The 113,490-nt window shown below is 68.6% G+C and carries 107 protein-coding genes, 5 tRNA genes and 6 pseudogenes (1 of these 118 only partly in view); 60 read left to right on the forward strand and 58 right to left on the reverse strand.

Annotated features, from left to right (window positions below; all coding sequences use genetic code 11):
- The 18 genes from dmpG to ABD844_RS08415 form a co-directional block, all read right to left on the reverse strand.
- Window positions 1–582 (reverse strand): 4-hydroxy-2-oxovalerate aldolase (dmpG, locus tag ABD844_RS08330; protein WP_344874647.1); only part of this gene is annotated, 582 nt, incomplete at its 3' end.
- Window positions 579–1,499, reverse strand: coding sequence for an acetaldehyde dehydrogenase (acetylating) (locus ABD844_RS08335; protein ID WP_344874650.1), 921 nt, complete (start codon window positions 1,497–1,499; stop codon window positions 579–581). The genes ABD844_RS08335 and dmpG, both read right to left, overlap by 4 nt.
- Window positions 1,496–2,263, reverse strand: a complete 768-nt coding sequence (locus ABD844_RS08340) for a 2-keto-4-pentenoate hydratase (RefSeq protein ID WP_344874652.1) — start codon at window positions 2,261–2,263, stop codon at window positions 1,496–1,498. Before ABD844_RS08340 ends, ABD844_RS08335 begins: the two co-directional genes overlap by 4 nt.
- Window positions 2,260–3,141 (reverse strand): alpha/beta fold hydrolase, encoded by an 882-nt coding sequence (locus tag ABD844_RS08345; protein ID WP_344874654.1) that lies wholly within the window; start codon window positions 3,139–3,141, stop codon window positions 2,260–2,262. The genes ABD844_RS08340 and ABD844_RS08345 overlap by 4 nt, the downstream gene beginning before the upstream one ends.
- Before the next feature lie 3 nt (window positions 3,142–3,144).
- Window positions 3,145–3,783, reverse strand: a complete 639-nt coding sequence (locus ABD844_RS08350) for a cysteine hydrolase family protein (protein WP_344874656.1) — start codon at window positions 3,781–3,783, stop codon at window positions 3,145–3,147.
- On the reverse strand, window positions 3,780–4,859 hold the full coding sequence (locus ABD844_RS08355; RefSeq protein ID WP_344874658.1) for an amidohydrolase family protein: 1,080 nt from the start codon (window positions 4,857–4,859) through the stop codon (window positions 3,780–3,782). The genes ABD844_RS08350 and ABD844_RS08355 overlap by 4 nt, the downstream gene beginning before the upstream one ends.
- Window positions 4,849–5,178 carry an extradiol ring-cleavage dioxygenase gene (locus tag ABD844_RS08360; protein WP_344874660.1) on the reverse strand — a complete coding sequence of 110 codons (330 nt, stop codon included), beginning with the start codon at window positions 5,176–5,178 and terminating at the stop codon, window positions 4,849–4,851. The genes ABD844_RS08355 and ABD844_RS08360 overlap by 11 nt, the downstream gene beginning before the upstream one ends.
- Entirely contained in the window at window positions 5,178–6,056 is an 879-nt protein-coding gene (locus ABD844_RS08365; protein WP_344874662.1) for a DODA-type extradiol aromatic ring-opening family dioxygenase, read from the reverse strand. The genes ABD844_RS08360 and ABD844_RS08365 overlap by 1 nt, the downstream gene beginning before the upstream one ends.
- Window positions 6,057–6,075: 19 nt before the next feature.
- On the reverse strand, window positions 6,076–6,885 hold the full coding sequence (locus ABD844_RS08370) for a creatininase family protein (protein WP_344874664.1): 810 nt from the start codon (window positions 6,883–6,885) through the stop codon (window positions 6,076–6,078).
- Window positions 6,886–6,930: 45 nt separating this feature from the next.
- Window positions 6,931–8,172 carry an ABC transporter substrate-binding protein gene (locus ABD844_RS08375; protein WP_344874666.1) on the reverse strand — a complete coding sequence of 414 codons (1,242 nt, stop codon included), beginning with the start codon at window positions 8,170–8,172 and terminating at the stop codon, window positions 6,931–6,933.
- A 35-nt stretch (window positions 8,173–8,207) separates the two neighbouring features.
- A complete protein-coding gene (locus ABD844_RS08380) occupies window positions 8,208–9,257 on the reverse strand; it encodes a branched-chain amino acid ABC transporter permease (RefSeq protein ID WP_344874668.1) in 1,050 nt (349 codons plus the stop codon).
- The gene (locus tag ABD844_RS08385) at window positions 9,254–10,132 is read right to left on the reverse strand and encodes a branched-chain amino acid ABC transporter permease (RefSeq protein WP_344874670.1); all 879 of its coding nucleotides are present in this window, start codon (window positions 10,130–10,132) and stop codon (window positions 9,254–9,256) included. Before ABD844_RS08385 ends, ABD844_RS08380 begins: the two co-directional genes overlap by 4 nt.
- A 10-nt stretch (window positions 10,133–10,142) precedes the next feature.
- Window positions 10,143–10,853 carry an ABC transporter ATP-binding protein gene (locus ABD844_RS08390; RefSeq protein WP_344874672.1) on the reverse strand — a complete coding sequence of 237 codons (711 nt, stop codon included), beginning with the start codon at window positions 10,851–10,853 and terminating at the stop codon, window positions 10,143–10,145.
- Complete coding sequence (locus tag ABD844_RS08395; protein ID WP_344874674.1) at window positions 10,853–11,647, reverse strand: ABC transporter ATP-binding protein; 795 nt, start codon at window positions 11,645–11,647, stop codon at window positions 10,853–10,855. The genes ABD844_RS08390 and ABD844_RS08395 overlap by 1 nt, the downstream gene beginning before the upstream one ends.
- Window positions 11,648–11,993: 346 nt before the next feature.
- The gene (locus tag ABD844_RS08400; RefSeq protein ID WP_344874676.1) at window positions 11,994–12,686 is read right to left on the reverse strand and encodes a FadR/GntR family transcriptional regulator; all 693 of its coding nucleotides are present in this window, start codon (window positions 12,684–12,686) and stop codon (window positions 11,994–11,996) included.
- 214 nt (window positions 12,687–12,900) lie between these two features.
- Window positions 12,901–13,398, reverse strand: coding sequence for a flavin reductase family protein (locus ABD844_RS08405; protein ID WP_344874677.1), 498 nt, complete (start codon window positions 13,396–13,398; stop codon window positions 12,901–12,903).
- A complete protein-coding gene (locus tag ABD844_RS08410) occupies window positions 13,395–14,618 on the reverse strand; it encodes a styrene monooxygenase/indole monooxygenase family protein (RefSeq protein ID WP_344874679.1) in 1,224 nt (407 codons plus the stop codon). Before ABD844_RS08410 ends, ABD844_RS08405 begins: the two co-directional genes overlap by 4 nt.
- Before the next feature lie 102 nt (window positions 14,619–14,720).
- Window positions 14,721–15,704 (reverse strand): AraC family transcriptional regulator, encoded by a 984-nt coding sequence (locus ABD844_RS08415; RefSeq protein ID WP_344874681.1) that lies wholly within the window; start codon window positions 15,702–15,704, stop codon window positions 14,721–14,723.
- A 734-nt stretch (window positions 15,705–16,438) separates the two neighbouring features.
- On the opposite strand from ABD844_RS08415, the gene ABD844_RS08420 reads away from it, so the two are divergent.
- The 3 genes from ABD844_RS08420 to ABD844_RS08430 all read left to right on the forward strand — a co-directional run bounded on the left by ABD844_RS08420 (window position 16,439) and on the right by ABD844_RS08430 (window position 19,054).
- Window positions 16,439–17,485, forward strand: a complete 1,047-nt coding sequence (locus ABD844_RS08420) for a TerC family protein (protein WP_425568526.1) — start codon at window positions 16,439–16,441, stop codon at window positions 17,483–17,485.
- A 242-nt stretch (window positions 17,486–17,727) separates the two neighbouring features.
- Window positions 17,728–17,964, forward strand: a complete 237-nt coding sequence (locus ABD844_RS08425; protein ID WP_344874685.1) for a hypothetical protein — start codon at window positions 17,728–17,730, stop codon at window positions 17,962–17,964.
- A gap of 22 nt (window positions 17,965–17,986) precedes the next feature.
- Window positions 17,987–19,054, forward strand: a complete 1,068-nt coding sequence (locus ABD844_RS08430; RefSeq protein WP_344874687.1) for an aKG-HExxH-type peptide beta-hydroxylase — start codon at window positions 17,987–17,989, stop codon at window positions 19,052–19,054.
- Window positions 19,055–19,498: 444 nt separating this feature from the next.
- Here the strand turns inward: ABD844_RS08430 and ABD844_RS08435 are convergent, their stop codons facing one another.
- Entirely contained in the window at window positions 19,499–20,350 is an 852-nt protein-coding gene (locus ABD844_RS08435; protein WP_344874689.1) for a hypothetical protein, read from the reverse strand.
- Window positions 20,351–20,424: 74 nt separating this feature from the next.
- Window positions 20,425–20,805 carry a peptidase inhibitor family I36 protein gene (locus tag ABD844_RS08440; protein ID WP_344874691.1) on the reverse strand — a complete coding sequence of 127 codons (381 nt, stop codon included), beginning with the start codon at window positions 20,803–20,805 and terminating at the stop codon, window positions 20,425–20,427.
- A gap of 605 nt (window positions 20,806–21,410) precedes the next feature.
- Here ABD844_RS08440 and ABD844_RS08445 point away from each other — a divergent pair.
- Window positions 21,411–21,677 carry a hypothetical protein gene (locus tag ABD844_RS08445; RefSeq protein ID WP_344874693.1) on the forward strand — a complete coding sequence of 89 codons (267 nt, stop codon included), beginning with the start codon at window positions 21,411–21,413 and terminating at the stop codon, window positions 21,675–21,677.
- Here ABD844_RS08445 and ABD844_RS08450 read toward each other — a convergent pair.
- On the reverse strand, window positions 21,623–23,089 hold the full coding sequence (locus ABD844_RS08450; RefSeq protein WP_344874695.1) for an alpha/beta hydrolase: 1,467 nt from the start codon (window positions 23,087–23,089) through the stop codon (window positions 21,623–21,625). The genes ABD844_RS08445 and ABD844_RS08450 overlap by 55 nt on opposite strands.
- 389 nt (window positions 23,090–23,478) lie before the next feature.
- Between ABD844_RS08450 and ABD844_RS08455 the strand changes: the two genes are divergently transcribed.
- Window positions 23,479–24,258, forward strand: a complete 780-nt coding sequence (locus tag ABD844_RS08455; protein WP_344874697.1) for a MerR family transcriptional regulator — start codon at window positions 23,479–23,481, stop codon at window positions 24,256–24,258.
- A gap of 424 nt (window positions 24,259–24,682) precedes the next feature.
- Window positions 24,683–25,345, forward strand: coding sequence for a hypothetical protein (locus ABD844_RS08460; protein ID WP_344874699.1), 663 nt, complete (start codon window positions 24,683–24,685; stop codon window positions 25,343–25,345).
- Between the two features lie 556 nt (window positions 25,346–25,901).
- Here the strand turns inward: ABD844_RS08460 and ABD844_RS08465 are convergent.
- Window positions 25,902–26,651 carry an SDR family oxidoreductase gene (locus tag ABD844_RS08465; protein WP_344874913.1) on the reverse strand — a complete coding sequence of 250 codons (750 nt, stop codon included), beginning with the start codon at window positions 26,649–26,651 and terminating at the stop codon, window positions 25,902–25,904.
- 94 nt (window positions 26,652–26,745) lie between these two features.
- Between ABD844_RS08465 and ABD844_RS08470 the strand changes: the two genes are divergently transcribed.
- From ABD844_RS08470 to ABD844_RS08485, 4 genes are all read left to right on the forward strand, one after another.
- Complete coding sequence (locus ABD844_RS08470; protein WP_344874701.1) at window positions 26,746–27,354, forward strand: TetR/AcrR family transcriptional regulator; 609 nt, start codon at window positions 26,746–26,748, stop codon at window positions 27,352–27,354.
- 536 nt (window positions 27,355–27,890) lie between these two features.
- A complete protein-coding gene (locus tag ABD844_RS08475; RefSeq protein ID WP_344874703.1) occupies window positions 27,891–28,937 on the forward strand; it encodes a helix-turn-helix domain-containing protein in 1,047 nt (348 codons plus the stop codon).
- A gap of 110 nt (window positions 28,938–29,047) precedes the next feature.
- The gene (locus ABD844_RS08480) at window positions 29,048–30,013 is read left to right on the forward strand and encodes an alpha/beta hydrolase (RefSeq protein ID WP_344874705.1); all 966 of its coding nucleotides are present in this window, start codon (window positions 29,048–29,050) and stop codon (window positions 30,011–30,013) included.
- A gap of 338 nt (window positions 30,014–30,351) precedes the next feature.
- Window positions 30,352–31,065 carry a hypothetical protein gene (locus ABD844_RS08485; RefSeq protein ID WP_344874707.1) on the forward strand — a complete coding sequence of 238 codons (714 nt, stop codon included), beginning with the start codon at window positions 30,352–30,354 and terminating at the stop codon, window positions 31,063–31,065.
- Between the two features lie 168 nt (window positions 31,066–31,233).
- Here ABD844_RS08485 and ABD844_RS08490 read toward each other — a convergent pair whose 3' ends face one another.
- A complete protein-coding gene (locus tag ABD844_RS08490; RefSeq protein WP_344874709.1) occupies window positions 31,234–33,120 on the reverse strand; it encodes a WD40 repeat domain-containing protein in 1,887 nt (628 codons plus the stop codon).
- Window positions 33,121–33,726: 606 nt separating this feature from the next.
- Here ABD844_RS08490 and ABD844_RS08495 point away from each other — a divergent pair.
- Window positions 33,727–33,900: pseudogene (locus ABD844_RS08495) on the forward strand (transposase); the annotation flags it as partial.
- Window positions 33,901–33,956: 56 nt separating this feature from the next.
- Here ABD844_RS08495 and ABD844_RS08500 read toward each other — a convergent pair.
- Window positions 33,957–34,421 carry a hypothetical protein gene (locus tag ABD844_RS08500; protein WP_344874712.1) on the reverse strand — a complete coding sequence of 155 codons (465 nt, stop codon included), beginning with the start codon at window positions 34,419–34,421 and terminating at the stop codon, window positions 33,957–33,959.
- A 383-nt stretch (window positions 34,422–34,804) separates the two neighbouring features.
- Window positions 34,805–36,034, reverse strand: a complete 1,230-nt coding sequence (locus ABD844_RS08505) for a LuxR C-terminal-related transcriptional regulator (protein ID WP_344874714.1) — start codon at window positions 36,032–36,034, stop codon at window positions 34,805–34,807.
- Window positions 36,035–36,167: 133 nt separating this feature from the next.
- Between ABD844_RS08505 and ABD844_RS08510 the strand changes: the two genes are divergently transcribed.
- Both ABD844_RS08510 and ABD844_RS08515 read left to right on the forward strand, forming a co-directional pair.
- Window positions 36,168–36,740 (forward strand): flavodoxin family protein, encoded by a 573-nt coding sequence (locus tag ABD844_RS08510; protein ID WP_344874716.1) that lies wholly within the window; start codon window positions 36,168–36,170, stop codon window positions 36,738–36,740.
- Window positions 36,741–37,160: 420 nt separating this feature from the next.
- Window positions 37,161–37,409: a hypothetical protein gene (locus ABD844_RS08515; RefSeq protein ID WP_344874718.1), complete on the forward strand. Its 249-nt coding sequence runs from the start codon at window positions 37,161–37,163 to the stop codon at window positions 37,407–37,409.
- Window positions 37,410–37,586: 177 nt separating this feature from the next.
- On the opposite strand, the pseudogene ABD844_RS08520 reads toward ABD844_RS08515, so the two are convergent.
- From ABD844_RS08520 to ABD844_RS08530, 3 genes and pseudogenes are all read right to left on the reverse strand, one after another.
- Window positions 37,587–38,138: pseudogene (locus ABD844_RS08520) on the reverse strand (helix-turn-helix transcriptional regulator); the annotation flags it as partial.
- A gap of 122 nt (window positions 38,139–38,260) precedes the next feature.
- A complete protein-coding gene (locus ABD844_RS08525; protein WP_344874720.1) occupies window positions 38,261–39,700 on the reverse strand; it encodes an MFS transporter in 1,440 nt (479 codons plus the stop codon).
- Window positions 39,701–40,135: 435 nt separating this feature from the next.
- Complete coding sequence (locus tag ABD844_RS08530; RefSeq protein ID WP_344874722.1) at window positions 40,136–40,525, reverse strand: RidA family protein; 390 nt, start codon at window positions 40,523–40,525, stop codon at window positions 40,136–40,138.
- A gap of 66 nt (window positions 40,526–40,591) precedes the next feature.
- Between ABD844_RS08530 and ABD844_RS08535 the strand changes: the two genes are divergently transcribed.
- Both ABD844_RS08535 and ABD844_RS08540 read left to right on the forward strand, forming a co-directional pair.
- On the forward strand, window positions 40,592–41,194 hold the full coding sequence (locus ABD844_RS08535; protein WP_344874724.1) for a CGNR zinc finger domain-containing protein: 603 nt from the start codon (window positions 40,592–40,594) through the stop codon (window positions 41,192–41,194).
- A 179-nt stretch (window positions 41,195–41,373) separates the two neighbouring features.
- Complete coding sequence (locus tag ABD844_RS08540; protein ID WP_344874726.1) at window positions 41,374–41,895, forward strand: hypothetical protein; 522 nt, start codon at window positions 41,374–41,376, stop codon at window positions 41,893–41,895.
- Between the two features lie 235 nt (window positions 41,896–42,130).
- Here ABD844_RS08540 and ABD844_RS08545 read toward each other — a convergent pair whose 3' ends face one another.
- Together ABD844_RS08545 and ABD844_RS08550 are read right to left on the reverse strand one after the other, a co-directional pair.
- The gene (locus ABD844_RS08545) at window positions 42,131–42,592 is read right to left on the reverse strand and encodes a VOC family protein (RefSeq protein WP_344874728.1); all 462 of its coding nucleotides are present in this window, start codon (window positions 42,590–42,592) and stop codon (window positions 42,131–42,133) included.
- A complete protein-coding gene (locus tag ABD844_RS08550; RefSeq protein ID WP_344874730.1) occupies window positions 42,592–43,236 on the reverse strand; it encodes a DinB family protein in 645 nt (214 codons plus the stop codon). Before ABD844_RS08550 ends, ABD844_RS08545 begins: the two co-directional genes overlap by 1 nt.
- A gap of 61 nt (window positions 43,237–43,297) precedes the next feature.
- On the opposite strand from ABD844_RS08550, the gene ABD844_RS08555 reads away from it, so the two are divergent.
- The 3 genes from ABD844_RS08555 to ABD844_RS08565 all read left to right on the forward strand — a co-directional run bounded on the left by ABD844_RS08555 (window position 43,298) and on the right by ABD844_RS08565 (window position 46,717).
- Window positions 43,298–44,299 (forward strand): helix-turn-helix transcriptional regulator, encoded by a 1,002-nt coding sequence (locus ABD844_RS08555; protein WP_344874732.1) that lies wholly within the window; start codon window positions 43,298–43,300, stop codon window positions 44,297–44,299.
- Window positions 44,300–45,205: 906 nt separating this feature from the next.
- Window positions 45,206–45,589, forward strand: a complete 384-nt coding sequence (locus ABD844_RS08560; RefSeq protein ID WP_344874734.1) for a hypothetical protein — start codon at window positions 45,206–45,208, stop codon at window positions 45,587–45,589.
- 366 nt (window positions 45,590–45,955) lie between these two features.
- Window positions 45,956–46,717, forward strand: coding sequence for a GNAT family N-acetyltransferase (locus tag ABD844_RS08565; RefSeq protein WP_344874736.1), 762 nt, complete (start codon window positions 45,956–45,958; stop codon window positions 46,715–46,717).
- A gap of 24 nt (window positions 46,718–46,741) precedes the next feature.
- Here the strand turns inward: ABD844_RS08565 and ABD844_RS08570 are convergent, their stop codons facing one another.
- Window positions 46,742–47,026 (reverse strand): hypothetical protein, encoded by a 285-nt coding sequence (locus ABD844_RS08570; protein WP_344874738.1) that lies wholly within the window; start codon window positions 47,024–47,026, stop codon window positions 46,742–46,744.
- Between the two features lie 273 nt (window positions 47,027–47,299).
- Here ABD844_RS08570 and ABD844_RS08575 point away from each other — a divergent pair, with 273 nt between their 5' ends.
- On the forward strand, window positions 47,300–48,010 hold the full coding sequence (locus ABD844_RS08575; protein WP_344874740.1) for an AMP-binding enzyme: 711 nt from the start codon (window positions 47,300–47,302) through the stop codon (window positions 48,008–48,010).
- Here ABD844_RS08575 and ABD844_RS08580 read toward each other — a convergent pair.
- Window positions 47,958–49,241, reverse strand: coding sequence for an ATP-grasp domain-containing protein (locus ABD844_RS08580; protein ID WP_344874742.1), 1,284 nt, complete (start codon window positions 49,239–49,241; stop codon window positions 47,958–47,960). The two genes, ABD844_RS08575 and ABD844_RS08580, sit on opposite strands and share 53 nt — an antisense overlap.
- A gap of 108 nt (window positions 49,242–49,349) precedes the next feature.
- Entirely contained in the window at window positions 49,350–50,423 is a 1,074-nt protein-coding gene (locus ABD844_RS08585; RefSeq protein ID WP_344874744.1) for a hypothetical protein, read from the reverse strand.
- Window positions 50,424–51,022: 599 nt separating this feature from the next.
- On the opposite strand from ABD844_RS08585, the gene ABD844_RS08590 reads away from it, so the two are divergent.
- Window positions 51,023–52,042 carry a DUF4331 family protein gene (locus ABD844_RS08590; protein WP_344874746.1) on the forward strand — a complete coding sequence of 340 codons (1,020 nt, stop codon included), beginning with the start codon at window positions 51,023–51,025 and terminating at the stop codon, window positions 52,040–52,042.
- A 497-nt stretch (window positions 52,043–52,539) separates the two neighbouring features.
- Here the strand turns inward: ABD844_RS08590 and ABD844_RS08595 are convergent, their stop codons facing one another.
- From ABD844_RS08595 to ABD844_RS53065, 3 genes and pseudogenes are all read right to left on the reverse strand, one after another.
- Entirely contained in the window at window positions 52,540–53,079 is a 540-nt protein-coding gene (locus ABD844_RS08595; protein ID WP_344874915.1) for a serine hydrolase, read from the reverse strand.
- Window positions 53,080–53,264: 185 nt separating this feature from the next.
- Window positions 53,265–53,714: pseudogene (locus tag ABD844_RS08600) on the reverse strand (LuxR C-terminal-related transcriptional regulator); the annotation flags it as partial.
- Between the two features lie 73 nt (window positions 53,715–53,787).
- Window positions 53,788–54,591, reverse strand: a pseudogene (locus ABD844_RS53065) (sensor domain-containing protein); the annotation flags it as partial.
- A 183-nt stretch (window positions 54,592–54,774) separates the two neighbouring features.
- Between ABD844_RS53065 and ABD844_RS08605 the strand changes: the two are divergent.
- Window positions 54,775–55,716, forward strand: a complete 942-nt coding sequence (locus tag ABD844_RS08605; protein ID WP_344874748.1) for an ABC transporter ATP-binding protein — start codon at window positions 54,775–54,777, stop codon at window positions 55,714–55,716.
- The gene (locus tag ABD844_RS08610; RefSeq protein WP_344874750.1) at window positions 55,713–57,971 is read left to right on the forward strand and encodes an alpha/beta fold hydrolase; all 2,259 of its coding nucleotides are present in this window, start codon (window positions 55,713–55,715) and stop codon (window positions 57,969–57,971) included. Before ABD844_RS08605 ends, ABD844_RS08610 begins: the two co-directional genes overlap by 4 nt.
- Window positions 57,972–57,998: 27 nt before the next feature.
- On the opposite strand, the pseudogene ABD844_RS53070 reads toward ABD844_RS08610, so the two are convergent.
- Window positions 57,999–58,157 (reverse strand): annotated as a pseudogene (locus tag ABD844_RS53070) (NUDIX hydrolase); the annotation flags it as partial.
- Between the two features lie 48 nt (window positions 58,158–58,205).
- On the opposite strand from ABD844_RS53070, the gene ABD844_RS08615 reads away from it, so the two are divergent.
- Both ABD844_RS08615 and ABD844_RS08620 read left to right on the forward strand, forming a co-directional pair.
- Entirely contained in the window at window positions 58,206–58,754 is a 549-nt protein-coding gene (locus tag ABD844_RS08615) for a transglutaminase domain-containing protein (protein ID WP_344874752.1), read from the forward strand.
- Complete coding sequence (locus tag ABD844_RS08620; protein WP_344874754.1) at window positions 58,747–59,418, forward strand: 3'-5' exonuclease; 672 nt, start codon at window positions 58,747–58,749, stop codon at window positions 59,416–59,418. The genes ABD844_RS08615 and ABD844_RS08620 overlap by 8 nt, the downstream gene beginning before the upstream one ends.
- A 972-nt stretch (window positions 59,419–60,390) precedes the next feature.
- Here the strand turns inward: ABD844_RS08620 and ABD844_RS08625 are convergent.
- On the reverse strand, window positions 60,391–60,612 hold the full coding sequence (locus ABD844_RS08625) for a hypothetical protein (protein WP_344874757.1): 222 nt from the start codon (window positions 60,610–60,612) through the stop codon (window positions 60,391–60,393).
- 194 nt (window positions 60,613–60,806) lie between these two features.
- On the opposite strand from ABD844_RS08625, the gene ABD844_RS08630 reads away from it, so the two are divergent.
- Together ABD844_RS08630 and ABD844_RS08635 are read left to right on the forward strand one after the other, a co-directional pair.
- Window positions 60,807–61,187 carry a hypothetical protein gene (locus tag ABD844_RS08630; protein ID WP_344874759.1) on the forward strand — a complete coding sequence of 127 codons (381 nt, stop codon included), beginning with the start codon at window positions 60,807–60,809 and terminating at the stop codon, window positions 61,185–61,187.
- 109 nt (window positions 61,188–61,296) lie between these two features.
- Window positions 61,297–61,725, forward strand: a complete 429-nt coding sequence (locus ABD844_RS08635; RefSeq protein WP_344874761.1) for a DUF6086 family protein — start codon at window positions 61,297–61,299, stop codon at window positions 61,723–61,725.
- Window positions 61,726–62,182: 457 nt separating this feature from the next.
- Here the strand turns inward: ABD844_RS08635 and ABD844_RS08640 are convergent, their stop codons facing one another.
- From ABD844_RS08640 to ABD844_RS08655, 4 genes are all read right to left on the reverse strand, one after another.
- The gene (locus ABD844_RS08640) at window positions 62,183–62,590 is read right to left on the reverse strand and encodes a FliH/SctL family protein (RefSeq protein ID WP_344874763.1); all 408 of its coding nucleotides are present in this window, start codon (window positions 62,588–62,590) and stop codon (window positions 62,183–62,185) included.
- Between the two features lie 394 nt (window positions 62,591–62,984).
- Window positions 62,985–63,293, reverse strand: a complete 309-nt coding sequence (locus ABD844_RS08645) for an integrase core domain-containing protein (protein ID WP_344874765.1) — start codon at window positions 63,291–63,293, stop codon at window positions 62,985–62,987.
- Between the two features lie 147 nt (window positions 63,294–63,440).
- Entirely contained in the window at window positions 63,441–64,661 is a 1,221-nt protein-coding gene (locus ABD844_RS08650) for a sensor histidine kinase (protein ID WP_344874767.1), read from the reverse strand.
- Window positions 64,658–65,308 carry a response regulator transcription factor gene (locus ABD844_RS08655; protein WP_344874769.1) on the reverse strand — a complete coding sequence of 217 codons (651 nt, stop codon included), beginning with the start codon at window positions 65,306–65,308 and terminating at the stop codon, window positions 64,658–64,660. Before ABD844_RS08655 ends, ABD844_RS08650 begins: the two co-directional genes overlap by 4 nt.
- A 101-nt stretch (window positions 65,309–65,409) precedes the next feature.
- On the opposite strand from ABD844_RS08655, the gene ABD844_RS08660 reads away from it, so the two are divergent.
- The 10 genes and pseudogenes from ABD844_RS08660 (at window position 65,410) to ABD844_RS08705 (ending at window position 75,304) form a co-directional block, all read left to right on the forward strand.
- Complete coding sequence (locus tag ABD844_RS08660) at window positions 65,410–65,934, forward strand: hypothetical protein (protein WP_344874771.1); 525 nt, start codon at window positions 65,410–65,412, stop codon at window positions 65,932–65,934.
- Entirely contained in the window at window positions 65,931–66,980 is a 1,050-nt protein-coding gene (locus ABD844_RS08665; RefSeq protein ID WP_344874773.1) for a peptidoglycan-binding protein, read from the forward strand. Before ABD844_RS08660 ends, ABD844_RS08665 begins: the two co-directional genes overlap by 4 nt.
- Window positions 66,977–67,630 carry an ABC transporter ATP-binding protein gene (locus tag ABD844_RS08670; protein ID WP_425568523.1) on the forward strand — a complete coding sequence of 218 codons (654 nt, stop codon included), beginning with the start codon at window positions 66,977–66,979 and terminating at the stop codon, window positions 67,628–67,630. Before ABD844_RS08665 ends, ABD844_RS08670 begins: the two co-directional genes overlap by 4 nt.
- A complete protein-coding gene (locus ABD844_RS08675) occupies window positions 67,627–68,817 on the forward strand; it encodes an ABC transporter permease (RefSeq protein ID WP_344874775.1) in 1,191 nt (396 codons plus the stop codon). Before ABD844_RS08670 ends, ABD844_RS08675 begins: the two co-directional genes overlap by 4 nt.
- Before the next feature lie 685 nt (window positions 68,818–69,502).
- Window positions 69,503–69,813: pseudogene (locus ABD844_RS08680) on the forward strand (transposase); the annotation flags it as partial.
- A gap of 48 nt (window positions 69,814–69,861) precedes the next feature.
- Window positions 69,862–70,095: a hypothetical protein gene (locus ABD844_RS08685; protein WP_344874777.1), complete on the forward strand. Its 234-nt coding sequence runs from the start codon at window positions 69,862–69,864 to the stop codon at window positions 70,093–70,095.
- On the forward strand, window positions 70,095–70,856 hold the full coding sequence (locus ABD844_RS08690; RefSeq protein WP_344874779.1) for a helix-turn-helix domain-containing protein: 762 nt from the start codon (window positions 70,095–70,097) through the stop codon (window positions 70,854–70,856). The genes ABD844_RS08685 and ABD844_RS08690 overlap by 1 nt, the downstream gene beginning before the upstream one ends.
- A 139-nt stretch (window positions 70,857–70,995) precedes the next feature.
- Entirely contained in the window at window positions 70,996–72,099 is a 1,104-nt protein-coding gene (locus tag ABD844_RS08695; RefSeq protein ID WP_344874781.1) for a tyrosine-type recombinase/integrase, read from the forward strand.
- Window positions 72,100–72,104: 5 nt separating this feature from the next.
- Window positions 72,105–74,723, forward strand: coding sequence for a tyrosine-type recombinase/integrase (locus tag ABD844_RS08700; RefSeq protein WP_344874919.1), 2,619 nt, complete (start codon window positions 72,105–72,107; stop codon window positions 74,721–74,723).
- Entirely contained in the window at window positions 74,720–75,304 is a 585-nt protein-coding gene (locus ABD844_RS08705; RefSeq protein ID WP_344874783.1) for a DUF6262 family protein, read from the forward strand. The genes ABD844_RS08700 and ABD844_RS08705 overlap by 4 nt, the downstream gene beginning before the upstream one ends.
- A 41-nt stretch (window positions 75,305–75,345) precedes the next feature.
- Here ABD844_RS08705 and ABD844_RS08710 read toward each other — a convergent pair whose 3' ends face one another.
- Window positions 75,346–76,005, reverse strand: a complete 660-nt coding sequence (locus tag ABD844_RS08710; RefSeq protein ID WP_344874785.1) for a hypothetical protein — start codon at window positions 76,003–76,005, stop codon at window positions 75,346–75,348.
- A gap of 664 nt (window positions 76,006–76,669) precedes the next feature.
- The gene (locus tag ABD844_RS08715; RefSeq protein ID WP_344874786.1) at window positions 76,670–77,194 is read right to left on the reverse strand and encodes an RICIN domain-containing protein; all 525 of its coding nucleotides are present in this window, start codon (window positions 77,192–77,194) and stop codon (window positions 76,670–76,672) included.
- A gap of 329 nt (window positions 77,195–77,523) precedes the next feature.
- Between ABD844_RS08715 and ABD844_RS08720 the strand changes: the two genes are divergently transcribed.
- Window positions 77,524–78,051, forward strand: coding sequence for an integrase core domain-containing protein (locus ABD844_RS08720; protein WP_344874787.1), 528 nt, complete (start codon window positions 77,524–77,526; stop codon window positions 78,049–78,051).
- A 401-nt stretch (window positions 78,052–78,452) separates the two neighbouring features.
- On the forward strand, window positions 78,453–78,974 hold the full coding sequence (locus tag ABD844_RS08725) for a hypothetical protein (RefSeq protein ID WP_344874789.1): 522 nt from the start codon (window positions 78,453–78,455) through the stop codon (window positions 78,972–78,974).
- Between the two features lie 384 nt (window positions 78,975–79,358).
- Here the strand turns inward: ABD844_RS08725 and ABD844_RS08730 are convergent, their stop codons facing one another.
- The 3 genes from ABD844_RS08730 to ABD844_RS08740 all read right to left on the reverse strand — a co-directional run bounded on the left by ABD844_RS08730 (window position 79,359) and on the right by ABD844_RS08740 (window position 81,629).
- Window positions 79,359–79,901, reverse strand: a complete 543-nt coding sequence (locus tag ABD844_RS08730) for a flavoprotein (RefSeq protein ID WP_344874791.1) — start codon at window positions 79,899–79,901, stop codon at window positions 79,359–79,361.
- The gene (locus ABD844_RS08735; protein WP_344874793.1) at window positions 79,898–80,329 is read right to left on the reverse strand and encodes a hypothetical protein; all 432 of its coding nucleotides are present in this window, start codon (window positions 80,327–80,329) and stop codon (window positions 79,898–79,900) included. The genes ABD844_RS08730 and ABD844_RS08735 overlap by 4 nt, the downstream gene beginning before the upstream one ends.
- Window positions 80,330–80,540: 211 nt before the next feature.
- The gene (locus ABD844_RS08740; RefSeq protein WP_344874795.1) at window positions 80,541–81,629 is read right to left on the reverse strand and encodes an integrase core domain-containing protein; all 1,089 of its coding nucleotides are present in this window, start codon (window positions 81,627–81,629) and stop codon (window positions 80,541–80,543) included.
- Window positions 81,630–81,983: 354 nt separating this feature from the next.
- On the opposite strand from ABD844_RS08740, the gene ABD844_RS08745 reads away from it, so the two are divergent.
- Window positions 81,984–82,316, forward strand: coding sequence for an integrase core domain-containing protein (locus tag ABD844_RS08745; RefSeq protein WP_344874797.1), 333 nt, complete (start codon window positions 81,984–81,986; stop codon window positions 82,314–82,316).
- A 330-nt stretch (window positions 82,317–82,646) separates the two neighbouring features.
- Here the strand turns inward: ABD844_RS08745 and ABD844_RS08750 are convergent, their stop codons facing one another.
- Window positions 82,647–83,414 carry an SDR family NAD(P)-dependent oxidoreductase gene (locus ABD844_RS08750; protein ID WP_344874799.1) on the reverse strand — a complete coding sequence of 256 codons (768 nt, stop codon included), beginning with the start codon at window positions 83,412–83,414 and terminating at the stop codon, window positions 82,647–82,649.
- 91 nt (window positions 83,415–83,505) lie between these two features.
- Between ABD844_RS08750 and ABD844_RS08755 the strand changes: the two genes are divergently transcribed.
- Window positions 83,506–84,141 (forward strand): TetR/AcrR family transcriptional regulator, encoded by a 636-nt coding sequence (locus tag ABD844_RS08755; RefSeq protein ID WP_344874801.1) that lies wholly within the window; start codon window positions 83,506–83,508, stop codon window positions 84,139–84,141.
- 214 nt (window positions 84,142–84,355) lie between these two features.
- On the forward strand, window positions 84,356–84,757 hold the full coding sequence (locus tag ABD844_RS08760) for a DUF6192 family protein (protein ID WP_344874921.1): 402 nt from the start codon (window positions 84,356–84,358) through the stop codon (window positions 84,755–84,757).
- 457 nt (window positions 84,758–85,214) lie between these two features.
- On the opposite strand, the gene ABD844_RS08765 is transcribed toward ABD844_RS08760, so the two are convergent.
- Both ABD844_RS08765 and ABD844_RS08770 read right to left on the reverse strand, forming a co-directional pair.
- Window positions 85,215–85,290 (reverse strand) — tRNA-Lys (locus ABD844_RS08765).
- A gap of 49 nt (window positions 85,291–85,339) precedes the next feature.
- Window positions 85,340–86,494 (reverse strand): acyl-CoA dehydrogenase family protein, encoded by a 1,155-nt coding sequence (locus tag ABD844_RS08770; RefSeq protein WP_344874923.1) that lies wholly within the window; start codon window positions 86,492–86,494, stop codon window positions 85,340–85,342.
- Between the two features lie 546 nt (window positions 86,495–87,040).
- Between ABD844_RS08770 and ABD844_RS08775 the strand changes: the two genes are divergently transcribed.
- A complete protein-coding gene (locus tag ABD844_RS08775; protein ID WP_344874803.1) occupies window positions 87,041–87,334 on the forward strand; it encodes a PspC domain-containing protein in 294 nt (97 codons plus the stop codon).
- Between the two features lie 5 nt (window positions 87,335–87,339).
- Here ABD844_RS08775 and ABD844_RS08780 read toward each other — a convergent pair whose 3' ends face one another.
- Together ABD844_RS08780 and ABD844_RS08785 are read right to left on the reverse strand one after the other, a co-directional pair.
- On the reverse strand, window positions 87,340–88,623 hold the full coding sequence (locus ABD844_RS08780) for an MFS transporter (protein WP_344874805.1): 1,284 nt from the start codon (window positions 88,621–88,623) through the stop codon (window positions 87,340–87,342).
- A 109-nt stretch (window positions 88,624–88,732) separates the two neighbouring features.
- Window positions 88,733–89,083: a metallopeptidase family protein gene (locus ABD844_RS08785; RefSeq protein WP_425568524.1), complete on the reverse strand. Its 351-nt coding sequence runs from the start codon at window positions 89,081–89,083 to the stop codon at window positions 88,733–88,735.
- Window positions 89,084–89,263: 180 nt separating this feature from the next.
- Here ABD844_RS08785 and ABD844_RS08790 point away from each other — a divergent pair, with 180 nt between their 5' ends.
- The 14 genes from ABD844_RS08790 (at window position 89,264) to ABD844_RS08855 (ending at window position 100,363) form a co-directional block, all read left to right on the forward strand.
- Window positions 89,264–90,676, forward strand: coding sequence for a metallophosphoesterase family protein (locus ABD844_RS08790; RefSeq protein ID WP_344874809.1), 1,413 nt, complete (start codon window positions 89,264–89,266; stop codon window positions 90,674–90,676).
- Window positions 90,677–90,749: transfer RNA gene (locus ABD844_RS08795), tRNA-Glu, on the forward strand. It begins immediately after the preceding gene.
- An 89-nt stretch (window positions 90,750–90,838) separates the two neighbouring features.
- Window positions 90,839–90,913, forward strand: a tRNA-Asp gene (locus tag ABD844_RS08800).
- 5 nt (window positions 90,914–90,918) lie between these two features.
- Window positions 90,919–90,992, forward strand: a tRNA-Phe gene (locus tag ABD844_RS08805).
- Between the two features lie 224 nt (window positions 90,993–91,216).
- A complete protein-coding gene (locus tag ABD844_RS08810; RefSeq protein ID WP_344874811.1) occupies window positions 91,217–91,993 on the forward strand; it encodes a hypothetical protein in 777 nt (258 codons plus the stop codon).
- Between the two features lie 229 nt (window positions 91,994–92,222).
- Window positions 92,223–92,489 carry a type II toxin-antitoxin system Phd/YefM family antitoxin gene (locus ABD844_RS08815; RefSeq protein ID WP_090771165.1) on the forward strand — a complete coding sequence of 89 codons (267 nt, stop codon included), beginning with the start codon at window positions 92,223–92,225 and terminating at the stop codon, window positions 92,487–92,489.
- Window positions 92,486–92,746, forward strand: a complete 261-nt coding sequence (locus tag ABD844_RS08820) for a Txe/YoeB family addiction module toxin (protein ID WP_344874815.1) — start codon at window positions 92,486–92,488, stop codon at window positions 92,744–92,746. Before ABD844_RS08815 ends, ABD844_RS08820 begins: the two co-directional genes overlap by 4 nt.
- A gap of 68 nt (window positions 92,747–92,814) precedes the next feature.
- A tRNA-Phe gene (locus ABD844_RS08825) sits at window positions 92,815–92,883 on the forward strand.
- A 241-nt stretch (window positions 92,884–93,124) separates the two neighbouring features.
- Window positions 93,125–94,948 (forward strand): AfsR/SARP family transcriptional regulator, encoded by a 1,824-nt coding sequence (locus ABD844_RS08830; RefSeq protein WP_344874817.1) that lies wholly within the window; start codon window positions 93,125–93,127, stop codon window positions 94,946–94,948.
- 155 nt (window positions 94,949–95,103) lie between these two features.
- Window positions 95,104–95,643 (forward strand): MauE/DoxX family redox-associated membrane protein, encoded by a 540-nt coding sequence (locus ABD844_RS08835; protein ID WP_344874819.1) that lies wholly within the window; start codon window positions 95,104–95,106, stop codon window positions 95,641–95,643.
- Between the two features lie 19 nt (window positions 95,644–95,662).
- Entirely contained in the window at window positions 95,663–96,172 is a 510-nt protein-coding gene (locus ABD844_RS08840; protein ID WP_344874821.1) for a hypothetical protein, read from the forward strand.
- A complete protein-coding gene (locus ABD844_RS08845) occupies window positions 96,169–98,046 on the forward strand; it encodes an ABC transporter ATP-binding protein (protein WP_344874823.1) in 1,878 nt (625 codons plus the stop codon). The genes ABD844_RS08840 and ABD844_RS08845 overlap by 4 nt, the downstream gene beginning before the upstream one ends.
- Window positions 98,047–98,176: 130 nt before the next feature.
- The gene (locus ABD844_RS08850) at window positions 98,177–100,090 is read left to right on the forward strand and encodes an AfsR/SARP family transcriptional regulator (RefSeq protein WP_344874825.1); all 1,914 of its coding nucleotides are present in this window, start codon (window positions 98,177–98,179) and stop codon (window positions 100,088–100,090) included.
- 78 nt (window positions 100,091–100,168) lie between these two features.
- Window positions 100,169–100,363, forward strand: a complete 195-nt coding sequence (locus tag ABD844_RS08855; RefSeq protein ID WP_344874827.1) for a hypothetical protein — start codon at window positions 100,169–100,171, stop codon at window positions 100,361–100,363.
- Window positions 100,364–100,546: 183 nt separating this feature from the next.
- Here the strand turns inward: ABD844_RS08855 and ABD844_RS08860 are convergent, their stop codons facing one another.
- The 5 genes from ABD844_RS08860 to ABD844_RS08880 all read right to left on the reverse strand — a co-directional run bounded on the left by ABD844_RS08860 (window position 100,547) and on the right by ABD844_RS08880 (window position 109,609).
- Window positions 100,547–101,068, reverse strand: a complete 522-nt coding sequence (locus ABD844_RS08860) for an RICIN domain-containing protein (RefSeq protein ID WP_344874829.1) — start codon at window positions 101,066–101,068, stop codon at window positions 100,547–100,549.
- A 634-nt stretch (window positions 101,069–101,702) separates the two neighbouring features.
- The gene (locus ABD844_RS08865; RefSeq protein ID WP_344874831.1) at window positions 101,703–102,014 is read right to left on the reverse strand and encodes a hypothetical protein; all 312 of its coding nucleotides are present in this window, start codon (window positions 102,012–102,014) and stop codon (window positions 101,703–101,705) included.
- Window positions 102,015–102,058: 44 nt separating this feature from the next.
- Complete coding sequence (locus tag ABD844_RS08870) at window positions 102,059–103,861, reverse strand: ABC transporter ATP-binding protein/permease (RefSeq protein ID WP_344874833.1); 1,803 nt, start codon at window positions 103,859–103,861, stop codon at window positions 102,059–102,061.
- A 124-nt stretch (window positions 103,862–103,985) separates the two neighbouring features.
- Window positions 103,986–106,571 carry an FtsX-like permease family protein gene (locus tag ABD844_RS08875; protein ID WP_344874835.1) on the reverse strand — a complete coding sequence of 862 codons (2,586 nt, stop codon included), beginning with the start codon at window positions 106,569–106,571 and terminating at the stop codon, window positions 103,986–103,988.
- Window positions 106,568–109,609, reverse strand: a complete 3,042-nt coding sequence (locus ABD844_RS08880) for an ABC transporter permease (protein ID WP_344874837.1) — start codon at window positions 109,607–109,609, stop codon at window positions 106,568–106,570. Before ABD844_RS08880 ends, ABD844_RS08875 begins: the two co-directional genes overlap by 4 nt.
- Before the next feature lie 163 nt (window positions 109,610–109,772).
- Here ABD844_RS08880 and ABD844_RS08885 point away from each other — a divergent pair, with 163 nt between their 5' ends.
- From ABD844_RS08885 to ABD844_RS08895, 3 genes are all read left to right on the forward strand, one after another.
- Complete coding sequence (locus tag ABD844_RS08885; RefSeq protein ID WP_344874839.1) at window positions 109,773–110,222, forward strand: helix-turn-helix transcriptional regulator; 450 nt, start codon at window positions 109,773–109,775, stop codon at window positions 110,220–110,222.
- 5 nt (window positions 110,223–110,227) lie between these two features.
- Window positions 110,228–110,638, forward strand: coding sequence for a VOC family protein (locus tag ABD844_RS08890; RefSeq protein WP_344874841.1), 411 nt, complete (start codon window positions 110,228–110,230; stop codon window positions 110,636–110,638).
- An 88-nt stretch (window positions 110,639–110,726) separates the two neighbouring features.
- On the forward strand, window positions 110,727–111,086 hold the full coding sequence (locus ABD844_RS08895) for an ArsC/Spx/MgsR family protein (protein WP_344874843.1): 360 nt from the start codon (window positions 110,727–110,729) through the stop codon (window positions 111,084–111,086).
- Window positions 111,087–111,171: 85 nt separating this feature from the next.
- Here the strand turns inward: ABD844_RS08895 and ABD844_RS08900 are convergent, their stop codons facing one another.
- On the reverse strand, window positions 111,172–113,226 hold the full coding sequence (locus ABD844_RS08900) for a cellulose binding domain-containing protein (RefSeq protein WP_344874845.1): 2,055 nt from the start codon (window positions 113,224–113,226) through the stop codon (window positions 111,172–111,174).
- 228 nt (window positions 113,227–113,454) lie between these two features.
- On the opposite strand from ABD844_RS08900, the gene ABD844_RS08905 reads away from it, so the two are divergent.
- Window positions 113,455–113,490, forward strand: the 5' portion of a protein-coding gene (locus ABD844_RS08905) for a class I SAM-dependent methyltransferase (RefSeq protein WP_344874847.1). The gene runs 540 nt beyond the window's last position; the window shows 36 of its 576 coding nt (coding positions 1–36); its start codon is at window positions 113,455–113,457; the stop codon falls past the right edge of the window.

Consider the following 113,490-nt stretch of genomic DNA (forward strand, 5'->3'; position numbering starts at 1 on the left):
GTGGATGCCGAGTTGGGTGCCGGGGTCGAGGACGTCGCGGTAGGCGCGGACGCGCTCGCGTACGCCGTCCATGGTGAGGCGGCCGCCGGAGTCGGTGACGTAGACGCAGTGGGCGCCGTAGGACTCCATGAGCTTGGCCTGCCTGGCCAGCTCGGCGGGGGGTGCCATGTGGCTGAGCATGAGGAAGCCGGCCACGTCCATGCCGATCTCGCGGGCGGTGGCGATGTGCTGGGCGGCGACGTCGGCCTCGGTGCAGTGGGTGGCGATGCGGATGGAGCGGACGCCCAGGGAGTAGGCGTGCTTGAGTTCGGCGATGGTGCCGATGCCGGGCAGCAGGAGGGTGGTGAGTTTGGCCCGGTTGATGTTGGCGGCGGCGGCCTCGATCCACTCCCAGTCGGTGTTGCTGCCGGGGCCGTAGTTGACGGACGCGCCGGCCAGGCCGTCGCCGTGGGCGACCTCGATGGCGTCCACGCCGGCGGCGTCGAGGGCGGCGGTGATGCGGCCGACGTCGTGGGGGGTGATGCGGTGGCGGACGGCGTGCATGCCGTCCCGCAGGGTGACGTCCTGGATGTAGAGGTTCACGCTGCCGCTCCTGCGATGGCCAGGCGTTCGGCGACGCGCAGGGCGGCCGAGGTCATGATGTCGAGGTTGCCGGCGTAGGCGGGCAGGTAGTGGGCGGCGCCCTCCACCTCCAGGAACACCGACACGCGGGTGGTGACCGGCTGGGGGGTGAGCGTGGTGACCGGCTCGTCCACGGGAGTGAACTGCACGTCCTGCTTGAGACGGTAGCCGGGGACGTACTTGGCGACCTCGGCCACCATCTCCTCCACCGAGGCGCGGACGGCGTCGTGGTCGGCGTCGCCGGTCAGGCAGAAGACGGTGTCACGCATGATGAGCGGCGGGTCGGCCGGGTTCAGCACGATGATCGCCTTGCCGCGGGCCGCGCCGCCCACGCGTCGGATGGCGGCGGAGGTGGTCTCGGTGAACTCGTCGATGTTGGCGCGGGTGCCGGGGCCGGCCGACTTGGAGGCGATGGAGGCGACGATTTCGGCGTAGGCGACGGGGGTGATGCGGGAGACGGCGTGCACGATGGGGATGGTGGCCTGGCCGCCGCAGGTGACCATGTTGAGGTTGTTCGCGGTGAGGTGGGTGTCGAGGTTGACCGGGGGGACGACGAACGGGCCGATGGCGGCGGGGGTGAGGTCGATGAGGGTCTTGCCGTACGGTTCCAGCTTGGCGGCGTTGGCGATGTGGGCCTTGGCTGAGGTGGCGTCGAAGACGATGTCGATGTCGGCGAAGCCGTCCATGGCGATCAGGCCGTCCACGCCCTCGTGGGTGGTGGGCACCTTCAGGCGGCGGGCGCGGGCCAGGCCGTCCGAGGAGGGGTCGATGCCGACCATGGCGCCCATCTCCAGGGCGCCGGAGAGACGCAGCACTTTGATCATCAGGTCGGTGCCGATGTTGCCGGAGCCGATCACGGCCACCTTGGTCTTGTTCATGAAGGATCGTCCTCGAAGGTCACGGCCACCGAGCCGAGCCCGGAAATTTCGGCCTTTATGGTGACGCCGGGGGAGACGGGGGCCATCGGTCCCAGCGCGCCGGACAGGATGACCTGACCCGCGCGCAGTGGGTCGCCGAAGTCGCGGGCGGTACGGGCCAGCCACAGCAGCGCGTTGAGCGGGTCGCCCAAGCAGGCGGCCCCGGTTCCCTGCGAGACGAGTTCGTCGTCCGCGTACATGCGCATGGTGGCCTCAACCGGCTCGAACGCGCTCAGGGGGAGTCGTTCGGAGCCGAGCGCGTACAGGCCGCTGGAGGCGTTGTCGGCGACGGTGTCGGTGATCGTGATGTCCCAGTCGGCGATGCGGCTGTCCACGATCTCCAGGGCGGGGACGGCGTACTCGACCGCCGCCCGTACCGCGGCCGCATCGAGGTCGCCGGTCAGGTCGGCGGCGAGCACGAAGGCTATCTCCGCCTCGATCTTGGGTTGCAGCAGACGGTCGGCGCGCGTGTGGCCGGACACCTCCATGTCGGCGAAGAGCACGCCGAAGTCCGGCTGGTCCACGCCGAGTTGCCGCTGCACGGCGGGGGAGGTGAGGCCGATCTTCCTACCGGTCACGGGCGCGGCGCGGCGGCGGGCGTTCAGGCGGCGCTGCACCTCGTAGGCGCTGGGGATGTCGGTGACGAGGTCGCGGACCGGCCGGCACGGCCTGCCGGTGGAAGCCGCGTCCGCCAGCCGGTCCACCGCCTGGTCGATGGCGGTCATCGCGCGGCGTTCCCGGATGCCGTGGTCGCCTCGCCGGTCAGGAAGGGCTCAACGACGGCGAGGAAGTCGGCGGTGCGTTCGATCATCGTCCAGTGGCCGCAGCCGGCCAGGATGTGCATCCGGGCATCGGGCAGCAGGTCCAGCAGGGCGGCCGAGGAGCTCCACGGCACCACTTTGTCGTCGCGGCCGTGTACCAGCAGCACCGGCTGGGTGATCGCGTTGAGCTCCGCGCCGGACAGGGCCAGATCGTCGACCCACCGCTGGCGCGGCGGCGGGAACATGGCCGCCCACGAGTCGCGTACCGAAGGGCGCGTGCTCGCCTCGTAACGCATCTGGACCAGGTCGTCGGTGATGAGCTCGCGATTGTAGGCGAACAGGCCGATGACCCGGCGCGACTCCTCGATGCTGGGCTCGTACCGCCAGACCCCGTCCAGTCCCTCGGGCAGCGGCATCGCGACGCCCATGCTGCCCATCAGCACGATGCGGCGCAGCAGGCTCGGGCGGGCCGCCGCGAGCGACAGCGCGATCGCGCCGCCCATCGAGTTGCCGATCACGTCGGCGCGGTCCACGCCGAGCTGGTCGAGCAGGGCCAGCGCGTGCCCGGTCCAGGCACCCCGCCCGTACGTGCGCGGCTCCCCGGTGGCCGTGCCGCCGAAGCCCAGTTGGTCCGGCGCGATGACCCGGCGCGAGGCCGACAGGACGGGAATGATCTGCCGCCAGTTGGCCAGCGCCGTCACCCCGGGACCCGAGCCGTGCAGGAGCAGCAGCGGGGGCGCCGAGGCGCCGGACGGCGGTTCGCCGGTGTCGATGACGCTGGTGGCGACCCCGTCGATCTCGACGGTCCTGGCCGTGGGGGTCACGTTCACGGTCGTGCTCATTGATCACTCCTCATCGTTCGTGGTTGCGCCCGCCGCCGTGGCAGGCAGGCCGTTGAGCAGGGCTGTGGCCGCGTTGAGGTCGGTCACGTCGGCGAAGACGGTGCCCATCACGCGCAGGCTCGCCCGGTGCAGTTCGTCGAAGTAGCCGGCGACGGCGTCGGTCACGACCACGGCCTTCAGGTCGCGGAAGAACGCGTCGCGTACCGTCGACTCGACGCAGAAGTCGGTGCGCACGCCCGCCACCACGATGCGCCCGATCCCGCGCTCCTGAAGCATCTGTGCCAAGGGCGTCTCGTAGAACGCGCTGAACCGGGTCTTGACGATCTCGATGTCGCCGTCCCGCACGTCCAGACCGGAGACCAGCTCGCCGCCCCAGGTGCCGGCGCGCAGCCCGGCGTGGCGCAGGAACGGGCTGCGCTCGCCGAGCAGCCCGACCTCGCCGTCGCCGGACCACTCCATCCGCACCCACATCACCGGATGTCCGCCCGCGCGGGCCGCGGCGACCAGCGTGTTGATCGCGGTGACCAGCTCGGGAAGTGCCTCCACGGTGAGTCCCGCGCGGGCGAAGACGCCGTCGGGATGGCAGTAGTCGTTCTGCACGTCGATCACGACCAGCGCGGTCCCATCCGTCCGGCCGCTCATCCGACCAGCCTTCGGGTCACCGGCTCGACGTCGATGGACAGCAGCCGCTGGACATTGCCGCCGAGGATCGCCGCCGCGTCCGCCGCAGGCAGGCCGAGCTCGGAGACCGTCTGCAGCGGCACCTCATCGGCCAGGTCGAACGGCATGTCGGTGCCGAGCAGCACGTGCCCGGCGGTGACGTCCTCGATCAGCCGCCGCAGTGTGGTGCCGTTGAACACAGCGGTGTCGTAATACAGGCCGGACAGGTAGTCGGCGGGCAGCTCGGGCGTGGTACGGGCCACCGGCTTGCGCCGCCAGCCGAGGTTCAGCCGGCCGCCGACGCCGTGCACGCAGCCACCGCCGTGCGCCAGGCACAGCACCAGACCGTGCCGGTCCAGCACGCCACCGAGGATCAGCCGGGAAGCGGCCAGCGCGGTCTCCACCGGGTAGCCCAGCAACTGAACCAGGTAGTACGACGCCAGCCGCTCGGCGGCCGAGGCCCGGCTCGGATGCAGCAGGGTGAAGCTGCGGCGTGCCGACAGCTCCCCCCAGAGCTCCTCGTTCCTCGGGTCGTCGAGCTCGACGCCGCCGCCGAAGGAGCCGATGGCGGCCCCGGCGAAGCCGAGCCGGTCGAGGCAGCGCACCAGTTCCGCGGTCGCCTCCGGATGTCCGATCGGTACCGTGGCCAGGGCGAACAGCCGGTCGGGCGCGGTGGCCACGAACTCGGCGAGGGCGTCGTTCACCCGGCGGGTCACGTCCATGACCAGGCCGGGATCCTCGCACATCGAGCCGAACACGAACGGTGGCGCGGAGACGAGCTGCGCGTCCACGCCGGTGGCGTCCATCGCGACGAGCCGGGCCGCCACGTCGTACTGCTGGGGCGCGACCGGGATCCGCGACCAGCCCACCAGGCCGCTCAGGCGGGGGTCGAGCGTGATCGCGCCCTCGGGCAGCGCCGCGAGGTCGGCGTGGCCCGAGGCGGCCAGGTCGCGCAGCAACGGCATGGGCAGAGCGTGTGCGTGCACGTCGATCACGGGGGTCCGGGTGGCCGGGCGGGCCGGCGCGGATCCGGGCCGCCGTCCGGGCTCAATCACCACGGTTCGCCATGTACTGGTCGTACTCATCACCGAGCAACGATCGGATGAGGGCCATGGCCGGGGCGGAGGTGCCCGCCTTCTCGCCCGTGCCGTACACCAGACGGGCGAGCTGGCTGAGCAGGTAGGGGTGCAGCCCCAGCTCGTACAGCCTGCGGAAGTCCCGGTCGCGGATCGCCTCGCGTTCCTCGCCGGTCAGCGGGTACTCGGCGAGCACGGACTCCTCGTCCGTCTCGAAGCGGGCCCGTAGGTCGTCGTTCCATTTCAGGTCCTGGACCAGGTCGTTGGTCCGCAGTTGTGGCCGGAAGTAGTCCAGCGCCATCACTTCACCTCCGCCGTGTCGTTGGTTGCCGTCATGTCCCAGCGCACCGCTCCGACGCCGCAGCGCCAGTCCTCGAAGGCGACGTAGCCCAGCGAGGTGCACGGCCGCTCGCCGATGGCGCCGAGGACGACGACCCAGGACAGCAGCTCGGCGGTGCCGCCGGACCCGGCCTCCTCCATGCGGTCGAAGGTGGCCTCGGCCAGTATCTTGTCGTGGTCGCCGGCCTCCAGCAGGTCCAGCCACCAGCGGTCGAACTTCTCGTCGATCTCCAGGTAGCGCGGGCCGCCCGGCTCGTGGCTGAGGCCGCCCGAGCCGAACAGGCCGACCCGCAGGTCGCCGGGCAGCCCGTCGTGGATCGCCGCGCCGAGCGCGGCGCCGAAGGCGTAACAGGCCCGCTCGTCCGGGACCGGGGGGATGGTGCAGTTCTGCAGCACCGGTATCAGCGGTACGCCGAGGTCCGCGAGCCCGAGTTTGGTCACCGGCACCGAGACGTTGTCATCGAAGCGCAGGTTCTCCCGAGCGCCGTCGACGGTGACGCCGGTCGTGCCGCGCAGCCGGTCGTACAGGGCGGTGGCCACCTCGGGGGCGCCGGGAATGTCGTAGTCCGGCACGCGCAGCCACGGCTTGAACCACTCGTCCGGCCCGTGGTGGCGATCCGCCAGCCCGAAGGTGAAGTCGATGCCGGAGCCCACCCGGTGGTTGGCGACGTGGTCGTTCCCTATGAGCAGGAGCACGTCGATGTCCGACTCCACGATGGCCTGGCGGAGCGCGGCGTACGCCTCGTTCACCACCTGCCGGTCCTCCTCCGGCGCCCTGTCGAACCAGCCGGTCAGCCCCGGCGCGTGGCTGGCGGCGACCGCCAGCGAGATCTCGGCCATATCTGTCCTTGCCTCCTGCTCAGTCGTTCTCGGACAGCGCCGTCGCGACGGCGTCCGCCATGGCTTTGGCGTGGTGGTCGTAGTACCGCCACTCGTCGTAGGACGGGTGCGGGTCGCCGTGGTATCCCAGCGGCGTCACCTTGGGCGCGTGCTCCCCGCCCCTGCGCCACTCGGCCAGCTCCGGCGCCGACAGGTACGCGGCGGCCAGGTGCTCCTGCTCGTCCCAGTTGACCAGCTCCGGGAAGTACCGGCCGACCAGCGCGGTCTCGGTCTCGCCGCCGTGGGTCTTCAGCCGGCCGCGCCACTCCTCCGGCGGGTCGTACAGGCGCCACATGGGCTCCTCGCCGGTCTGCTCCAGCCGTGCCGGGGAGGCCCCGTCGTCGAGCCACTGGACGCCCGCGTGACCTGCGGTGTGCTTGGCCCGCACGACGTCCGCGACCATCTGCTTGTGCCGGAGGTCTCCCTGATGGTTGACCAGGAACACGCGGGTGAACCCGCTCTCCAGCACGGTGTCCAGGATGTCTGACAGCAGGCCCTCGGCGATTTCGCGGCGTACCCGGAAGGAGCCGGGGAAGGCCCCGGTGACGAAGTTGATGCCCCAGTAGTACGGCGGCGCGATCAGGCTCTCCACGCCGCGTTCGGCCAGCCGCCGCCGGGTGAGGCGGCACAGCAGGTACGAGCCGTACACGTCGGTGCCGAGCGGCAGGTGTGGCCCGTGCGCCTCGATGACCCCCAGCGGCAGGAACATGGGCGGGTTGCGCAGCGCGGCGGCCTCAAGCTCCTGACCCGTCATCTCGGCGACGGTGTCCTCGAAGATCGAATATGACAAGGTGACCCTCCTTCCTGTGGTTCTCGACGCCGGTGGGCTCGTGGATCATTCGTCTCCTCCCTCCCGCGCGACCCAGGACTCGCCGTCGAAGTGCTGCACGACGTGCCCATGCACCGGTGGTGCCGTGGGGTCGGTGGAGTCGAGCGTGACGCCCGGCAGGAGCACGTCCGAGATCGAGTCGCCCTTGAGCGAGTGCACGGCGTCCATGAGGGCCTGCCGGGTGGGCGCCTTGGTCTGCTGCAGCGCGGCGACCATCGTCTGAGCCTCGCCGTAGGCGATCTCCCCGTTCACCAGGTTGCCGAGCGCCTTGGGGAAGGACTTGATGCGGTCGAGGTACTGGGCGACCCCGGGATCGTCCTTCCACTGCGGGTCGTCGGCGGCCTTGATGAACGAGGCCGAGTACAACGTGCGGAGATCGGTCAGCTTGCCCACCTTGAGGACGCCGGTGATGTCGGAGGTGTTGTTGGCCATGTAGATGTCCGGCGACCAGCCGAGCGTCCCGGCGTGCTTGATGCCGCTGATCATCAGCGGTGGGAGCACCACGGCCATGAACAGCACGTCCGCCTTGGTGCCGGCCAGTGAGGAGATCTGGCTGTCGACCGTCGAGTCGGTGCGCCCGTACGTCGCGATCTTGACGATCTCGACCTGGGAGCCGGCGATGCCCTGCTCCAGCCCGTTCAGGTAGCCCTGCCCGAGGTCGTCGTTCTGCCGCAGCACGGCCACCGTGATCGGCTTGTTCTGAGCCGCCAGGTATTTGCCGTACGCCTCGCCCTCGGAGTCGGGCGTCGGACCCCAGCCGATCGTCCAGGGATTCTTGGCGCGGTCACTGAACTGCGCCCCGCCCGCATGGGTGAACAGGTGTGGCACCTTGTCCGCGTTCGCCCGCGCCATGATGGCCTGGTTCGGGCCGGTCCCCAGCGGGTGGAACACCGCGAACACCTCGTCCTGATGGACCAGCCGCTGGTAGTTCTGCACGCTCTTGGCGGGGTCGTAGGCGTCGTCGTAGTACAGATATTCGATCTTGCGGGTCTTGCCGTCGGCCATCTTGACGCCGCCCTGCGCGTTGACGTGAGCGAAGTACGCCTGCGCGGCGGCGACCGTCGCCTCGCCGATCGCCGCGAGCGGCCCGGACAGCGGCTGGCTGGTGCCGATCTTGACGGTGGTGTCGGTGATGCCGGGGTCGGTGCCGGCCGAACCGGTCGCGTCCGAGCCGCGGCCGCAGGCCGCCAGCAGCAGCAGACTCGCTGTGCCCGCGGCCAGCGCCAGGTTTCGGGTGAACAGTCTCAACGCATCGCTCCAGGGGGTGGGAAGGAACATTTCGGTCAGGCGCTCGCGTGCTGCTCAGCGCTGGGCGGCGCGGCCGCCGGAGTTGCCGGACGCGGGCTCGCCAGCAGCCGGGACCATCCGGCCCGCAGCGCTCCGCTGAGTCCGCTCGGCACCACGAAGAGCACGATCAGCAGGGCGACGCCGAAGAACAGCGCGGAGCGTCCTGGGGTGGCCTTGTCGGTGATGTTCGGCACGAGGATGTAGAAGGCCGCCCCGATCACGCACCCCAGCGGGCTGCGCACTCCTCCTACCACCAAGGCGACCAGCATGGAGATCGACAGCGTCAGGGCGAGCGAGTCCACGCCGATGTAGTGCACCGCGGTGAGGTACAGCCAGCCCCCCACCCCGCCGTACGCCGCCGCGACCGTGAAAGCGAGCACCTTGTAGCGCTGCACCGGGATCCCGACCGACGAGGCGGCGATCTCGCTGGTCCGGATCAGCGTCAGCGCCCGTCCCACGCGGCCCGCCAGCAGGTTGTGCGCCAGCAGGAACATCACCGCCCCCACTGCGAGCACCAGCAGGTACTGCCACTGGTCGTCGGCGAGGCCGCTCCACGCCGGCGCCTGCACCGTGGTGACTGCCAGCCCGACCGGTCCCCCCGTCAGCCAATCCAGCCGGATCGCCAGCGGCGCCATCACCACGGGCAGCGCCAGCGTGATCACGCCGAACGCGAAGCCGCGCAGCCGCACCGCCGGTATGGCCACGATCACGCCCGCGATCACGCACAGGACCACCGCCAGCAGGAACGAGAGCGGCGCCGGCCAGCCGTGCGCGAAACCGTAGCCGCCGGAGTACGCGCCGATCCCGAAGAACGCGCTCTGACCGAGCGTCACCTGGCCGGCGTGTCCGGTGAGCACGTCCATCCCGCGGAGCGAGACGGCCAGCGCGATCACCAGCGCCAACTGCAGATTCGTGTACGGCGAGGCGTTGAACGGAATCGCGACCAGGACGGCGGCCGCCACCGCGCCCAACACCCATCTGGTCGTCCGCCGCGCTGTGAGCTTCGCGAGCCCGCCGCGCCATCCTTCCTGTGCAACGCGGGTCATACCCGCATCACCTCCCGCCGCCCGAACAGTCCCTGCGGCCGGATCAGCAACACGACCGCCATGATCACAAGAGGCACCGCGATCTGCAGGTCGGTGCCGACCAGCGGGATGTAGGTGCCGGCCAGGTTCTGTACGACGCCGAGCACCCAGGCGGCCACCACGGCGCCGATCGGGCTGTCCAGCCCGCCCAGGATCGCCGCCGCCACAGCGTAGATCAGAACGCTGTCGAGCATGCCCGGCTGCAGCGAGATCTTGGGGGCGATCAGCACCCCGCCCAGGCTGCCCACCGCCCCCGCCAGCGCCCAGCCGGTCATCAGCAGGACGCCGATCGGCAGCCCGGACAGCGCGCTGGACTGCGGATTGTCCGCCACGGCGCGCAGCGCGAGCCCCAGCCGGGTCCGCTGGAACAGCACCTGCATGACCACGATGACGGAGACCAGCACGGCCACCGTGCCGACGTCGTGCACGGTGAAGCGCGCCGAGCCGAGGCCGAGGGCGTCCGACGGGAACAGCGACGCGATGGTCTTCAGGTCAGCGCCCCAGATCCAGATCACCACGCCGTTGATCGTGGTCATGAGCCCGACGGTCACGATGATCATCGTGAGATGCTCGCGCCCCTCGAAGCGCCGGATCAGCAGCCGCTCGATGACCGCTCCCATCACGATCGCGATCACGACGGCCAGGACGACGGCCAGTACGATCGGCACGCCCGTCTGGCTCATCGCCCAGGCCAGATAGGTGGAGAGCACGGCCATCTGCCCCTGAGCAAAGTTGATCATCCCCGTGGACCGGTAGACGAGCACAAGGGCCAGCGCGAGCGCCGCGTAGATCGAACCCGTGGTCATCCCATCGATGACCTGTTGCACTATGTTCATCGATAGCTCCTCACGTGCCCAGGTAAGCTCGGCGCACGTCGTCCCGGCCGACGATCTCCGCGGCCGGCCCGGCGACCGCGACGCGGCCGGATTCGAGCACGGACGCCCAGTCGGCGACGCTCAGGGCCAGGGTCGCGTTCTGCTCGACGACCAGCATCGACACGCCCCACTCGGCGCGTAGCCCGACCAGCGCGTCGAAGACGCGACGGGTGATCACGGGTGCGAGGCCGAGCGACGGCTCGTCCAGGACCAGCAGTTTCGGGCGGCTCATGAGCGCCCGGCACACCGCCAGCATCTGCTGCTCGCCGCCGGACATCGTGCCGGCCGCGGCCTTGATCCGCTTGGCCAGCGCCGGGAACATCGCCAGACAGCGCTCCAGATCGGCGCGAACCGCCGGCCGGTCGCGCCGCAGCAGGGCGCCGACCAGCAAGTTGTCCCGAACGCTGAGGTTGGCCAAGGTGCCACGGCCCTGCGGGACATGCGCCACGCCGAGGCGGGCGATCCGCTCGGTGCTCAGGCTCGTGATGTCCTGCCCGTCGAAGACGATCTCACCACGCCGCGCGATCATGCCGCACAGCGCGCGCAGGGTCGTCGTCTTGCCTGCGCCGTTCGCTCCCAGGAGCGCTGTCGTGCCGCCCTCCTCGACGGTCAGCGTGACGCCGTGCAGCACTTCGGCGGCGCCGTACCCGGCCCGCAGGTCGCGTATCTCCAGCAGCGCCATCACGCCGCTCCGAGGTATGCCTCGACGACCGCCGGGTCCCGCTGCACCTGTGCGGCGGTGCCCTCGGCGACCTTCACGCCCTCCACCAGCGCGATCACCTTGTCGGTGATCGCCGAGATCATGCCCATGTGGTGCTCGACGAGCAGCACCGCGATCCGGTGGTCGACGCGGATCCGCTTGATGACCTCGGCCAGGTCCATCACCTCTTCATGGGTCAGCCCCGAGGCGAGTTCGTCCAGCAGCAGCAGCTTCGGCCCGGTGAGCAGCGCCCGTGCCAGTTCGACCCGCTTCTGCCCGCCGTAGGACAGCTCGCCTGCGGGCAGGTCCGCCTGGTGCTCGATCTCCAGATAGCCGAGCAGCTCCCGGGCGGCGGCGATGGTCCGCCGCTCCTGCCGGACGGCCTGCGGCAACCGCAGCGCGTACGACAGCGGGCCGGAACGGATGCCGATGTGACCGCCGGTGAGAACGTTCTCCAGCACGGTGTACTGGGGCTCCAAGATCGGATGCTGGAACGTCCGCGCCACGCCGTACCGCGGCATCTCGTGCGGTCTGCGCCGCGTCACGTCCACGCCCTCGACGCGGATCCGGCCAGAGGTCGCCGGATAGTAGCCGCAGACGCAGTTGAACAGGGACGTCTTGCCCGCGCCGTTCGGCCCGACGAGCCCGACGATCGTCGCCGGTTCGACGACCACGTTCACATCCGAGAGGGCTCGGACGCCGCCGAGCAGCAGTGACAGTTCGGTGATTTCAAGGCTGGGCCGGAGGTCTCCGGACGGCGCATCGGGCTCAGGCACACGCGGGTCCCATCTCTCTGCTCAGGTGGGTACCAGGGGGGTACCGACCCAATGAATGCATCGAATATATAGTTTGGCCCGCGACGGTGACAAGAGGCGCTAAGTCCGGTTTATACCTCTTTTGGTAAACCTGCTGTTACAGGGGATGCACGGCGTGTTCAGGCGGACGAACTCGTCCGGCCGTAGCCGGCGATCGCCGGTCATCGGCCACGGCGAGACCCGCGAAGCGGGCCTGGCCCGCAGCCGGACATGCCCATGATCATTCGAAGCCCGGGCAGCGCGAAGATCCGGTCCAGGCCGACCGTGCGTGTGGAAAGAGAGCCGCGACCCGCGCGCGGCGCAGTCGTCAGCGGCCCGCGGTCAGGCGCACGTGCCGCTCCCCGGCACGCCGAGCGGCTTCCACATCGCCTGCGCAGACCGCCTCCACGATGGCGATGTGCGCCTCTCGGGCCTCGTCGCCGCCGAAGCCGGCGCCGGGCACCACCGCGTTCACCTGGCTCTCGATGAAGTCGAGCAGACCGAGGTACATGTGCTGGAGCACGACGTTGGCGCTCATCTCGGCAAGTTTGCGATGCAGCGCCCAGTTCGCCGTGAGGTAGGTGTTCGGGTCGTCGAGACTGTTCAGAAACTTCTCGAGCAGCGCTCTGAGCGCGAGAACGTCATCGTCGGTGCGATGACGCGCGGCCTCGACCACGACCATCGGATCCAGCGCGTCGCGCACCGCCAGGCAGTCGGCCACGGTGACCGCCTCGCTGCGCAGTTCCAGAACCTTGTTACCGAGCCGGACGAACCCGGCCGGTTCGCTGACGAAGATTCCCCCGCCGTTGCCCGGCCGCGTCTCCACCAGCCCGCGAGACTCCAGCATCCGGATCGTCTCGCTCACCGTCGCCGCGGCGACGCCATACTTGACCCGCAGATCTTCGCGCGTGCCCAGCCGATCGCCGCGCGCCCACTCCCCGGACAGGATCCTGCTCTCCAGCTCGCGCACCAGGGCCTCGGCTCGTGACATCTTGGGCGGCAAGGGCGCGACATCCGGCACGTGAGCAATCCCGATCTCTCGTGGGCCCCGTCGGACGCCCCCGCGCCCGGCGGTCGACCGGAGGAACACCGGTCACGTCCATTAACTATACTCGATAGGTCTGATCGCGACGCGAAGGCGGCCCTCGCAGCGCTCACCGCCGTCCTGGCCGAGCACCGGGGGCGAGGGCCGGGCCGTAGGAGCGGACTCGGTCTCCTCGTTCTGTCTCAGGTCTTCAAGCGCGGCTGGCTACGCGGCCCTCGCCGATGGCCATCTCGGGCCAGAACTCCCGGTAGCGGCCGGAGTGGAAGACGAGCGGCTCCCCTTCGGCCCGCTGGTAGCGCTCCACCGCCCCGATGAAGATGTGATGGTCGCCGCCGTCGTGGACGCGCTCCGTACGGCAGACGAAACTGGCCAGCGTTCCGGCGAGCACCGGCAGGGGCGCGCCGAGCAGTTCCACCCCGGCGAACTTGTCGGTTGAGGGCGTGGCGAAGCGCCTGGACAGGTGGTCCTGGTCGGCGGCGAGGACGTTGATGGCGAACCGTCCGGCCCGCAGGAAGAGCGGCGCGCTGGGCGCCCGGTTCGACAGGCACCAGAGCACCAGCGGCGGATCGAGCGAGACCGAGGTGAAGGAGTTGACGGTCACGCCGGCCCGCTCCCCATCGGCGGTCGCCGTCGTGATCACCGCCACCCCGGTCGCGAACTGCCCGAAGGCATCACGGAGCGATCTCATGCCGCGACCCTGCTCAGGTAGGCCTCGGCTCGGCCGGCGTCCATGAACCAGCCGGCGTAGTCGGCCGGGTTGTCGAAGCCGTTGACGAAGCGGGAGGCGATCTCCGCACGTTGCCCGGCGGCGCCCAGGAGCGCCAGGTGGTGGGGTTCGGCGGGCGCCAGCAGGGCGTTGGTCCAGTTCGTGACGTGCTGGGCCTGCGTCCAGAAGAGTTCGAAGGTCCGCCGCATCCAGTCCGCGTCGAACGGCTGCGCGCCCCGTTCCACGATGGCCCGCAGATAGGTGGCGGCGCACTTGGCGGCGTTGTTGCTGCCCTGCCCGGTGATCGGGTCGTTGAGCACCACGACGTCGGCGACGCCGAGCACCGGTGCGCCGGAGGGCAGAACGGCGACAGGACGGCGAACCGTGGGGGCGAAGCGGCCGGTCAGGACCGCGTTGGCGTCGGTGAGCTCGATCCCGGCGCAGCGCTCGGCCTCCCACGGGAAGAAGGTTTCCAGGATCTGGCGGCTGCGCGCCAGATGCTCGGCGGGGCCGCGCACGTCGCCCCAGCAGTCCATGGGGCCGCCTGGCACGCCCTCGAACACCATGATCTCGCAGGGGCCGGTGTGTGTGAGCGCGGGGAAGACGAAGTACTCGCCCACGCCGGGGAGCAGGTTGAAGCAGACCGCCGAGTGATCGGGGCGCGGGGTGAGACCGTTGACGTAGGTGACCGCCAGCGCGCGTTGCGGAGCGGCGTACGGGGAGTGCGAGGGGTCCCGCTCGAAGAGCGAGGCGATCTGTCCCTTCCCCGCGGCGACGAGGACCAGGTCGTACCGGGCGGCATAGCTCTCCAGGTCCTCCGGGGTGGCGTCGTGCAGGATGAGCTTGCCGCCGAGCCGTTCGAACTCGCCCATCCAGGCCGGCATCTTCAGCCTCTGGTCGACCGAGCGGGCCGGGACGTCCAGCCGCGCCGCCCAGTCGAGTGCCTTGCCTCCCTCCGGGCCGGGAACCGTGAGCGCGATGCCCTCGATGGGCGGGCAGACGTCGGCCCACCGGTCCAGGCCGAGCTCACGCTCGTGAGCCTGCGCGGTGCCGAACATGGCCTGGCCGGACATCACCCGGCCGTCGCGGATGGACTCGGGGGTGCGATTGGAGACCACGGTGACGTCGTAGCCGTGCTGGAGCAGGCCGATGGCCAGGTGGAGGCCGGCTTGACCGGCACCGACGACGAGGATCTCGCGCATGGTGGTGTGTCCTTTCGGGGTCAGGAGTGGAGGTTGCGATCGGCGCCTGACAAAAAAGGTACGGTCGGCGCGTCCGCCCGAGCCATCCGCTGAGCGCGGATCTCATCCACCTGACGCGGAACCCCTGCGCAACGTCTCCGACGGCGGCTGCCCGTACCTCTCGCGGTACTGGGCGGCGAAACGTCCCTGGTGCAGGAAGCCCCATCGGGCGGCCACCGTGGTCACCGTGGCCCTGGCGGGGTCGGCCGTCCTGAGCTCGTCGTGGACCCGCGCCAGTCGTACCTGCCGGAGGTGGGCCATGGGGGTCAGCCCGAGATGCGCGCGGAAACCTTCCTGCAGAGAGCGGCTGCTGACCGCGACGGCGCCGGCGACGTCGGCGGTGGTGAGCGGGAGGTGCGCGTGCCCTTCGATGAACTCCATCGCCCGGCGCACGACCTTCGGCAGAGCGGGCGGCCTGGGTGTCGTCAGCCGCTCCAGGTAGTTGGAGGGCTGCATGGTCAGCAGCAGGGTGATCAGGGCGTTCTCCAGGTGGGCGATGGCCAGCGGATGGCCGGTCAGCCCGTCGTCGCGCTCGGCCTCCCTGACGAGCAGGTCGGCCATGTCCCGCCAGGACCGGGTCCAGCCCGCCGTCAGGTCCACGCCGGGGTCGAAGACGACCGGGGCGTCGAGGTGTTCGCCGAGCATCTGCTCCAACGAGCGCTCGATCGAGGTGCGCTCGAACTTGACCACCAACTGGGGGCAGCCGGCGGCCCAGCGCATGTCGAGGTGGCGGGTCGGCGAGGGCAGCGAGGCCAGCGAAGTGGTCGAGACGATCTCCTTGTCGCCGACGCGGATCAGGCTGCGCCCGGCGAGCGGGATCATGACCAGGAAGAACGTGTCGAGGTCGCCTGGTTCGATGTGCACGTCGGCCCCGTAGTCGAGGTAGCTGACGCGGACCGAGCCGAGCTGGACGGAGTTGAACCGGGCCGACAGCAGGTCCGCGTCCCCGGCCAGCTCGAGCCGGTGCGGGCAGAACACCTTGGCGACCTCGCCGCGGACCTCGTCGAGGTCGGAGCTGGCGAAGACGGCACGATTGCTGAGGAGCACACCAGATGATCGCCGTTCTCGGCCTCGGTCTTACATGTAAAAGGACGCACAAGAGAGCCTGAGCTGGACTTCCACCCGGAAACAGCTCATGCGTGCCGTCGGCGACCACGTCCGCGACGGTCACCGCGCCGAAGTCGCCCTGGAGCGGACCGGCCCGGACCGGCCTGGACCGCAACCCTGCCACGTGCCTTGCCCGCTATCGGGCCACCACCGCCTCCTGGCATACGCCGCCACGGAGATCACCGAAGCGCAGCTCGACCGGCCGCACCCGTGTCCCGCTGACCGTCCGGTGCAAGACCTCACCGCGCAGCGCGAGATCCTCGCTTGAGCAGCTCGGCGCGAGCGTTCTGGCCCGTCTCGTGAGACCCTGCCTCCGTCTCACCTGGCCTTGTCCAGGTCCCACGTCAGCGACAGGGTCATGGTCCGATGTCCCGCCGGGAGATCGACCACTCAGCCCGGCATGGCAGGATGTCCTTCGGGATGGAGTATGTCCGGGGATCTCCCGCGTTCTCGCGTGGGTGCCTCGGGTAGCTCGAGTCAAGGCTCGGGTATTTCACATACTGCATTCCGTATGTAAAATCGCAACGAAAGTGGAGGGGAGTACTCCTTCGCGGCCGCGTCGTCATCACGGACCTGTCTTGGGCCCGGTGCGGTCGGTCCGCAAACATGCGGGCGGAGAAGACCTCCGACGGACGTGTCAACGCCAAGTCGGAGGAGCGCTCATGCCCCCACCTATGCCCGTGCCCGCCTGGCTGTGGGTAGCCACCATCGCGGCCCTGCTCGGGCTCATCGTCATCGACCTGATCGTCGTCAACAGGAGACCCCACAAGGTCACGATCGCCGAGGCGACGCGGTGGATCGCCTTCTACGTCGGCTGTGCCGTCGCTTTCGGCGCAGGCGTGTGGATCTTCGGCGGCGGCGAATACGCGGCCGCCTACTTCACCGGTTACATCACCGAGTACTCGCTGAGCGTGGACAACCTGTTCATCTTCATGATGATCATGGCGAGCTTCGCCGTGCCCGCGATCCACCAGCACCGCGTGCTGCTCATCGGGATCATGATGGCGCTGGTCATGCGCGGGATCTTCATCGGGGTGGGCGCGCAGGCCGTACAGCGCTTCAGTTGGGTGTTCTGGATCTTCGGCGGCATCCTGATCTACACCGCGTGGAAGTTCGCCTTCAACAACAACGAGGACGAGGAGTACGACCCCAACGGCGGCGTCGTACGACTGGTGCGCAAGCTGTTCCCGGTCACCGACGAGTACCACGGCTCCCGGCTGACCATCAAACGCGACGGTCGCCGCTGGCTGACCCCGATGTTCATCGTCATGATCGCCATCGGTGGCGCGGACCTGGTCTTCGCGGTCGACTCCATCCCCGCCATCTTCGGCATCACCCAGGACGCCTACCTGGTCTTCGCGGCCAACGCGTTCGCGCTGATGGGGCTGAGACAGCTGTACTTCCTGCTCGGCGGGCTGGTGGAGAAACTCGTCTACCTCACCTACGGCCTGGCGGTCATCCTCGGTTTCATCGGCGTGAAACTCGTCCTGCACGCCCTGCATGAGAACGAACTGCCGTTCATCAATGGCGGTGAGCACGTCACCTGGGTACCTGAGATCAACAACTGGGTCTCGCTGGCCGTCATCGTGGCCGTGCTCAGCGTCACGACGGTGGCCAGCCTGATCAAGTCCAGGCGCGACACGAGCCGGGGCAGCGAACTGCCCGAGCCCGAGCCCAAGCCGGGGCCCGAGCCCGAGCCGGTCGATCCGGCGCGCAACTGACTGACCGTGGGGAGCAGGCTCGCGCCCGGCAGCGAGCCTGCTCCCATACCTCAGCGACCACCGACTTCCGTCCCTTCAGGGGCGTGCCCCAGCGGGCGAGCCGACCACGGCTGAGCCGGGGACGCGACCCAGACGAAGATCTTGATTCCGAGGTATTGACGGTCGCCTTTTGCCGACTCACCATGAGCTGGTCGCGGGCCGATTTCCCGGTTCGTCGCGAGCCCACGCGCGAAGGGGTTCCGATGTCAGGTGAAGAAAAAGTCCAGGCCGGCCAGGGCTCAAGGATCACGGTCGAACTCATCGACGTCCTCATGAGGGGACTGGAAACGGCGAGGAGCAATGCGCTGGTCGCGGGAGAAGAGACCTCGCTGTTCTGCGGCGTGGCCTATTCGAATGGCCCGGTGTCCTGCCCCGTGAGTTATTGGCATTCGGACACCGGAACGGGAGAAGTGTGTCCGTGGCTCTACACGCACGCGTAGCTCTTGGTTCAGGGTGCGGGACATGCTACCCACCCCCATCGGCATGACGAACGTGTCGGCAGTCGAATCGAGGCTGGCCAACGGCGTGCCGTTCGGAAGTTACCAGCACATCTCCAGCAACCTGTCGGCGATCTACGCCGAGTTGCTCGCCCTTGTCGCCACGCGGTCCTCCGCGGCGGCGAAGCTCCTCCAGGAGCTTGAGCACGTCGATCACGGGTGCCGAGAGGTCGTGTTCCGGGATTCCCTTGTCCGGCGCACGATCGAGGACGGCGTCTGCGGCATCGTTCAGGGCGCGGACGCCATCGACTCGACGACGCTCGACAAGCTGCTGCTGGCTACGGCGGAGAAGTCCGTCACGACGAGGCGGCCCCTGCTGAACGAGACCGCGGACATCATTCCCTTCGGTCCGCAGGACCATTTCTCCTGGCATGCCTGGACCGATGACCACCCCGCGACACCGGCCGGCCGGCGATTCCAGCAAGAGGTCCTCAAGCGACTCCCCGGATTTCGCATCGAGGTGCCTTCGGCGGATCAGATCGGCATGCTCGACGAGGGGGCCCGCCTGGGCCTGCGGATTGTCCCCGACCTTGTCCGAAGCGCGATGTCACATGCGTTCATGGTGGTCGTCGGAGAATTCACCGGCGGAGAACATCACTTCAAGGCCCTGACGACACCGGGCCTCCCCGGAGTGATCATTCTGTCGCCCAACGCCTTCTCCGGCGCCTTCGACATGGCCGAGACGTTGCTTCACGAGTCACTGCACCTCAAATTCTTGGACATCGACTACGTCAGCCCACTGTTCACCCCCGGATTCAGATCGGCCGGCTCGCCACGCGTCACACCGGTCTGGCATCAGGACAGGCCCGGATACGGGAATTGGCCGATCGACAGAGTGCTTACGTCGATGCACGTGTATCTGACGCTCGCGGTCTTTCTCGAAAACGCCGGATCGGAACGTGCGGCGCAGTGCAGGACCAGGTCGGCTTGGCTGTTCGAAAACGTCCAGTGCCATCTGGGCCTGCTCACCCCGGCGGGCCGGGAGTTCGTCGCCTCGATCGGCGAAATGCTGGCCGTATTGTCCGACCGTTAGCAGACCCTCAGGTAGCGGGGTTCGACGAGCAGCGGAAGGAAAGTCTCAGCTTTGGATCGGCAGGGCTCGGATTCGAGGAAGGTGACCTCAATACGGAGGCGAGCAACGGTGTGATCGCTCTCGACACCTGGACTGTGGCGGTGTTGAAAGAGCGCAGTCCTGCCGCCGCGAGCTCCTGGACCGCTGCCTGCGCCGGAACGAACGCCACCTGCGGCACGCCTCGTGCGAGTATGAACAGTTCTACAACCAGCACCGAGCCCATCAAGCTCTGGTCCAGGCGGCACCACTACGCGCCGTCCCAGGTCCGATCACCGATCCAGCAGACCCGGGGCAACGTTGCCGCAAGGCCGGAGGTTACGCGGGTGGCCCATTGATCGCGCAGGGTGAAATCCCCTGATGAGCGCCCGCGCCGGCGCGCGTCGTGGGTTTCTGGCACCTACAGGCTCAGCCCTGCTCCGCGAGAACCCGGCGGGCGGCCGCGAGCTGCTGGTCCTTGGCCGCCCCCAGCGCACGGAACTCGGCGGGGTACGCGCGGACGACATTGTCCTGGATGCGCTTCTCTACGCCGGACCAGACGGAGACGAGGCCGGTCTTCACCTTGCACCGCACATCCGCCTGTGCCGTGCGGATCTCCTCCTGCGTGGGAGGGCCACCGCTCAGCCACCGTTGATCGGTGATGGCGGCGAGCGGGTCGGCATAGCGCAGCTCCTCGGCCCGCATGCACCCACTCCAGGACCGGAAGACCTGGAGCACCTTCGGGTCGCGCTGGGACTCCTCGAACGTCTGCGTGATGAGCTTGTTGAACAGCGCCATATCGACCGGAGGCGCCCCCTGCTCGATATGGCTCCGCGCCTGCTGCAGGCAGCCATCCGTCTCGCCGTACACGGCCTGCCGTTCCGCCGCCGACAGGCCCTTCGTACGCCTCTCACGTGCCTCGGCACGCCGGGCCACGGAAGGGCGGTCCGGAGCGACATGGTAGCCGTACAGACGGGCTATCTCCGGTTCGACGACACCGTAGCGGCGGCGGTTGGGCGGCTCCAGGTCGTCCGCCGCGCCCGGCGGCACCACCTCCCACACCATGCCCCGCTTCCGCATGCAGTCGCGGACCAGGAGATCCTCGGCGGCCTCAAGGATCATGATGTCCGCTGTGGAGAAGTTGTACCTGTCGAAGGGGACGGACAGCTCGCGCGCCTCCACCCCCGGTGCCGGCACCGGGGGGTTCGTTCTCGCCGCCGTCGAGCAGGCCGTCACCACGGTCAGCAAGGCCGCGACCGCTCCCGCCAGCCGAACAGGCACGTCGATTCCTCCGAGAGGCTGAACTTGCAGGCGTGCACGTCGGCCTGCGCGGTGGAGCCGAGCCCCAGGAGGCGCTATGGGTTGACGCGCTTGACGGAGCTGGTCAGGTTGTCGAAGCCGTTATTCGTCAGGTCGCTGTCCACCGACCTCGGGGCCGCCACGTATCCGTAGGAGCCGGCGCAGTTGGCGCTGTTGTAGAACTGGATCCTCCCGGCCGAGGGGTTCCTCATGGAGCTGGCCTTGTTGTTCAGGGTGCCCGCATTGACGCACCCGTTGGAGGTGAAGAGGAACTCCTGTTCGGTGCCTGTGTAATTATCGTGCTCGTACAGGCAGAAGCTGCTGAGACAGGAGCTGGCAAGCTGCTCGGCGTTGGCCTGGACGGGTAGGCCGATGCCGAGCAACCCGGTCATGGCCAACGCCACGACGCCGGCCCTGCGGATGGTCTGTCGCCTCATGTCCACCTCATCCTGAGAAGATCTTGGTCGCGCCAAAGCATAGCGATGCACGCTGGTCGATTTCGCGAATTCGGTCAATTTGCGGACACAGTTCACCAAATAGACCAGACTGCCCTTAGTTGTGCTTTGCTATGAAAAATTGGTGAGCCTTGATCTTTCGTGATCTTGGTGTGGTCGGTTGCGGGCGGTTCTCACCCTGCGCCCCGCCGTGACCGGCCCCGCCTTCGGCACGCCGGCCAGCGACGGCGACTGGCTGAACTACAACGTCGATGGCATCCTCGCCGACGGGCGGGCCGGGCTGATGGGCGGCGACCACGACCTCACCGACACGCTCGCCCTGGCCCGCGGCGAGGAGAACCTGGCCGAGACCGATCTCGCGACCTGCTGGCCCGGAGACACGGACAGTTGCCGGCTTGACATCCGCCTGCCCGCCGAGGCGGCGACCGACACGCTGACCGCGTCGGCGCAGCGGCTCCAGCGCAACCCCGGTGCATCCGCGGCCCGCGCCACGTCGATCACGCTTGAGGCGTCCTTCGACGACCCGGGGCGAGCTGGCGGCCGGTCTGGCTGGTCCGGTCCGGCTCCGGATGGACGGCCCGGGTGGAGTGAGGCAGGGGATTTCCCTGCGCGGCACGGCGGCTTGGCGCGACAGCGTCGCCCTCGACACCGGCACGGTGTCCGTACTCAAGGAGCATCGCGTCCGGCAGAACGAGGAGCGCCTGGAGTGGGGCAAGGACTGGACGAACACCGGCGAGGCCCTCCTCGACGTCCGCCTCAGCGGCTGCTCGTCGGAACCATGGGCCGCCCCGGACACGGCTCAGGACGCGCGGCAGGATGCGTCGCGCGTGGGTATCTTGCCGTCGACCAGGTAGCTCGTGGTGATGTTCCACGCGCAGGCGTTGCCGCCGATGACGTAGGCGCCGTGGCCGCTGGCGTCTACGCTCACCAGGCGGGCGCGGTTGCCGAGCTTCTCGCGGAGCATCTCAGCGCCACGGTGGGGGGTGGGAATGTCGCGCTTGTTCTGGACGAGCAGGATGTTGGTCGGGCCCTCGTCGGTTATCTTGACCGGGGCCTCGGCCGGCTCGTGTGGCCAGTAGGCGCACGGCGTGATGTTCGCGGCGGCTGCGCCGTACAGCGGGTACTGTTCGCGGTCCTGGGCCACGGCGCGGCGATACGTCTTCACGTCCTCGGGCCAGTCGACGTCGTTGCAGGTCACGGCCAGGAACACCGTCCAGGTGTTGTCAAAGGGCGACGGACCCGGCTGGCTGGGCGGGATCGCCGGCTGACCGCCGGTGAGCAGGCTCTGCCAGAGCTGCGCCGTCGGGGCGTACTGCGACTCGGTGTAGAGAGCAGCGAACGTGGCGGCCCGGAAGGTGCCGCCGTCGCCGCCCGGTATCGGCTCCTTGTCGAGGCGTTCGGCGATCTTGAAGTATGTCGCACGCACCTCCTCAGGCGTGCGGCCCAGGCCGTAACTGTCGTGCCGCTTCGCCACCCACTTCGCGAAGGCCGGGAAGGTCTGCTCCATGCCCAGGGCGTAGCGGCGCATGTCGTCGGAGTCGAGGTGGGTGTCGCCGTAGTTGCTGTCGAGCACGATCCGGTCGGACCGCTCCGGGAACATCGACGCGTAGGCGGCTCCCAGCGACGAGCCGTAGGAGTATCCGAGGAAGTTGGTCTTCTTCTCGCCGAGCGCGGAGCGGATCCGGTCCAGGTCGCGAGCCGTGTTCGCCGTCGTCAGGTGGCGAAGGTGGCCTTTGCCGTCGTTCTTCGCGCACTTCTCTGCGACTCCCTTGACGACCTCCGCCTGCTTGACGACCGCCGCATCGTCGACCGCGTACGGCGGGACGTTGCCACGGTACGGCCCGTTGGTGGTGAATCCGCAGCTCACCGGTGCCGAATGCCCGATCCCTCTGGTGTCCATGCCGATCAGGTCATAGCTGTCCTGCACGCTCGCGGGCAGCCCTCGGGCGACCAGGAACCCGGGGTAGGCCAATCCGGGCCCTCCCGGACCACCCGGGTTGAGCAGCAGGACCCCACGCCGCTTGCTCGGATTCTTGCTGGCCAGCCGGGAGATCACGATGTCGATCTTGCCGCTCGCCGGATCGGCGTAGTCCACCGGCACCGGCACGGTGGCACAGTCCAACGGGGACGGTGCGGCCGCGGCCACGACATCCTTGGGACACGCGCCCCACGCCACCTGCGTCGCGGGCTCGGCCTCAGCGGGCACCGCGGCCAACGCACTGGCGATGACGCCCATCGCCGCCATCGCCGCCAGATTTCGTCGCACGCTGCGATGTGTGGTCACGTAGCTCCCCTCATCTTGCTGTTTGCTGACACCGAGCTAACAGCGTGCCCTTGGGGCACGGTCAAGGAGCGCCACGCATCCGGCCACCGAGCGGTTCGAGAAGCTTCGGAGCCTGGGCGGAGTTCGACATGCTTCTCGTTCCCGGCGTCGAACACGCCATGTACGGCCGCATGCACCACTCCATCCACAACTGCCCGGCACACAGCTCCGACGTGCCGTCCTCCGCCGTTCTCCCTCCCCGGCCTCGACGTCCGCTTTGGCGCACGCGATACGTCTGGACGCCGTTTTGACTGTGCCCTTGGGGCATGGTGTGGACTGTTGCAAGGGAGGCGTGGCGCACCGGCAGCCGCGGACGACGAGGGAGTCAGAGCATGGTGTGGAGCACCCGGCAACTTGCCGAACTCGCGGGCTCGACGGTGAAGGCCATTCGGCATTACCACGAGATCGGGTTGCTGGATGTGCCCGAGCGCGCGGCCAACGGGTACAAGCAGTACAAGGTCTCGCATCTGATCCGGCTGTTGCAGATCAAACGGTTGAGTGACCTGGGGGTGCCGCTGTCGCAGATCGCGGCGCTGGGGCGGGCCAACGAGGAGCCGGCCGAGGCGATCCGGCTGCTGGATGCCGAGCTGGAGGCGACGGTCGAACGGCTCAATCGGGTACGTGCGGAGCTGGCTGTCATCTTGCGTCATCGCGCACCGATGCATGTGCCACCCGCATTCGCTCCCCTCTCTCGAGACCTCTCCGACGCAAACCAGTCCTTGCTCATGGTCTATTCGACGGTTTTCAGCGAGGAGGCCATGAAGGAATTCCGTCAGATGATCGCCGTGCGCGACGACACCGATGACGAATTCGATGCCCTTCCCCCGAACGCCGACGATGCCACGGTCGACCGGCTTGCCGAGCGGATGCTGCCAGGGGTCCGCAGGATGCGGGAAGAGCACCCGTGGTCGAACGACCCGGTGGCGGATTCGCCGCGAGGAGCGGAGCTGGCCGAGATCACGATGGCCCACGCGTTGGTGGAGTTCTACAACCCCGCACAGCTACGAGTCCTGCAGCGCCTGAACGTCCTGCTCGAACAGACAACGGACACCGACGACACGCTCCGGCACGACGCTGTCCACGACTCGCGCGCAGGCGTGAACGAAGAATAACGACCGGGACAGCGCTGGAACCTCGCCCATCAACGAGGACGTGTCGTCGATGCTGTCCGACCCCAGAAACAAAGGGCGGCCTCAACCCGTCAACGCACCACCGGCTCTGAGCCGAGCGTGGCGACTGGCGTGTCTTCGGCTTTGGCCGCGCAGACGGCCCTCTTCTGCTTTGGCGGAGGCCATGCGCTCGCCGAGCCCCCCATTGCATCGGACAAAGCTACAGGCGGTGCGGCAGGAAAAGACGCAGTCACCGAGAAGGTCCTTTCCAAGGTCCGGCAGCCGTGCATCCCGCCGCCCCGAAGTCAGTTGTTTTCTCGCTCCGCGCAGAGACCGCTTGGGGATCGCCCTGCTGGATGAAGAACCCAACTCGCCAGGTCGGCTCGACGCCGCCGAGGCGTAATCGCGTGGTGATAAGGAGCCTGAAATGCTCAAGAAGTGGCGGACCCGCCGCGCCGTGCAACGCGTCCAGCCCGGAAACGGGCGGACACTCAAGCGTTTCCGCTGGTGGCAGCCGCTATCCCGGGCTTTGTTCTACCTTCCGCTGAAGAACGACGATGGCCGGCAGGTGGTCTACGCCATCGACGTCAACCATGTGCAGCGGATTCTGTCCGACGACGGCAAAGGTAAAGCCCACCTGTACCTCGACGGCAGGCATCACGCCGAGTCCAAACTCCCCGCCGTCTTTCCCGTCCAGGGCGGCACGATCGAAGTAGCGCCGACAGCCTTCGGCCTCAAGCGCTGCCACTACGTCACCGCCGGGGGGACCGAGCACCAGCTCATCCCGGATCGCAACTCCGGCGAAGGGCGCCGCGCCCACCTCGACCGCGAGCACCCCGTACTGAGCCGCTGGATTGCTTTCATCTCGCTGATCCTGCTCGTCATCCCCCTCCTTCTCCTCATCCCGCAGCTCATCGAAGTGGTCTTCAAGGTGCCTCCCGTAACTCAGCGCTTCGGGACTTTCACCTCGCCCATCCGCCTGCCGGGATGGCTCAACTTCACGCTCGCGCTCGGCGCCGCGGCGGGCGGCTGGGAGCGCGCACTGCGCCTGCGCTACAACTGGCTGCTGGACTCGATGGCCAAGGGATGAGGGCGGCTCAACAGGTCAGCAGATTCGCGTGTGGCCTCACTACCGCCATACAAGCGCCTCCTCGACGCCGTCGATCTCATCGCGCTCGGGCGTTCTGAGGGCTCTGACGTGCCCTCGTGGCCGAGAACGCCGCTTCCGGCCGAGGTGGTCGAGCTTCGGGCGGAGAACGCCGCGCTGTGGCCGAGGGCGACATCATCGAGCACTTTCCGCAGGGCCCGTGCAGGTGCGGGGCCGATCTCGGCTTGGGTGCCGATCTGGGGGTCGCAGCCCGAACTCCGAGCAGCGCTCAAGACTGGTGCTGGACATTGGATGAGGCCGAGGTCGAGTTACTGGCCGACAAGAGCGGTGGTCAGACTCTTCCTGCTGGCGGTCTTCTGCGGCACCGTGTCCCGTGCCAGCGGCAGGATGCCGCTGGTGCACTGGATCACCTGCGCGCTGCTGCGGCGGGCCTGACCTCTGTCCGCCCGGTCGGCTTGCGATCGAGGCTGCCGGGCTCGCCCGCCCGAGCGAGCCCAGCCGGCCAGGCGTCATCCTCGCCGGATGTGCGGCCACGAACTCAGATCTGGTTCAGGCCGCCGTCGACGTACAGGCTCGAACCGGTGATGAAGCTGCTCTGTTCGGAGGCGAGGAAGGTCACGGCGGCGGCGATCTCCTCCGGGCGCCCGAGCCGGCCCAGTGGCACCTGTGTGGCCAGGTGCCGCTTGAGGCCGGCGGCCTGTTCCGGGTCGGGAGCGAGCCCCGACAGGCCAGGGGTGTCGGTCGGGCCGGGCGTGATGGTGTTGACCCGGATGCCGCGTCCCTTGAGTTCGTTGGCCCAGGTCCGGGCGAACGATCGGGTGGCGGCCTTGGTCGCCGCGTACACGCCGAACGCCTCCGTGCCGACGTCCACGTTGGTGGAGCCGTTCAAGATCACCGAGGCGCCGTCGTTGAGCAGGGGCAGCGCCTTTTGAACGGTGAACAGCGTGCCCCGGACGTTGATACCGAAGAGGGTGTCGAAGTGCTCCTGCGTGATCTGCTCAAGCGGCACGAATGCGGCGACGGAGGCGTTGGCGAACAGGACGTCCAGGCCCCGTCCCCGGCTGCGGATCATCTCGTAGAGCCGGTCCAGGTCGGCCAGATTCGAGATGTCGCCGATCACCGCGGTAGCCGCTGAGCCGATCGCTTCGACGGCCACGTCGAGTTCGGTCTTGCGCCGGCCGGTGATGAACACGTGTGCGCCTTCGGCTGCCAGCCGTACGGCACTGGCCAGGCCGATTCCGGTGCTGCCGCCGGTGACGAGAGCGGTCTTCCCCGCAAGTAGTCCCATGTGAGTAACCTCTTCCGACTTCTGCAGCGATCGCTGCCGAAGTCGAACGATAGCACTTCTGCAGCGATCGCTGCAGAAGGGGTAGGCTGCGGGGGTGGAGACCAGCCAGAGCGGCCTCATCGGCCGACCACGAGGATTCGACGCCGACGATGCTCTCGAGCGCGCCATGCTGGCCTTCTGGGAGCACGGCTACGAGGGGGCCAGCCTGGCCAGGCTGACCGAGGCGATGGGCATCTCCGCCAAAAGCATGTACGCAGCCTTCGGCAACAAAGAAGAGCTGTTCCGCAAGGCCCTGGAGCGCTACACCGAGGGCCCGAGCGCATACCTGGCCCGAGCCCTGGAGGAGCCGACCGCCCTCGGCGTCGCCACCGCGATCCTGGCCGGCACCGCCCGAACCACCACCCGCCCGGCCCATCCTCACGGGTGCCTGGGCGTCCAGGGCGCCCTGGCCGCCAGCGACTCCGGGCGTGGAGTCCGTGACCTTCTCGCCGCCTGGCGCAACAACGGCTGCTCCCGCGTCCGAGAGCGGTTCCAGCGAGCCGTCGACGACGGCGACCTGCCTCCCGATACCGATCCGGGGCTCCTGGCCCGCTATGTCACCACCTTGGCATTCGGCATCGCCGTGCAAGCCGCGAGCGGCGTCGGCCGCGATGAACTCCAGGAGATGGCCGACGCCGCCCTACGCAACTGGCCGCTCCCCTAAGAACCATCCGACGTTCGCCGCCGCGAGCAACCGCTCGCTGTAAACGGCTGGGTTACACAAGGCCCCCCGTTTGTGAGAAAGCCTGCCGACGGACTGAGGCCGGAAGCGATCAAGATGATCGTCGTTGTTGGGTCGGACCGGGGACCCTGCCATGATTGCTCACGGTGGGTTCCCCGGCCCACCCGCCGCACCTGGCGTGCGCGTCTCCACGCACCGGGCGCTCCTGATCCTCAGGGCCATCGCCGGGATCCACCGGGGCGCCCGTCGCTGAGAAGGCGCGGGCCTTCAGGCGTGGCTGACCGTGGCGGCGGGGTCTCCGGGGTCTTGCTCCGCGACCGCGTACGCCATGCGTCCTGACCCCGGCCGTCCGGCGAGGACGAGCGGGTCCACCGGCGGTCATGGTCCCAGCCGCTGCGGACTGCCGTGGGCGTCGAACGCGTTGTTCGTGACCGAGACACCGGCCGCGCCGGACCGCCACGCCCGGACCGCCCGACCCGCGCATACCCTGTCGTCAGGTCGGTCGGTTGGAGCACGTCATGAGAGAGCTGGTCTCGCAGGTCGCGGCGGTGGATCTGGCCGCCGCGGAGAGCCTGAAGGTGGTCGGGCTGTTCGACGCCCTCGTGGAGAGCCGCGCGCCGCTGGAAGGGCTGGTACGAGCCGCCGCGGCCTTCGCCGCCTCACCCGCGGGCCTGCTACACCCTGACCGGCAGGTGGCCATCCGCGTCGACGCCGACGGCGGCAGGATGGGAAGCACGACCTCGCAGGCGGAGATCGAATCCCGCTGGCTCTCCCGGCCGATCCAGGGCGGCGGTCTGGTCTGGGTGGAGCGCGCGGGTCCGGCGACCCCCCGCGATCTGCTGCTCCTGGAACGCCTGGCCGTGGCCGTGCACCTGTCGCTCGACCGGCTGAGCGGCGGCCTGCCCGACACCGCCGCGGCCGTCGCCGTGCTGCTGGACGCCACCGCGTCCGAGGAGGTCAGGGCCCGCTCGGCCCGGTCGCTGGGGTTCCCGGCCACCGCGCCCGCCCGCGTCCTGCTCCGCCCGCCCGGCCCGCGCGGGGCCGTGCTGCCCGCCCGTACGGCCATCGTCCAGACCTCGGCGGGACCGGTACGCGCGACCGTCGCGCCGCTCATGGAGAAACCTCCGGCGGACGGCCGGGTCGGCGTCGGCGCGCCCTCGCCGGTGACCGCGCTGCCGCCCTCGCTGCGGGGTGCGCTGGCCGCCCTCCAGCTCACCTCGGAGCAGTACCCCGTGCTGTCGGCCGACGACCTCGGCCTGCTGGCCTGCCTCGACTCCACGCCCCCGCTGAACCGGGCGCTGAAGGAGGCCGTCGCGCGGATCGGCCGGGTGATGGCCGAGTCCTGGGGCGCCGACACGCTGCGCGCACTCGCCACCACCGACAGCGTCCGGGCCGCCGCCGGGCTCTGCGCCGTGCACCACTCGACCGTGCAGGCCCGGTGCCAGCAGATCTCGGCCCGCCTCGGCTACGACGTCCGTGGAGCGACCGGACGGCTCCGGCTCGCCCTCGACCTCGCCGCCCACTGCCTGACGACCACCATGTTCGGCTACGACGAGACCGGCTGACCGCCATTTGGCGGGTGACCGTACGAATCCGCGCCGCGGTGGCGGTCACGACCGTGTGGCCACGGGAGCACACTTGCCGCATACCACCTGATGTCCGCCTGGAGGCAGCCATGTCACGCGTACGACCGCCCTACGACCCCGAGCTCGCCGCCTGCCTCGAAACGGCCGGCCTCGCCTCCGCCCTGGACCTCGGTCTCGATCGGATCGCGGAGATCCGCGCGAACACGCCGTCCTTCGGCAGGCCCATCGAGGAGATCGTCTCAGCCACCGGTCTGGAGCATGTCGAGCTGACCGTCCCCGGCCCCGAGGGCGCACCGGAGGTGACGCTGTCGGTGGTCCGGCGGCCGGACGCGGCGCAGGCGACACCCTGCGTCTACTACATCCACGGCGGCGGAATGATCATCGGCGACCGGTTCCTCGGGGCCGAGGCGTTCCCGCTCTGGATCGAGCGGTTCGGCGTGACCGTCGTGACGGTGGAGTACCGGCTGGCGCCCGAGCACCCGCACCCCGCGCCGGTCGAGGACTGCTACGCGGGGCTGGCCTGGGTGGCCGAACACGCCGCCGAACTGGGCATAGACGCACAGCGCATCCTCGTCATGGGCGGGAGCGCGGGCGGTGGCCTGGCGGCCGCGGTGGCGCTGCTCGCCCGCGACCGCGGCGGCCCGCACCTCATCGGTCAGCTCCTCCTGTGCCCCATGCTCGACGACCGGGACCAGACCGTCTCCACTCTCCAGTACGACGACGTACTCATCTGGAGCCGGCAGCACAACGTCATCGGTTGGACGGCCCTGCTCGGTGACGCCAAGGGCACCGCCGGCGTCTCGCCGTACGCCGCCCCGGCCCGCGCCACGGACCTGTCCGGCCTCCCGCCCGCCTTCATCGACGTCGGCTCCGCGGAGGTCTTCCGCGACGAGGACGTAGACTACGCCTCCCGGATCTGGGCGGCGGGCGGCCGGTGCGAGCTGCACGTCTGGGCCGGGGGTTTCCACGGCTTCGGCCAGTTCGCCCACACCACGATCAGCCGCGCCGCCCACGAAGCCGTCCTAAGCTGGATGTCCCGCATCCTCGGCTCATGACCACGCTGGACGGCTCCGCGTCGGCCTTGCCGGGTACGGTCACCTGTCTCCCCTCCGGCCAGGCCTGAAGGATGTCACGGCGGACGACTTGGAGCCGCCGCCGCTACGGTGTCGTCGAACCGGAGATAGCCCGTCTGTACGGTTACCATGTCGCTCTGGACCGCCCTTCCGTGGCCCGGCGTGCTGAGGCACGCGAGAGGCGTACGAAGGGCCTGTCGGCGGCGGAACGGCAGGCCGTGTATGGCGAGACGGATGGCTGCCCGCAGCAGGCGCGGAGCCATATCGAGCAGGTGACTGGACCGCTTCATAACGCATCGTAAGGTGCTTGATCTGCGGTTTTGACCTTCAGCAGCGGAACGGGCACCCCGGGCACCTTGTTGGCATGGCATCGCCGTTTGATCAAACGCTCGTGGACCTACCCCCGCCGCGCTATCCATCCCGGAACGAGCAAGGAGGTCCGGGATCTGGTCCTCCGCCTGGCACGGGAGAACCCGAGGTGGGGGTATCGGCGGGTACACGGTGAACTGGTTCGCCTCGGCTTGCAGGTCAGTGCAGCGACCGTGCGACGGATCCTGCGTTCGCGCCGACACCGTCCGGCTCCCCGAAGCCTCGACACCTCCTGGCGGACGTTTCTACGCCTGCCAGCGAAAGGGCTGCTCGCCTGCGACTTCTTCCACGTTGACACGATTTTCGTGAAACGCCGGTACGTGTTGTTCGTGATAGGGGTGGTGACGCGGCGCGTTCACATCCTGGGCGTGACCGCCAACCCCACCGGCGCGTGGACGGCCCAGCAGGCCCGCAACCTGCTCATGAACCTCGAAGGGAGGGCCGGCTCGTTTCGGTTCCTCATCCGTGATCGAGATGCCAAGTTCACCGCCGTCTTCGATGAGGTCTTCGCCGGTGAGGGTGTCACGGTGATGAAGACGCCGCCGCGGACACCCCGAGCCAACTGCTACGCCGAGCGCTGGGTGCGCACCGTCCGGGCCGAATGCACCGACCGGATGCTGATCCACGACAAAGGCCACCTCCGATCGGTCCTGGAGGAAGCCTGAATCGGATCCCATCGGACTGGCGTACCGTTTCCGCAGGTGGCGGAACGCGGCCCGATTGGATCTGGCCGTGGGGGCGTAATCGACCGATTCCACCCCCAACCCGTCATTCGACCTGCACCCACGGGGCGTCACATCATGTGACACCAAACTGCACTCTCTGCGTGGCTCCTACTCGCCCCTGAACACGGCGATGCCGCTGCGGAAGCAGACGACGATGTGCCCGGCCTCGTCCACGGCAATGGCTGTTGCGGCGTCGGGGAGGTAAAGGCGGGGACCGATCTGCCGGTGGGTGGTCAGGTCCCACACCTCCACCGCACGGCCGCTGGCGGTGACGGCAACGGGGTGACCGCACACCGATGCCGCCGTGAGCGCCTGCACGTTGACGGCCGGCAGGTCGCCGAGGTGCCGGCCGGTGGTCACCTCCCACAGCTTCACCGGCACGTCCTCTCCCCAGTTCCAGTTCACATCGCTCGTGGTGAGGGCGACCGGCTGACCGCCGACCACGGTGGTGGCGAGCTGCTGCACGGGCGGGCCGTGGCGTCGAGGGGAAGAGGTGCTGATCTGCCGGTTAGTGGCCAGCTCCCGGACCTGGAGGCCGCCGTGGAAGGACCCGGCCACGGAGACGGGTGTGCCGTCGAGCATCGCGGTGTCCACGGCGCGGACCCAGCGGCGGTGGCTGACGCCGGGCGCGCCGATCTGCTCGCCGGTGGCGACGTTCCACACCCGCACGGTCTTGTCGGTGCCGGCGGTCACGGCCAGGGGCTGCCCGGTGGCCGAAGTGGTGGCGACCGAGCGGACGGCGGCGGTGTGGCCGGTCAGCGGAGCGCCGAGTTGCTTGCCTGCGGCCAGGTCCCAGATGCGGACGGTGCAGTCGTCGCCGCCGGTGACGGCAACGGCGCGGTCGTCGACGACGGCGGTGGCGAGCGTCCGCACCGGTCCGTCGTGCCCCATGAGCGGCTGCCCGAACGGCTTGCCCGAGGTCAGGTCCCACAGGCGGACGCTGTGGTCGTCGCCGCCGGTGACCACCACGGGTTGTCCGTCGACCACGGTAGTGGTCACCGCCCGCACCTGCCGGCGGTAGTCGACGGGGGACTCCGCGGCCTCCAGCCCGAACCGCAGGTCCCATACCCGCACCGTGCCGTCACTGCTGCCCGTGACGGCGACCGGCCGACCGTTGAGCATGGCCAGGTCGACCGACCACACGAAGTCGGTGTGCCCGGTGAAGACGTGAAGCTGCTGTCCGGTGGTGAAGTCCCAGAGCCGCACGGTGCGGTCGGTGCCCGCGGTGACCGCCACCGGCCGGCCGTCGAGCGTGGTGAAGGCGACACCGTCCACCCCCCGCTCGTGGCCCACCCACGGTTCTCCGATCAACTGGCGGGTGGCCAGGTCCCACACCCGCACCGTGCCGTCGTAGTGGCCTCCGGTGACGGCCACCGGCCGGCCGTGGAGCGTGGTCGTGGCCAGGGTGGACACGGTGTCCTTATGAGTGGTGAACGGTTCACCGAGCTGTTCGCCGGTGGCCAGATCCGATACCCGTATCTCCCCGAAAGAGCCGTTCGACACCACCACCGTCCGGCCGTCGAGCTCGGCCGTGGCCACATGCTTCGCCATGTACGCGTGACCGGTGAACGGCTCGCCGAGTTGTTCGCCGGTGGCCAGGTCCCACACCCGCGCCGTGCCGTCGAAGCCGCCAATGACCGCCGCCGGCCGGCCGTGGAGCGTGGTCGTCGTGATCCCCCGCACGATCGCATCGTGCGCCGTGAACGGGCCGCCGATCTGCCGGCCCGTGGTGAGGTCCCACACCCGTGCCGACTTGTCGTTGCTGGCAGAGACGGCGACTGGCCGACCGTCGAGCGTTGCGGTGGCAAGTCCGTACACCGGGCCCGTATGCCCGGTGAGCGGGCTGCCGATCTGCTGCCTGGTGGCGAGGTCCCACAGCCGTAGCGAGCCGTCGCGGGAGGCGGAGACGACAACGGGCCGGCCGTCGAGGACTGTGGTGGCAACCGCGAATACCGAGCTTCCCTCAGTATCAGGCGGTCGCTGTCCGAGAGGCATGGACGCTAACTCCCCGGTCGACCGCCAAGCCCATCGCAGGCCCCACTCCTTCACGTGGCCGAACGGCGCTGACACCACGGACGTCTCACGCTCTGACATGGCGGACACAGTACAGCCGGGGTACGACACCGACAGGAGATGGACGCCGCAGGCTTTGCTTCATGCTACAGACCGCACCGTCGCTCAACCACGAAAGGGTCTTTGACGCTGGGCTTCGACCCACCCGTTTCCAGACGAAACCGCCAGCCTGCTACCGGGCCTCATGGTAGTTACCCGGACCGGGCTTCTACCGGCAAGCGACGATGAGCTTACGAACAGCAAGCGGCATCGTCGGTGCAAGCGCCCCGGAACGGCGCTCCATCGCCACCGCCCTCGACGACGAACCCGTCATGGTGTTCGCTGAACTCCCGCCCAACCTGGTTTGCGCAGCAACGTCCGGATGACCTCAGCGTCCCGATCCCGCACAGTCCCACAGCGGCCGGCCGCCCGCGCCGTACCCGAACACCGGCTTGTCGTCACTCACGCCTTCACCGTAGGACGAAACGAATCTCAGTTCACCAGGCCGCGCATCGTCGCGGGTCAGGCAAATCCGTTGGAAATTTCCCCAGGACTGTCGATCAGGCCCGCGCCGAGGGCGTGGAACCGGTCGGCGAGAATGGACTGCTGGGCCGGCTGACCAAGCTGGTGCTGGAGTCCGCGCTGGAAGGTGAGATCACCGACCATCTCGGCTACGACAAGTACCAGCGCTCTGGCGGCGAGACGATCAACAGCCGCAACGGCGCCTTGATCACGCATGAGTTCTGGCCCCACCAGCGTCAGATCTCGATCTTTGCTCGTTAAGCAGTCTGATCAAGTTCAGGCGAGGGCCTTCGCTTGAACTTGCGCCGGGTCATGACCATCACCACCATGAACGCGCAAAACAGCATGCCCAGCAGACAGATCGCCGGGTTAACGAAGGCAGGCACGGATTCGTAGCCGCCGCAGCTCGTGTCGCTCAGCGGCCACTCCATGAGCGGGTGATTACCCATCAGGTCGTCGTCGATGGTGCAGGGGTCGTCAGAATCCAGCTTGCCGAAGCCCTCCATGGCGATCAGCCCGTAGCCGACGACGGCTGTGCAACCCAGCGCGGAGGCGACAGCGAGCCGCGCCCAGAGGCCGGGCTTGCACCATGCCCGAGCGCCGTGCCGCGCGACGGTGACGCCGACGCTGACGCCGAAACCCGCGGCGACGAAAGCCAACAGCCACCACAGCACCACGACAAGGAGAATGACCACGATGGCAAGATGCCCAACAAATTCCACGACGGCTTAGAATACCCAAATGCACTGTTTATGTGCTTATGGCATAGCCTGCTCTGACTGCGACAACCAGGGCGGGGAACGTCGAGTTGGTGACAGCGAAAGTTACCCGGCCCGCCGCTCGGGTTGCTGCCACCGGAAGAAAAGTAGCTGAGAGTTATATTTCAGATCCGCTACGCAGTTGTCACGACTCGCTAGTACCGGCGGCCTTCGGCGTGAAACAGGCACCAGGTCGAGGATGGCGCGGTGCTGCTGGGCGCGCGCCTCGACCTCTACGCTCGTCGACAGCAGATGCACACCACGTCCGGCGACGAGTTGACCGAGTTGTACCGAGTGGCGGCCCTGCTGGCCGTCATCCAGGCCAACGCCTTGACCCGGGTCAGCTGTCATGGGGTGCGACCATGGGCCAGGGCGGCGGCCTTCCCGCGCGAGCTCACGCCGAGCTTGCTGAGGATGTTGGCGACGTGGAACTTGACCGTGTTCTCGCTGATGCTCAGCCGGGTGGCGATCACCCGGTTAGGGTGGCCGAGCGCCAGTTGCTCAAGGACGTCGCGTTCGCGCGGGTTGAGGGCGTCCAGTGGGCCCGGGGGCTGGGGGCGTACCGGACCGAACGGAAGGTCTGCGGTGATCGTCGTGCCCCAGCCCGGGACCGCGTCCACGTCGAGCGTTCCGCCCAGCACCGCCACCCGGTCGCGCAGCCGGTGCACTGACAGGGCGTCGGTCGCCAGCGAGCCGGGCCCGTCATCGCGTACGGTCACCCGCAGCAGCGAATCTGTCACCTCCCAGGTGAGCCTGACCCGGCTTAGCCCGCCGTGCTGCAGTATCGCCAGCACCGCGCCCCGTACCACGGACCTGGCCGCCCTGGCCACCTCCCCTGGCAACCGCCTGTCACGCTGTTCCGGCCCCGCCAGCTCCAGCCTGAGATCGTGATAGCGGGTGAGCACGGAGAGCTTCTCCGCCAGCAGGTCGAACGCTCGGCCCGCCGACTCTTCCCCCACGTCGCGCTCGCCGCCCGCCCTGGCCTCCAGGAGCGCGGGCACGGCCAACTGGACCGCGACTCGCCGGGCCGCGGCGTCGTCGAGTCGCCTGGACCGCAGGACGCCGAGCAGCGAGGTCAGCGTCGCGGCGTGGGCGTCGGCGAGGTCCTCGACGGCCGTGACAGACGGGCCCGTCACGTCATGCGGCTCGGCGTGTGACACGCGGTCGGCCAGGTGCACGGTCGTCAGCTCGACGAGCTTCGTCACGATCTCCCGCACGTCAGGTTCCGGTGGGCCGGTGCCGGTCGTGACGACGGCGAGCAGACCGCCCGTGGTCTTCGGCGGCTTGACGGCCACGGCCAACACCGGCCGCTCGACCCCCGCCAGCGTGAACGGGCCGAACCAAGGACGATCGACGGCCACCAGGGGGACGAGGCGGCTCACCTCGTCGGCGCTCACCCCGTCGATCCCGTGGATGAGCAGCGGGGACATCAGCAGGCAGTCCCCGGTGAACAACACCAGCCCCTGGTGCGGCACCAGGGTGGACAGCACGGTCGACAACTCCGGCAGAACGCCGTCGAGCGGCGCCCGCACCACCCTCAGCGCCGCCGTCAGAGCGGCCGACCACGGCTCTGCCATGGCCCCGATGGTAGTAGGTCCCTTCCCCTGGTCCGCCCACTCGTTCGGGTGGGCAGGCCCACCCGAACGGCCGGTCCGCGAGGGGACCGTGGCGGCCAAGCTGTGCGCGTACGTCGTGACGAAAGGAATCGCAATGAAGAACGAGTCGCCGCTGGTGGTGGTGGCCTACCACAGCGGGTACGGGCACACGGCCCGACTGGCCGAGTCGGTACGCGCGGGAGCGGCGTCCGTGGACGGCACCAAAGTGGAGCTGGTCTCGGTGGACGGCATCACCGAACAGGAATGGTCGCTGCTGGACACGGCGGACGCCATCGTGTTCGGGTCGCCCACGTACATGGGGTCGGCCAGCCCGCAGTTCCACACGTTCGCCCGGGACTCGGTGCAGCGCTGGACGGAGCGGGCCTGGACGGACAAGCTGGCCGCGGGGTTCACGAATTCGGGGTCCAAGAGCGGGGACAAATTGCACACGCTGGAGTACATGGCGCTGCTGGCGGCCCAGCACGGCATGCTCTGGGTCAGTCTCGGGTTGCTGTCCGGGTGGAATTCCAGCACCTCCGACGAGAACGCGCTCAACCGGCTCGGCTTCTGGCTGGGAGCGGCGGCGGCCTCGAACATCGACGAGGGGCCGGAGCTGATGCACGACTCGGACCTCCGGACGGCCGAACACCTCGGCCGCCGGGTCGCCGAGCAGGCCCACCGCCTTTGACAGGACCCGGCGCTCCGCACAGGGCGGGAAGCCCGGGTGTGAAGCCCGGGTGTGAAGCGGAGCCCGATGCATTCGTCGGCCTCAACCGGCAGCGCTTGTCCGGCAACCAGATCAAGCCGGAAGCGCTCACGCTGAAGAAGGGCGACGCGGTCCTGTCTGCGCGGACATGGAGGATCCGGCGTCGCTGGATGCGGCTCTGCGCGGCGCGTACGTCTGACGCTCTGGATGGGCCGGTGCACGCTGACCAGGTCCGCACGCTCGCAGCTGGCATCCTGCCCTGAATCGAAGGTGAGAGTGATCAAGCTGTAGGAGGCTAACAGCGCCAGAGCCTCGTTGACCTGCAGTTTGTCGGCGTCGGGGAGGCCACAGGACAGTTCAGAGCAAGTTGTCCGGGGCGAAGCAGGCCAGAACGTTCAGTATGTGGCCGGCAAGCGGGTTGATGCTCTGAAGGCGGGCGTGGCTGATTGCCAACACCTTGGCCACCACCCGCTCGGCATGGTTGGCGGAGCCGGCGGGCCGGTCAAGTCGGCCAGCAGAGCGATCGCGGCCGGCCAGCTCAGCGCTCAGGCGGAGGCTTCGTCCACGGTGGCCTGCCAGGGTCTCAGTAGCAATGACGAAATCTTCAACGAAGTAGCTCTGACCTGTGGTTACACCGGACTCTGCGGCTAAGGTCTCGATTCGCTCACGGTGCGGATCATGAGCGACGACGGCCCTTGAGTTCAGCGGAGGCGTCGGCGTTGGATGGGGTCGGCTTCAGCGGTGACGTGGGCGGAGGTCTCTTCGCCGAGCCGCACATAGCGGCCGAGGCTGACCGGATGCTGGTGGCGGCTCTTGGCCTGCAGCTCCCGCGCGTGGGTGGAAGCGCCAGGTGCGCGCGGACACCTCGGTCATCCGGTCGAGGCGGAAGCTGCGCCAGTAGTCGCGATCGAGGTCGTAGGCGAGGAGGTACCAGCGCCGGTCGGAGTCGACCGGCGTGCGGCCTGCGCCGAAGGACTCCATCGAACTGGGGAGCGCGCGCACCTCGTGCCGCAGCCGGGTGGGCAACACCCGGTCGAGCTTGGTCAGCGCCCGGAGTGCGGCGTCGCCGACGCCGGCGAGCGCGCCACCCGCGCCTGTGAGCAGCGAGACCGCGGTGGCGATCGCCTCCTCGTCGTCGAGTAGCAGCGGCGGCAGGTCCTGCCCCTGGCCGAGCTGGTAGCCGCCGCCGACACTCTGGCCGACGTGCTCCTGGTAGCCGAGCGTGCACAGCCGCTCGACATCACGCCGTACCGTGCGCGGCGTGACCCCGAGCCGGTCGGCGAGCTCGGGGCCGGTCCAGACCGGGCGCTGCTGCAACAACCCGAGCAGGGTCAGCACCCGCTCCGTTGTGCCCCGCTCGGCACCGCTCGCCCCGTCCATGTCGCCCACCCTGCCAGAGATAGCGGACCGATCCTGTCCGCTAGGGATCACAGAGTTCACCACCGGAGAGCTCCCAGCAACTGACCACCTCGCCTACTAGCAAGATCGCGGCGACGCCGGCCTCACTTCCCATGACGACGATCGTGCGCATCAGGCACGTACGTTCGGGGTTTCGGAAGAGCGAGCACCGCGACCGCCCCGGCGGCCACGACGCCGGCGCAGACCCCGAACGCCAGGGCGTACCCGGAGGTCGGCGTGCCGGTGTGGGCGGCGGCAAGGGTGGTCAGCGCGGCCAGGCCGAGCGAGCCGCCGATCTGGCGGGAGGAGTTGAGGATGCCGGAGACCAGCCCCGCCTCGCCCGGGCCGACCCCGGCCATGGCGGCCATGGCGATCGGCGCGGAGCTGAGGCCCATCCCGCCGGTGATGAGCACGCCCGGCAGCACGATGCCGGTGAGCAGGCCACTCTCTGGCGTGATCGTGGCCTGCCAGGCGAAACCCGCCGCCGAGATCAGCGCGCCTGCGGCCAGTAGCGGACGCAGGCCGACCCGGGCGACCAGCCGCGGCGTGGCCTTGGAGGCGACGATGATGGCGAGGGTGTGCGGCAGGAACGCCAGGCCCGCCTGGAGCGCGCTGTAGTGCAGTACCTGCTGCATGTAGAGAGACAGGAAGTACCAGACCGCGAAGCCCGCGGCGCCCAGCAGGAACTGCACGAGGAGCGCGCCGGACACCGAGCGGGCCCGGAAGACCCGTAGCGGCATCAGCGGCGCCGGCGCGAACCTGGCCTGCACCAGGACGAACGTGGCAAGCGCCAGCACGCCCACGATCATCGGGATCAGCGCGCGCGCCGAACCCCAGCCGTACGCGGGGGTCTGCAGCACCCCGAACTCCAGCGCCGACAGTCCCACCGTCACCGTGATCGCACCGGTCAGGTCGAGCCTGCGGGTGCCGAGGTCGCGGCTCTCGGCGAGCAGGCGCAGCGCGGCGATGATCGCGATCACCCCGATCGGCGCGTTGATCAGCAGGATCCAGCGCCACGACAGGTAGTCGGTGAGCAGCCCGCCGGCGAGCGACCCCACCGCCCCGCCGGCCGCCCCGACCGCGCCCCAGGTGGCGATGGCCTTGGCCTGTGTCGCCCCGGCCGGGATCGAGGTGGTCAGGATCGTCAGCGTGGCGGGGGCGACCACGGCCGCGCCGAGCCCCTGGATCGCCCGCGCGGCGATGAGCAGCTCCGGCGTGGTGGCGAGCCCGCCGGCCAGGCTGGCGATCGCGAACACGGCCAGGCCCGCGATGAAGGTGCGCCTGCGTCCGTAGAGGTCGGCCGCCCGGCCGCCTAGCAGCAGGAACCCGGCGAAGGTGAGGATGTAGCCGTTGACCACCCATTGCAGCCCTTCGGCGCCTAGGCGGAGGGCGGATTCCATGGCGGGCAGCGCGACGTTCACGATTGACACGTCGAGGACCATCATGAACTGCGCCAGACAGACCAGGCCGACGATCGGCCAGACAGGGGCGGGCGGCTTGGTGGCGCTCCGCCCGGAAAGTGGTGCATCAGATACGTTTGTCATGATCCGATGTTTCGTTAATGGTCGAGTGGACCATGGCTTCGTGATCTTTCGTAGCCGCGGATGCAGTGGCGGTGACGGGCGATCCAGGCCGGAACGGCGTGCGTTCGACAATCCAGCGTCGGGGCAGCACTTACGGCGGTGTCGGATCGTTTCACGAACGCCGCCATGAGCCGCAGCCGGGTGCGGGCCCAGCCCACGAGCTTGCCGGAGTAACCGCCATCGCCCCACGCCAGGCGGATGGGTACGGGGCCGGGGGTGGGGACCAGCGGCTCGACCGCCGCCCGGACGGCATCTACCGCCACAGGGTCCACAGAGCGCAGGATGACGGATGGCCTCCCCCCGGTCGTCGCTGTTGGGTCGCACCCGGCATCTAAATCGGGCCAACCCGACGACCGGGTGAATAGTCCCGCCCCGGAGCAGCAGCCCCCCGGGGCATCACACGACGGCGACGGCGTCGATCTCGACGAGGAACCCGGGCCCCAACCCGGCCACGACGTGGACCGTGATGGCCGGCGGCGGGTCAGCCCGGTTCCACACCTCCTGGAAGGCGGCGACACCCTCGTCGAACGTGTGGCCATCCACCACGGCGATGCGCCAGTGCACGATGTTCGCCAAGCTCGCCCCCTCGCTCTCCAAGATGGTCGCAAGGTTGCGGAACACCTGCCTGGCCTGCTCCCCAACCGTGGGACCGACGACCTTACCGTCGGCGTCGACGCCGTTCTGCCCGCCGACGTAGATCGTCTTCGCCGACTGTTCGACCACGACGGCCTGGCTGAAAGCCGGGCTGCGATGGAGCCCCTCGGGGTTGATGTGCCGTACACTCATGCGCTTGCTCCTTTGAGGATTGAACCGGTTAAAGCGGTTTCGTGCGAAACCAGTTATAATGGTTTCATGCGAGCGAATGCAACCGGACGAGTGCTGCATGACCCCAAGGGCGGGTCGTTCCGGTTCGACGCCGGCGCCGTCTGCCTGGACTTCGCCCACACCGGCGGCGAGGGCCAATACGCGGTGTTCGAGACCCTTCACGAGCCTGCCGACCTCGGCGAATGGCTGGCCCAGCCGCCGCTGGGCGCGTTCATGACGGTCCCCGTGACGGCCCGCGAGCTGAGCGCGGCCAAGACCCTGCGCCAGGCGATCTGGGATGCGGCGCACGCCCAGGCGGCGCGTCGCCCTCTCCTCGCCGAGACTGTCGCGACCATCAACCGGGCTGCGGCCGCGGCGCCGCTGATCCCCGAACTCGTCGCCGACGGCACGACTGCGGGGTGGGCGCCGCCGGTGCGGGCAGCGCAGGCGCTGTCGACGCTGGCGCGGGAGATGATCGAGCTGCTGTCCGGGCCGCTGTCCGGGCGCATTCGCGAGTGCGCGAGCGACAACTGCCCGCTGGTGTTCGTCGATACGTCCCGCCCCGGCGCCCGGCGCTGGTGCGCGATGGAGCGCTGCGGCAACCGCCACAAGCTCCGGGCTCTCCGCGCCCGGCAGGCCACGGACCCGTGATGCAGTCTCAAGCACGGCCAACCCTGCGTTATATCAGCCCGTACGTGCCCGTTCCCATTGACTTCCCATGGGGCCGATCGACGTGAAGGGTGTCAATACTCCGTTCACGGTTGTGGGCTGCGGGTTTGTCCCGGCTTCCTGCTCGAAGTGGTGGTCAGTGTCGGGCATGCTCGAGGCTCGTGGCGCTCCGTCTCTTCTATTTGATCTTCTGCCGCGTCGTGGGCTGGTTGACACTGCTGGCTCGTGGCGACGTGTCCAAGGCCTTGGAGATCCTCGTACCGCGGCATGAGGTGGCAGTGCTGCGCCGTCAGGTGGGCCGTTCGAGGCTGTCGTGGGCGGATCGGGCGGTGTTGTCCGCGCTGGCTCGGGGACTGCCGGCGGCGCAGCGCGCCCATCGACTGGTGACGCCGGGGACGCTGCTGCGCTGGCATCGGCGTCTGGTCGCGCGTCACTGGACCTGCCCGGACCGGGGGATGGGACGGCCTGCGACCGATTCGGCGGTCGTGGCGTTGGTTCAGAGGCTGGCGCGGGAGAATCCTCGCTGGGGTTACGAGCGCATCCGCGGCGAACTGCGGCATCTGGGTCATCGGGTGAACAGTGCGACGCATCCTGAAACGGGCGCGCTTGGGTCCCGCGCCGCGACGTGCGGACGACCGTTGGCGCGATTTCCTGCGCGATGCCGCGAGCACGCTGGCCTGTGACTTCTTCACGGTGGGCACCGTGACGCTGCGCCGGGGTGGAGGTCGGCACTCGGTTCGTGCACGTGCTGGGCGTGACCGCCTGCCCTGATGGTGCGTGGGTTGCCCAGCACGCCCGTAGCCTTCTCGCCGATCTGAAGGACCGTCCCGACACGTCCACGCGACCCGCGACTCCGCGGCTCCCCGCGGCCCGCTGCCCAGTCGAGGGCGGCGTCGATCGCGGAGCGGGTCTTCGTCGTCAGTCGAGGCAGAACTCGTTGCCCTCGGGATCGCCCATCACGATGAACCCGAGCTCCAGCGGCGGCGCCGGATCGAAACGGCGGATCCGCTTGGCCCCAAGCGCGACGAGCCGGTCGCACTCGGCCTCCAGGGCCGCCATCCGCTCCTCGCCCACCAGATCAGGCGCCACGCGAACGTCGAGGTGGACGCGGTTCTTGGCCACCTTCCCCTCCGGCACCTGCTGGAAGTACAGCCGTGGGCCACGCCCCTCCGGATCCTCGACGGCCGACCTCGTGTTGCGCTCCTCCTCCGGTACGCCTGCCGCCGCGAGGAAGTCCTGCCACGCCGCCAGCGGATCGGCGCCCTCGGGCAGGTCGACCCCGGGAGGGCCGGGGTGGACATAGCCCAGCACGTCGCGCCAGAAGGTCGAGAGGGCCTGCGGGTCGTGGGCGTCGAAGGTGACCTGGATGTCGCGGCTCATCAGTGGGCTCCGTTCGTGGCGGGGTTGGTGGCTGGGTTGATGGCCGTGTTCGTGGCTGGGTTGGTGTGCAGGTAGAGGTCGCGTAGGAGGCAGACCTCGGACAGGTGGTGGATCAGCTCGCGGTGGATGTGCTGCACCAGGTCGGCCATGGACGCCTCGGGGTAGGGCTCCTTCTCGCCGACCGGGACGCGGAGCCCGTCCTCGCCGAGGCCGCGTACCCCGTCGAGCCAGACGCCGAGCTGGGTTTCGAGCTGGTCGAGCGCGGTGGCGGCGCTGCCGGCGTACTCCCACGACTCGTACGACGCCGCCGGAGCGCCGAAGTGGGCCGCGTTCCGCATGGCGAGCACGCCGACGATGACATGCCCGAGGCGCCAGGCGATCGTGGTGAACGGCGCGGGCCTCGGCTCCGGGAAGGCGTAGTCGATCGTGTAGTCGCCCGTGCCGGCCCGCACGGGAGCCGTCGAGCTGCCCCGGGGCCGCACGTTCCAGGCGTCGGGGACGGGCGACCAGAAGTATTCGTCGTCGGTGAGGCCCTCGAACCGCACTCGGAGATGGTGATTCCAGTGGAACTCCAACTGCTCGCGCAGCGTACGGTTCCAGTCCATGTCGACTGTGCTGCCGACCGTGATGTCGTCTGCGTTCATGGGACCACTCTCGCGTCCCTAGCGGACAGGTTCGGTCCGCTATCTCTGGCAAGGTGGTGACATGGAGACGGTGGGCGGCGACGAGCGGGGCACGACGGAGCGGGTGCTCACCCTGCTCGGCCTGCTGCAGCAGCGGCAGGTCTGGACCGGCCCCGAGCTCGCCGACCAGCTCGGGGTGACGCCGCGTACGGTGCGCCGCGACGTCGAACGACTGCGTGCCCTCGGCTATCCGGTGCACGCCATCCAGGGCGTCGGCGGCGGCTACCAGCTCGGCCCCGGGCAGGACCTGCCGCCGCTGCTGCTCGACGACGAGGAGGCGATTGCCACCGCGGTCTCCCTGCTCGCCAGCGCGGGCGGCGCGGTCGCGGGCGCCGGCGACGCCGCGCTCCGGGCGCTGACCAAGCTCGACCGCGTGCTGCCCACCCGGCTGCGCCACGAGGTGCGCGCGCTGTCCGGCGCGGTGGAGTCCTTCGGCGGGGGCCGCACGCCGGTCGATCCCGACGTGCTCATGACGCTGGCCAGGGCCTGCCGCGACGAGGTGGAGGCGGGCTTCGACTATCCGTCCGGGGGTGAGGTGCGGCGGCGGCGCGTCGAGCCGTACCGGCTGGTCGCCTCCGACCGGCGCTGGTATCTCCTCGCGTACGACCTCGATCGCGACGACTGGCGCAGCTTCCGGGTGGACCGGATGACCGGCGTGTCCGCCCGGACCTGGCGTTTCCGGCCACGAGCGATGCCCGACGCGGCGGCGTACGTACAGGAGAGCGTGGCCAGCCGGGTCTACCCGCACCAGGCGCGATTCCTCGTGCACGCGCCGGCCGGCACGGTCAGGGCCCAGATCCCGGCGTCGGCGGCGGTCGTACGAGAAAGGGCGGGCGACCGCTGTGAGGTGCTCAGCGGCGGGGGCTCCCTCGACTTCGTCCTCATGCACGTGCTCCTGCTCGGGCACGACTTCGAGGTCCTGGACCCTCCGGAGCTCACGAGCCGCTGCCGCGTCCTGGCGGAGAAGCTGCTGTCGGCCGGCAGCGGATCGGCGGCCCAGGAGTCCGCGCGCCGCCGGTCGTAGAGCCGGCAGATGGTGCCTTCTTGGCGGACGGGTCGGTGAGCGAACACGACGTGGGCGGCACGCCGTCCTCGAAGAGACCGGCCGGCTCGGGGGAAAGGGGACTGTCCGCGCCTTTCCACTCTCAACCTGTAGCGCACCGGAGGGCTTGCGGCAAGACCTCGGTCGTACCGCGGAATCGTCGGCCGAGGCCAGAACCTGCGGAAATGGGGACGCGGAGTGCTTGTGTTCCTGTCGAAGTACGGATCGCGCGGGGACGTCGAACCAATCGGGTGGCGTCCGCGACGATCCGCAACAGCTCTACCACCTGGCCGCGGGCGTGGGGCGTAGGTCCTGGTCACTGCTCAGGTCAGCCGTGAGCTTCAGCCGCTTCACCTCGTCGCCGGACGCGAGCCGTGCCCGCCGTGCGACGCGAGGTTCATTCATGCTTTGCGGGTATGTCGGAATACCATCCGGGACTTTGCGCCATACGCCACCAACGCCTGATCCTTAAAGCGCGACAGGCAAGGTCAGATGAGTCGCATTCCCATGCATGGCAGTCAGGGGAAAGACGAGCCGAGATTGTTGAGAGCTCAGCGGTGGCTGTCTTGGCCTGCGTCATGCTCTCGACGATCGACCCGTGGGCGACCTATTGGGATAACCCTCTGATGTCTCCCGGCCGGTTGTGACGATGGCTTCTGCGAAAGTCGGCTGCGTCGCTTCACGCGGCACGAGAAAAGGCGACCGTCCCCGGTAATGCCAACCGGTACCAACAGATGATTCGGGGGTAAACGTGAAGATCACCCGAGTGGTTGTGGCCGTGGCTCTGGCCATGACCACGGTGTTCCCGCTCGGTGCGCCCCCGAATGCGGCAGCCCGCCGCAGTTCGACTCGCACGCGACGCTGAACCCCAGGAAAAGGAGAAGAAACATGTCTCGAACCAGTCGCAGGCGAACGGTGTCGGCCGCCGCCTGTTTTATACTAGCGGCCGGGCTGACCACGACCGTCTCCTCGCCCGCTCTGGCGGACCACCAGGTGTGGAACACGCACGGAAGCGATTACGCCGTAAGTAGTGCGGCCTACGATGAGCTGTGGGTCTGTGATCGCGAGGCCGACGACAACGCCTTTCGCATCGAGTACTTCCTTAGGTCGGGCGGCGGGACTCGGACTCTGCGCGACGCCAACGGAAGCGCGTCCGGTTGCGGTCACATCGATCTGGGATCGCAGCGCCTCGACCGATGGTGTCTGGCCGAGACAGGCGAACTGTGCGGCGGAGCCGATTACGTCCGCCCGACCGTTTCCCGCCCGCACTGAGACAGATGAAGCGGTTCCAGCATTGCCCACTGCTCCGCGGTAAGAGAGATTCGTCTTATCATCGCTAAGGTCCACGAGGTCTCCGGTATCCAGGTTTCCCTTGGTTGGCCAACCACCTATCGGGGACCTCGCCCTCTAGTCGGTCCGACGTTCTGGTGAACGGAGGGGCCGTTGGTTGGTGTGTCAGAACCTCTATGCGGATGCCTGGACCGGGCAACGGCTACGACCAGCGGCTCTGGCGCACCGCGCCCTGTACCGGGCTTTCCCGGCCTAGCGCGGCCGCCGCTGGAAGGCACCCGAGATGCCTTCGCCCCGCCGAGGGTAATTCTTAGGCGGCCATGGTCCACGGCTGCCTACGCTCCCCCCATGTCAAACTCAAAACTACAGCGGATCAATTCCTTCCTGTCGGCCTTCGCCCGCCGCCAGGCCGCGCGCAGCGTCGACCTTCCGGGCGGGTTCGCCGTATACGACGACGCCTTCGCACATTCCCGCGCCAATAACCAGGTCATCATCGACACGGTCGTTGACTCCGAGGCGGTGCCCGCCATCGCGGAGGAGGCACTGGGGCATCTGCCTCACCGACTGATCTCCGTCCTTGACCACGAAGTCGGAATGGCGTGCGCACAGCCACTGATCCGGGATGGATACACCCACTCCACCTATCTGGTCATGCTGCATGCGGGCCCGGCACCGGCCAGCGGGTCTGCGGAGGAGTTGGACCTCGACGCGATACGTATCCCACTCACCCGGCGATGGCGGGGGCTCCTTCCAGACGTCGACGACGAGGTCATACGCCATCTCGTCGACCGACGCGAGGCTCGCCGCCGCGGGGCCGACATCGTTCACTTCCTCGGTGCCCGCACGGAGGAGGGCGAGGTCGCCTCATGGGCCGACCTCTATCTGGATCCGGCAACCGGCACAGCCCAGATCGAGGACCTGATCACTTCGGAGGCCCACCTCAGGCGCGGTTACGCCGATGCCGTCCTGACCACCGCCTTGCGCCTGGCCGCCGACAAGGACTGCGGTACCCGGTTCCTGACCGCTGATGCGGCGGACTGGCCACGACACTGGTACGAGCGCCGCGGCTTCTCCGTCGTCGGCCACTCTCACTGCTTCGAGCGGGGCTGATTGCCAGACACCGGGTGTCCGTTCTCATTGAAGCCCGTCTGGTTGAGGGATGCTGACCTGGGCGGGATCGGTGAGTCCGCGAGCGGCCACGCAGCGGCGGCAGGCGGGGCGAATGTTCGTCACGGATCTGCGGCATGTGCTGCGTCCAGCCAGGGCCATCGTGGTGGTGTCGTCGACGGTGCGCAGATCCGGAAGGGCGTAGCGCAGAGCCTTGGCGGGCCAGCCGGCGAGCGCAACAAGAACGTCTTCGGACACGCTGCGCGGGTAGCGGTTCCGCTCGCCGGTCAGGTACTCGTTGCGGATGACCACGCACTACCGGGTCGTCGCGTAGCCGCTGGGCGGGCCTCGAGGAGGAGGCCCGCCCGCACCGTCATCGCTCGGTCAGTCGTACGAACGTCACCGAGTGCCCGGTCCGTCCCGGCGATGGGATCTCTGCCCTGGTCAGGCATCTGGCGGCCGCGCTGATGACGGCCTGCCAGCGTGGGATGCGTGGCGGTTCCGCCACGCATCCCGCACACTGTCGGTGTCGATCGGAACGATCGGAGTGCGGGCGCGGGCCGACGCGGTTCGGATCGTGAGCGAATGGGGGTGACTGTGACCGAAGGCGAGCTCGAACAAGGCTCAGCGAGGCACCCGGCGGTGACGGAGTGCGTTGTGGTCGAAGGTGAGCAGATGATCGCCTACGTCGTAGTCGGTGAGACGGACGGCAAGCGACACGCGGAGTTCCTGACGGAGCTGGTGCCGCGGCGGCGGTTACCCAAGGTCGTGGCGGTGGTGCCGGCGTTGCCACGTACGCCTGACGGCAAGATCGACATCGAAGCGCTGCCCTTGCCGGTGGAGGGGCAGCGGCCCGTGGGTGGCAAGGGCAGCCACGCAACGGGCGGGAGCGGTTCGGCGGTGATCGGGGGCACGCTGTTGTTCGGCTTTCTCGCCGCGGCGACCACCAACATGTTCTGGCCGTTCTCCACCGATCTGTCCGGCGTTCCACTGCCGTGGGCGGCGCTGTTCTTCGTGCTCTACCTTTGCGAGTGGGCCTCCTTCGGGCTGGGCGTGATGGTCCTGCTGTGGAGCCGCCCTGCGCTGGCCCGGCTGGGCCGCTCCGCGCCGCTGACCACGGCGGCCTGGCTGGCGCTCACCTGGCTGCTGGTGGCGTGGTGGCCGCAGGACAACTTCTACCGCCTGGCCGCCAAGACCGACTGGCCGCGGCAGGCCGCCCTGGTGTACGGGTTCAACATCACTCTCATGATTGCCGCAGTGGTGCTCGTCGTCTTCGTCGCCCGCCGACGGCGCTGACCACGCGTTCGGGGTCGGGCAGGGTGAACATGGCCCCGAGCGCCTCGTTGGCGGTGCGGATGGCCCGCTCCGCTTCGTCGAGCCCTTCGATCGTCTGGGCGGCGAGCGCGATCCCCAGGTAGGGAAAGGGGTCAAACGCGGCGGTCGGGATGGTGACCAGGAGGATCGTGCCGAGTTCCTGGCAATGCGCGGCCAGCCGAGTGACGTGCTCGCGCAACGCGGCCGACGGCAGCCGGGCACCCAGAGGCAGGCAGTCCAGGGTACGCACCACGTGGCCGGCACCGTGCAGGCGATCGAGCGCCGCCTGAATGGTGAAGGCCACGGCGGGACCGGTGAGCCGCAGGTTGATCTCGATGGGGACCAGCACGCCCGTCCGGTCGGCCACGAAATCAACGTCGTACCAGCCGCGGTAACCGCGGGAGGCCAGTGCCGCGCCCACGGCGGCACCGAATGCGGCCGCGGTCTGCACCTGTTCGGTGGGGAGTGTGCCGGGTCCGATTGTGACGCCCTGGTAGCGGGTGCCGTCGATCGTCATCGCACCCGTACCGACCGGGTGCACCTGCCCGTCGGCGGCGATGACAGCGTCGAACGTGGGGTTGGCGACAGGCTCGATGTACTCCTCCAGCAGCAGGCCGCGCACCCTGCGAGGCGCCGGGGGCGTAGCCACGACTCGGGTGCCCGCGCCGCCCACGCCGTACTCTTCTTTCAGCACATAGGGCATGGCCACCGCTTTTAGCTCCCGGCGTGAGGCGACCCGGCGCTGCGCCGCGATCCGGATCCGCGGATGGTCTGGAGCCAGCTCGCGGAATAGTTCGTGCGAGCCACGCTTGGACTCGAAGCGGCGGATACAGTCCAGCACGCCGGCAGGAGCGGGCCGGATCCGATCGAAGGCCGGCGTGCGGCCCCAGGGCAGTACCGCCACCTCGGGCGAGACGATCTCGGGCAGGCCGGCAAGGGCCGCCGCCCCCTGCCCCTCCGCCGCGAGCCCGCCACGCACCCTCACCTCGCCCCAGCCCAGCGTCGCGGCCAGGTGCCGGATCCACCACTGCTGGACGGGCAGCGGCAGCACGATGAGGGCGGGCCACGGACTCCCAAAAGCCGCCAGGCAGGAGTAGTGGTCACACACCGCCGGGATCCCGCCGAAGACGGCGTTGAACTCGGCGACATTGCCGACATGGACGGCTGGCAGCCCACCCGTCCAGGCCCTCACCCATGGCGGCTCGACGCTCACCCGATCAAGAGAGCCCATGGACAGCCCCTTCAGATGGCAGGACATTGCACGAGTCTGGGCAGGGGTTCAGACACGGGCACTTACGGAGCCGGAACCCGGGAAGAAAGGTCACGGCCGGCCGGTGATCGCACGGGTGCCGACGTCATCCGCCCATGTGTCGTCGTGCGGAAGGGTGGCCCACCGTTCGTCGGTCATGGTGATCGAGAGTCGGGCCGTCGGCCACTCGGCGGTGAGGATCTCGCGTATCCTGCGCGGTGGAAGATCGTCCAGATCGTGACCTGGTTCGTAGGTGACGGTGTAGTGCGCCACGTAGGAGTCGGCGACGCGGTCGATCAGGCGGAACGAATCCCCGATGTCGAGGCGTTCGGCGTCGGCGGCCAGTGCTGTGGCGAGCTCGGTGTTCGGCTGCCTGTCAGTGGCCAACCTGCCGTTCCCGCCCCACGCCAGCAATGAAAGTACGTCCGCTGACGCGCCCAGGTCCAGTTCCCGCCGGTCGGGTGCAATACGGAACGCGAGTTCGATGCGCCTGCCACTCGTATAGGCGCCGACGAATTCGGCCTTCACGTGGTCGAATACTCTTGCATAGGTGAGTTTGCCCCCGCGGCGGCTGGCCTTCGGAACAAGGCGCGCGATCGACGTGATCCTGGCGTTCCGGGTAACACCGAAGGTCCCGTCCAGATGCATCCACGCCAAGGTGGAGGCCGTCCCGTCGACGAGCGAGACATCCTCGGCCCCGTGAAGCTCCAACATGACGCGCACGGCCCGGCCGATCCAGTCCGCTGGGATGTGTGCTGGATCGTCGATCCTGTCCCGCGTCGTGTAGGCAGTCGGCGCGTACGCCGGCAGTTCAAGCAGCGCCGGACCCATCTGGAGCCAGTCTCCCCACACGACGCGTGGAACTGCGATAAACGAGTCTCCTGGATCGTCGATCGGAGCGTCGGTCCCGTCCGGCGTGATCGGTGCACACTCGGCCAGCTCGAACCACGTCTCGACCTCGGCATAGCTTTCCCATGTGTCGCCCTCACGGACATGGTCCAGCCACGCCCGGTGGGTCACCTCGATGTGGAGCACCGCGGATGGGAACCCGCCGCTGGTTGTCTGGTCAGCAACCCGAACCGACTCGACGAAACCGCGTGCGAACCGGTGCTGCCACTGCTCGTCGCACGCGTCGTCGAACGACACCTCCCTGGTGAATGGGCCTTGGCGATCAGGATGGTTGTCGGCGGCCTCCTCGAGGAGCCTGATCGCGAAATCCTCGCGCGCTGTAGCCGCTGGCTGATCATCGGCGACACGATTCTCAGGATGGCCATCGTGCCCCGACGCGCTATCACCGTGACATCGGAATTCCTACTCACAGCGGGAACGCTACTCGGGAAAGCCTGGGCAACTCGATGGGCACGGGCTGGCCGTGCCGCTCGCCGGTCTGCGTGGGCCGCCGTCGCCCGCCAGGCATCGGACGGCTGGCTTGCCGCGAACGTCGCTGCTGACCGTGGCGAATGCGCTCGCGTAGGGCGTGCCGTTGGTGGCGTTCGTTCCACAGGAGGCAGAGAATCGCGTCCATGAAGGCCGGAAACCGCGCAGCCGCGCCCTGGTTGTCTGCGGAGCGACTCGCCGCCGGTCAATACCTCTCGTTCACTTGGGCAGGGAGGGCTTAACCTGCAGAAACGGGATCAAGCGGAGATCAACTCGTACACCACTCCGCGGACGTGACCGCGCCACGGGGAACGGTTGCTGGAGCGTTCCGGTGGTTGCCTGCCGAGCGAGCCATGAAAGGGCCTGACATGTCCAACCACTTCACCGGCCTCAGCCTCGGGCCGCCCCTCGGAGACCAGCGTCTCGACCTGTGCGACCTTTACGCCTTCGCGGCACCCGGGGACCCGAGCAGGACCGTGATCATCCTCAACGCCAATCCCAACGCGGACGCCCTGCACCCCGACGCCGTATACCGCCTCAACATCGACAACGACGGCGACTACCTGACCAACGTCGCCTTCAGCTGGGTCTTCAGCCCACCGGCGTCCGACGGTTCCCAGACCTACAGCGTCTTCATGGCGACCGGCGCGGAATCCCGCAAGCCCGAAGCGGCCGGCACCAAGATCGTGTCGGACGCCGCCGTCTCTTTCAGCCCCCAGGCCAACGTGGTCACCAGCGGCGACTACAAGGTGGCCGCCGGTAGTCGCAGCGACGCCTTCTTCTTCGACTTCGACGGAATCACAAACCTGTTCGACACCAGCGGCAAGCGGAACTTCACCGCCCCCCATCTGGGCGGGAAATCCCCGTGGACCGGCATCGACTCCAACCTTACGGCCAACGTCTTCTCCATGGCCATCGAAGTGCCGACCGCCGAACTGGCACCCAACCCCGAACTGCACATCTGGGGCCGGTGCAGCCTCCGGCGCGACGGCGAACTCGTCCACGCCGACCGCGCCGGACACCCGTCCATGAGCAGCTTCTTCAACACCAACGACACGAAAGAGGACTACAACGCCAGCGAACCGGTCAACGACCGGGACAAATGGACCGACCAGTTCGTCCACCTGCTGGGCCACACCGGCGGCTACTCACGCGAGGAGGCGATCACCGCGCTCGACGAGCACGGGCTCCTGCCGGACGTGCTTCACTTCGACCCGTCCAAGCCGGCCGCCTACCCCAATGGCCGGACCTTCACTGAAGACGTCATCAACATCCGCGTCGCGTTCCTCACCAAGAACGAGGCCCCGCCGACCGGCCTGAAGCCGCACACCGACACCCTGGACCGGTTCCCATATCTCGGCGACCCGCACCCGGCGACCACCTCCTGACGGATCCCTCACCCCCGTGCTGCTCGTGTGACTCAACAAATCGACGCCACCTGTACGCCAGGACCCGTCAGCACACGCTGGGGTCCCGGTAGTAATGGCGCCGGATCCACCAGATATGCCTCTGACCTGCGCTTATGTGGAGGTTTCTGGCTGGTGGCCAAACCTGAGCCCTGCCTATCAATGCAGGCCAGAGGCATATCTGTTGGATTTGGGCCGAAGCTACGGGGACTCCCAGGCGGCGGCCAGCGCCTGGCCGGCCGCCCTGCACACGGCGCTGGTGCGCTGGGCCGAAGACGACGGGCGGACCGATCTGCCCCACCTGATCGGCAGAGCGCTCGCGGCCGGATTCGGCGACACGCAAGCAGCCTTGGCCCCTCAACCCCTGAGGGGCTTGCGGCGGGGACCTCTCAGCGGGTCAGTTTCAGCAGGTAACTGATGTCCCGGTCGAAGGTGATCTCGCGCTGGATCGTGGCCGGCCGCCCTCCCGCAACGACCCGCTAATTGACCAGCGCCTGGTAGACGAGCTGGCGGAGATGGCCGAAGATGGGCACAACGCTGGATGGGATGCACTGGGACAGGAAGGTCACAGTGAGCTCCTCCGCCGGGTCCACCCAGAACGCCGTGCCCGCCGCTCCGCCCCAGCTGTATTCACCGTCCGAGCCCAGGTCCTTCTGTTTGACGGCATCCTGGACGACTGCGAAGCCGAGCCCGAACCCCGTGCCGCTGTTGGAGGTCTCGGAGAATACCCGCCGGCCGGACTCCTCCAGGTCGGCGCCACCGGGAAGGTGGTTGCGCGTCATGTAGGCGACGGTGCGCGGGCCGAGAACACGAGCCCCGTCGAGTTCTCCGCCGCGCAGCAGCATCTGCGTGAAGCGGTGGTAGTCGCCCGCGGCGGAGATCAGCCCGTGGCCGCCCGACTTCGGTTCGGGCGCAGTGCGCCCCGCCTGGGCGAGATGCTGCAGGGCCGAGTGCCGCAGAGGGTGCAGGGTCCAGCCCTGCCGGTGCCGGTCGAGTTCGGCGGAGGCGGCCTTGAACAGCTACGCAGCGCGCGAGGTCACATGGTCGATCTTGGTACGGTCTGAGTCCTCGTACACCGTCGATGGGCGGGGCGCGCCGGACACGTCCGGCGATCTGCTGGGGCAGTCGTCGTTTCGCGGGTGTCGTGGAGCTGTTGGGTGGGCGACCGTCCGCTGACCACTGTCCCGAGCAGTTCGAGTGAGCGCTACACCGGTGGTCGTGATGGTGCGGGTGCGGCCTGCAGGTAGGCCAGGACCGCCATGACGCGCCGGTTGTGGTCGTCGGACGGAGAAAGGCCGAGCTTGGCGAAGATGTTGTTCGTGTGCTTGCCGATCGCCTTGTCGGTGACCTGGAAGCGGGCGGCGATGGCCAGATTGGACATTCCCTCCGCCATGAGCGTGAGCACCTCACGCTCCCGGAGGGTCAGGGCGGCCAGCGGCTCGTCGCGGCTGTGGCGGGTCAGCAGTTGGGAGACCACCTCCGGGTCCATCGCGGTGCCGCCTTCGGCGACCTGGCGTACCGCGTCGACGAACCGGTCGACATCGCCCACCCGGTCCTTCAGCAGGTAGCCCACTCCGCCGGAGCGGTCGGATAACAGTTCCCTGGCGTAGAGCTGCTCCACGTACTGCGAAAGGATCAGCACCGGCAGCCCCGGAGCCGCGGTCGGACAGCACCGGGGGATGGATGCCGCGCACCAGGTCACGCAGGTCCGTCAGGGCCTGGCCGGCGACCTGCCGCGCCTCGTCGATCAGGCGTACCATCTCGTCCGGGTCACGGGAGCCGCGGGCCAGCCCCAGGTGCATGCGGACGGCGATCAGCTTGGCCTGCGCGCCGTCATGCAGGTCGCGTTCGATGCGCCGCAACTCGGCCGCGCGCGCGTCGACCACCGCGGCCCGCGACGCGGTCAGCGCCCGGATCCGCGTGTCCGTCGCGGTGCCGCCATCCAGCAGCCGTCGCGCCAGTCGTGCCTGCCCGATGCGGAACAGGGGGATGGCCATGAGGGCGACCGCCGCGATGGCCACGATGGACAAGCTGAGCGCGAATGTGTTCAGCGTGCTCGTCTCCACCGGCCGCAGCCGGAACCAGACGTAGTCCAGGGCGGCCAGCATCGCCCCCATCGCCGCCACCGGGGCTGGGCCGGTGACGAGGTGCACGGCCAGCCAACCCAGTTCACGCCGCGTGCCGCGCCGTCGCGGTTCCGGTGCCAGAGTGGCCCGCCATGGCTGGTCGGTTTCGCGCCGGTGGCTCCCCGCGGTGCCGTCCTCGCCGAGTACCCGGCCCGCCCAGCGGCGCTGGTGGGCGGCCAGGCGGTGGACGAGAACGAGCCCGAGGCCGAGCGGCGCCCGCCCGAGACCGGCCACCGGCACGAGGGCGCCGCTCACCAGCACCAGAGCGAGCACCACCAGCGCCGCAAGGCCGGTGACCGCGTTCAGCGCCAGCGCCGCCAGGCCGCTCACTCCGTTCCGCGCGTACCCCGCCAGAGCATTGACGGCCTGCCGCGCCGGCCCGCCGAACGCGGGTCGTATCCCCATCACAGGTGCAGTCTGCCCTGCGGGCGAGGAGAAGGCGGTGGGGCTGGCCCCACCCCTTGGGGTGGCGATTTCCCACCCCGGCCGGTGGGCCGACGCCCATGGAGGCCGGAGCCCCGGACCGCGAGGCTGGTCCCGCCGATCGGATCGAGCTGATCGGCCTGACCTGGTGGACAAGGGTGAGACGTGATCGAAGTGAAAGGGCTGAGCATGCGGTACGGGCGCACGCTCGCCGTGGACGACCTGACCTTCACCGTCAAACCGGGACTGGTGACCGGATTCCTGGGGCCGAACGGTGCCGGCAAGTCCACGACCATGCGGGTCGTACTCGGGCTGGAGATCCCAACTGCGGGTGAGGCGCTGGTGGACGGGCGCCCGTACGCGTCGCTGCGCCGGCCCATGCGCACGATGGGGGCGCTGCTGGACGCCGGGGCGGTGCACGGCGGGCGTACGGCCCGCGACCATCTCGGCTGCCTGGCACGTAGCAACGGCATCGGCTCGAAGCGGGTGGCCGTCGTGCTCGATCAGGTCGGCTTGACCGACGTGGCGGGCCGGCGGATCGGCGGGTTCTCCCTGGGCATGAAGCAGCGCCTCGGCATCGCGGGCGCGCTGCTCGGCGACCCGGCGGCGCTCATGTTCGACGAGCCGCTCAACGGCCTGGACCCGGAGGGTATCCGCTGGATCCGCGACCTGCTGGGCTCGCTGGCGGCCGAGGGCCGCACTGTTCTGCTGTCCAGCCATCTGATGAACGAGTTGGCCCTCCCCGCCGACCATGTCGTCGTCATCGGGCGCGGCCGGCTGATCGCCGATACGACGACGGACGCGCTCGCCGCCCGGTTCCAGCGCGACGTGCTGGTCCGCACGGCGCGCCCGGACCGGCTGACGCAGACCCTGCGCGCGCACGGCGCGAGCGTGACCGCCGATGCCCCGGCGCCCGGCGGCCTGACGGTGCGGGGCATGGACGCGATCGAAATCGGCGAGCTGGCCCTGCGGGCGGGCATCGCGCTGCGGGAGCTGACGCCGCGCAGCGCCTCGCTGGAGGAGGCGTTCATGGAGCTGACCGAGGACAGCGTCCAGTACGGCGCCCGGCCCGCCATCACCGCGACCGTCTCGGAGGTGACCCGATGAGGGACGTGATCGCCTCAGAGTGGTACAAGCTTCGCTCGCTCCGCTTCAACGTCTACCTACTGGCCGTCTCGGTTCTCGCCGTGCTGGTCTGCGCCGGGGTGGCGTACCTGGTGGGCCGGGGGTTCGACGGCCAGACGTTCGAGGAGCGGCTGAGCTTCGCCGGCAACGGTGCCGGGCTGGGCACCGGGCTGCCGGTCGCCTACTTTGTGCTGGGCACGCTGGGCGCGCTCTCGATTACCTCCGAGTACGCCACAGGGATGATTCGCACGAGCCTGGCGGCGGTGCCGCGGCGGCAGGTGTTCCTGTTCGCCAAGATCCCCGGGTTGGCCGCGGTCACCCTGGTCGTCGGCCAGGTGCTGGCGTTCGCCATGCATCTGGCCGCCCAGGCCGTCCTCGGCGACCGCGCCGGTCAGATGCTGCTTGACGGGAGCACCCTTGGCACCCCGCTGTCGGAGCCGGGCGTGTTCGCCACGGTGGTCGTCGCGGGGCTGTCCATGACGGCCGCGGCGCTGATCGGGCTCGGTGTGGGCGCGGCGATCCGGTCCACCCCCGGCAGCCTGGTCGCGCTCGTCATGTTCTTCCTGGTGATCCCGATCGTCGCCCAGGCGCTGCCGTCGCCGCTGCGTTCGCAGGTGGGCTCGTACATGATGGAGAATCTGCCGTCGCAGATCGCCGGGGTGGGCGGCGGCCTGCTGCCTTCGGGGGCGGCAGCCGTGCTGCTCGTCGTCTACGTCGCCGCCGCGCTGACGGCGGGCGCCACGGTGACCGCGCTGAAGGGGCACCTCAAGGTGCTGGCCGTTGGAGCGGCCGAGACGCTCCTGACCGCTCTGGTGGCGGTGCCCACCGCCGCAGACTCGGCCGGCTCCGGTCCGTCTTGGCCGGTCTGGGGGCCGTGTACCGACAAGGACGCCCCAAAGGACATGCGCTGTGCCTCCGTCCAGGTGCCCCTCGTTTGGACGGAGCCCGCGGGACGGAAGATCTCCGTGCCCGTCGCGGTGCTTCCCGCCTCCGGCGTGGCACGCCGGATCGGCACGGTGTTCTCCATCCCCGGCGGCCCTGGTGTGTCGGGCATCGATGAGCTGAAGCAGTTCCACGGGAGGTTCGCCAAGCTGCGTGACCGCTTCGACGTGGTCACCTTCGCTCCGCGCAACACCGTCAAGCCCGGCGGGGTGCTGCCGTACGAGTGCCTGGCCACCGGCCCTTACATCACCCTGCCGGACACCCGTGCCGAGTACGCCGCACTCGCCCGGACCAACCACGAACACGCGCAGCGGTGCCGGTCGGCAGACCCGGAGTTCTTCGACCACATGGACTCGGCCTCCGTCGCCCGCGACATCGAGGCCGTCCGCACCGCCCTGGGCGAGCAGCGGCTGAGCTTCCTCGCCACCTCCTACGGCGGACATCCCGCGGTGGCCTACGCCCGCCTGTTCCCCTCCCGCATCCGCGCCATGGTCATGGACGGCACCGTCAGCCATGTCGAGGGGGCAACGGCCAGGGAGCCCTCCGCGTATCTGAAGGAGGAGAAGCAGTTGGCGCGGTTCGCCGCCTGGTGCCGTTCGGCCACGGCCTGCGCCCTGCACGGCCAGGACGCCGGCGAGGTGTGGCGCCGGCTGGTGACCGCCGCCGACCGCTCACCCGTGCCGGTGCACAACGACCCGGCCGGGGCCGCCTACACCGGGTTCGACCTGAAGGTGGCCGCCGCCCCCAGCTTCACCTCGCCCGGCCCGGAACCGGACGTCCCGCGCTGGGTCGAGCTGGCCGAGGCGATCAAGAAGGCCGCCGAGGGCGACGCCTCCGGGTTCGCCGAGTACGTCCGGCGAGCCACGGGCAGCCCCAAGCTCCCCTCGCTCGCCGGGCAGAACATGACCCACTGCCTCGACGGCCGCGGGTACGAGAGCTACGAGGCCTACCGCACCGCACTGCGCAGGGCGCAAGAGCTGTCGCCGAACTTCGCGGGGCAGCGGGCGTGGTGGCCGCTGGGCTGCGCCGGCTGGCCCGCTCCCGTCACCAACCCGCCGGCGCCGCTGCCCACCAGTGGCCTGGTGCCCTTCCTCGGAATCGGCAGTTGGACCGACCACGATGAGGTCGCCAACATCATCCGCCGCGTGCCGGGCTCCTCGAGCGTCCAGTACGACGGACACGGCCACGCGCTCTACATCTACGGCAAGGGCGGCTGCGTCACCGCTTACGTCAACCGCTACTTCACCAGCTTGCGGCTCCCGCCCCCGGGCACCACCTGCCAGGCCACCGGATGACGACCGGCCGTACGGCCTGGTTTCGCCACCCAGGTGGACGCTGCTTTGGTCGATGCCAAGCTCTTCGCGAAGCTCGCGGTGCAGTGCGGTGATGTGGTCCTCGTCGTGGTCGAGGGAGCCGCCCGGGGTGGCCCAGAAGCCGCCGTTTTCCGCATAGCGCAGCAGTAGCACTCGCTGGCGCCCCACCCAGCGGAGAGCGATGTGCGTGCGGCCTCAGATAGGTACGGTCAGTGCGTGGACTCATGCGCTGAGCGGATCGCCTTGTTCCTCGCCGTACGGGACGTGCCGTACGCCACGGACGGCGCCCATGACGCGGAGACGCTGATGGTCGTTGGGCGGGGCGACTGCTTGGCCAAATCGGCCTATCTGATCGGGGCCTTGCGGGCGCTTGGTTACCCGGCCCGGCGGGTCCGATGGCTGTATCACCTGCCCGACCGGCCGGCAGAGGTGCGGTTGCTGCCGTCGCGGGAGGACGTGCATTCGGCTGCCGAGGCACTGATCGATGGCCGGTGGACGCTGGTGGATGCCACCCACGATCCGCCCCTGGCCGCCGCGGGGCTGGCCGTGGCCGAGTGGGACGGCATCACCGACACGGTCCCGGCCTACGAGCCGCGCGGGCCGCTGTGGAGACCGGGGGACGGCCCCGAACCGGTGCCGAATGCCGGCGTCCCCGAATCGCGCGTCGACGGGGGCCGCAGCTATCAGGCAGCATTCAACCGCTGGTTGCGCGACATCCGCGCCGCTGCATCGAACACGTCCCGGCACAGGGCGGCTGATGTCTGACGCCTCGCCGCTCTATGACGATGCCGCCTTTGCCGGCCACACCTACCTGGTCATCGACTTTGAGGGGTTGACCCCTGCCGGGCGTCCGGCGGTTCCGGTGGAGGTGGCGGTCCTCGCCCTCACCGTTACGGTCGACGGCTTGTCGGAGCTGTGGGGCTTTGAGTCGCTGATCGCACCGCCTGCCGAGGTGCCCGTCACCTCTTTCGACGTGCGCATGACGGGTATCACCAAGGGGATGCTGGCCACGGCTGCCGGACCCGAGCAGGTCATGGCCGACCTCGACCGCCTGCTTACGGCCCCGCCGTACCGGCTGGTCGCCCACCACGCGCCCACCGAGGCAGGACTCATCGCCCACCAGCGGGCCCACTGCCCTGTCTTGGCTGCTGTCCCGTTGCTGGACACCGTACGGCTGGCCCGTGTGCTGTACCCGGAGCTGTTATCGCACCGATTGGATGACCTGGTGAGGTATCTGCGCATCGAGCCGCCTGTGCGCCGTCATCGGGCGATGCCGGACGTGCGGGCCACGGCGCGGGTCTTCGAGCGCCTGGTGGCCGGGGGCGGGCGGACGGGCCGCTGGCGGACGCTTTTCGATCTTGACCGCGTTGGGGGCCTGGCGCCGAAACGTCTGGCATCACCGGATGGAGTACAGGCCGGACTGTTCTGAGGCCACAGCACGAGGTAGGCGATGGCGGCCTCCATGGTCCGGGGAGCTTCATATCGCCGATGTCGATCCCATCGCCAGTCTCACCGCTGCCGACGTTCAGCATGCCCGCTCGTGAGGTGCCACCAGAATCTCCCCGGTGACCTGCGGGGACGCTTCAAACATCGCGTCCGGCCGTGCCCGTTGTAGTGGATCAGATGCTCCTGGAGCACGAAGGCAGCCGGACGATAACCGAGATCGGTCAGAACCTTGTCCAGGCGGCGCGTGAGCGGGCGTGCTGAGCAGGTCGATGTCGCTGAGTGGCGTTCGCCGGTCTCGCCGTACAGCGCGGACTCCCGGCCTCTCGCACCCAGCGGACGGATAGCTGCCCGGTCCGGATCCGGTACGCGTCGAGCACCGCCATGGAGGTCCCGAGCGCTGCGAGTGCCCACATGTATCCGGACAACTGCTTCTCCCCTGGCGGCTGAGCGGAGACCCAGTGTGTCACCGCCAATCAAAAGGCTCAAAAGCCTTATGGCCGTTTGTGCCGCCTCTACCGTGGGCGAAAGCAACGACCATGTAGAGGGATTTATGGGGGTGGTCTTGTGACAGTCTCAACGATCGTGGCGGCCGGCCTGGTGATCGCAGTTGTGTGCATCGTCGTGGGCGCGCTCGCGTCCCTGCTACGCGGCCGGCCCTCCACGCGGAGGGGCTCCGGCAATCCGGGTATCCCGTTCATCAGCAGTTGGGGGATGTCCGGCAACAACGGCAGCTGCGACAACGGCGGCTACTCAGGGGACTCCGGCGGAGGTTTCTCGGGAGGCGACTCCGGTGGAGGCGGATGCGGGTGACGCCCAGCGCGATACGTCGACGCTGACAAGGCCCAAGATAAGGATTCGCCGGAGCCGCAGAGCGTGGGGGGAGCAAGCTCGCTGACTTCCACCTCTCGGTCGCGTGTGGGTGCCAAGAACTCGGCCACCTCAGGAGTGCGCGAGTTCAGTCCGTGATGCGCGAGGGCCGAACGTAGAAGTTCGCCCCCTCGAAGTCGCTCGGGAAGTGCGGCTCGTCAGGGCGGAACGCGTACAGCTGCGTCTCGCCGGCGTGCAGGACCCAGAAGTCCGTCGGGCCGAGCCGCCATCGCCACGCCCCCGACCCAAGGATCGCGCGTTTCCGGTGAGCCAGGGTGAGGAACGAACCCTGGATCGTCGATCGCCCCAAGCACGTAGTGTGGCCGGCCACGCCGTGGCGATCGTAAGGGCTGCATTCGAAGACGCAGCTAACGGCACTCATCGCCATCCCCGTTGACTCCCTGCTGTTCCCCCTTGTTCCCCACCCCATCGGGCACGAGACGGGCACGCGAAGAGGCTGTTTGGAGAGCCGAGGGCGGAACACGACTGTGCAAGTATCACCGCATGGTAGATGCCCGTTCCTCATTGCGGCTGATCGGCTACTGGTGGAGCCACGACGCTCCAGAATGGCCTCGGCCGCAGGACTGGAGCGATCCTTACTGGAGTCTCGAAGAGCGTGACCTGGTCGCTCTGTACCTTGAGAGCGGTCAGCACATGCCCTACGCCACGGCTGGCCTCTCGCTATGCCGGCTCTGTGACAAGCCCAACGGCAGCCTGGAGTTCACAGATGGCGTGTTCCTGTGGCCGCAGGGGTTGGCCCACTACGTACGGGAGCATTCGGTACGTCTTCCGGACGAGATCATCAAACGAGCCCAGCAGTGGGCTGAGCCGATGAACTGGGAGGTGGATCTGACGTGGTGGAGGGAGCAGAAGGCGCGCGGGTAACGGGAATCGTACCCGCGCCGTCAGCTTAGGACCGTAGGCGTCAAATCTGGATAGGCGGCGTCTTTTCTGCTGCAGAGGGGTCCGGACAGGTGGAACGCGAGGAAAAAACATGAGCCAGTATTTCCAGGTAGGCGATCAAGTTCTTTGGAACCCCTCGAACGGGGTTGCTGGCCTGTTCATGCGATCAGCGGAGGCGCTTGCCCCCGAGGCGGGATTGCCGACGGGACTCGGCCCTATGGAGAGCGACGAATGTGAGGTCGACTTGGCCGTCTTCGCCGCCTTCGTGAGTGCACTCATCGAGCGCTACGAGCGTTCGAACCATCCAATCCTGCACTCACTCATGGAGGGCTTCATAGCGACGGCCCTAGTGCTCGTCGAGCGCGGCGGAGCGGAACTTCCCGTGCCTGACGTGAACGATGCCGGCTGGAGGGATGTGCAGGTGAACGGGTATTCCGCACGGCCGCCAGGTGGCCAGGTACGTGATGTTGAGCGATGGGCGGCCCTTTCGGGGCAGCACGCTCGGGCAATGCCACAGTGAGGTTCCTACGACACCTGACCTCATGATCCATGGAAGGGCGCAGGCGCGGAGTACGCCCAGGGATTAGGTTGCTGGCTGGAGTTGGATGAGGATCATCCAGTTGTCCTCGGGGCCCGAACCCGGAACCTACGGATTAAAAGTCGCGAGCTTTTACGTCGCAAACCATCTTAGCGTATTCAATTGTGTCGCTCTGCCGGGTTATGCTGCCCCGGAAATACCCAAGCCTGTCGGCCCATGTCTACGCGTTTCGCTGGCCGAAGAGCACGTGGCGAGCACGGAACACCGGGTCGGCGGCCGATCGCTGTTCCTTTGATGGCCTCTTGACCGTTCGGAATATCCCGGTTCGATATCGATGAGTCGAGAACGGGATCGCGGATGGGTGCTGTCGACGTTGGTATCGGTCAGAGCATCTCCTGTTGGCCGGTGAGCGAGATGGGAATCCCCGGAAGAATATGGGTCAGCTCTGGTCGGTTTTTGCTCTGCCGACGATGGCTGACAGGTGGCCGCGGTAAGTAGCGCCGAGCCTGGTCACCTCGCCGACGAACGTCCCTCGGCCTTCAGCCATCTGGCTGACCCAGTTCTCGGGAAGCAACACTCGTTCGCCGACCTTGAGGGGTGGGTGTCCACGCCACCGATAGGCGTACTTGCCGACCTCGACCACCTGGTCGCCGTTGATCTCGTAGTAGCGCTGGGCGTTGTCGAGATGCTGCTCCAGTTCGGTGACACGCCGCTGTAGTCGCTCGATCTCCTGCCGGGCCATCGAGCGTCCGCTGTCATACCCGCCGGAGTGCCCCTCCCGCCAGCCGCGCCGGTACGCCTCGGACAGGGCCCGTTCGTGGTCGGTGATGTGAATACCGCACGCCACGTCGGATCCGTGGACGCGTTGTTTGCACGGGCTGCCCGAACGGGTCGGGCGCCCGCACAGTCGGACTTCGAACGTTCGCTCGCTCATCGCCCACCCACTTGTTCCATAGATGAACCGACAGCACCACAGATTCCCGTTTCCCTTTACGGGCCGGGTCGTTCCCATGTGCCGTTGGCGGAGATCCGGTTCAACGGCTATCACATAGGTCGCCTTCATATCAGCGAATTGATCGATCTCGTAGTTGTTCCGGTCAGGTGGATGTTCACTCGCGATGACGGCCGGCCGATACGCCCGGACTACCTGACCTACCGGTTCTGGCACCTGGTGACAGCCAGCGGACTTGTGCGGTGCCAAAACGCGGATACTGTTGCTGAGTTGGGCGTTTACCGGGCTTTCAGGCGGCTCGGTGGTGCTCGCTGATCAGTCCAGTGGCGGTCCTTCGTCGGTGGATTCGGGAGGCCATGTCGATTGCCTCGCTGGGATCGTAGAACGGCGGGCGAAGCGAACGGCCCTGATGCGGGCGATGATGGTAGAAATGGCGTTCGTACTCGGCCAGGACCTTATGCAGGTGCCGCTCACCATAGATGAGCAGGTGATCGAGGCACTCTCGGCGTAGCGTTCCCACGAACCGCTCGGCGAACGCGTTCGCCTGTGGTGACCGGACGGGCGTCTTGATGGCCCGTACACCATTGGTGGCGAGCACCTCATCAAAGGAGCGGGAGAACCTGCCGTCACGGTCCCGGATGAGAAACCTGAACGCGCCGGCGCGTTCTCCCAGGTCTATCGGCAGGTTCCGGGCCTGCTGGATGGTCCATGCCCGGTCGGGTTGGGGGTGAGACCCCCTCCTCCATCAGCCCACCGACGTCCTGGACTGACTCACAGGCAACGTCAGCGCGACGGAGATGCCTCCTTCCGGTCTGGGGTGGGTGGTGACGGTGCCGTGGTGCATCGCGGCGATCGACGCGACGATGGCCAGTCCGAGCCCGAAGCCGTCGTTGGTGGTGCGGTGATTCAGACGGTGGAACGGTTGGAACAGGCCGTCAATGGCGTCGGGCGCGATGATCGGGCCGGTGTTGGCCACGACAACGGTGGCGCGTTCGCTCATTGTGGAGGTGGTGACCCAGACGTCGCCGCCAGGATGGTTGTGGCGCACGGCGTTGTCGACGAGGTTCGCGACGAGGCGTTCCAGGAGTACGGGATCGCCTGATGTGACAGCGGGTTGCAGCGACGCGTGTGGCCGCCGGTCGATCAGATCGACAGCGTCCAGCACGTCCTCGGCGACAGTGGCCAGGTCGACGTCCTCGGCGACGGTCAGCCCGCGCTCGTTGCGGGCCAGCGTGAGAAGGGCCTCGACGAGTGCTTCGGCGTGGTCGACGGCGTCGCGGATGTCGTGGGCCATGCCACGCAGCTCGCCATGGGTGGGCGCGGGCTTGGCGAGTACGACGTCCATGGTGGCGCGCATGAGGGTGAGTGGGGTGCGCAGCTCGTGGCTGGCATTGGCGATGAACCGCTGCTGGCTCTCGAACGTAGTCTGCAGCCGGCCGAGCATGTGGTCGAATGTGTCGGCCAGTTCCCGCAGCTCGTCGCGAGGACCGGTCAACGCCACCCGTGCGGACAAGTTGTCTTCGGTGGCTGCGCGGGCGGCCGCGGCGATCTGGTGCACCGGCCGTAACACCCGCCCGGCGACGATCCAGCCGGCCAAGGCCGCGAGGGCCACCACTGCGGCCAGCGTGGTCGCCGAGTACTGCACCAAATGGGAGAGTGTCGCGTCGCGTTGGTCTTGCGCGCCCCAGATCCGGTAGGCCACCGAGCATTTGTCTCGTAGGCTCGGGTCGGTGTCCTTGGTGGCGAGGGCCTGCCGGCAGATTGGCTCAAACGCCTGCCGATCCGATACGTGAAACGACGACGTGTCTACTCCGCCATTCGGCATCTGGATCGACGAGGATTCCACCGTGGGCAGGGCCGCGACGAGGGCGTAGCTCATGACCACGAGGATGGCTCCGCCGGCGGCGAACAGGCCGGTGTACAGCAACGTCAGGCGTACCCGGATGGTCAGCTTCGGCTTTGTCACATCCGGTACCCCTTGCCCACGACGGTCTCGATCAGCGGCGGCGGACCGAGCTTACGGCGCAGCCGCGTCATCGTGACCGCGACGATGTTGCTGAACGGGTCGGCGTGGGCGTCCCACACATGTTCGAGCAACTCTTCGGCGCTGACCACGGCGCCATCGGCGCCCGCGAGCATTTCCAGTACTCCGAACTCCTTGCGGGTCAGCGACAGCGCGCACCCGCCGCGGCTGGCCCGGTGCCGGGCACGGTCGACGGTGAGGTCTCCGCAGCGCACGATCGGTGGTGCAGACGCGGCGCGCCGGCCCAGCGCGCGTACCCGCGCCACCAACTCATGGAAGGCGAACGGCTTACCGAGGTAGTCGTCGGCGCCCAATTCCAGGCCGTCGACGCGGTCATCGACGTCGGCGGCGGCAGTAAGCATGAGAATCCGAGGCCCGTCCGCGGCGGCGGACAGAACGCGGCACACCTGATCGCCGTGCACCGCGGGCAGATCCCGATCGAGCACCATCACGTCATACGCGGTGTGGCCGGCCTCGGCGAGCGCGGCCGCGCCGTCGTGCACGACGTCCACCGCCATCCCGGCATCGCGTAACCCTTCGGCGATCCGGCCGGCCAGTTTCACGTGATCCTCGACGACCAGTACTCGCATGACGCCATTGTCCGCCCCAGGGCATGACATCGGGGTGACATCTGGCGTAGCGCTGGTGTCACCGTCCTGTGCGTACACCTCATGCCATGGGACGAAATGTCATGGGACGAATCCTCGTAGTACCGAGCCTGTTGGTCGCGCTCGTTGCGGCGGCGGCGTGTACCGAGGCGTCGGGCGGCGGGTCATCCGCCAGCGGCGGCGGCTCACCCAGCGCCGCGGGGTCATTTCAGCGCTTTGCCGCGTGCATGCGCGAGCATGGCCAGAACGTACCCGATCCTGATCCGAACTCTGGCGACGTGGCGTTGACGCCACCGGCCGGTGCCGATCGCCGCGCGTGGGAGACGGCCATGCGGGCGTGTCAGCAGTTCCTGCCCAACGGTGGGGCACCGGACGACGTGGACCCGCAGGAGTTGGAGGGCTTGCGTGCGTACGCCGCATGCATGCGCGAGCACGGCGTCGAGGTGACCGATCCTGACCCGGTCACCGGCAAGAGCCAGTTCGGGGGCCGGTTCGCCGGTGCCGGCAAGGATCAGATCCTCAACGACCCGATCTACAAGGCGGCGGACGCGGCCTGCAAGGACAAGCTGAGGAGCGGTGGGGCGCCCTCGAAGGGGGGAGGCAAGTGAGCCGGCTGAGCATTGCTGCGGTCGCAGGCTCGGCCGTCCTCGTGGCTGCGGCGGTCGTCGCGGCCTCGGCCGGGTTCGGCGGCACCGAACCGGACACGTCATCACAAGCGACCGATCCGACGCCGGCGACCACCCCGGTCACCCGGACCACCTTGACGCAGACCCAGCAGGTGAACGGCACACTCGACTACGGCACAGCCGTACGCGTTTCCGCGCGCGGCAACGGGACGATCACCTGGCTGCCGGCGCTGGGCGCGATGGTCCGCCGTGGTCAGGCGATGTATCGGATCGACAGCCGGCCAGTGTCGCTGTTCTACGGCCGGCGCCCGTTCTACCGGACACTGAGCTGGGGCAACTCCGGTGCGGATGTCAAGGAGGTCGAGCAGAACCTGGCCGCCCTCGGCTACACCGGGTTCACCGTCGACACCAACTACACCGCGGCGACGGCGACCGCCGTGCGCAAGTGGCAGAAAGACCACTCGTACCTCCAGACTGGTGTCTTCGACCCGGCCACGGTGGTGCTCGCTCCCGCCGCGGTGCGGGTTGCCTCACTGGCCGTACAGCTCGGAGACCCGGCAGGTGGCCAGGTACTCAGCTACACCGGTACCACCCGGGTGGTGCGGATCCCCCTCGACGTCGCCCTCCAGAGCCTGGCCAAGAAGGGCAGCGCCGCCACCATCACACTCCCGGATGGCAAGACTGTGGCCGGTACCGTCGCCAAGGTGAGGACGGTGGCCGTCGCGGGCCGCCTGGCCGAGGATCCCGCCACGATCGAGGTGACGGTCAGCATCGCCGACCAGTCCGGACTCGGCACTCTCGACCAGGCACCGGTCGCGGTCACCCTGGTCGCGGCGAGCGCGCGTGATGTGCTCACCGTGCCGGTCGCGGCGCTCGTCGCGCTCGCCGACGGCGGCACCGCCGTGCAGGTGGCGACCGGTTCGACCAGCCGCTACATGACCGTGAAGCTTGGCATGTTCGCCAACGGGCGGGTGCAGATCTCCGGCCACGGTATCGCCGAGGGCACCCTCGTAGGGGTCCCATCGTGATCACACTTGATCGGGTCAGCAAGACCTACCCAGGGGGCGTCACGGCGATGCGCGACGTGTCACTGACCATCGAACCTGGTGAGCTGGTTGGCATCGTCGGGCCCTCCGGTTCAGGAAAGTCGACGATACTGCACCTCATGGGGGCGCTGGACCTGCCCACCAGCGGGTCGGTGACAGTCGGCGGCCGCGAGCTGTCACGCCTGTCCGACCGGCAGCTGTCCGCCCTGCGCGGGCGCAGCATCGGCTTCGTCTTCCAGCAGTTCCACCTCGCTGCCGGGGTGCCGGCAGTCGACATCGTGGCCGATGGCCTGCTATACGCAGGTGTCGGGTTGCGGGAACGGCGCTGTCGTGCCACGCAAGCCCTGCGCCGCGTGGGGCTCGGCCATCGGCTGACCCACCGGCCGCATCAACTCTCCGGCGGCGAACGGCAGCGGGTGGCCATCGCTCGTGCGGTCGTCGGTGAGCCGGCCCTGGTGCTGGCCGACGAGCCGACCGGAAACCTCGACTCCGAGGCCGGCGCACATGTGCTGAAGCTGCTGCGCGAGTTGCACGCTGCCGGCACAACGGTCGTGGTCATCACCCACGACCGCGACATTGCCTCCAGCCTGCCCCGCCGGGTCGCGATCCGCGATGGGCAGGTGACCCAGTGACCGCCTCCTCCAGGCTGTTGCCTCGCGACGTCGCCCGGGTCGGCGCCGCCGGGCTGCGAACCCGCCCGCAGCGGGCGGTGCTCGCCGCACTCGGCATCGCGATCGGCATCGCCGCCATGGTCTGTGTCGTGGGCATCGCCAGCTCCAGTCGCGAACACCTCGACCAGCGACTCGCCCGGCTCGGCACCAACCTGTTGAAAGTCACCCCGGGTGAGACCGTCGTCGGTGACGAAGCACATCTGACCACCGATTCGGTCGACATGGTCGGCCGGATCCCCACGGTCGTGTCGGTGACCGCAACCGGCAGGACCGACACCCACGTGTACCGCAACCAGTACATCCCGCCCGCCGAGACCGGCAGCATCGCCGTGCTGGCCGCCCGGACCGACCTGCTGTCCACGCTTCATGCGCGCGTGGCCAGCGGTACCTGGCTCAACTCGGCTACGGCCGCATACCCGGCGGTCGTGCTCGGCTCCACTGCGGCCACCCGACTCGGCATCGCCGCCGCAACCCCCGACATGAAGGTGTGGCTCGACCACCAATGGTTCACAGTCGTGGGCGTGCTCGACCCGGTCACTCTGACACCTGAGCTCGACAACGCCGCCCTCATCGGCTGGCAGGTGGCCAAGGCCAACCTGCGCTTCGACGGGTACCCGACCACCATCTACACCCGCACTCGCGACGACGCCGTCGAAGCCGTACAAACGGTCCTGGCCCGGACGGCGAATCCGGAGCACCCGAACGAGGTGAAGGTGTCACGGCCATCCGACGCGCTCGCCGCGAGGGAAGCCGCAGACACCACCCTGTCGGGATTGCTCCTCGGCCTTGGCGCGGTTGCCCTCCTGGTCGGCGGCGTAGGCGTGGCAAACACCATGGTGATTTCGGTCCTGGAACGGCGAGCCGAGATCGGCCTCCGCAGAGCCCTTGGAGCCACCAGAGGGCACATCCGGCTGCAGTTCCTCGCCGAGTCACAACTGCTGTCCGCACTCGGCGGTGCGAGCGGTGCAGTGATAGGCATCCTGCTCACCACCGGCTACGCCGGCTACCAGGGCTGGCCCACCGTGGTTCCCGCCTGGGTCACCGCTGGTGGAGTGCTCGCAACACTCGCAATCGGTGCCTGCGCCGGCATCTACCCCGCTTGGAGGGCCGCCCGCCTCTCACCCACCGAAGCCCTCGCCACACCGTGACCATGTATCGACAGCGTGTTGTCATCGGTCCTTTGAGAAGGTGTTCTTCCCGTCGGTGCGGGTGATATGCCAGGATCCTGGAGCGGGTCGAAGGACGCCTGGCTCACGGCATAGTGAGCGGTAGGGCGAGGCCCGCCACATCCTGGCACGGACGATTCACGATCTCGCGAGATCCGCCACACCGAACACGGGTACGCCGGTTCCCTCTTCCACAGCAGCTGGCCGAACCAGGCCTCATCTGCTCCAGGTACACCACGTCGGAGGCGACCGTCCCGTCCGACAACCTGGCAGGCATGTCGGTCTCCAGCCCCTCCAGCCCTTCCAGATCATCGGCGTTGGCCGGGGCACGCGCCACCCGCAGATCCTTGACCACCGCCGGCGTCCGGCCACCTCGCCTTCACCCTCGCAGCAAGACGAACGACCAGGACGATAGACCTTCAGAATTCCCTCCTGCGGGTGACCGTCCCTCGAACTGACTGTGTTCAGCAACGACCGGTTGCAGCACCAGCCCCCGGACCGTAGTTCGGCCCAGGCCGCCGGGGTCGTTCACGTCCAGGGAGAGGGTGTGCGGGTGATCAAGCCCTTGAACTGGTACGGGTGAGATCCATGTGACAAGAGACGGCCACTCCGTAATCCTTCGATTCGCTCAGATCAACATGAAGGGGATGAAGTGGCCGTCAACGGCATTGTGCCCGCTGCCGGGGACTACTTGGAAGACACCCTCGCCGCGGCGAGCCCTGACCTGCTCCGGACGATGATCCGCGAGTTCGCCCAGCGGATGATGGACGCCGAGGTCGAGCAGTTGTGCGGCGCCGGCTACGGCGAGGTCAGCAGCGAGCGGGTCAACACCGCAATGGCTACCGCACCCGCCCATGGGACACCCGCGCCGGGAGCATTGAACTGGCCGTGCCCCGGCTACGGCAGGGCTCCTACTTCCCGGACTTCCTGCTGGACAAGCGACGCCGGGCCGAGCGGGCGCTGACCAATGTGGTGGCTTGTCCGGTGCCAGAACTGATGCAGGGGGTCTGACCTGGTCTTCTGGGCTTGGGCCTCGTGCTGTTTCGACTTCTGTATCTGCTGGTGGTCAGGGTGTTCGGTTGGCTGGTGCTGCTCGCACGGGGGAGTGCTTCCAAGGAGGTGGAGATCTTGGTGTTGCGGCATGAGGTCGCGGTGCTGCGTCGTCGGTCGCCCGGCCCAGGCCGGATTGGGCCGATCGGGCGGTGCCGGCCGCGCTGGCGAGGGTGTTACCTGCTCGCCTTCGGCTGCATCGCATTGTGATGCCCGGCACGCTGCTTGCCTGGCATCGCGGGCTGGTCAAGGAGAAGTGGACCTTCCCCGCCAAGCACGGCCGGCCGCCGGTCTCTGAGGAGATCCGCGATCTGATCGTCCGGTTGGCGCGGGAGAATCCGCGCTGGGGCCATCGGCGCATCCGAGGTGAGCTTCTCGGTCTCGGGTATCGGGTGGGGGAGAGGACCGTCCGCCGGGTCCTGACGGCGGCGGGGTTCGGGCCCGCGCCACGGCGGGCTTCACCGGCCTGGCGCCGGTTCCTCATCTCTCAAGCCTCCGGCATCCTGGCATGCGACTTTCTCCACGTCGATACGGTGTTCCTCAGGCGCCTGTACGTGTTGTTCGTCATGGAGATCGAAACGCGGCGCGTGCGTATCCTCGGTGTCACGGCTCATCCGACCGGTGCCTGGACGGCACAGCAGGCGCGCAACCTGCTGATCGAACTGGGCGAGCGAGCCGACAGGTTCCGGTTCCTGATCCGGGACAGGGATGGCAAGTTCGGCAGAGAATTCGACGAGGTGCTCGCCGGCGTGGACGTGCACATCGTCAAGATTCCGCCGCGCTCGTCACGGGCGAACGCGTTCGCCGAGCGGTTCGTCGGCACACTTCGGCGCGAACGCCTTGATCACCTTCTGGTCCACGGTGAGCGGCATCTGCAACAGGTCCTGGCCAAGTACGAGCGCCACTACTTTACCGACCCCGGGAAGAGCAGTCCGTGTTGTTCGTCTGGACCTGTGAGCTGGGCGTCTTAGGCTCCTTTACCGACCCGGTCCGGGGCGTCGTCCATGTCGTCGGGTCGGTACGGGGGGCGAAGTGGCACGGCGAGTGGTCGTCGGGGATCTGAGGGTCCAGCAGATCCATCGGAAGGGCGGGTGGCGATCCTGGACGATCGTGTGGCCCGAAGGGTCGATCCATCCGGAGGCTGACCGGTTTCTGCGCCTGCACGACGGTTCGGGCACGCAGAAGACGTACGCGTACTTCCTGGTGGATCATCTGCGTTGGCTGGAACGTGAGTGCTTGACGTTCGAGCGGGTGGTGCTCCAGGACCTCGAACGCTACATGGGCATCGTGGGCGCGGAGGTCCACATGCCGCTCGGGGAGCCCTGGCGGGTAGGGAAGCGCCCCTTGGGCCGGTCCGCGCTGTCAATCGCAGCGTCGTGCTTGAAGGGCTTCTATCTGCACCAAGCCTCTCTCGGGGTGAACGCCGACCTCGGTGAGAAGCTGGACGGCACCCGGCTGCCGTCCCGGGTGGACCGTCGCCGATCGTTCCTCGGGCACGTCAAGACGGCCATGCCCGCCAACCCCCTCGCGCCGAAGGGCCCGCACCGCCGGCACCCGAAGATGCTGCCTGGCGGGGCGAGGGAACAGCTGCTGGAGACGGTGAACTCGGCCCGAGACCGGATGGCGGTGACCTGGCTGGCCGACGGCGGCCTGCGGATCGGGGAGCTCTGCGGTCTGCACCTGGTCGACCTGCACCTGCGGGAGAATGCGGCCTGCGGCGAGTGCCGCAGCCCCCATCTGCATGTCTGTCACCGCCCGGGCAACCCGAACGGAGCCGAGGCGAAGACCAAGCACCCCTGGCGGATCGAGAACGGCACGATCACTGGTGGCCTGATCAAACGGGTCAGCCCGGCGATGGTGCACACCTACTTCGACTACCTGACCAGCAGCGAATACCCCAGAGGCGTCCGGCACGGCATGCTCCTGGTCCAACTGCACGGCGCCGGGGCGGGTGAGCCCTGGGCGCCGGCCGGGGCACGGCGGATGCTCGGCCGCGCCGGGAAGCGCGCCGGGCTCGGTGCCGTGAAGCCCCATGCCTTCCGGCACTCTTTCACCTCCGCGGTCCTCGACGCCGCCGACGGGAACCTGTTGATCGCTCGGGACGCCGGTGGTTGGGCATCGGCCGCGACGGTCGACGAGGTCTACGGTCACGTCGATATCCACGACCCTGCGTTCGACGTGGCCCTGCGCACGGTCTGGGGTGAGCGGAAGTGACCGTGATGACGGTCCTGCAGTCGCAGCAGGACGCCCGCACCGGCAGGGACAGACTGGAGATCCTCACCGCGCTGATCAGTGCCCCATCGTTTGACCCCCTGTTCCGTCCCGACATCGTCAAGATCCCGCCGAACCATCCCGTCTTCCGGTGGAACTGCCTTTGCGCCGACTGCGAGCGATCCACGATGGGCCACGGCGATCTGTGCTCATCCCATGAGGTGCTCTGGCGCGACCACCGCGACCGCGGAGGAACCCGAGTCGAGTTCCTCCGCGTCGCGCCGCTGGTCGGTCCCGGAGCCGGGGTCGAGCACCGGTCCTGCCGGATCTGCCCCGAGAGGCCCGCCCGTCACCTCACGCTGGAGCTCTGCCACTACCACGAGTTCCGTTGGTATCACCACCGCAGCGGCCGCGGCGGCGACGCCGACTTCGGCACCTGGCTCCTCGATCAGAACTCGCTTCCCGGATTCGGCAGGTGCCGGGTCCCGGTCTGCCCGGAACCGTCGGACTCTCCGCTAGGGCTCTGCTACCGGCACGAGCGCCGATACCGTCGGGAAGGCCGTCCAGGTGGAGCGACACTGCCAAGCCAGTGGGGCACCCGCTACGGACGCCGGGGACTGGTCGCGCCGGTCGACTACCAGGACCAGCATGCCTTCGAGCGTTGGTGCGCGAGCGCCCCGGCGGCGCTCCGGCCCGCGCAGGTCAATCTCCGGGGACTGCACCCGCTGCTGCGAGCCGAGATGAAGTGGGGCATGTTCGCCCACACCCAGAAGGCGCACGGCCGCTGGGAACTGGTCACCTTGCAGGGCGTGGCGAACTTCGCCCGCGAGTACGGTCTCCAGTCGCTCTCGGACGCCGGCCCCGAGGAGGAACGGCTTCTGCGGAAGGCCGTCAGCCGCGAGGCGGTCCACATCGTCCGGGCCGTGACCGGCTGGCTGCATCCCCTCTACGTGACGCCAGCCGAGACACGTGAGCTCGGATACATCCTCACCGAGCACTTCGGGCGCAAGCTCACCGGCCGCTCGGTCCACATGGACCTCACCGGTGTCTCCCAGCGATGGCTCCGCGACCTGATCTGGGACCACTTGGTCGCGATCCTCCGTTCTCCCAGTTGCCCGCGCAGCGGGGGCACTTTCGACGACATGCGCCGAGCCGGGCTGGAACTGAGCACTTTCCTGGAACTCCGCGCTCCCGACGGCGGCCATGACCCGCGGGAGCTGACGGCCGAGCACATGCACCTGTTCGTCGCCGACCAGCGGCAACGCGAGAGGGACGGCCTCGTTTCGCTGGCGGCCAGAGGCGTCCACGGCAAGCCGTCAATCGTGACCGCCAACACCCAGCAGCGCGTCTTCCACCGCACCCGACGGCTCCTGCGCGGGGCGCTGGAGTCGGGCGAGGCCGAACGGCTCGGCCTGGCCAGGTCCTTCATCGCCGCCATGCCCGCCCCAGGGCAGATGGTCCGCCGCGCTCGGCCGCCGTTCGCCGACGAGGTCGCCCAGGCGCTCGCTGACGAGACCAACCTGCGCAGACTCGCAGAGACCTACGACCCGTTCGACCGCGGCCTGAGGGACGCCTGGGAGACGATCATTGTCACTGGTCGCCGCTGCGGTGAGGTTCTCCAGCTCCGCCTGGACTGCCTCGGCCGCTATGGCGGGCTCCCGATGCTCTGGCACGACCAGACCAAAGCCGGCAACTATGACCAGGCTCTGCGCATCCCCGAGCGAATCCACCAGCTTCTGGAAGCACGTCAGCGCAAGACCTTGACCCTGTTCGAGGCCCGGAACAACCGGCCGCCCACCACCGGGGAACGCGCTCAGATGGCACTGTTCCCCACCAACATCCGTAACCGCGACGGGCGCCGGCCGCTGTCCTACAAGTGGTTCCATAAGGGCTTCAAGCTCTGGATCGACGAGCTGGACATCGGCCGCTGGGTCCCTCACCAGGCCCGCCATTCCCTGGCGACCAGCTTGCTTCGGGCCGGGGCGAGCCTGACCCACGTCCGCCGCTACCTCGGCCACCTCTCCGAACGGATGGCCGAGCACTACATCCACCTGACCCAGTCCGACCTGGAAGACGTCCTCCAGCAGGTCTGGGTCACAGGCCCCGGCAGCCCGAGTCCCGGCGAACTCCTCACCGAACCGACGACCCCGCTCACCCGCGAGCAGGCCCAGGCCATCGCCATCGACCTATCGCGGCGCAGCACCCCGGCCGAGGGTGGGTTCTGCACCTTCCAACCCGTCGTCAACGGCGGAGCCTGTCCCTGGAACCTGGACTGCCACAACTGCGACAAATTCGTCCTTTCCGGCGCCGACCCGCTCTACTGGCGACGCAAACGCGAACAATGGCGGTTGCTCGCCGAGGGCGCACCCGACGACGCCACCGCCGACTATCTGCACGCCCATTTCGAACCCACCGCTTGCGCTATCGACGGCTTGGAGAAGGCCCTGGCCGGGCTCGGGCTTCTGGACGACGCGCTCGCCTTGGACCTCCGCAAACCCCAGGACTACTTCCACCGCGTCTGGAGCACCGCCTTCCGCACCGCCGACCTCGCCGACGTCTGCGCGCCCGACGAGGCCGAGTACGACGGTGGACTCCTCGAAGATGACCTCGAACTGGACCCAGTATGACCAACACACGCGTTCCCGAACCCCGGACCGCAGCTGCGCTAAACGCACGCCGCCGCACTACCCAGGCCGCGCTCAAGCGCGTTCATGACGCCCTCACCCAGCTCAAGCGCGAGAAGGCACAGCCGTCGGTGGCGGCCGTCGCTCGCCGGGCGGGAGTGTCCCGAACCTTTGTCTATGACAATTCCGAGGCCAGAGCAGCGGTCTCGGCTGCCCTCGCTCAAGCCGGGGAGCAGCGTGTTCAGCTACTTACCGACCAAGATGCCGAGCGCGAAGCAACCTGGCGAGAACGGGCTCTGAACGCTGAAGACGCTCTCAAGGCCGCCCACACCGAGATCACGACCCAGCGCACCCGCATCGCCGAACTCCTCGGCCAGGTCCGCGATCTGGAAGCCGAATGGACTCAAGAGGCCATCGTCCGGATCACCACCGAGAACACCACCCTCAGGCAACGTGTCCGTCAGCTCACCACCGAGAACCGCACACTCGACGAACGCCTTCAAGCGGCCCGATCCAACGTCCGGTTCCAGGATCGGCGCATCGCCGACCTCGAAGCCCAACTCACCGACCCGACACCACGCTGACCGGCACCGACCCAACCGCCATCCCGCCCGCCCCGTCCCGCCTACTGATCCCGCCAGGCCGCGGCGCACACCTCTATCCAAGTCGCCAGATCGGGCACCTTATCGATGGTGAGCAGCGAGTACGGCGGGGACCCGACCAGTGGCGTGACATGTGTGAACGCGTGGTCGGGCGCAAAGAGGACTAGCCGACCGTTGCCGCGATGCGCCAACGTCAGATTTCCGTTGGCCTCCACAGCGACGGCGTAGTACTCATCAGGGTCGATGGGAACCTCCAGGCCAGCGTCCTCCCAAAGCCACGCGTAGTCGGCGAACACATCAGCGATTCGAACGCGTGCCGCATCAATCGTCAGCACCTGGTTCTGGTTGTTCCACCAGGTGCCAGGCTCCCCAAAACGTTCGACGATCCCACCGCACACCCTCCAGAAGCTCTTGTGAACCCGAGGGACGAAGTCACCCTCCGCCTCAAGGGGCGTATGGCAGAGCCATCCCCGCCGATCACTCGGCGATCCCCACGCCAGCAGCTCATAAGCCGTGCCACCAACGGAGACGGGAGTGAGAACAGCCGAGCCGAACAGCGCAGACAGTTCGGGCAGGCCGTCAATCGATCCGCGAGTCCATGGCCGCGCCTCACCCACCACAACACTCTCTCCGGGCTGGACGAACCACGAAACCTCGTCCAGAAACGGCTCCCAATCGCTCATAGCTCCGATCATGACACGCCCCAGGGGGCGTCAATCTGCCTCTGACCTGGACCGATGGGCTGTTCAACACTTACTGAGCGGGGCCGCTGCTTGCGACACGCCCCACCCCCCGACATCCCACGACGATCGTCGCGGACATGTAGTCTATGAACAATCGCAGGTCAGAGCCACGATTCGAGCTCCTGCGGTCGGTAAACGTGGCAACGAGCACCGTCCGCATCAGGCGCCGTCACTACGTCAGCCCCTTCACGATCCGGCCGAGGTGGTCGATCTCACGGCTCGAACAGAGAGACGAAGCGCTGTCTGCGGCCTGATCCATGAGTACCGCAGAGCTGCTTGACGACGTACGAAACCACAGGCCAGCACCACGAGCGAGTTTTGGCACCGGACAGGCGCACTCACGCGCAGTTCTCAAGACGGCCCACCGGAAGGTGGGCCGTCTCGTGCTTTGCGGGCTCCTGACGGGCTCGCGTGTACAGATGGTGTACGTCTCGCCCTTGTCCGTGATCGATCCTGGTACACCGGCTGGTGGAGGCGCGGACCTGGGGCGCGGCCCGGTCGGCCCGGCGACGACCACCCGCGATCAGAACTTGATCAAAGCGTGGCAGATGCCGAAGCCGGCTCGGATATAGCTGCCACTTCCGTCGTCTTTGCAAGCGCGCACTCAGCTAACGACGTGTTGCGCCCAGAGCTGCTCGTACTTCCATATGAGGTCACGAGGGGCATGCCACTGGATGGCGGCTGCACCGTTGTTCCCACTGGCCTTGGCAATAGCCAGCCACAATCCGCTGTTCGCGTTCTCAAAGCTCCAGCCCTCTTTGGGGCCCTGCGACCACTCGTACCAGCGTTGCTCCAGGCCGGGGCCGCAGGTCCACTGGATTGCGGGTGCGCCGGCGGCCTCGCTGTCGTTACCGATCGCGAGACACTTCCCGCTCTTTTCGTTGACGAGTCTCCCATTGCTCCAATGCCAACGCTGCTCAGCCTTTCCGTTGCACGTCCACTGGATAGCTCGCGCGCCATTGGCCGTGCTGCCCTCGGCGATGGCCAGGCACTTTCCACTCAGGCCGTTGAAGGTGAGCAGTTCGAACGTGGCCCCGGCGCTGGCCGGCGCAGCGCCGGCAAGCGACGTCGCCGTAGCGACCGTGCCGACTGCTAAGGCGATCGAGGCTTTCCGGAAATCTCTGTTCACAGGTCATCCTTCCGATGAAAGATCTGCCTATTGAGGAGACTGTTGACTGATGGGTTGCTTGTGGATGCTGCGTCCACGCCGATGTCGATGGTGGCGCGCAGAGTTGGTGCTACCCGACGACGGCCCAGCGTCATCCACAGCCAATGGGGGTGTGGGGCTGGAAGGCGAGCTTTTCGCCTTGGCGTTTCGCGGTCACAGCAGACTAGTTCCACGGCCAAATGTCCAATATCGATATGTATGGGCCATCGATACCGAATCGGATATATCACGCCTGAGCTCGGCATGCCTGTACGCCCTGCGATCGCGTTGTGTGATCGCATCTGTGGTGCGTGAGTACGGCGGCCGCTGCGATGCCGGGCTGCTGCCGGGGCGAGCGGCACCAAGAGCTTGCGTGCCACGCTTCGCCCGGCTCGCTCCATGGCTGGGCCATCCAGGTGATCAAGAATCTGTTGATGGATCTGGAAGATGCGGGCTGCCGGGCGTGCTACCTGATCCGAGACCGGGATGTCAAGTTCCCGGCTCTCATGGGCGAGATCTTGTCCGAGGCCGGCATCGAGACCGTGCTCACCGGGATCAGGATGCCGCGCATGAGCGCGGTCATGGAGCAGTGGGTGCAGTCGTGCCGCCGCGAGTTGCTGGACCGCTGCCTGATCTGGAACGAACGCCACCTGCGGCACGCCCTGCGCGAGTACGAACTGTTCTACAACCGGCACCGAGCCCATCAAGCCCTGAACCAAGCCGCCCCGTTGCGTACCGTCCCGGACCCGATCACGGATCCAGAGCGAATCACCGACCTGAACATACGCCGACGAGACCGGCTTGGCGGCGTCCTTCACGAGTACTCACATGCCGCTTGACCTGCATGGATGGAATTTTCGACAGGCGCAGTGCCGAAGAGCATGTGACGAGCATGAACTCGGCCGTCTTCGCCTCGCAGAAGAGGGTCGAGAATCGAGAAAGTGCAGGTCAGGTGGGGTGTGGAGTGGTAGGGCGCCCGGGGCTCGAACCCGGAACCTACGGATTAAAAGATCCAGTTCGAGCCGTTCCAGATCGTTCAGTGCAGGTCAGCGACAGTAAGCGGTCCACGCTGAACGCCGCTGTACGGCCTCGTATTGCAACTCGAACTGCACTGACAGCTCGCTCGTCTCTCACTCAACAAGGTCCATGCCGCTCATGATCAGTAGTGTCGATTTGGCAGTGAGCAGACACACGGTCACGAGTAGAGACACTCGATAAAGCTGTCGTAGGCTGCGTACCCATGTTCGAATGGTGGACTGTGCTGCCAGAGAGCGAGCGACAGCAGTGGATGCTGGAGCCGTTCGTGAGCGTGGGACCGCTGCACTTCGGGATGAGTCTCGGTGAGGTGACTGCCGCGCTCGGAGGCATCACCACGCGCCCGCAGTACCGGGACGGTCTTCTGGAGATGGCCAAGTACCGGGAGGCCGGCCTGACGCTCTACTACAGCTCGGATGAGAAGCTCAAGGCCGTTTCGGTTGACGCCCTTCGAGGGCCGCAGGTCTTCGCGGACGGCACTGCCCTGGTCGGCCGTGTTCCCTCAGAGATAGAGCAGTGGATGGAGGACCGTGCCGCGAGCCGCGAACCCTATGAAGAACTCGCCTATATGAACGCAGGCGAACCGGGCTCGCTCTCCCTCGGAGTGGTGGTAGGCGTCCAGCGGGCAGGCGACCATCTACTCACACGACCAGTCTTCCTACCGGCTGAGGCGATGGACGACCCGTCTCACTGGCTTCCTCGGGAGGCATGGGCAATCCAGGATTAGCTGTCGCGATCCCGGCTCCGCCGAATCAGGTGTCGAGGCGGCATGGATGGCGTGCATATGGTTACGTAACAGACACTGGTGCCTCCGTATGTGCAAGATGAGCAGCGACGTTGCTCGGTGAGCCAGGGTGAGGAACGAACCCTGGATCGTCGATCGCCCCCAGCCATGCACGGTGGCAAACCCGTCGTGGCGATCGTGAGGGCTGCATCTGGACGGCGGCGTGGCAACCCCGGCCGAAGCGTTCGGTTGGTGCAGCGGGGCTGGCGGGCGGCGCCCGGCCCGGTGTCCCGCCGCCGTCCGGGACCGGCCCCCAGGCCGCACGCCCGAACGGCGGGCGGGCGGAGGGCCGGGGGTACGGCGGCGCGCCGCGCCGCCGCTTGATCCCTATGAGAGCAATTCGGCAAGCTCTGCGAGTGCGCGTTTCCAGGGGTACGCGTCGATGCGGTCGCCTCCTGAGTTCGGCGGGTGGGGCTCGAACTGGCCTGGGCCGAAGAGGACACGGATCCCTTCGGCGCGTAGGTCTTCGACGCTGCGGCGAAAGGGTGCGCGAGAGGCGAGGGCGCTGTTGACGAAGGGGAGAACGACGACCGGGATGTCCAGCCCTGGCGCTTCGGAGAGGACGCCTAGGGCGTAGGTGTCGGCGATGCCTTGGGCGAACTTGTTGATCGTGTTGTAGGTGGCGGGGGCGACGATGATCGCGTCGGCGCGGGGTGACCTCGGTTCGTCCGGGTTGCGGTATTGGCTGCGGACGGGGCGTCCGGTCTGCTGTTCGAGTTGAGGGGCGTCGATGAAGCTCAACGCGGGTGGGGTGGCGATGATTTGGACGGTCCAGCCCTGGTCTTGGGCCATGGTGACGAGTTGCCCTACATAGGGGGCGGGGCCTGCGGCGCAGACGATGACGTACAGAACCTTGCCAGGCTGGGTCACGCTTGGACTCCCAGGGCTGCCGCATATTCGCGGGCTTCGCGGCGGACGCTGATCGGGGCGGTTGCCAGGATGTCACGTACCAGCCGGAGGGCCGCGGGGCGGCCGGTGATTTCCTCGGGGGCGAGTTCGCCTGCGGCGCGCAGGATGTGAAGTGCCTTGTCGTGCTGGTTCCACATCAGGAACGCGCGGGAGGTGTCGAGCAGCAGTGTGGCCTTGCGTTCGTTGATCGGTAGTTTGTCCAGATCGACCTGGCGCGCGTAGTCGATGGCGGTGCCCGCGTCGCCGACGCGAAGGGCGATGTTGGCGCGGTGGCACAGGACGTTGTTGGGGCCGAACGCGGTCCACATGTGGTTGCCTTCGTGGCCCAGGCGCATGCCCGCCTCGGCGGCTTCGTCGAGTAGTTCGGCGCTGTTGTGTTGTCTCGCCATACAGGGATCATGATCAGGTAGAACAGTCCGACCAGTGGGGCGATCACGAATACGGCTAAGCAACCCCACAAGATCCGCACTCGATCCTCCTGAAATGTCCGGCCACCGGCTCGGGCAACTGTCTATCGGATTGGTGACACGGCTGTCACTCTCGCCTATGTAACTTGACCTTGTGCCGCTCGAATATTGAGTTACGGGGACTGCGCTGCAGTTACGCGGCGTGGTGATATTCGTTGATCATGCCTGTGGCGACGGGTCTTCGGCGAACGGATCGCAGGTCGTTGAGGTCGCCCATGTCGCGGGTCGGCTGCGTCGTGATGTCTGGGGGACGTTGGCATCGGGACTGGTGCGCCCGGTGCTGGTTGTAGTGGATCAGGTACGCGCGGAGTACGCGCGCCAGGTGGCGTTCATTGAGGATCGGGGTCCGGTCCAGGAGTTCGCGGCGCAGGGTGCCGATGACCCGCTCGCAGATGGCGTTCATCCTCGGCGTCCGGGGCAGCGTGGTGATGATCCGCAGCCCTTCTGCCGTGAGGACCTCCTTGAAGGCGGCAGTGAAGAGTGGGTCTCGATCGTGGATCAGGAACCGCAGCCCGGTGATGCGCTCACCCAGGTCCATGACGAGGTTGCGGGCCCGCTGCGCTGTCCACGCTCCGGTCGGGTGTGCGGTCACTCCGGCCAGGTGCAGGCGCCGGGTGCCGTGCTCGATGAAGACGAGCACATACAGCCGTTTGAGCAGCACGGTCTCGACCACCAGGAAGTCGCAGGCGATGATTGTGTGGGCTTGTGCGGTCAGGAACTGCCGCCAGGTCGGTCCGGCTCGGCGGGGCGCGGGATCGATACCGGCGGCGTGCAGGATCTCCCACACCGTGGACGCCGCGATCGGGTACCCCAGGCGCGCCAGCTCGCCTTGGATTCTTCTGTGGCCCCAGGTCGGGTTCTCCCGCGCCATCCGAATGATCAGTGCTTTGATCGGCCGGCGGGTGCAAGGCCGTCCCGGGCGTTGCCTGTCGCTGAAGGTCCACTTGCGTGCCACGAGGGTGCGGTGCCAGCGCAGGATCGTCGCTGGGGTGACCGGGAACAGCACCGCCCACTGGCGACGGTGGATCAGCCGCGATAGCGCCGCGAGCCAGAGCCGGTCGGCATGACTCCACCGAGGCTGGCCGCCGAGTTGACGGCGGAGCACCTGGTTCTCGTGACGAAGCACCAGCAACTCAACATCTTTGGACCGATCAGAGCGGACCAGCACCGTCAGCAGGTTGAACAGGCACCTCACCAGCCGGTAGACAAGCGATAACAACACCTTGCGATGGTCGCAGCCGCCGCTCTGATCGCGCAGCAAAACCCCAGTTCAGAGCACGAAATCGTGTTTTCGAGCGGGACACGTCCACCACGTGGGCCGACTTCCTGCGCTCGCAAGCCGACGCCTTGCTGGCCGCCGATTTCATCGAGACCGTCACTCTCATCGGGCAACGCCAGTACGTCCTGGCCGTCATCGAGCACGCCGCCAGGCGCGTCCGCGTGCTCGGCACCACCGCTCACCCGACCGCGACCTGGGTCATCCAGGCGATCAAGAACCTGGTGATGGATCTGGACGATGCGGGCTGCGGGGCGCGCCTTTCTGCTCCGAGATCGGGATGGGAAGTTCCCAGCCCTCATGGACGAGGTCCTCGCCGAAGCCGGCATCAAGACGGTGCCCACCGGTATTCGGATGCCGCGGATGAACGCGATCATGGAGCGGTGGGTGCAGTCATGCCGCCACGAGCTTCTCGACCGCTGCCTCGTATGGAACGAACGCCATCTTCGGCACGCCCTACGCGAGTACGAACGCTTCTACAACCAGCACCGAGCCCATCAGGCCCTGAACCAAGCAGCTCCGCTGCGTACCGTCCTGGATCCGATCACCGATCCGAAGCGAGTAGACGACCTGAACATACGCCGGGGAGATCGGCTCGGCGGGGTTCTCCACGAGTACTCATATGCCGCTTGACCTGCGTGGACGGAGTTTTCGGCAGGCGCACTGCTGCTGCCCTTCTTGCCTTGACGCGCTCTGGCCATGACCGCCTTTTGATGACTGTCGAATGGGCTAACCCTGACATTCACCCACGCCCACCCGTCGCCTGGTTCCCTTCAAATCTTGATCTTGCTACTCGAAGGATCACGCGATGGCCGTCGTCATTTCACGACGCCACGCCTGTGACCAGGCCAAACTCGTACACCACTCCCGTGGACGCAAGCCCGGGCGAGGACGATGTGCACTCGCCGGATGCGACGCACACCCTGATTGACGTGCATGGAGATGTTCTCGGCAGGCCCAGGGTCATACGGGTTTGACCAGCCGTCTGAGGATGTAGTTCACAAGCGCGGGCGGAGCTATGTGCTGGGCCGTCCAGATGGCACGCGCCGGTGCGCCGACTAGGTAACGGACGCGAGCCTGGCGTGCGGTGGCGGCCTTGAGGATGGCCTTGGCGACATGCTCGGGCGGGATGCCGTTGCGCATCGCGCCGTCGAAGAGTCGGGTGACGTGGGCGCGTGCTGTACGGTAAACCTCCAGGTTGGCCGCTGCATGCGGCACGTGGTCGGCCGCCGGAGTGGCGACACCCGCCGGTTTGACGATGCTGACCTGTACGCCGGTGTCCGCAAGCTCGTGCCGCATCGCGTCGAAGACGCTCTCGAGGGCGAACTTGCTGGCGCAGTAGACGCCGCGGAACGGAATGCCGATCAGGTCAGGGGCGAAGCTCATTACCACGATCCGGCCGCTCCCCCGGGCGCGCATGCCCGGGAGGAACGCTTGGGTGATCCGCATGGCGCTCCACAGGTTGGCCTCGAAGACCTCCGACGCCTCACGGACGGAGGTTTCCTCGACCGCACCCGCGATCCCGCCTCCGATGTTGTTGACCAGCAGATCGATCGTTCCCGTGTCCTGCGCGAAGGACGCCACCGCGCTCTCGTCGCGAGGATCGAGTTGGACCAGGCCGGGTTGGACGCGGCGGCTCGTGCCGATGACGCGGAAGCCGCTGCTGCTGAGCAGGCGCGCGGTGGCGGCTCCGATGCCGGACGACGCGCCGGTGACTAGTGCGACCTTCATGTCATGACCTTTGATAGATAGTTTATCATTGATAGATATCAGAACACTGGCATGATGGTCGGGTCAAGGCCTGGAGGGGATGGCGTTCCGGATGACTCGTATGGCCAGCCAGCGGCGGCAGCGGGAGAAGGCGCAGTTGCGTGAGCGACTGCTGGGCGCAGCACGGGAAATCGCCGTCGAAGAGGGCTGGCAGGCGGTCACCATCCGCCGGATCGCGGATCGCCTCGAATACACCTCACCCATCCTCTACCAGCACTTCTCCGGCAAGGACGCCTTGCTATGGGAGCTGACCGAGATGGGTTTTCGTGAGATCGCCGAGCGGATCGAGCAAGCACTCTCCAAGGAGGGCGGCTCCGACGCGGTGACCACGATCGCGGGCGCCTACTGGGACTTCGCGTTCGCCGCACCCGAGCTCTATCACGTGATGCATGGCCTGGACGGCGTGCCCTTCGGCACGGCCGAGACTCCCGCCGATGCTCAACGGACCTTCGCGCTCTGCCGTGACGCGGTCGTACGGCAAGCCGCCGCCCAGGGATACGCCATCACCGACCCCGACGCCATTGTCGAGACCATCTGGGCCTACCTGCACGGGTTCGTGACCCTGACCATGGGCAAGCGTCTGGTCGGCGATCGTGAGCGAGCGCGTGACCTCATGCTGCGCTCCCTGCCAGCGCTGAGCATCGGCGGCCCGCACGCCACCCGGCCGGGAACGGTCGGAGAACCTTGACCGGCCCGGCCTATTCCGCACGCCGCCGAGCAGCCGGAACCTGTTCCCGGATGTGATGTTCGCCGAGGATGGCAGAAGGTCGGTGCCGCCGATGATCCTGGCGGTGGCGATGCTACTGCAACGGCTGGAGGGACTATCGGATCGGGACGAGATGGATCGGTTCGCCTTCGATGTGCGGTAGAGATCGCGCCATTGCAGCAGGTCGGGGGCTCGCATCCGGCCGAGGACCTGTTCACGGTGGACGCCTGCCTGCAGCGCCTGTCCGACGACACCCGCATCCCGGTCCCGACCTTGGAACAGCGCCGCTGGGTGGCCTCGCGCTGGCCCAGCGAGCGGGATGCCCTCTGTCGTGTTCGTGATCCTGGCCGGCATCTCCGACGATGAGGCGCGCTGGGCCCAGCTGGACCAACCACCGCTGAATGAGCGCACCGGCCGCAAGGAGTGGACCCAGGGCAGCGCCAAGCGGATCGTCGGGCAGAAGGTCAGCCACCCGGTCACCGCCACCGAGAAGGTCAAGGCGATCCACGACATGGCCACCGACGAACAGGTCGCGGCCCCGGGCGGTCACCGACCTGTTGCGCCGCCCGGAGGTCGCCTTCCAGGCGATGGGCGATGAGTAACCAATAACCCTTGAGTTCCTTCGCGGTTCTTCGGCCTCTAGCCCCAGGACCTGGGCTTATCTGCTGGCGCTCCGGTTTCTTCGGAGATTGATGAGATTTCAGGGATTCTGAAGGTCTATCGTCCTGGTCGTTCGTCTTGCTGTAACGACGTCTGAACTCGCCCGGAGGCGGCTTGACCAGCGCATGGATGGGTCTGTGAGCAAGCCGGACGTGTCGCGCCCGCCGACCCTTCCACCATGCCCTTCTGTTGGGTGTCGTCCGGGTCTGGCTTTACGGTGCCGTCTCAGGCGGATGATGTCCGGCAGTGCAAACCGGCCCATTTCGACCTCGCGATCGGCCCGCCGATGTGCCGGACGCGTGCCGAAGAGCATGTGACGAGCATGAACTCGTCCGTCTTCGCCTCGCAGAAGAGAGTCGAGAATCGAGAAAGTGCAGGTCGGATGGGGTGTGGAGTGGTAGGGCGCCCGGGGCTCGAACCCGGAACCTACGGATTAAAAGTCCGCAGCTCTGCCAATTGAGCTAACGCCCCCAGCAACAGCAAGGGTACAGAGGTTACCGCCCTGCCCGCGACGCCTATATCACCGGTAAGCCGCCAGCCCCGTCAGCGCCTCTCCCAGCACCAGCGTGTGGATCTCCTGGGTGCCCTCGTACGTGAGGACGCTTTCCAGGTTGTTCATGTGTCTGATCACAGGGTACTCCAGCGTGATCCCGTTACCGCCCAGGATGCTGCGTGCCTGGCGGGCGATGTCCAGGGCGGCGCGTACGTTGGCCAGCTTCCCGAAGCTGATCTGCCGGGGCTCCAGTTTCCCGGCGTCCTTCAGTTCGCCGAGATGGAGGGCCGTGAGGCCGGATTGGGCGAGGCCGACGTACATCCAGGCGAGCTTCTCCTGCGTCAGTTGGAAAGCGCCGATCGGCTTGTCGAACTGGACGCGGGTCTTCGCGTAGTCCACCGCTGCCTCGACGCAGGCGCGGGCGGCGCCGACGACGCCCCAGAGGATGCCGAAGCGGGCCTCCGACAGGCAGGACAGCGGTCCGCGCAGCCCGACGACGCCGGGGAGGGCGGCCGAGGCGGGCAGGCGTACGTCGTCGAAATAGAGGGAGGAGGTGACCGAGGCCCGCAGGGACAGCTTCTTGTGGATCTCGGGGGCGGAGAATCCCGGAGTGGCGGCCGGTACGACGAAACCGCGGACACCCTCGTCCGTCTGCGCCCAGACGACGGCCACGTCGGCGATGGAGCCGTTCGTGATCCACATCTTGGAGCCGTTCAGGATCCAGTCGGATCCGTCCTTCTTGGCATAGGTACGCATGCCCGCCGGGTCGGAGCCGTGATCGGGCTCGGTCAGGCCGAAGCAGCCGATGGCCTCGCCCGCGGCCATCCGGGGCAGCCACTCCTCCTTCTGCTCGTCGGAGCCGTAACGCCAGATGGGGAACATGGCCAGCGACCCCTGCACCGACACGAACGAACGCAGCCCCGAGTCGCCCGCCTCCAGCTCGCGGCAGGCCACGCCGTACGAGACGGCGTCCGTGCCGGCGCAGCCATATCCCTGGAGGTGCATCCCCAGCAGCCCGAGCGAGCCGAGGGCGGGCGCGAGCTCGCGCGCCGGGAAGGTGGCCTCCTCGAACCAGTCCCCGACGTACGGCAGGACGCGGTCGGCGACGAAGGACCTGACCGTGTCGCGGATCAGTCGCTGGTCGGCGTTCAGCCGGTCGTCCAGGCGCAACAGGTCGTCCATCACGGGTCCTCTCCTCAGATCCTCAGACAAGCGACGTGGACACGTTAGACGTGGACAATCTAAGGGACAAAGTAGTCGACGCGCTTGTGGACAAGATTGTGGACAGACTCTTGGGTGCTCAGGCTTGTGACTTCAGGCTAGATGATGTCGAGGCCGAGCAACTTCCGGACGCCTGGGCAACTTCCGGAGGGCTGAGCACCAGGCCAAGGTGGCGTCGGCCTGGCCGAGGGACGTACGGTTCGTGCTCGACAACTTCCGGGGTGCCGGGCGACCGCCGCGGGCTGAGCGACTTCCGGGGTTGAGCGGCCTCAGGGCGGAGAGACCTCACGGCTGAGCGCGCCCCCACGGGCCCAGGGCCCCAGGGCTCCAGGGATGAGCGACCTCGGCTGCGTGCCCCGAGCAGGAATGCACCCCACCCGCCCCACGTTCCCCAAACGCCAGCGCACCCGCCCCACAAGCGCGCACCCAATCGCATAGGGGACTACCAGGGTTCGGCCAGGGGGAATCCTGATGTGCGGACGCGTGCCCGCCGGGCAGTCTTGGGCTATGAGCGAATACAACGTCAAGAAGCTGCGCCGGACCCACAAGGGCAGGATCATCGCGGGCGTCTGCTCCGGCGTCGGCGAGTACGTGGGGGTCGACGCCAACATGGTACGGATCGCGCTGGCGATCGCCACGCTGTTCGGCGGCCTCGGCGTCGGCATCTACGCGATCGGCTGGCTCCTCATGCCCGACGAGGAGCACGACACGTCGATCGTCCAGGACCTGGTCAGCAAGCAGCAGGAGAACAAGGCGACGTCGTCGGACTGGAGCAGCGAGGAGCGGCCGTACCAGAAGTGACGTGGTCAGGCGGTGGCCTCGGCACCCACCTGGGCGGACTTGTCGCGGGCCTCGGTCCACATCAGGGAGAGCACTGCCGCGCCGATCACCCCGGCGGCCCCCGCCAGCGCGACGACCGGCTCCGGGCCGAGTCGCTCCGCCGCGAAACCGCCGACCAGGATGCCGATCCCCTGTACGGCCATCAGCCCCGACTGCACGAGGCCGAACGCCTGGGCGCGACGTTCGGCCGGTACGTACTGGACGAAGGCGGCATTGGCCGCGAGCTGGTACGCCCCGCCGACCCCCGACAGGACCCACGCCGCGAGCACCACGGCCAACGGCGGCCGTAGCGCGGTCACGATCAGGGGCGCGCAGCTCAGGACGGCCATCCACCCCATGAGCCGCAGCCGCCGCGGTGGCGAGACGAACCTGCTGTACAGGAACGCCCCCACCACCGTCCCGGCCGGCATGGCGGCCATCAGCAGGCCGGTGATGACGGGCACCGGCAGCCCGTCCGTGGCGAGCCTGGCCGCGTACGGTGCCGCGATGCCCTCGGGCAGGATGTAGAAGCCGCAGAGCCACGCGAAGAGCACGAGCGTCCGCAGATGCCGCGAACCGAACACCAGCCGGGCCCCGGACGCCGTCATGCTCCACATGGACAGCTTGCCGCCGTGCTGGTGGGCGGCGGGACGGCGGCGTACGCCCGAGATCAGGATCAGCGCCGATCCGAGGAACGTCGCGGCGTCGAGGGCGAGCGCGCGGTGCGGGCCCATGGTCGCGATGAGCGCTCCGCCCGCGGCGAAACCGAGCATCTGGACGGCCTGGTTCGTCATGTTCTGCAGGGCCGAGCCCAGGACGTACGCGTCGCCTTCGAGCACCTCCGGCAGCAGCGCCGCCCGCGCGGCCGAGAACGGGGCGCCGAGCAGCACCACCAGGAACACCAGCGCGCACAGCGACCAGAACGGCATGCCGGGCACGGCCATCACGCCCACCAGCGCGGCGCGTACGAGGTCGCAGGCCAGCATGACGCCCCTGCGGGCGAACCGGTCCGCCAACCCGGCCAGCAGCGGCCCGCCGACGATCGAGGGCAGGTAGGTCAGCGCGTAGACCGCCGCCGTGGCCAGCGCGGACCCCGTGCGGTCGAAGACGAGCACGGCGAGCGCCACCTGGGCGAGCTGGTCGCCGAGGAGCGACAGGCCCTGGGCGTACCAGAGCGACCGGAACTCTCCGACGGCGATGACTTCCCGATATGTGACTTGTGGTGCTTCTCCGGCACGGCGATGCCGTCCCGGCGGCCGTGGTGCCCGCATGGCCCCCATTGGACTCCGCTGTGCCTGACTCAGGGTGCTCGCTATGTCACCTAAGGTGCCCGACCGACGAGTTGACCGCAACCCAAAGCAGCCAACCAAAAGCAAAGGGTTACCAGCCCAATTCGTGAAGCCTGGCGTCGTCGATGCCGAAGTGATGCCCGACTTCATGCACGACCGTGATGCGCACCTCGTCGACCACGTCCTCCTCGGTGTCACAAATCTGACATATCGGATTGCGGTAGATCTCGATCCGGTCGGGCAGAACAGCGGAGTACCAGTCGCCGCGTTCGGTGAGGGGGACACCGGTGTACAGGCCGAGCAGGTGGGGCTCCGGCGGGTCATCGACGACCGTGACGACGACGTTACTCATGGCGCGGGTGAGGTCTGGGGGGATGGTGTCCAATGCCTCGGCCACGAGTTCCTCGAACTTCTCCCGCGTTACCTCGATCACGCTTGCCATTCTGCCCCGTCCGTCAGGTAGGCAAGAAACTGTATGAAGTTCGCGCACAGGTCAAAGGCACTCCTTCGATCACGCGGCTCGAGGACGGTGGCGGTTCTCCTCGTGGCCGCAGTTGGTGCTTGGCTGGGTATCTTCCTCAGCGGCACCGTCCATGCACAGGTGGGTCCGGTGGAGACCGGGATGTCCCTCCGCCCCGCCTGGGACGGCGAGACGGTCGTCGACGCCAGCCCGCTCGGCACGCTCACCTTCCGCACCCACGAAGCGCCGCTCAGGCTGCGCATCACGCTGGAGAACATCGACCAGGAACGCGCCAAAGCCCTCCTCGAGGACCCGCGCCTGGCCGACCGCCTGCCCGGCGTGATCGAGACCGACCTGCTGGACGGCGTGCGCGCGCTCATCATCCGCTCGCTGCTCTGCGCGGGGGCGGGGGCGCTGCTCGCCGTCCTGATGGTCTTCAGGCGGCCTAGAGTGGCCCTGGCGGGCCTTCTGGCGGCCTCCGTGGCCCTGGCCGCCACGGGAGCCCTGGCGGCCCTCACGTTCCGTCCGAGATCGCTCGTCGAGCCGCGCTACTCCGGACTGGTGGCCGCCGCGCCGTCCCTGGTCGGCAGCGCGGAGGCGATCGTGACGAAGTTCGAGTCGTACCGGTCGCAGCTCACCAAGCTCGTGACCAACGTCTCGAAGCTCTACGAAACGGTCTCGACTCTCCCTCTGTACGACGCCGACCCCAAGACCATCCGCGTCCTGCACGTCTCCGACATCCACATCAACCCCATCGCCTGGAACGTCATCCGCTCACTCAAGGACCAGTTCGCCGTCGACATGATCATCGACACCGGCGACATCTCCGACCACGGCACCAAGGCCGAGAACAAGTTCGTCGACGAGATCAGCGGCCTCAAGGTCCCGTACGTGTACGTCCGCGGCAACCACGACTCGATGACCACCCAGAAGGCGGTGGAGAAGCAGAAGAACGCCATCGTCCTGGACGACAGGTCGCAAAAGGTGGCCGGGCTGACCATCTACGGGCTCGGGGACCCGCGCTTCACCCCCGACAAGTCCGTGCCCGTCAACTCGACCCCGCAGGCGCTCGGCCAGTTCGCCCGCGCCCACCTCGCCGGGGTGGGCGAACCGGACCTGATCGCCGTACACGACCCCGACGTCGGGCGCGGCTTCTCCGGCGTGGCCCCCATGATCCTGGCCGGTCACACGCACGACCGGAGGACGAACATGCTGCCGACGGGCACCCGCATGCTCGTCCAGGGCTCGACGGGCGGGGCCGGCCTGCGCGCGCTCGAACACGCCCAGCCCACCCCCGTCCAGGCGTCCGTCCTGTACTTCGACAAGGAGACCCGGCGCCTGCGTGCCTGGGACGACATCACGCTCGGCGGGCTCGGGGAGCAGTCGGTGTACATCCAGCGTCACGTGGAGCCCAACCCGCAACGTATGATTTCCCCGGAGCCAACGAACGGCCCGTCTCCAACGGGATCGATCACTGGCACCGGGTCACCGACCGCCGGTTCGTCGCTTTGGCATCAGGGGCAATCGTCCCCTATGCTTCAGAGGTCTCCGACGGAAGGCGACAGGGAATCCTGAGCCCCCATCGTCTAGCGGCCTAGGACACCGCCCTTTCAAGGCGGCGGCACGGGTTCGAATCCCGTTGGGGGCACTGCGAGCGCCTGGCGCACCGCAAATCGGCTGGCCAAAGGTCACCGAAGAGCTGGTAAGCTAAGCGAGCGCAAACAGCAAGAAACGCAAGGTCCTGTAGAGCAGTTTGGAGTGCTCGCCACCCTGTCAAGGTGGAGGTCGCGGGTTCAAGTCCCGTCAGGACCGCTCTAGGTCAGGTAGCTCAGTTGGTACGAGCGTCCGCCTGAAAAGCGGAAGGTCGGCGGTTCGACCCCGCCCCTGACCACATCACACGACCAGCAAGAACACCCCGAACGGATCACCGTTCGGGGTTTTTTGATCTCCAGTGACAGCAGCAGTGACAGCAACGTCGCCGCCTCCGCTGCTGGGCCCGTCCATGGCAGGCTGATGCTCGTGTGGTTACTTCCTTGGCCTCTAGCGAAAGATCCGGATCACGGCACGGTGTTACCCAGGGCGCTTCGGACAGTTCGTGCCGTCGACACTGCCACGATGATCGAATTGCTGCGTGAGACCTCAGGCTCTGTCAAGCCGCAGGCCATCGAGCTTCGGGCTGCTCATCTTGCTTCGGGCGGAACCCACTATGTGATTCCATGGCCACGTAGGTCGTGGGATGTGCCGGTAAAAGGCTGCATCTCTGCGGCCATGGTGCTCAGAATGAACGACGGTGCGCTCATCAAGAGCGGTCTTAACAGGCCTGTACCGATGCTGCGGTTCCAGCAGCTTCCCAAGACGCTGTCACGATGGGAGGAGCATCGGACAGCGCGGCGCGCCAGGGGCATAAGGCGGGACTTCCATGTGTGGTCCCGTGATCACCGGCACGACCACAGTTGCAAGCACCCGCGCTGCGTTGAAGAGCGTGACGGCCACTGCGCCTGCTACACGTTCTCGGAAGACACGCGGACAGCGCGTGACCGTCCCGCTGGATTGGAACGTGGTTCGGCGCAGGAGGCCGTCAGGGGCTTGATGGCCAAGGGGTTCATGGAGATTCGTGCCGTCAGCCACCTGGCGGAGCGCGCGTTGGCCGATGGGGAGACCGATGCGGCACTGAGGCATCTGGAGCACATGCGCATGATCGCCAACGTGTGTCACAACCTACCGGCCGATTTTCTGCCCAAGCGGCGCAAGGCCCGCGAGCGAAAGGTCATCGAGAGCCTCCGATTCCACCTACGGGAACTCGGCCCCGACGATCGTGCTGCTCAGTGGGTCGCGGGGCACCTGGAAGGTCGGGGGTTCGACTACGTTCGTGTTCTCCGCGATCGGATGTAATGGAAGCACGCTCGATAACGGCGTCACCGAGCGTGCTTGATCTTCAGCCCTGAAGGCGGCTGGCCATCCGAGGGCGTCGCCCAGCCTGCGCAGGGCAGTGCGCTTGTCGTCGAGGGAAGCGTGGGCGTAGATCGTCATGGCTACTTCGACGTCGCTGTGGCCGACGATGTCGCGGACGACCTGGGGCGGGACGCCCACCTTGATGTACATCATCATGTACACTGATGGAATGAAGGTGATGACTATGTCCGAATCGCGGGCCAACTACGCCGCCACCCTCGACGCCGTCATCGATGACCAGGAAGAGGTCCTCATCACCCGCCCCGGCGGAGAAGGCGTCGTCATGGTGTCGCAGCGCGAATACGAGTCGATGCGCGAGACGCTCTATCTGATGGCCTCTCCTGTCAACCGCAGGCGGCTGTCAGAGGCGGTCGCCCGCCTGGAGGCCGGCGGCGGCACCGTCCGCGAACTGGCCGATGAGGACACCACCTCGTGAAGATCCTTTTCGACGAGCTTGCCTGGGAGGACTACTGCTACTGGCAGCGAGAGGATCGACGCATCCTCAAAAGGATCAATCAGCTGATCGCCGACGTAGCCCGAAACGAGAACGAGGGCATCGGCAAGCCAGAGCCGCTGAAGTATGAATGGGCCGGCTACTGGTCCCGGCGCATTACCTCAGAACACCGGCTCGTCTACCGCGTCAACGACGACACCATCCTGATCGCCGCCTGTCGCTATCACTATGAGAAATAGCGGCCGTCCGGCCGGCAAGCCCCGGCAACCCGCTGCGTCACCGCCTGCATGCGTCCGACCATGGCCTCGATCAGCGAGCAGGGTTGTTGTCCCGCCTGAAAAGCGGAAGGTCGGCGGTTCGACCCCGCCCCTGACCACAGTCATTGACCTGCTATAACGCCCCGGAGCGAATATCGCCCGGGGCTTCTTCGTGACGAACTGCGTGACATCCGTCGTGGCGGCGCGCGCCTTCGGGCGGAGTGGAACGGCGAGAAGAACACGGAGAACGCCCCGGACGGCTCATCGTTCGGGGCTCTTTTCGTCTATGGTCACAGGGCATCGCCCCGTACCTCGGTCGGACGGCGTTCGAGCGTTCGGCCGGAGTGAAAGGCGGGACTGTTGCGGTTTCGACTCCTCGGCCCGATGCGGATCCAACCCGGTGACACACCCCTGCGGATCGCGGCGCCCAAGCAGCGCACCCTCCTCGCCATGCTGCTCGCGCAGGCCCGGCACACGGTGCCGGTCCACTCCCTGGTGGCCGAGGTGTGGGACCAGCGACCTCCCGCCTCGGCGGTGGCGAACCTGCGTACCTATCTCATGCGGCTGCGTCACCTGCTCTCCACCTGTGGCGACCACCCGGACGGAGAGCGGCTGGTCACCTCGGAGGGTGGTTACCTGCTCCGGGTCGAGCCCGCCGAGCTGGACCTCTTCCACTTCGAGACGTTGTCCGGCCACGGTCGCCGGTCGCTGGAGCAGGGCGACCTCGAAAGGGCGCACGACGAGTACGTCAAGGCCCTCGCGCTGTGGCGGGGCGCGGCGGTCGAGGACGTGCCGCTCGGCCCGGCCCTGAGAGAGGTCGTCGCCCACCTGACCGACCGCTACCTGAGCACCGCCGAGGAGTTCACCGGGGTTCAGCTCGCGCTCGGCAGGCACGCCGCGGCGGCCGAGCGGCTGCGCGCGTTGACGGTGCGCCATCCGCTGAGGGAGGGGTTGCACGGCAGGCTCATGGTCGCGTTGTACCGGTGCGGGGACGTGGCCGGCGCACTGGCCGCGTTCGGGGCGGCCCGCCAGGTCCTGGCCGACGAACTCGGCGTGGCGCCCGGTCCCGAACTGCACCGGTTGCACCAGGCGATCCTGCGCAGGGAACCGGACGTGGAGCTGCCGGGCGGGCCGGCGGCCGTGCGGGTGCGGAACGACCACCGGCGGCCACGCCAGTTGCCGCGCGAGCCGGTGGTGTTCGTGGGCCGGTCGACGGAGCTCGCCCAGGCGCTCGGCGTGCTGGACCGCGAGACGACGGCGGGATTCGGCGCACAGGTGCTCGCGCTGCACGGCCCCGCGGGAGCGGGGAAGTCGGCTCTGGCACTGCGGGCGGCGTACCTGGCCGCCGATCACTACGCCGACGGCCGCCTCTACGCCGATCTGCAGGGTTCCGCCCCGGACCGGCCGCCGCTGCGGCCCGTGGAGGTGCTCGGCCGGTTTCTCCGGGCGCTGGGGGTGCCGCACGACGACGTACCGGCCACGCAGGCCGAGGCGGCGGCCGTGTACCAGTCGCTGCTGGCCGGCCGGAGAGTCCTCGTGCTCCTGGACAACGCCGTCGACGCGGCGCAGGTGACGGACCTGATTCCGGGCGGCGACGGATGCGCGTCGCTGGTCACCAGCCGGATCATGCTGTCCACCCTGGACGCCGTACAGATCTCCGTCGGCATGCTCGACCCGCAGGACTCGGTACGGATGCTGACGCTGCTGGCGGGCGAGACCCGGGTGACCGCCGAGCCCGAGGCGGCGGCCGACCTCGCGCACCTGTGCGGTCACCAGCCGCTGGCGCTGCGCATCGCGGGCGCCCGCCTCGCCGGCCGGCCCGACTGGTCACTCGGACGCTTCGCCGAACGGCTGCGGGACCGGCGGCGGCTCGACGAACTGCAGACCGCCGGCCTGAGCGTCCGCTCCGGCTTCGAGGTGAGCCTCGCGTCGCTGGCGGAGAGCGCGAGCCCGGTCAAGGACGTGGCCATGCGCGCCTTCCTGCTGATCGGCGCGTTCGACCTGCCCGAGATCGGCATCGAGCACGCCGCCGGACTTCTCGGCGTCGAGACGAAGGTCGCCGAGGCCGCGCTCGACGAGTTGCTGAAGGCACGCCTGCTCGAACCGATCGGCGCCGACCGTTTCCGCATGGACGATCTGCTGCGGCTCTTCGCGGCCGAGCTGGCGGAGCCGGCCCCGATGTAGCGCCGGTGTACCGCCTTTGTAGGCGCTCTCTCTAGCGTCCTGAGCCAACACGGCATCCGCCTGGTACGGCGCGTACTTCCTGAGGGTCTGCTGACGGCTCCGACGGCGTTCGGCGTCGCCGCGGGGCCCGGCGGGAATGGGAACGGACTGGCCAGATGATGCTCTATCTGCTGACGACCTGCCGGGTACTGCTCGTCGGGGTCTTCGTGCTGGCGCTCGCGAGCAAGGTCCGCGGGCGTGCCGCCTTTGACGCGTTCGCCGCCTCGATCAGGGCGCTCGGGCTGCTCTCGGGTGCCGGATCGGCGGTGGCGGCGTACGCGCTGGTGGGGGTGGAGGCGGCGGTGGTGCTCCTGCTGTTGTTCCCGTCCACCGCGATCGTGGGGCTGACCGCGGCGGTCGCGACCCTCGCCGCCATGACCGCCGGTATCCTCGCCGCGCTGCGCAGGGGGCGGCGCGGGCCGTGCCGGTGCTTCGGAGCCTCCGACACACCGCTCGGCCGGGTGCACGTGGTGCGCAATCTGCTGCTGATCACAGGTGCGGCCGCCGGGCTCGCGGCCGGACTCGCCGGTGCGGGCACGGGGTCTCCCGCCCACCCCGCCGGCCTCGCCCTGGCGGCGGTCGTGGCCGCCGTGGGCATCCTGGTCGTCGTACGACTGGACGACCTCGTGAGTCTGTTCACCGCCTCGTCTCGATGACCGGAAGTGAGATCGTCCGATGCCCTTTCTGATCGCCGCCATCGTGCTGGTGGGTGCGCTCTGCCTGTTCGATCTGGTGCTCACCTTCGCGGTGCTGCGCCGCCTGCGCGAGCACAGCGCCGAGCTGGAGCGCCTGCTCAACGAGCCGAGGACGCTGCCCTATGATCCCTCGTTCCTGATCGGACGTACGCTGCCGGGCGCCGCCACGCGTGCCGTGCCCAGCCCGCGGCTCGTGGGGTTCTTCGACGCCGACTGCGGCACGTGTCACGAGCACGCCCCGAAGTTCGCGGCCGAGGCCCGCCCCGGCACGGCCCTGGCGTTCGTCACCGGTGCAGGGCGGCAGGTCCAGAACCTGGTCGACGTGGTCGGCGAGGCGTCCGCCGTCGTCGTGGCGGAGGAGGCGGCCGCCGTGGTGGCCGACCTCGGCATCCGGGCGTTCCCGCTGTTCCTGCGGCTCGACGCGGAGGGCAGGATCGTACGGGCGGACCTGGACGTGGAACGCCTGGCCGAAACGGCCTCGACGGTATGAGCCCGGCGTCCGCCGCCGACGACGCGCCGGGCGACGACCTGCCCAGGAGACCGCTGCACCACGCCGCCGCGGTGGCGCTGCTGTCCTGGCGGGCCGGGCCCGGCCTGGTGGTGTGCCAGCTCGCGGTCACGATCGTCACCGGCCTGCTGCCGACCGGCACGGTGTGGGGGACCAAGCTCCTCGTCGACGGGCTCACCGCCGGTGACCCGGATCAGGCATTGCGCGCGGCCGGCGGCCTCGCCCTGCTCGGCCTCGCCTCGGGAGTCCTGCCGCATCTCACCGCCTACCTGCGGGCGGAGCTGGATCGGCGACTGGACCGGCTGCTCCAGGACGAGCTCTATACCGCGGTCACCGGCTTCCAGGGTCTGTCACGCTTCGAGAACCCGGTGTTCCTCGACCGGCTGCGCATGGCGGCGGAGGCGACCGGCGGCGCGCTGACGCCGGTGACCTCGGGACTGTTCGACGCAGGACGCAATGTGATCACGCTGGTCGGTCTGCTGTTCAGCCTGACGCTGCTGAGCCCGGCCATGGCGGGCCTCGTGACGGTGGCCGCCGTTCCCGTTCTGATCGCGCGGATGGCCATGGTCAGGCGGCGCGTGGGAGTGCTGGCCGGGCTCTCCGCCACGGCGCGGCGTCAGATCCTCTACTCGTCGCTCATCACCGACGTCCGGGCGGCGAAAGAGGTTCGGCTGTTCGGGCTCGGCGGCTTCCTCAAGGGCCGGGTGCTCGGCGAGCTGGCCAGGTCGCAGGCCGGTGAACGACGGCTGGACCGGCGCGAGGCGGTCATCCAGTCGCTGCTCGCCCTGCTCTCCACGGCCGTCGCCGGAGCGGGGCTGCTGTGGGCGGTGTTCTCCGCCCTGAGCGGAGGGCTGAGCCTCGGTGACGTGACGGCGTTCGTCGCCGCCGTGGCGGGGACGCAGACCGCGCTGACCGGGCTGGTGGAGACCGTGGCGGGAGCCCATCAGGCGCTGTTGCTCTTCGGCTACCACGCCGAGGTGACGTCGATGCCCGACGACCTGCTGCCGCCGCCTCGCGAGAGCGCCGAGCTGCCCGCGATGCGGCACGGCATCGAGCTGCGCGACGTGTGGTTCCGATACGACGACAGCCATCCATGGGTGCTGCGCGGAGTCGACCTCACCATCCCGTACGGCGCCTCGGTGGCGCTGGTGGGGCTCAACGGGGCCGGCAAGAGCACGCTGATCAAACTGCTCTGCCGCTTCTACGATCCGACGCGCGGCGCGATCTACTGGGACGGCGCGGACCTCCGCGACGTGCCGCCCGGCGAACTGCGCCGCAGGATGGGCGTGCTCTTCCAGGACTACATGTGCTACGACCTCACCGCGGCGGAGAACATCGCGATGGGGGAGATCGACGCCCTGCCCGACCGGGCCAGGATCGAGGCGGCGGCCCGCCTGGCCGGTGCGCACGACATCGTCCGTACGCTGCCGCGGGGCTACGACACGCTGCTCAGCCGGATCTTCTTCGGACTGGAGGACGAGAACGACCCGCAGGCCGGGGTGGTGCTCTCCGGCGGCCAGTGGCAGCGCCTCGCTCTGGCCCGCGCGCTCCTCCGTGAGGGGCGCGACCTGCTCATCCTCGACGAACCGAGCGCGGGCCTGGACGCCCAGGCCGAGCACGAGATCCACAGCCGGCTGGTCGAGCACCGCGCCGGACGTACCAGTCTGCTCGTGTCGCACCGGCTCGGCGCGGTCCGGGCCGCGGACGTGATCGTGGTCCTGCGCGACGGCGAGATCGTGGAGCAGGGCACGCACGACGACCTGATGGCGGTCGGCGGCGAGTACGCCGAGCTGTTCGAACTGCAGGCGAAGGACTATCTGGCCGAGGCCGAGCCTGCCCGGACCCTGCTCCGCTGAAGATCGGGAAAGGTGCGATGAACGCGGTCACATGGGTGCTCTGCGGGTTGTCGGCCGCCGTGTTCGTGCTGGTCGTGGGCCCTTGGCGGGTTCGCCGCAGGTGACGTCAAGCCGGCGACGGAAGTGACTCGTGAGGTTCCAGCTTCTCGGTCCCCTGTGCGTCCAGCCCAGAGGGACGCCCATCCGGATCTCGGCACCCAAGCAACGCACCGCCCTCGCCATGCTGCTCGCGCACGCCGGACGCACCGTGCCGATCCGGTCTCTGGTGGCGGAGGTGTGGGACGGGCGGCCTCCCCGCTCGGCTGTGCCGAACCTGCACACGTACGTCATGCGTCTCCGGCACCTGCTGTCCGCCGCCGATGATCGAACCGAGGGCCGGCTGGTCACCGTCGAAGGTGGTTACCTCCTGCTGGTCGAGCCCTCCGAGCTGGACCTGCTCCTGTTCGACGGGCTGCTCACGCACGCCAGGAAGGCGCTCTCCCGAAGGGACCTGCGCGCGGCGGAGGACGCGTACGACCGAGCCCTCGGGATCTGGCGGGGGACGCCCGCGGCGGACGTGCCCTTGGGCCCGGTGCTCCGGAATGTGGTCGCCGACCTGACCGACCGCTATCTGAGCACCGTGGAGGAGCACATCGACGTCCGGCTCGCGCTCGGCTCGCACCGGGTGGAGGCCGACCGGCTCCGCGACCTGACCGCGCGATATCCGCTGCGGGAGCGCCTGCACGGCCAGTTGATGGTGGCGCTCCACCGGTGCGGGGACGTCGCGGGCGCGCTGGAGGCGTTCGCGACGGCCCGCCGGGCCCTGGCGGACCGGCTCGGGCTCGACCCCGGCGCGGAACTGCGCCGATTACACCGGTCGATCCTGAACGGGGACACGGGTCCGGGTCACTGGGGCATCCACCCCGGCACCCACGCGTACACCGGAGTCGTCACGCTCGCCGGCGGAGACGGGCATCGGCGTCCACGCCGCCTGCCTCCTGAGCCCGCGGCGTTCGTCGGCCGGCGATCCGAGTTCGCGCGAGCGAGCGACGTGCTGCGCGCGAGCGCGCCGCCGGGCGCCGGAGTCCGGGTGATCGCGCTGCACGGCGCGGGCGGCGTCGGCAAATCGGCATTGGCGCTGCGTCTGGCGCACAGTGCGGCCGGCCGTTACACCGACGGCCTGCTCTACGTCGATCTGCGCGGATCGAGTCCCGGTGCCTCGCCTCTGCGGCCCGCCGAAGTGCTCGGGAGCTTCCTGCGCGCCCTTGGCGTTCCCGGGCGTGAGGTGCCCGGGACGACGGCGGAGGCGGCCGCCGCCTACCGGTCGCTGCTGGCCGACCGGCGGATGCTGGTGATCCTCGACAACGCGGTCGGCGCCGAGCAGGTGATGCCGTTGATACCGGCGAGTGACGGCTGCGCCGTGTTGATCACCAGCCGTACCATGCCGGCGACCGTGGACGCGGTGCCGATCGCGGTCGGCCTGCTCGACGAGGCGGACGCGGTGCGCCTGCTGTCGCTGCTGGTAGGGGAGTCCCGGGTGGGCGCCGAGCCCGAGGCGGCGGCGGACGTGGTCCGCTGGTGCGGCTACCACCCGCTGGCGTTGCACATCGCGGGCACCCGGCTGACAGGACGTCCGGACTGGTCCTTGCGCAGGTTCGGCGAGCGACTGCGCGACCGGCGACGGCGTCTGGACGCGTTGCGGGCACCCGGTCAGAGCATCCGGTCCTGCTTCAAGGTCAGCTACGAGCTGCTGACCGACCGCGCGGGCCCGGTCAGGACCGTGGCCGCCCGCGCCTTCCGGCTGCTGGGCGCGCTCGACCTGCCCGAGGTCGACCTCGGGCACGTCGCCGCGCTGCTCGGCGTCGATCCGGGCCTGGCCGAGGCGGCACTCGACGAACTGGTCGAATTTCGCCTGCTGGAGCCGGCCGGCGCCCGCTTCCGTATGCACGACCTGGTCAGGCTGGTGGCGGCGGAGCTCTCAGCCGCCCATGACGCGCAGGAGGGGCGAACCCGCGCCGTACGGCGGGCCCGGCCGCTGACGGCGACCAGCGGGAGGGGACTGTAGCGCCGATATACGGGTGGTCGTATGCCCTGCCGATAGCTTCCTGATCAAGATGTACCTCCACGAAAGGAGCGAACCGCCATGATGGGCACACTGGAAAGGCTCGGCGACCGGGTTCTCGAGATGCTGGTGCCGAAGGCGACCGCGAAGGCCGACTCCTCCTACTACGTGACCTGCTCCTGCTCGCAGATGGTGCGGAAGAGGAAGCTGTGCCACGTCGTCGGCGGCACGTCCGGGTGCACCGCCTGCATCTACACCGACGTCTGGTTCTGCTAGGGCTTCGGATCCAAGCGACGGCTCCACGCCAGGGGCGGGTGGGCCTCCCTGGGAAACGAGGAATGCCCCACCCGCCCGTACGACCTCATCGGATCAGGCGCAGACCCGCGTCCGATCCCAGTCCATAACCGTCACCCGCTGCCGCTCCTCGAAACGAGGGTCAAGCAGGGTTCGTCAGCCCTCTCAAGAAACAGGGACCGCCCTTTGCATCCAGTTCTGATCCATGTTCGTATTGCTGTGCCACTGGATGACCGGCGCGCCCTTGCTCAGACTGCTACGGGCAACGGCCAGGTACATGTCGCTGTTCTCGTTCAGCAGGCCCCAGCCGTTCCCGGAGCCCATGGAAATCACTTTCCACTTCTGCTCGAGGCCCCCGTTGCATTTCCATTGGATGGCGCGCGCACCGGCGGCCAGGCTGGCGCCGCCAATGGCGAGGCACTTGTCGCTCTTGCGGTTCCTGAGCTCCCCGTTGCCCGCCCAATACCAAAACTGGCTACGGTTTCCGGTGCATTCCCACTGGATGGCGTATGAGCCATTGGCCATGCTGCCGTTCTCGATGGCCAGGCACAGGTCGTAAGCACCATTGTAGGGACGCAGTTCGAACGTGGTTGCGGCGTTGGCCGGTGCCGTGCCGGCAAGCGACGTCGCGATGGCAGCCGAACCGGCCGCCATCGCGATAGAGGCCTTTCGGAGAATGTTGTTCACAAGTCGCCCTTCCGATAGATGGTCTGACTCCTGAGAAGCCGTCGACCAGGAGATCCGGTTATCGATGCTGCGTCGATGTCGATGTCGATGTCGATGGCGGGGGCGAACAGACGAGTCACCCCGCGGCGGGCCACATGCCGTCCGCAGTCGATGTCGGCGACCTCGGGCACGGGACCAGCACGGCGAACTCTGCGCCTCAGATGTTTCGCGGGTCAAAGCAGACCAGCTTCACTTCCCACTGTCCAATATCACTGCGAGCCGGTCATCGATAATGAATCGGATATCACGCCTGATCTAGGCATGGCATGGCCGCAGGCCAGGAACCGGTGATGGCCGCCCGCACGACGTCATGGTGATGAAACTGTTGGTTGATCGCTAACTAAGCATGCATGTCCGGGAGGAAAACGGGCGCCGTTGATCGCGGGAACGTGCCAGCGTGACACGGTTGTGGCCAGTGCGATCCGGGTTCCGTCCTGGCGAATGTTCTTCTCCCGGAGGTTCTATACCCTGGCGTCCGCCGTTCGTTGTGATCACTTGAGTCCGTCCGCGCATGGAGCATGCGCTGATGTGCTGGGCCGTTTCATCTGTTCCGCATGCCTCGAAGCAGGTGCCGACAAGAAACAGACGGCCTCATCTACAGGGAGAAAACCTGCGTGGACGCCGCCACGCTTGTCGCGGCTTCGTCGCCGGGCGCCGCATCGGCCAACTCGAACCTGCTACCCGATCTCTGGGTGAGAGCCTTCAATGGTGCGACCAATGATGTCGCCACAACAGGGCTGTGTTTGGCCCCCGTTGACTGGGTGTCAGGTTCGCCGACTATGATCACGTACTGCGGAACAGAAACAGCAAGCTGTGGCTGGCCGTCGCCGGTGGCAGCTTCAAAGCAGGCGCCAAGGTGATCCAGTGGAAGGACGGCCATAAACTGGAGCAGCACTGGCAGCAGCACCGCATCCGTTAGAAATCGATCATCTGACGCGACCGGTCGGAGGGCTATCCGGGCGCGGCGTCGATGCCCCAGCGGCCAGCGCCGAGTAGGTGCAGGTGGTGGGTGTGGAAGGCGCTGAGGGTGCTGCGGTGGCCGACGCTGACGAGCATGCACTGTGGCAGGCGTTCGCGGATGAGCCGGTAGAGCGCGTGTTCGAGGCCCTCGTCCACGGCGGAGGTCGTCTCGTCGAGGAAGGCCAGGCTGGGGCGGGTCAGCAGGATCCTGGCGAACCCGAGCCGCTGCTGCTCACCTGGCGACAGCGTGCGGGTCCAGTGGGTCTCGTCGTCGAGGCGGTCCTCCAGGTGGCCGAGCTGAACCCAGCGCAGCGCCTCGCGGGCCCGATCCTCGCTGATCAGGTCGCCGGGTTCGGGGTAGGCCAGCGCGGTACGCAGACTCCCCAGAGGCACGTACGGCTGCTGCGACAGGAACAGCGTGTGCGTCCCCACGGGACGGCGGACGATGCCGTGGGCGTGCGGCCACAGGCTGGCCAGGCTGCGGAGCAACGTGGTCTTGCCGCTTCCTGAAGGCCCCCTGACGAGGAGCGCCTGCCCCGGGCTCAGGCTCAGGGTCAGGCCCTCGATCAGCGGCTGGCTGTTGGGCCGCCACACGCGCAGGTCCTCGATCTCCAGCGCGTCGGCCCGGTGGATGACGGCCGGGCCCGACAGGGCGCGCGACTCCTGGTTGGCGTCCATCAGGGCCGTGAGCCGTTCCAGTGTCGCCCGGTAGGAGGCGAAGTCCCCGTAGGAGTTCCTGAAGAAGGACAGCGCGTCGTGCACCTGGCCGAAGGCGTCGGCGGTCTGGGTGACGTCGCCGAGTGAGATCGTTCTGTGGAAGAAGCGCGGCGCCTGGATGATGTACGGGAACACCACCGACGCCTGCGACACCGCGCCGTTGAACACCTGGAGTCTCAGCGACCGTTTGGCATAGGCCCAGGCGTTGCCGATGACGGAGGAGAATCTGGCGGTCAGCGTCGTCCGTTCCACCCCCTCGCCGCCGTAGAACGCGACGTTCTCGGAGTTGTCCATCAGCCGCATCAGGGCATAGCGATACGAGGCGGACAGCTTCTCCTGGAGGAAGTTGAGCCGGATCAGCGGGCGGCCGATCCTGAAGGCCACGAACGACGCGATGATCACATAGGCGTAGGCGAGGAAGACCATCGCCCTGGGCACCTGGTACCCGAAGATCGTCATCGCCCCCGACAGCGACCAGAGGACGGCGGTGAACGACATCAGCCGCAGCGCGGCGGCGATCGCGTTGAGCGAGAGGCCGTAGGACTGCTGGGCGAACATCGAGATGTCCTGCTCGATGCGCTGGTCGGGGTTGTCGACCGGGGCCGTGACGAACCTGCCCCGGTGGTAGGCCCGCCCGTTCAGCCAGTCGGCGAGCGCGTGGTCGTTCAGCCAGGTACGCCAGCGGATGGTCAGCCGCTGGGCGATGAGATAGGCGAGCTGGCTGCTGGAGACGTAGATCGCCGCCAGCACCCCGATGACGAAGACGTGGAACCAGAACGTGTCCGCGTTCATCGCCTGCAGCGACGTGAACAGGCCGTTGGACGCGTACGACAGCAGCACCTCGAGGCGCACCCCGAGCACGGTCAGCCAGAGCAGGAGCAGCAGGGTCAGGAGCAGCCGCCAACCGGCCCAGGTGCGGCCGGGCCGGAAGTAGGCGAACGCCAGCCGCCGGAACTGCCGCCCCCAGCGCGTGTAACGCGTCAGCAGCAGGACCGCCACGGCGCCACCGAGGACGATGCCACCGGAGTGCTCCGCGGTCGAGGTGAATGACGTGAGCCATTCGTGCCGCCAGTCCATGACCATGAAAATCCCAAAAGTCCTATATGTGCCCCTTTGGGAAGGTTAACGGATCGGGTAGCGTGCCCCCACGTTCCGTACAAGTCCTTGACCTGCGCTTTCCCTGCGGACCGCTACGGCGCGTTCACAACAGGTCACCCACGCGGAGGACGGCGCCGAGGTTGCGGCGGCGGCCGACGGCGGTGTGCGCGTACGCGCCGAGCACAGCGCAGACGGCCAGCCCGCCCGCCAGCGCCAGGGGCGTGAGCAGGCCGGGGGAGTAGTCGCCGACGGGCAGGCCGCCGGCGTACGAGGCCATGTCCACGCCGGGCCCGAGCGCCCCCGGCAGCACCAGGCCCAGCCCGAGGCCCACCAGCGCCGTGACGAGGACCATGGGCAGCAGCTCCAGCACGGTCAACCGCCTGGCCTGCCGGTCGGACAGGCCCAGCGTACGCAGGAGCGACACCGCCCTGACCCGGTCGGGCGCCCCGATGACCAGCGACAGGACGATCGCGGCCAGCGCGTACGCCCCCAGCGCCACCGTCACCACGAGCAGCGTCGAGGAGACCGTGCCGGTGAGCGGGTCGGCCCGGATGGCGGCCAGCGCCTGCTGCTGGGTCTCCACGGTGGCCGACGGGACCAGCCGCGCCAGCTCGGCGGGCGCGGCGTCGCCCTTGATCAGCAGGGTGTTCGCGGCGGGCCAGGGCAGCACCTCACGCGGCACCAGGAGGAACTGCCCGCTGGAGTAGAACCCGGGGACCGAGTCGATCACGCCCTGGGCGGTCAGCGTCACCGGCGACAGCCACCGCATCTCGAAGGTCCCCCGGCCGCCCAGCCCGGGGGAGAGCAGCGCGGACCCGCTTCCTGACAGCGTGGGCAGGTCGATGGGCGCGTCACCGGCGACCTGCCGCCACTGCGCCAGGTCCACGGCGACGGCGTACGGCCGCTCCCCGGTGTCACCCAACTGCACCCGGCCCGTGTAGGCGAGCGCCACCTGCTCGACCCCGGGGGCCCGGCGTACGCGCTCGATGGCGTCGGCCGGGATGTCCCCGACCGAGGTCAGCTTGATCGGCGCGCCCACCTTCTGCCAGGACGCCATCTGCTGCGTGGTGGCGATCCCGTCGTGGATCACCGCGGCGAACACCGACACGCTCAGCGCGGGCAGCAGGATCAGCACCGGCAGCGCGCTGGCGGAGCGTGCCCTGGCCGCCCTGGTCAGCCCCAGGAACGGCACGGCGCCCCGCCCCCGCGCGGCCAGCCGGACGAGCAGCCGCAGCGGGTACGGGTAGCACCGCAAGGTGATCAGCGCGGCGGCGAGCGCCAGCGCGACCGGGATCAGCAACAGGAACGGATCCTGCTGCGCGGACCCGGCCGTCCCGCGGGCCCGCAGCAGGTACGCGCCCACCGGCGCGAGCACGACGACCAGCGCCTCCACCGTCACCCGCCGCGCGGACGGCCGCACCGCCACCACATCGTCGCGGTGCTCGTGCAGCGGCGTGCGATGCGCGAGCACCACCCGCGTCACGGCGAAGACCACGGCGGCGACGGCCACGACCGCCGGCCCGAGGTGCACGATCGGCAGCACGGGCCCCGGCACGAGGTACGACAGCGCGTACCCGGCCAGGGCCGCGGGCCACACCGCGAGCACGGTCAGCGCGGCCCCCGCGCCCGCCACCTGCCACAGCGACCCGCCGCGCGCCCGCGCGAGCGTCAGGGTGTGCCGCATCCGGTCGGTCAGCAGCCGTACGCCCAGCGCGATCACGCCCAGCGCGACCGCGAGCAGCCCGCCGAGCACCAGGTAGACGATGGTCCGCACGGCGGACAGCGCGATCCCGAAGTCACCGAGCAGCCGGGGGAGCCCGGTGACCAGGCGGTAGTTGATGGTGCTCGTCCCCTGGACCGCCAGTTGCCGCTGGAGCTCGGCGACCGCCGCGTCGACGTCGGGTGCGGCGAGCGCGTTCGCGGCCTGCCCGTCGAGCGGGAGCACCCAGCGGTAGGTCAGGTGGTATTTCCTGCTGTCGAGCACGCTCAGCCCGTCGTCGGACATCAGCGTCGTGGTGTGGAACTCCTCCGGCGCGGTCATCGGCACCACCCAGGTGACGTGCAGGATGTCGGCGTCATGGCTCCAGGAGCGGTCGCCCGGGTCCTTGGCCGTGAAGACGCCGACGATCTTCACCGCGACCTGGGCGCTCTCGCCGATCACCTTGGTCTGGCCGATCCGCAGGCCCATCATGCGTACGGCCTCGTCCACGACGCCCACCTCGATCACCGGGATCGTGGTGCCCTGGTGGAGCATGGTGGACGACTTGCCGGGCGCGAGGCCCTGCACCCAGTCCACCCGCCGGTCGGCGTCGGACAGCCAGCCGAGGTTGAGGTAGTGGAGGGGGTCGCTGGTCTCGGTGACGGGGGTGCGGAAGGTCTTGGCGCTGACGTGACCGGCGGGCCTGACCAGGGGCCGCAGCGCCGCGGGGAGGAGTTCGCGCCAGCGGGGGTCGTGGGATTCGAGCTGGGCGCGTTCGTGCAGGTCGCCGTCGGGTGTGGCCGGTTCGCCCGTCACGGTCAGATCGGCCTGCACGGCGGGGGCGGTGGTCAGCGTCTCGCGCAGCGCCTCGTCGAACGCCCCCTGCATGGTCCTGGGCAGCCCGGCGAGCAGCAGACAGGCGACCGCCGTCAGCACGGCGAGCAGCGCCGCGGTCCCCGCGTGCTCCCGTACGCCCAACGGGATCCTCATCGGTCCTCCACGCTCTGCCCGCGCCGCAGGTGCCGGGCCAGCCCGGCGACGATCGTGAACAGCGCCCCCGCCACCAGTGCCAGCAGCGCGGCCGTGGCCGTCCACGGGATATGGAGCAGCACGCCGGGCGTGACCGCCGACGCCTGTCCGGTCAGGACGATGCGCGGGACCACCAGGTTCCCGACGACCACGGCGAGCGCGGTGCCGGCCACCGGCGACAACCCGATCACGAACGCCTGCTCCGTCACCAGCATTCCGAACATCTGACGGGGACTGGTCCCGAGCGCCCGCAGGACGGCGAACTCGGCGCTCCGCTCCCGCGCCGCGACCACGGCGTTCACCAGGAACCCGAGCACCGCGAACCCGAGCGCCGCGGCGAACCCCAGGATCAGCGCCCCCTGCAGCCCGCTGGCCAGCGGGTCGTCCCGCAGCTTGGCGGTCAGCTCACGCCGGTCGAGCGCGGTCACGTCCCACTGGGGGTGCTCGCGGAGGATCTCCCGCGCCGGTACGGTGTCGGCGGCGGCCAGCCACCACTCCGTGGCGGGGCGGGGCGACTGCGCCGCGGCCAGCTCGTACGCCTGCATCGTCCCCCAGTCGGCGAGCACGGCCTGCTGCCCGGGGGCGCTCGTCGGCATGCTCGTCACGATGCCGACCACCTCGACCCGCTGGACCCGTCCGGCCAGGCGGGCCGGTCCGCTCTGTCCGACGCCCAGCTTGAGCGCGGTGGCCAGGCCGGGGGTGAGCACCACGGGCAGCGGTTCGGGCTCCCGGGACGGGGCGAAGGCGATCACACCCGGTGCCGCGCCGACGGCCTGGGACACCGGCACGTCCCGCCCGTCCGCGCTCAGCCCGGTCAGGCGAACGGCGCCGCCCGGCCCGGTCGGTTCGCCGGTGATGAGGCCGCGCAGGGCGAGCGGGTACGTGATCTCGCCGGAGCGTCCGGCCAGCGCGGCAAGATCGAGGTCGATCCGGTTCGCGCCCTCCCGCAGGTCGCCCAGCGGCAGCTCCTGCCACACGCCCAGCGCGTCGGACAGCACCAGCCGCGCCGTCGCGGCGGCGTCCGCGTCGACCCGCACGGTGAGGGCGCGCGGCTGACCGGGTAGGTCCAGCCTGCCCGCCTGGCGCCCGGCGAGGGCCAGGGACATCTGCGCGACCGTCTGCGCGGACAGGTCGGGGCGCAGGTCGAACAGCTCGCCGAGCTTCGCGGCGTCGAGCCCGAGCAGCAGCGCGCTCTCGCCGCTCACCTCGACCTGGCCGCGGAAGCCGGGGGAGGCCGCGGTGACGCCGGGCAGCGTGGTGAACGCCGTGCCGCGCCCGAGCGACCCCAGCTCCAGCCCCTCGGACGGCCCGGACAGCCGCAGGTCGGCCCCCGCCTGGTGGTCGGCCTGGTCGAGCTGGGACGCCTGCCAGGTGGAGGTGGTGGCCATGGACAGGACGCCCATCGCGATCGCCAGGGTCAGCAGCAGCGCGGGACCGGCGTACTTGAGCGGGCGCCTGCTGACCTGCCAGGCCCCCAGCGCGGGGGCGAGCGTGCGCCTGCGCGAGGTCAGCCGCTCGGCCAGCCGCGACACCCGCGGTACCAGCCGCAGCCCCAGCATGCCGCCCGCGAGCAGGGCCAGCGCCGGGCCGGAGATGATCAGCGGGTCGACGCCGAGCCCGCCCGCCGCCGTCACGGTGACCGGGGCGCCGTAGCGCTGCAACTGCCAGATCGCCAGCGCGGCCACCGCGAGCAGCGCCAGGTCCGCGCCCGCCCGCTCGACCAGCCCTCGCACGCCGCGGCCGCGCGCCGACTGCTCCTCCACGTACGTACGCCGCGCGCCCGCCAGGCTCGGCAGCGCCAGCAGCACGGCCGCGGCCAGCGCCACGCCGAACGACACGAGGAACGCGCCGAGATCGGGCGACGGCGTGAGGCGCACCCCCGAGGCCCTGATCCACGGCAGCCGGTGGACCAGCGCGAGCAGCGGCGGGCCGAGTAGCGGCGCGACGACCGCGCACGGGAGCGCCACCAGCAGCGCCTCACCGGCCGCCAGCGCGGCCAGGCGCACCGTGCCCGCCCCACGTGAGCGCAGCAGCGCCACCTCCATGCGGCGGTGGTCGGCCAGCAGCCGCGCGGTGAGCGTCAGCGCGTACGCGGCGAGCAGCAGCAGTTGCAGCACCGGGATCAGCATGGTCGAGCGGGTCACCAGGGACGCGGTGGCGAGCTGGGTGAGGATCTCGGGCAGGCGGCTGGCGGCCACGCAGTTCGCGCAGCCGGCCGCCGTCAGCCGTTCGCCCGTCTGGCCGATCGCCTCCGCCAGCGGGCGCAGCCGTTCGGGGGCCAGCGTGGTGAGGTCCGGCTCGGCGGTCCAGATGGCTCTGACGCCGGTGGCGAAGCGCGCGACGAACGTCTCCCTCGGCACCATCAGCGGCCCGTACGTGGTGTACTCGCCGCGTTCCGCGCCCCTGCTCAGCAGGTCCTCGCCCGCCCAGCGCTCGCCCATGGGGTCGTCGAGCTGGAAGACGCCCACGACGCGCACCGTGACCGGTCGCCGGTCGAGCCGCCCCTTCGTGACGAACTCCCGGCCGGTCCCGAACCCGGTGGCCACGGCCGCCGACCGCGAGATCGCCGCCTCGACGACCGGTCCGCCGGTGCGCGGCCACCTGCCCGACACCAGCCGGGCGTGCTCGCCGAGCCCGTCGTGGCTGCCGAACCTGAGCAGCTCGGGCAGCTCCTCGCCGTCCTGCCCCGGCATGACGTACGAGTCGGAGCGGAGGCTGGTGGTGACGGCCGGGGGTGTGGTGTAGACCCGGGCCAGCTCGTCCTGTACGGCCCGGTCGTAGCGGGGGAGGGTCTCGGCGGTGACCAGGGCGCTGATCGTGGTGGTCCGCTCCCGGTACGAGGCCGTCTCCATCGCCCTGCGGACGCCGGCGTCGTCGATGGAGGTGGCGTACATCGTCAGCGTCACCAGCGTGACGGTCGCCAGCAGGATCGACCCGAACGCGGCCAGGAGGAGCAGCGGCTCGCTGAGCGCCCTTTTGACGACCAACGGCCCCCGCATGCTTCCCCCTTCGCCCGCTCAGTAGACCTTCGTCGCAGGGGCGGAGCGGGAGCAAGGGCGATCTCTTCAACGGTGACGCACCTGATACGCCCGTGTGATGCGGAAACTGTGACAGAAGTGTGCGCAGGGCGTACCACCCTCAGGTGCGACGTACCATGCGCATGTGACGAGCAGACCCGCCGCGGCGCAGCACCTGCGCGACCTCGCGCTCCTGCGTCGCGTCCGTGACCGGATCGACCGGGAGTACGCGCAGCCGCTCGACGTCGAGGCGCTCGCCCGTGGCGTGAACATGTCGGCCGGGCACCTCAGCCGCCAGTTCCGGCTCGCCTACGGTGAGTCGCCGTACGGCTACCTGATGACGCGGCGCATCGAGCGCGCGATGGCGCTGCTGCGCCGTGGCGACCTCAGCGTCACCGAGGTCTGCTTCGCGGTCGGCTGCTCGTCGCTGGGCAGCTTCAGCACGCGCTTCACCGAACTGGTCGGCGTGCCGCCCAGCGTCTACCGGAGCCGGGCCGCGCGCGCGACGGCGGGGATGCCGTCGTGCGTGGCGAAGCAGGTGACGCGACCGGTCAGGAATCGAGAAGCCCGGGCCGCGCAGCCGCAACTAGCCTGACCTGTATGAACGTCTCCATTCACGCCAGCTTCCTGCCCCATGACGACCCCGACGCGACGCTGACCTTCTACCGCGACGTGCTCGGCTTCGAGGTCCGCAACGACGTCGGCTACGACGGGATGCGCTGGATCACGGTCGGCCCCGCCGACCAGCCTGGCACGTCCATCGTCCTGCAGCCGCCGACCGCCGACCCCGGCATCACCGACGACGAGCGCCGCACCATCACCGAGATGATGGCCAAGGGCACCTACGCCGGCATCGTGCTGGCCACCTCCGACCTCGACGGCCTCTTCGCGCGGCTGCGCGACGGCGACGCCGAGGTGGTCCAGGAGCCCGCCGAGCAGCCGTACGGGGTTCGCGACTGCGCGGTACGCGATCCCGCGGGCAACATGATCCGCATCCAGGAGGTGCGCTGAGCCGCCCGCCGTCCTGGGGCAAGGCTCCTTCCACAGCGTGACTTCCCGGAGAGGGGCCCGTTCCTGCGGTGGTGGATAGGGTCGGCGCATGGAGATCTGGCACAATCCACGCTGCTCGAAGTCACGTACGGCCAAGGCGGCCCTCGACGCGGCGGGCACCCCCTACACCGAGCGCCGCTATCTCGACCAGCCGCCCACCGAGGCGGAACTCGCCGCGCTCGTGACGAAACTGGGCGTCGAGCCGTGGGACATCACGCGCATGTCGGAGCCGATCGCCAAGGACCTCGACCTCGCGAACGCCCCGCGCGACCGATCCGCCTGGCTGAAGGTGCTGGCCGAGCACCCGTCCCTGATCCAGCGTCCGATCGTCATCACCGGCGACGGCCGCGCGTACGTCCCCCGCGACGCCGAGACCCTGAGGCGGGCGCTCGGCGACGACGCTTCTTGAGGCGTGCGCCCGGTTCTCCCCGTCGCCAGGCCGGGCGGGGCGGCCGAGTCACCAGGCCGAGTGGGGCCGCCCCGTCCGGCCTCGCCTATGTCGATGAACAGACCGCGCCGTTCAGGGTGAAGACGGACGGGAGCACGTTCGGGCCGGTGTAGTTGCCGACGAAACCGACCGTGGCCGACGCGCCCGTGGCCAGCGAGCCGTTCCCGGCCTCGTTGACGACCTTGACGGTCGAGCCCTCCTGCGTCCAGACCGCGTTCCATCCGCTGCCCAGGCTCTGCCACGGCCTCGGCCAGGCGAAGGACAACGTCCAGCCGTTCAGCGGGGCGCCGTTGTTGGTGATGTCCAGGGCGCCGACGTAGCCGCTGGCCCAGTCGGACTGGACGGTCAGCCGTACGCTGCACGAACTGGCCGCCGGAGTGCCGGTGGTGAACGTCAGCGGCGACGACGGCCACGACTGGGCGCCGCCGCCGTCACGGGCGATCACGTTGACCGTGTAGCGGGTGCCGGGCCGCAGGTTGCGTACGGTGAACGTGGTGCCGGTGGTCTCGCCGAGCTGCTCGGTGACGGCGCCGTTCTGGCGGAGCACCTCGTACTTGGCGATCGGGCGGGTGCCGGGGGCGGCGGCGGGCCAGGTGATGGTGGCGGTCCTGTCGGTCACGGCGGTGACGGAGGGCTGTCCAGGGGCACCCGGGCGGCCGGTCTCGGTCGCCCCTGAGCGGACGACGAGCGTGGTCAGCGACAGCGGCGGCAGCGTACGGGCGGTCGCGCTGCCGGTGGCGGACGTGGTGATGGAGGTCGCGCCGTTCGTGTGGGTCAGGACGGTCGGCGCGCCCGAGGCCGGGCTGAAGCCCACGTAGTCGATCTCCACCGGGTACGACGTGTCGGACGAGGTGTTGACCAGCAGCACGGCCAGGTCCCCGTCGGGACGGCGGGCCGCGTGCGCGCTCACCTTCGCCTGGCCGGTCGCGGCCCGGACGAACCGGTCGCCGGGCCGGGCGAACCTGCTCACCATCTGCACGGCGTAGTACGGCGCGAAGGGCGTGTTGAGCGCCGGTTCGCACACGGTGCCGTCGGAGGTGCACGTGGCGCTCGACAGCAGGCCGAAGTCGCCGTAGTCGGTGTGCCCCTCGACCTCGGTGACGGCGCCGATGCCGTTGTGCACGTTCCACCAGTCCACCGTGAACACCCCGTTGGCCAGCAGCGTGGCGTAGGCGTCCGCGGCGGCCAGGGCGCCGGGCTGGGTGTTGGTGCCGTTGCTGCTGGAGCCCGTGTTGAACTCGGTCATCGCGATGCCGATCCGCTCGGCGCCGGGCCCGGCGTGCTCGGCGAGCTGCTCGCGGGTGAGCTGGATCATGTCGGGGACGTGCCCGGCCCGGTCCAGGGCGCCCGGGTACCAGTGCAGGATCACGAAGTCGATCTTCGGTCCGGCGATGGACAGCACGACCTCGTTCCACGAGCCGCTGTCGCCCTCGGCGACGATGGCGTCGGGCCAGTTGGCGGGGGTGGTCAGCACCGCGCCGATCTTGATGGCGGGATCGACCGCCTTCATCGCGTCGGCGTAGGCCACGACGTGGCGGGCGTACTCGGCGGGGCTCTTGTCGGCGTGGTCGTCCGCCTCCCAGGCGGCGCCGTAGTGGCCGTTGCCGTAGTTCTCGTTGCCGATCTCCCAGTACGTGATGCCGTAGCCCTTGACCACGTTGGCGTGGCGCACCCAGGCGGCGGCCTCCTCGGCGGTGCCGGTGCCGTAGTTGGCGGTCACCATGGCCTGCGCCCCCGTACGTCGTACGCCGCGCATGAACGTGTCGAAGTCGGTGTTCGGGGCCACGTAGCCGCCCGGGGCGGTGTGGTCGGCCCAGTGGTAGATGTCGGAGTAGGAGCCGCCTGGGTAGCGCAGCAGCTTCGTACCGGCGTCTTTGAGGAGGTCGGCGGTCTGGTCGGTGCCCAGGTTCGTGTCCCATATCGCGTGGTTGGCGCCGAGCCCCGTCTCCGGGACGGTGGCGAGCCCGGCTCGGGCGTTGACGGTCACCGTGACCGGGTCGGTGTCGTCGGCGTGCGCGGCGGGGGCCTGCGCGGTGGGGGCGTTGAGGGCGGTCAGCGTCAGCAGGACGGCCAACGCGGCTCGTAAGCGGGTTCTCGGCATCGGCGCACCTCGTACTGGGGGGCGGGTAGTCACTCGACGCCTCCTCCTGACCAGGAAGCACCATGATCATGAAGTGTGGGGGCGATGCCGTCAACCACGGCTGAAACTTTCACGCCATGGGGCGTTCTTCGCCAACCTTGCCAAACCGGGCTGCGTGGGCCGGGCGCATGCGGCACCCTTGCTCAGACACGCGGGCCGGAAAAGGGGCGGCCCGAAGGGGGACTGAGCATGGCGTTCGACCACAACGACCACTACCACCGGCGG

Origin of the sequence: Nonomuraea antimicrobica, assembly GCF_039536965.1 — a bacterium.
Classification (GTDB): domain Bacteria; phylum Actinomycetota; class Actinomycetes; order Streptosporangiales; family Streptosporangiaceae; genus Nonomuraea; species Nonomuraea antimicrobica.

Bases quoted from the DNA above. Each gene is read 5' to 3' on its own strand.
- ABD844_RS08335 (WP_344874650.1), bottom strand. From the start codon at position 1,499: ATGAACAAGACCAAGGTGGCCGTGATCGGCTCCGGCAACATCGGCACC.
- ABD844_RS08340 (WP_344874652.1), bottom strand. From the start codon at position 2,263: ATGACCGCCATCGACCAGGCGGTGGACCGGCTGGCGGACGCGGCTTCC.
- ABD844_RS08345 (WP_344874654.1), bottom strand. From the start codon at position 3,141: ATGAGCACGACCGTGAACGTGACCCCCACGGCCAGGACCGTCGAGATC.
- ABD844_RS08350 (WP_344874656.1), bottom strand. From the start codon at position 3,783: ATGAGCGGCCGGACGGATGGGACCGCGCTGGTCGTGATCGACGTGCAG.
- ABD844_RS08360 (WP_344874660.1), bottom strand. From the start codon at position 5,178: ATGGCGCTGGACTACTTCCGGCCACAACTGCGGACCAACGACCTGGTC.
- ABD844_RS08365 (WP_344874662.1), bottom strand. From the start codon at position 6,056: ATGGCCGAGATCTCGCTGGCGGTCGCCGCCAGCCACGCGCCGGGGCTG.
- ABD844_RS08380 (WP_344874668.1), bottom strand. From the start codon at position 9,257: ATGACCCGCGTTGCACAGGAAGGATGGCGCGGCGGGCTCGCGAAGCTC.
- ABD844_RS08385 (WP_344874670.1), bottom strand. From the start codon at position 10,132: ATGAACATAGTGCAACAGGTCATCGATGGGATGACCACGGGTTCGATC.
- ABD844_RS08390 (WP_344874672.1), bottom strand. From the start codon at position 10,853: ATGGCGCTGCTGGAGATACGCGACCTGCGGGCCGGGTACGGCGCCGCC.
- ABD844_RS08405 (WP_344874677.1), bottom strand. From the start codon at position 13,398: ATGAGATCGCTCCGTGATGCCTTCGGGCAGTTCGCGACCGGGGTGGCG.
- ABD844_RS08410 (WP_344874679.1), bottom strand. From the start codon at position 14,618: ATGCGCGAGATCCTCGTCGTCGGTGCCGGTCAAGCCGGCCTCCACCTG.
- ABD844_RS08420 (WP_425568526.1), top strand. From the start codon at position 16,439: ATGCCCGTGCCCGCCTGGCTGTGGGTAGCCACCATCGCGGCCCTGCTC.
- ABD844_RS08425 (WP_344874685.1), top strand. From the start codon at position 17,728: ATGTCAGGTGAAGAAAAAGTCCAGGCCGGCCAGGGCTCAAGGATCACG.
- ABD844_RS08430 (WP_344874687.1), top strand. From the start codon at position 17,987: ATGCTACCCACCCCCATCGGCATGACGAACGTGTCGGCAGTCGAATCG.
- ABD844_RS08440 (WP_344874691.1), bottom strand. From the start codon at position 20,805: ATGAGGCGACAGACCATCCGCAGGGCCGGCGTCGTGGCGTTGGCCATG.
- ABD844_RS08455 (WP_344874697.1), top strand. From the start codon at position 23,479: ATGGTGTGGAGCACCCGGCAACTTGCCGAACTCGCGGGCTCGACGGTG.
- ABD844_RS08460 (WP_344874699.1), top strand. From the start codon at position 24,683: ATGCTCAAGAAGTGGCGGACCCGCCGCGCCGTGCAACGCGTCCAGCCC.
- ABD844_RS08465 (WP_344874913.1), bottom strand. From the start codon at position 26,651: ATGGGACTACTTGCGGGGAAGACCGCTCTCGTCACCGGCGGCAGCACC.
- ABD844_RS08475 (WP_344874703.1), top strand. From the start codon at position 27,891: ATGAGAGAGCTGGTCTCGCAGGTCGCGGCGGTGGATCTGGCCGCCGCG.
- ABD844_RS08480 (WP_344874705.1), top strand. From the start codon at position 29,048: ATGTCACGCGTACGACCGCCCTACGACCCCGAGCTCGCCGCCTGCCTC.
- ABD844_RS08490 (WP_344874709.1), bottom strand. From the start codon at position 33,120: ATGCCTCTCGGACAGCGACCGCCTGATACTGAGGGAAGCTCGGTATTC.
- ABD844_RS08505 (WP_344874714.1), bottom strand. From the start codon at position 36,034: ATGGCAGAGCCGTGGTCGGCCGCTCTGACGGCGGCGCTGAGGGTGGTG.
- ABD844_RS08510 (WP_344874716.1), top strand. From the start codon at position 36,168: ATGAAGAACGAGTCGCCGCTGGTGGTGGTGGCCTACCACAGCGGGTAC.
- ABD844_RS08525 (WP_344874720.1), bottom strand. From the start codon at position 39,700: ATGACAAACGTATCTGATGCACCACTTTCCGGGCGGAGCGCCACCAAG.
- ABD844_RS08530 (WP_344874722.1), bottom strand. From the start codon at position 40,525: ATGAGTGTACGGCACATCAACCCCGAGGGGCTCCATCGCAGCCCGGCT.
- ABD844_RS08535 (WP_344874724.1), top strand. From the start codon at position 40,592: ATGCGAGCGAATGCAACCGGACGAGTGCTGCATGACCCCAAGGGCGGG.
- ABD844_RS08545 (WP_344874728.1), bottom strand. From the start codon at position 42,592: ATGAGCCGCGACATCCAGGTCACCTTCGACGCCCACGACCCGCAGGCC.
- ABD844_RS08550 (WP_344874730.1), bottom strand. From the start codon at position 43,236: ATGAACGCAGACGACATCACGGTCGGCAGCACAGTCGACATGGACTGG.
- ABD844_RS08555 (WP_344874732.1), top strand. From the start codon at position 43,298: ATGGAGACGGTGGGCGGCGACGAGCGGGGCACGACGGAGCGGGTGCTC.
- ABD844_RS08560 (WP_344874734.1), top strand. From the start codon at position 45,206: ATGTCTCGAACCAGTCGCAGGCGAACGGTGTCGGCCGCCGCCTGTTTT.
- ABD844_RS08565 (WP_344874736.1), top strand. From the start codon at position 45,956: ATGTCAAACTCAAAACTACAGCGGATCAATTCCTTCCTGTCGGCCTTC.
- ABD844_RS08575 (WP_344874740.1), top strand. From the start codon at position 47,300: ATGGGGGTGACTGTGACCGAAGGCGAGCTCGAACAAGGCTCAGCGAGG.
- ABD844_RS08590 (WP_344874746.1), top strand. From the start codon at position 51,023: ATGTCCAACCACTTCACCGGCCTCAGCCTCGGGCCGCCCCTCGGAGAC.
- ABD844_RS08610 (WP_344874750.1), top strand. From the start codon at position 55,713: ATGAGGGACGTGATCGCCTCAGAGTGGTACAAGCTTCGCTCGCTCCGC.
- ABD844_RS08620 (WP_344874754.1), top strand. From the start codon at position 58,747: ATGTCTGACGCCTCGCCGCTCTATGACGATGCCGCCTTTGCCGGCCAC.
- ABD844_RS08630 (WP_344874759.1), top strand. From the start codon at position 60,807: ATGGTAGATGCCCGTTCCTCATTGCGGCTGATCGGCTACTGGTGGAGC.
- ABD844_RS08635 (WP_344874761.1), top strand. From the start codon at position 61,297: ATGAGCCAGTATTTCCAGGTAGGCGATCAAGTTCTTTGGAACCCCTCG.
- ABD844_RS08655 (WP_344874769.1), bottom strand. From the start codon at position 65,308: ATGCGAGTACTGGTCGTCGAGGATCACGTGAAACTGGCCGGCCGGATC.
- ABD844_RS08660 (WP_344874771.1), top strand. From the start codon at position 65,410: ATGGGACGAATCCTCGTAGTACCGAGCCTGTTGGTCGCGCTCGTTGCG.
- ABD844_RS08690 (WP_344874779.1), top strand. From the start codon at position 70,095: ATGCCCGGCACGCTGCTTGCCTGGCATCGCGGGCTGGTCAAGGAGAAG.
- ABD844_RS08700 (WP_344874919.1), top strand. From the start codon at position 72,105: ATGACGGTCCTGCAGTCGCAGCAGGACGCCCGCACCGGCAGGGACAGA.
- ABD844_RS08705 (WP_344874783.1), top strand. From the start codon at position 74,720: ATGACCAACACACGCGTTCCCGAACCCCGGACCGCAGCTGCGCTAAAC.
- ABD844_RS08710 (WP_344874785.1), bottom strand. From the start codon at position 76,005: ATGAGCGATTGGGAGCCGTTTCTGGACGAGGTTTCGTGGTTCGTCCAG.
- ABD844_RS08725 (WP_344874789.1), top strand. From the start codon at position 78,453: ATGTTCGAATGGTGGACTGTGCTGCCAGAGAGCGAGCGACAGCAGTGG.
- ABD844_RS08735 (WP_344874793.1), bottom strand. From the start codon at position 80,329: ATGGCGAGACAACACAACAGCGCCGAACTACTCGACGAAGCCGCCGAG.
- ABD844_RS08745 (WP_344874797.1), top strand. From the start codon at position 81,984: ATGGACGAGGTCCTCGCCGAAGCCGGCATCAAGACGGTGCCCACCGGT.
- ABD844_RS08750 (WP_344874799.1), bottom strand. From the start codon at position 83,414: ATGAAGGTCGCACTAGTCACCGGCGCGTCGTCCGGCATCGGAGCCGCC.
- ABD844_RS08755 (WP_344874801.1), top strand. From the start codon at position 83,506: ATGACTCGTATGGCCAGCCAGCGGCGGCAGCGGGAGAAGGCGCAGTTG.
- ABD844_RS08770 (WP_344874923.1), bottom strand. From the start codon at position 86,494: ATGGACGACCTGTTGCGCCTGGACGACCGGCTGAACGCCGACCAGCGA.
- ABD844_RS08775 (WP_344874803.1), top strand. From the start codon at position 87,041: ATGAGCGAATACAACGTCAAGAAGCTGCGCCGGACCCACAAGGGCAGG.
- ABD844_RS08780 (WP_344874805.1), bottom strand. From the start codon at position 88,623: ATGCGGGCACCACGGCCGCCGGGACGGCATCGCCGTGCCGGAGAAGCA.
- ABD844_RS08785 (WP_425568524.1), bottom strand. From the start codon at position 89,083: ATGGCAAGCGTGATCGAGGTAACGCGGGAGAAGTTCGAGGAACTCGTG.
- ABD844_RS08790 (WP_344874809.1), top strand. From the start codon at position 89,264: ATGTCCCTCCGCCCCGCCTGGGACGGCGAGACGGTCGTCGACGCCAGC.
- ABD844_RS08810 (WP_344874811.1), top strand. From the start codon at position 91,217: ATGATCGAATTGCTGCGTGAGACCTCAGGCTCTGTCAAGCCGCAGGCC.
- ABD844_RS08815 (WP_090771165.1), top strand. From the start codon at position 92,223: ATGAAGGTGATGACTATGTCCGAATCGCGGGCCAACTACGCCGCCACC.
- ABD844_RS08835 (WP_344874819.1), top strand. From the start codon at position 95,104: ATGATGCTCTATCTGCTGACGACCTGCCGGGTACTGCTCGTCGGGGTC.
- ABD844_RS08840 (WP_344874821.1), top strand. From the start codon at position 95,663: ATGCCCTTTCTGATCGCCGCCATCGTGCTGGTGGGTGCGCTCTGCCTG.
- ABD844_RS08845 (WP_344874823.1), top strand. From the start codon at position 96,169: ATGAGCCCGGCGTCCGCCGCCGACGACGCGCCGGGCGACGACCTGCCC.
- ABD844_RS08855 (WP_344874827.1), top strand. From the start codon at position 100,169: ATGATGGGCACACTGGAAAGGCTCGGCGACCGGGTTCTCGAGATGCTG.
- ABD844_RS08870 (WP_344874833.1), bottom strand. From the start codon at position 103,861: ATGGACTGGCGGCACGAATGGCTCACGTCATTCACCTCGACCGCGGAG.
- ABD844_RS08875 (WP_344874835.1), bottom strand. From the start codon at position 106,571: ATGAGGATCCCGTTGGGCGTACGGGAGCACGCGGGGACCGCGGCGCTG.
- ABD844_RS08880 (WP_344874837.1), bottom strand. From the start codon at position 109,609: ATGCGGGGGCCGTTGGTCGTCAAAAGGGCGCTCAGCGAGCCGCTGCTC.
- ABD844_RS08890 (WP_344874841.1), top strand. From the start codon at position 110,228: ATGAACGTCTCCATTCACGCCAGCTTCCTGCCCCATGACGACCCCGAC.
- ABD844_RS08895 (WP_344874843.1), top strand. From the start codon at position 110,727: ATGGAGATCTGGCACAATCCACGCTGCTCGAAGTCACGTACGGCCAAG.
- ABD844_RS08900 (WP_344874845.1), bottom strand. From the start codon at position 113,226: ATGCCGAGAACCCGCTTACGAGCCGCGTTGGCCGTCCTGCTGACGCTG.